Annotated in this window: 102 protein-coding genes, 1 tRNA gene, 1 pseudogene and 1 riboswitch (1 of these 105 running past the window's edge); of the genes and pseudogenes, 50 read left to right on the top strand and 54 right to left on the bottom strand. The window is 65.9% G+C overall.

Going from position 1 to position 113,121, the window contains the following annotated elements:
- The 4 genes in view from ftsY to QOL68_RS08985 are tightly spaced (at most 50 nt apart) and all read right to left on the bottom strand, a layout consistent with a single transcriptional unit that may run on beyond the window.
- On the bottom strand, positions 1–630 hold the 5' portion of the coding sequence (gene ftsY, locus QOL68_RS08970; protein WP_058455028.1) for a signal recognition particle-docking protein FtsY. 297 nt of this gene lie to the left of the window's left edge; the window shows 630 of its 927 coding nt (coding positions 1–630); it begins with the start codon at positions 628–630; its stop codon lies beyond the left edge, outside the window.
- Entirely contained in the window at positions 627–1,922 is a 1,296-nt protein-coding gene (locus QOL68_RS08975) for a MiaB/RimO family radical SAM methylthiotransferase (RefSeq protein ID WP_282948779.1), read from the bottom strand. The genes ftsY and QOL68_RS08975 overlap by 4 nt, the downstream gene beginning before the upstream one ends.
- The gene (gene dapF, locus QOL68_RS08980) at positions 1,919–2,725 is read right to left on the bottom strand and encodes a diaminopimelate epimerase (RefSeq protein WP_204991846.1); all 807 of its coding nucleotides are present in this window, start codon (positions 2,723–2,725) and stop codon (positions 1,919–1,921) included. Before dapF ends, QOL68_RS08975 begins: the two co-directional genes overlap by 4 nt.
- Positions 2,726–2,775: 50 nt before the next feature.
- A complete protein-coding gene (locus QOL68_RS08985; protein WP_282948776.1) occupies positions 2,776–4,407 on the bottom strand; it encodes a putative bifunctional diguanylate cyclase/phosphodiesterase in 1,632 nt (543 codons plus the stop codon).
- Positions 4,408–4,653: 246 nt separating this feature from the next.
- Here QOL68_RS08985 and ffh point away from each other — a divergent pair, with 246 nt between their 5' ends.
- From ffh to QOL68_RS09005, 4 genes and pseudogenes are all read left to right on the top strand, one after another.
- A complete protein-coding gene (gene ffh / locus QOL68_RS08990) occupies positions 4,654–6,114 on the top strand; it encodes a signal recognition particle protein (RefSeq protein ID WP_282948774.1) in 1,461 nt (486 codons plus the stop codon).
- Between the two features lie 40 nt (positions 6,115–6,154).
- Positions 6,155–6,619, top strand: a pseudogene (gene rpsP, locus QOL68_RS08995) (30S ribosomal protein S16); the annotation flags it as partial.
- A 222-nt stretch (positions 6,620–6,841) separates the two neighbouring features.
- Complete coding sequence (gene rimM / locus QOL68_RS09000) at positions 6,842–7,351, top strand: ribosome maturation factor RimM (protein ID WP_204991842.1); 510 nt, start codon at positions 6,842–6,844, stop codon at positions 7,349–7,351.
- Positions 7,352–7,511: 160 nt separating this feature from the next.
- Positions 7,512–9,026, top strand: coding sequence for a serine hydrolase domain-containing protein (locus QOL68_RS09005; RefSeq protein WP_282948772.1), 1,515 nt, complete (start codon positions 7,512–7,514; stop codon positions 9,024–9,026).
- A 55-nt stretch (positions 9,027–9,081) separates the two neighbouring features.
- Here QOL68_RS09005 and QOL68_RS09010 read toward each other — a convergent pair whose 3' ends face one another.
- On the bottom strand, positions 9,082–9,303 hold the full coding sequence (locus tag QOL68_RS09010) for a hypothetical protein (RefSeq protein WP_282948770.1): 222 nt from the start codon (positions 9,301–9,303) through the stop codon (positions 9,082–9,084).
- Positions 9,304–9,403: 100 nt separating this feature from the next.
- Here QOL68_RS09010 and QOL68_RS09015 point away from each other — a divergent pair, with 100 nt between their 5' ends.
- The 7 genes from QOL68_RS09015 (at position 9,404) to QOL68_RS09045 (ending at position 14,722) form a co-directional block, all read left to right on the top strand.
- On the top strand, positions 9,404–10,321 hold the full coding sequence (locus QOL68_RS09015; protein ID WP_282948768.1) for a LysR substrate-binding domain-containing protein: 918 nt from the start codon (positions 9,404–9,406) through the stop codon (positions 10,319–10,321).
- On the top strand, positions 10,318–11,055 hold the full coding sequence (gene trmD, locus QOL68_RS09020) for a tRNA (guanosine(37)-N1)-methyltransferase TrmD (protein ID WP_282948766.1): 738 nt from the start codon (positions 10,318–10,320) through the stop codon (positions 11,053–11,055). The genes QOL68_RS09015 and trmD overlap by 4 nt, the downstream gene beginning before the upstream one ends.
- Before the next feature lie 5 nt (positions 11,056–11,060).
- Positions 11,061–11,438, top strand: a complete 378-nt coding sequence (gene rplS, locus QOL68_RS09025; protein WP_058455038.1) for a 50S ribosomal protein L19 — start codon at positions 11,061–11,063, stop codon at positions 11,436–11,438.
- Positions 11,439–11,551: 113 nt separating this feature from the next.
- Complete coding sequence (locus QOL68_RS09030; protein ID WP_282948764.1) at positions 11,552–12,154, top strand: DUF1287 domain-containing protein; 603 nt, start codon at positions 11,552–11,554, stop codon at positions 12,152–12,154.
- Positions 12,155–12,199: 45 nt separating this feature from the next.
- Positions 12,200–13,225 (top strand): aspartate-semialdehyde dehydrogenase, encoded by a 1,026-nt coding sequence (locus tag QOL68_RS09035; protein ID WP_282948762.1) that lies wholly within the window; start codon positions 12,200–12,202, stop codon positions 13,223–13,225.
- Positions 13,226–13,284: 59 nt separating this feature from the next.
- Positions 13,285–14,064, top strand: a complete 780-nt coding sequence (locus tag QOL68_RS09040; RefSeq protein ID WP_282948761.1) for a dimethylarginine dimethylaminohydrolase family protein — start codon at positions 13,285–13,287, stop codon at positions 14,062–14,064.
- A gap of 49 nt (positions 14,065–14,113) precedes the next feature.
- A complete protein-coding gene (locus QOL68_RS09045) occupies positions 14,114–14,722 on the top strand; it encodes a hypothetical protein (protein ID WP_282948758.1) in 609 nt (202 codons plus the stop codon).
- Between the two features lie 170 nt (positions 14,723–14,892).
- On the opposite strand, the gene QOL68_RS09050 is transcribed toward QOL68_RS09045, so the two are convergent.
- The 3 genes from QOL68_RS09050 to QOL68_RS09060 are packed head-to-tail and all read right to left on the bottom strand — an operon-like array spanning position 14,893 to position 18,027.
- Positions 14,893–16,476: a DHA2 family efflux MFS transporter permease subunit gene (locus tag QOL68_RS09050; RefSeq protein ID WP_282948757.1), complete on the bottom strand. Its 1,584-nt coding sequence runs from the start codon at positions 16,474–16,476 to the stop codon at positions 14,893–14,895.
- Between the two features lie 4 nt (positions 16,477–16,480).
- A complete protein-coding gene (locus tag QOL68_RS09055) occupies positions 16,481–17,587 on the bottom strand; it encodes an HlyD family secretion protein (protein ID WP_282948755.1) in 1,107 nt (368 codons plus the stop codon).
- On the bottom strand, positions 17,587–18,027 hold the full coding sequence (locus QOL68_RS09060; protein ID WP_282948753.1) for a MarR family winged helix-turn-helix transcriptional regulator: 441 nt from the start codon (positions 18,025–18,027) through the stop codon (positions 17,587–17,589). Before QOL68_RS09060 ends, QOL68_RS09055 begins: the two co-directional genes overlap by 1 nt.
- A 127-nt stretch (positions 18,028–18,154) precedes the next feature.
- Here QOL68_RS09060 and QOL68_RS09065 point away from each other — a divergent pair, with 127 nt between their 5' ends.
- The 3 genes from QOL68_RS09065 to QOL68_RS09075 all read left to right on the top strand — a co-directional run bounded on the left by QOL68_RS09065 (position 18,155) and on the right by QOL68_RS09075 (position 21,494).
- Positions 18,155–18,802: a 2-hydroxychromene-2-carboxylate isomerase gene (locus tag QOL68_RS09065; RefSeq protein WP_282948751.1), complete on the top strand. Its 648-nt coding sequence runs from the start codon at positions 18,155–18,157 to the stop codon at positions 18,800–18,802.
- 42 nt (positions 18,803–18,844) lie between these two features.
- The gene (locus QOL68_RS09070; RefSeq protein ID WP_204991830.1) at positions 18,845–19,597 is read left to right on the top strand and encodes an alpha/beta fold hydrolase; all 753 of its coding nucleotides are present in this window, start codon (positions 18,845–18,847) and stop codon (positions 19,595–19,597) included.
- A 73-nt stretch (positions 19,598–19,670) separates the two neighbouring features.
- The gene (locus QOL68_RS09075) at positions 19,671–21,494 is read left to right on the top strand and encodes a M2 family metallopeptidase (protein ID WP_282948748.1); all 1,824 of its coding nucleotides are present in this window, start codon (positions 19,671–19,673) and stop codon (positions 21,492–21,494) included.
- 54 nt (positions 21,495–21,548) lie between these two features.
- Here QOL68_RS09075 and QOL68_RS09080 read toward each other — a convergent pair whose 3' ends face one another.
- Positions 21,549–21,875, bottom strand: a complete 327-nt coding sequence (locus QOL68_RS09080; RefSeq protein ID WP_282948746.1) for an ArsR/SmtB family transcription factor — start codon at positions 21,873–21,875, stop codon at positions 21,549–21,551.
- A gap of 48 nt (positions 21,876–21,923) precedes the next feature.
- On the opposite strand from QOL68_RS09080, the gene QOL68_RS09085 reads away from it, so the two are divergent.
- Complete coding sequence (locus QOL68_RS09085; protein ID WP_282948745.1) at positions 21,924–22,406, top strand: SRPBCC family protein; 483 nt, start codon at positions 21,924–21,926, stop codon at positions 22,404–22,406.
- Between the two features lie 131 nt (positions 22,407–22,537).
- Here QOL68_RS09085 and QOL68_RS09090 read toward each other — a convergent pair whose 3' ends face one another.
- The gene (locus tag QOL68_RS09090) at positions 22,538–22,975 is read right to left on the bottom strand and encodes a winged helix-turn-helix transcriptional regulator (RefSeq protein WP_156416521.1); all 438 of its coding nucleotides are present in this window, start codon (positions 22,973–22,975) and stop codon (positions 22,538–22,540) included.
- A gap of 72 nt (positions 22,976–23,047) precedes the next feature.
- Here QOL68_RS09090 and QOL68_RS09095 point away from each other — a divergent pair, with 72 nt between their 5' ends.
- A complete protein-coding gene (locus QOL68_RS09095; protein WP_282948743.1) occupies positions 23,048–23,851 on the top strand; it encodes an SDR family NAD(P)-dependent oxidoreductase in 804 nt (267 codons plus the stop codon).
- Positions 23,852–24,374: 523 nt separating this feature from the next.
- On the opposite strand, the gene QOL68_RS09100 is transcribed toward QOL68_RS09095, so the two are convergent.
- The 3 genes from QOL68_RS09100 to QOL68_RS09110 form a co-directional block, all read right to left on the bottom strand.
- On the bottom strand, positions 24,375–25,136 hold the full coding sequence (locus QOL68_RS09100) for an SDR family NAD(P)-dependent oxidoreductase (RefSeq protein ID WP_282948741.1): 762 nt from the start codon (positions 25,134–25,136) through the stop codon (positions 24,375–24,377).
- Positions 25,133–26,620 (bottom strand): AMP nucleosidase, encoded by a 1,488-nt coding sequence (locus tag QOL68_RS09105; RefSeq protein ID WP_204991824.1) that lies wholly within the window; start codon positions 26,618–26,620, stop codon positions 25,133–25,135. Before QOL68_RS09105 ends, QOL68_RS09100 begins: the two co-directional genes overlap by 4 nt.
- Before the next feature lie 73 nt (positions 26,621–26,693).
- Complete coding sequence (locus QOL68_RS09110; protein ID WP_282948738.1) at positions 26,694–27,176, bottom strand: peroxiredoxin; 483 nt, start codon at positions 27,174–27,176, stop codon at positions 26,694–26,696.
- 115 nt (positions 27,177–27,291) lie between these two features.
- On the opposite strand from QOL68_RS09110, the gene QOL68_RS09115 reads away from it, so the two are divergent.
- The gene (locus tag QOL68_RS09115) at positions 27,292–27,876 is read left to right on the top strand and encodes a YqgE/AlgH family protein (RefSeq protein WP_443028262.1); all 585 of its coding nucleotides are present in this window, start codon (positions 27,292–27,294) and stop codon (positions 27,874–27,876) included.
- A 3-nt stretch (positions 27,877–27,879) separates the two neighbouring features.
- Here QOL68_RS09115 and QOL68_RS09120 read toward each other — a convergent pair whose 3' ends face one another.
- Positions 27,880–28,275: a hypothetical protein gene (locus QOL68_RS09120; RefSeq protein ID WP_058455055.1), complete on the bottom strand. Its 396-nt coding sequence runs from the start codon at positions 28,273–28,275 to the stop codon at positions 27,880–27,882.
- A 418-nt stretch (positions 28,276–28,693) separates the two neighbouring features.
- On the opposite strand from QOL68_RS09120, the gene ahcY reads away from it, so the two are divergent.
- From ahcY to trxA, 9 genes are all read left to right on the top strand, one after another.
- Positions 28,694–30,109: an adenosylhomocysteinase gene (gene ahcY / locus QOL68_RS09125; protein WP_282948736.1), complete on the top strand. Its 1,416-nt coding sequence runs from the start codon at positions 28,694–28,696 to the stop codon at positions 30,107–30,109.
- A gap of 170 nt (positions 30,110–30,279) precedes the next feature.
- Positions 30,280–33,315 carry a TonB-dependent receptor plug domain-containing protein gene (locus QOL68_RS09130; protein ID WP_282948734.1) on the top strand — a complete coding sequence of 1,012 codons (3,036 nt, stop codon included), beginning with the start codon at positions 30,280–30,282 and terminating at the stop codon, positions 33,313–33,315.
- A gap of 207 nt (positions 33,316–33,522) precedes the next feature.
- Positions 33,523–35,880 (top strand): PAS domain-containing sensor histidine kinase, encoded by a 2,358-nt coding sequence (locus QOL68_RS09135; RefSeq protein ID WP_282948732.1) that lies wholly within the window; start codon positions 33,523–33,525, stop codon positions 35,878–35,880.
- Positions 35,877–36,326: a tRNA (adenosine(37)-N6)-threonylcarbamoyltransferase complex ATPase subunit type 1 TsaE gene (gene tsaE / locus QOL68_RS09140; protein ID WP_282948730.1), complete on the top strand. Its 450-nt coding sequence runs from the start codon at positions 35,877–35,879 to the stop codon at positions 36,324–36,326. Before QOL68_RS09135 ends, tsaE begins: the two co-directional genes overlap by 4 nt.
- Complete coding sequence (locus QOL68_RS09145) at positions 36,311–37,300, top strand: aminoglycoside phosphotransferase family protein (RefSeq protein WP_282948728.1); 990 nt, start codon at positions 36,311–36,313, stop codon at positions 37,298–37,300. The genes tsaE and QOL68_RS09145 overlap by 16 nt, the downstream gene beginning before the upstream one ends.
- Entirely contained in the window at positions 37,297–38,016 is a 720-nt protein-coding gene (locus QOL68_RS09150; RefSeq protein ID WP_282948726.1) for a nucleotidyltransferase family protein, read from the top strand. The genes QOL68_RS09145 and QOL68_RS09150 overlap by 4 nt, the downstream gene beginning before the upstream one ends.
- 100 nt (positions 38,017–38,116) lie before the next feature.
- Positions 38,117–41,086 (top strand): double-strand break repair protein AddB, encoded by a 2,970-nt coding sequence (addB, locus tag QOL68_RS09155; RefSeq protein WP_282948724.1) that lies wholly within the window; start codon positions 38,117–38,119, stop codon positions 41,084–41,086.
- On the top strand, positions 41,083–44,559 hold the full coding sequence (gene addA / locus QOL68_RS09160; RefSeq protein ID WP_282948722.1) for a double-strand break repair helicase AddA: 3,477 nt from the start codon (positions 41,083–41,085) through the stop codon (positions 44,557–44,559). The genes addB and addA overlap by 4 nt, the downstream gene beginning before the upstream one ends.
- 33 nt (positions 44,560–44,592) lie before the next feature.
- Positions 44,593–44,913: a thioredoxin TrxA gene (gene trxA, locus QOL68_RS09165; RefSeq protein WP_058455064.1), complete on the top strand. Its 321-nt coding sequence runs from the start codon at positions 44,593–44,595 to the stop codon at positions 44,911–44,913.
- Between the two features lie 39 nt (positions 44,914–44,952).
- Here the strand turns inward: trxA and QOL68_RS09170 are convergent, their stop codons facing one another.
- From QOL68_RS09170 to QOL68_RS09230, 13 genes are all read right to left on the bottom strand, one after another.
- Positions 44,953–45,564, bottom strand: coding sequence for a glutathione S-transferase family protein (locus QOL68_RS09170; protein WP_282948720.1), 612 nt, complete (start codon positions 45,562–45,564; stop codon positions 44,953–44,955).
- Positions 45,565–45,570: 6 nt separating this feature from the next.
- Entirely contained in the window at positions 45,571–46,797 is a 1,227-nt protein-coding gene (gene argJ, locus QOL68_RS09175) for a bifunctional glutamate N-acetyltransferase/amino-acid acetyltransferase ArgJ (RefSeq protein ID WP_282948718.1), read from the bottom strand.
- A gap of 156 nt (positions 46,798–46,953) precedes the next feature.
- On the bottom strand, positions 46,954–48,390 hold the full coding sequence (locus QOL68_RS09180) for an aldehyde dehydrogenase family protein (RefSeq protein WP_058455141.1): 1,437 nt from the start codon (positions 48,388–48,390) through the stop codon (positions 46,954–46,956).
- A gap of 95 nt (positions 48,391–48,485) precedes the next feature.
- The gene (locus QOL68_RS09185; RefSeq protein ID WP_282948715.1) at positions 48,486–49,796 is read right to left on the bottom strand and encodes a M20/M25/M40 family metallo-hydrolase; all 1,311 of its coding nucleotides are present in this window, start codon (positions 49,794–49,796) and stop codon (positions 48,486–48,488) included.
- Between the two features lie 55 nt (positions 49,797–49,851).
- The gene (locus QOL68_RS09190) at positions 49,852–51,321 is read right to left on the bottom strand and encodes a PQQ-dependent sugar dehydrogenase (protein ID WP_282948713.1); all 1,470 of its coding nucleotides are present in this window, start codon (positions 51,319–51,321) and stop codon (positions 49,852–49,854) included.
- An 81-nt stretch (positions 51,322–51,402) separates the two neighbouring features.
- A complete protein-coding gene (locus tag QOL68_RS09195) occupies positions 51,403–51,924 on the bottom strand; it encodes a hypothetical protein (RefSeq protein WP_282948711.1) in 522 nt (173 codons plus the stop codon).
- A gap of 153 nt (positions 51,925–52,077) precedes the next feature.
- The gene (gene glnA, locus QOL68_RS09200; RefSeq protein WP_204991810.1) at positions 52,078–53,490 is read right to left on the bottom strand and encodes a type I glutamate--ammonia ligase; all 1,413 of its coding nucleotides are present in this window, start codon (positions 53,488–53,490) and stop codon (positions 52,078–52,080) included.
- Positions 53,491–53,565: 75 nt separating this feature from the next.
- On the bottom strand, positions 53,566–53,904 hold the full coding sequence (locus tag QOL68_RS09205) for a P-II family nitrogen regulator (protein WP_058455071.1): 339 nt from the start codon (positions 53,902–53,904) through the stop codon (positions 53,566–53,568).
- A gap of 239 nt (positions 53,905–54,143) precedes the next feature.
- Entirely contained in the window at positions 54,144–56,327 is a 2,184-nt protein-coding gene (locus QOL68_RS09210) for a PQQ-dependent dehydrogenase, methanol/ethanol family (RefSeq protein WP_282948708.1), read from the bottom strand.
- Between the two features lie 216 nt (positions 56,328–56,543).
- Entirely contained in the window at positions 56,544–57,383 is an 840-nt protein-coding gene (map, locus tag QOL68_RS09215) for a type I methionyl aminopeptidase (protein ID WP_282948706.1), read from the bottom strand.
- Positions 57,384–57,559: 176 nt separating this feature from the next.
- Complete coding sequence (clpA, locus tag QOL68_RS09220) at positions 57,560–59,896, bottom strand: ATP-dependent Clp protease ATP-binding subunit ClpA (RefSeq protein WP_058455142.1); 2,337 nt, start codon at positions 59,894–59,896, stop codon at positions 57,560–57,562.
- A gap of 165 nt (positions 59,897–60,061) precedes the next feature.
- Positions 60,062–61,270, bottom strand: coding sequence for a cation:proton antiporter (locus QOL68_RS09225; RefSeq protein ID WP_282948703.1), 1,209 nt, complete (start codon positions 61,268–61,270; stop codon positions 60,062–60,064).
- Positions 61,271–61,352: 82 nt separating this feature from the next.
- Positions 61,353–61,550, bottom strand: a complete 198-nt coding sequence (locus tag QOL68_RS09230) for a DUF1192 domain-containing protein (RefSeq protein ID WP_058455075.1) — start codon at positions 61,548–61,550, stop codon at positions 61,353–61,355.
- 132 nt (positions 61,551–61,682) lie between these two features.
- Between QOL68_RS09230 and QOL68_RS09235 the strand changes: the two genes are divergently transcribed.
- Positions 61,683–62,684, top strand: coding sequence for an NAD(P)H-quinone oxidoreductase (locus QOL68_RS09235; RefSeq protein ID WP_282948701.1), 1,002 nt, complete (start codon positions 61,683–61,685; stop codon positions 62,682–62,684).
- A 46-nt stretch (positions 62,685–62,730) separates the two neighbouring features.
- Positions 62,731–63,354, top strand: a complete 624-nt coding sequence (locus tag QOL68_RS09240) for a glutathione S-transferase family protein (RefSeq protein WP_282948699.1) — start codon at positions 62,731–62,733, stop codon at positions 63,352–63,354.
- Between the two features lie 14 nt (positions 63,355–63,368).
- Here the strand turns inward: QOL68_RS09240 and QOL68_RS09245 are convergent, their stop codons facing one another.
- Positions 63,369–64,319 (bottom strand): FkbM family methyltransferase, encoded by a 951-nt coding sequence (locus QOL68_RS09245; protein ID WP_282948697.1) that lies wholly within the window; start codon positions 64,317–64,319, stop codon positions 63,369–63,371.
- Between the two features lie 292 nt (positions 64,320–64,611).
- Here QOL68_RS09245 and QOL68_RS09250 point away from each other — a divergent pair, with 292 nt between their 5' ends.
- Together QOL68_RS09250 and QOL68_RS09255 are read left to right on the top strand one after the other, a co-directional pair.
- Positions 64,612–65,247: a DUF1013 domain-containing protein gene (locus QOL68_RS09250; RefSeq protein ID WP_058455143.1), complete on the top strand. Its 636-nt coding sequence runs from the start codon at positions 64,612–64,614 to the stop codon at positions 65,245–65,247.
- Positions 65,248–65,250: 3 nt separating this feature from the next.
- On the top strand, positions 65,251–66,393 hold the full coding sequence (locus QOL68_RS09255) for an MBL fold metallo-hydrolase (protein ID WP_282948695.1): 1,143 nt from the start codon (positions 65,251–65,253) through the stop codon (positions 66,391–66,393).
- Between the two features lie 163 nt (positions 66,394–66,556).
- Here the strand turns inward: QOL68_RS09255 and lptG are convergent, their stop codons facing one another.
- The gene (lptG, locus tag QOL68_RS09260) at positions 66,557–67,651 is read right to left on the bottom strand and encodes an LPS export ABC transporter permease LptG (RefSeq protein WP_058455079.1); all 1,095 of its coding nucleotides are present in this window, start codon (positions 67,649–67,651) and stop codon (positions 66,557–66,559) included.
- A gap of 1 nt (position 67,652) precedes the next feature.
- Positions 67,653–68,861, bottom strand: a complete 1,209-nt coding sequence (gene lptF, locus QOL68_RS09265; protein ID WP_282948692.1) for an LPS export ABC transporter permease LptF — start codon at positions 68,859–68,861, stop codon at positions 67,653–67,655.
- Positions 68,862–68,984: 123 nt separating this feature from the next.
- Between lptF and QOL68_RS09270 the strand changes: the two genes are divergently transcribed.
- From QOL68_RS09270 to QOL68_RS09280, 3 genes are read left to right on the top strand one after another with little or no spacing between them, the layout of a single operon-like run.
- On the top strand, positions 68,985–69,458 hold the full coding sequence (locus tag QOL68_RS09270) for a DUF2141 domain-containing protein (RefSeq protein ID WP_058455080.1): 474 nt from the start codon (positions 68,985–68,987) through the stop codon (positions 69,456–69,458).
- A 3-nt stretch (positions 69,459–69,461) separates the two neighbouring features.
- Positions 69,462–70,433: a diacylglycerol/lipid kinase family protein gene (locus QOL68_RS09275; RefSeq protein WP_204991801.1), complete on the top strand. Its 972-nt coding sequence runs from the start codon at positions 69,462–69,464 to the stop codon at positions 70,431–70,433.
- A 10-nt stretch (positions 70,434–70,443) separates the two neighbouring features.
- Entirely contained in the window at positions 70,444–71,304 is an 861-nt protein-coding gene (locus tag QOL68_RS09280) for a hypothetical protein (protein WP_282948688.1), read from the top strand.
- 66 nt (positions 71,305–71,370) lie between these two features.
- Here the strand turns inward: QOL68_RS09280 and QOL68_RS09285 are convergent, their stop codons facing one another.
- The 3 genes from QOL68_RS09285 to QOL68_RS09295 form a co-directional block, all read right to left on the bottom strand.
- Positions 71,371–73,338 (bottom strand): ATP-binding protein, encoded by a 1,968-nt coding sequence (locus QOL68_RS09285; RefSeq protein ID WP_282948686.1) that lies wholly within the window; start codon positions 73,336–73,338, stop codon positions 71,371–71,373.
- A gap of 107 nt (positions 73,339–73,445) precedes the next feature.
- Positions 73,446–74,648 carry a serine palmitoyltransferase gene (gene spt, locus QOL68_RS09290; RefSeq protein WP_282948684.1) on the bottom strand — a complete coding sequence of 401 codons (1,203 nt, stop codon included), beginning with the start codon at positions 74,646–74,648 and terminating at the stop codon, positions 73,446–73,448.
- A gap of 7 nt (positions 74,649–74,655) precedes the next feature.
- Positions 74,656–74,892: an acyl carrier protein gene (locus tag QOL68_RS09295; RefSeq protein WP_282948682.1), complete on the bottom strand. Its 237-nt coding sequence runs from the start codon at positions 74,890–74,892 to the stop codon at positions 74,656–74,658.
- A 163-nt stretch (positions 74,893–75,055) separates the two neighbouring features.
- On the opposite strand from QOL68_RS09295, the gene QOL68_RS09300 reads away from it, so the two are divergent.
- Both QOL68_RS09300 and QOL68_RS09305 read left to right on the top strand, forming a co-directional pair.
- Positions 75,056–75,625, top strand: coding sequence for a Pycsar system effector family protein (locus QOL68_RS09300; protein WP_058455146.1), 570 nt, complete (start codon positions 75,056–75,058; stop codon positions 75,623–75,625).
- A gap of 219 nt (positions 75,626–75,844) precedes the next feature.
- Positions 75,845–77,254 carry an MATE family efflux transporter gene (locus tag QOL68_RS09305; RefSeq protein ID WP_282948679.1) on the top strand — a complete coding sequence of 470 codons (1,410 nt, stop codon included), beginning with the start codon at positions 75,845–75,847 and terminating at the stop codon, positions 77,252–77,254.
- Here the strand turns inward: QOL68_RS09305 and QOL68_RS09310 are convergent.
- Entirely contained in the window at positions 77,196–77,699 is a 504-nt protein-coding gene (locus QOL68_RS09310; protein ID WP_058455086.1) for a hypothetical protein, read from the bottom strand. The two genes, QOL68_RS09305 and QOL68_RS09310, sit on opposite strands and share 59 nt — an antisense overlap.
- A 139-nt stretch (positions 77,700–77,838) precedes the next feature.
- Between QOL68_RS09310 and groES the strand changes: the two genes are divergently transcribed.
- The 3 genes from groES (at position 77,839) to QOL68_RS09325 (ending at position 80,816) form a co-directional block, all read left to right on the top strand.
- Positions 77,839–78,126, top strand: coding sequence for a co-chaperone GroES (gene groES, locus QOL68_RS09315; protein ID WP_058455087.1), 288 nt, complete (start codon positions 77,839–77,841; stop codon positions 78,124–78,126).
- Positions 78,127–78,189: 63 nt separating this feature from the next.
- Positions 78,190–79,833: a chaperonin GroEL gene (gene groL, locus QOL68_RS09320; protein WP_058455088.1), complete on the top strand. Its 1,644-nt coding sequence runs from the start codon at positions 78,190–78,192 to the stop codon at positions 79,831–79,833.
- Positions 79,834–80,069: 236 nt separating this feature from the next.
- Positions 80,070–80,816: a glutaminyl-peptide cyclotransferase gene (locus QOL68_RS09325; RefSeq protein WP_282948672.1), complete on the top strand. Its 747-nt coding sequence runs from the start codon at positions 80,070–80,072 to the stop codon at positions 80,814–80,816.
- Here QOL68_RS09325 and QOL68_RS09330 read toward each other — a convergent pair.
- The 4 genes from QOL68_RS09330 to QOL68_RS09345 all read right to left on the bottom strand — a co-directional run bounded on the left by QOL68_RS09330 (position 80,813) and on the right by QOL68_RS09345 (position 83,021).
- The gene (locus QOL68_RS09330; protein WP_058455090.1) at positions 80,813–81,487 is read right to left on the bottom strand and encodes a DJ-1/PfpI family protein; all 675 of its coding nucleotides are present in this window, start codon (positions 81,485–81,487) and stop codon (positions 80,813–80,815) included. The two genes, QOL68_RS09325 and QOL68_RS09330, sit on opposite strands and share 4 nt — an antisense overlap.
- Before the next feature lie 21 nt (positions 81,488–81,508).
- Positions 81,509–81,590: riboswitch (ZMP/ZTP riboswitch) on the bottom strand.
- Between the two features lie 32 nt (positions 81,591–81,622).
- Positions 81,623–81,823, bottom strand: coding sequence for a hypothetical protein (locus QOL68_RS09335; protein WP_156416518.1), 201 nt, complete (start codon positions 81,821–81,823; stop codon positions 81,623–81,625).
- Between the two features lie 73 nt (positions 81,824–81,896).
- Positions 81,897–82,226: a hypothetical protein gene (locus QOL68_RS09340; protein ID WP_058455091.1), complete on the bottom strand. Its 330-nt coding sequence runs from the start codon at positions 82,224–82,226 to the stop codon at positions 81,897–81,899.
- 474 nt (positions 82,227–82,700) lie between these two features.
- Positions 82,701–83,021: a hypothetical protein gene (locus tag QOL68_RS09345; RefSeq protein ID WP_058455092.1), complete on the bottom strand. Its 321-nt coding sequence runs from the start codon at positions 83,019–83,021 to the stop codon at positions 82,701–82,703.
- A 230-nt stretch (positions 83,022–83,251) separates the two neighbouring features.
- On the opposite strand from QOL68_RS09345, the gene QOL68_RS09350 reads away from it, so the two are divergent.
- The 5 genes from QOL68_RS09350 to QOL68_RS09370 all read left to right on the top strand — a co-directional run bounded on the left by QOL68_RS09350 (position 83,252) and on the right by QOL68_RS09370 (position 90,081).
- Positions 83,252–84,238 carry an ArsR/SmtB family transcription factor gene (locus QOL68_RS09350; RefSeq protein ID WP_282948667.1) on the top strand — a complete coding sequence of 329 codons (987 nt, stop codon included), beginning with the start codon at positions 83,252–83,254 and terminating at the stop codon, positions 84,236–84,238.
- The gene (gene metF, locus QOL68_RS09355; protein WP_282948665.1) at positions 84,235–85,173 is read left to right on the top strand and encodes a methylenetetrahydrofolate reductase; all 939 of its coding nucleotides are present in this window, start codon (positions 84,235–84,237) and stop codon (positions 85,171–85,173) included. The genes QOL68_RS09350 and metF overlap by 4 nt, the downstream gene beginning before the upstream one ends.
- Complete coding sequence (locus QOL68_RS09360) at positions 85,170–86,219, top strand: homocysteine S-methyltransferase family protein (RefSeq protein WP_282948663.1); 1,050 nt, start codon at positions 85,170–85,172, stop codon at positions 86,217–86,219. The genes metF and QOL68_RS09360 overlap by 4 nt, the downstream gene beginning before the upstream one ends.
- Positions 86,220–86,360: 141 nt before the next feature.
- On the top strand, positions 86,361–88,985 hold the full coding sequence (gene metH, locus QOL68_RS09365) for a methionine synthase (protein ID WP_282948661.1): 2,625 nt from the start codon (positions 86,361–86,363) through the stop codon (positions 88,983–88,985).
- A gap of 142 nt (positions 88,986–89,127) precedes the next feature.
- The gene (locus tag QOL68_RS09370; RefSeq protein WP_282948659.1) at positions 89,128–90,081 is read left to right on the top strand and encodes a right-handed parallel beta-helix repeat-containing protein; all 954 of its coding nucleotides are present in this window, start codon (positions 89,128–89,130) and stop codon (positions 90,079–90,081) included.
- 4 nt (positions 90,082–90,085) lie between these two features.
- Here QOL68_RS09370 and QOL68_RS09375 read toward each other — a convergent pair whose 3' ends face one another.
- The 5 genes from QOL68_RS09375 to QOL68_RS09395 form a co-directional block, all read right to left on the bottom strand.
- Positions 90,086–90,592, bottom strand: coding sequence for a type III secretion system chaperone family protein (locus tag QOL68_RS09375; RefSeq protein WP_282948657.1), 507 nt, complete (start codon positions 90,590–90,592; stop codon positions 90,086–90,088).
- Positions 90,593–90,678: 86 nt separating this feature from the next.
- Positions 90,679–91,008 (bottom strand): accessory factor UbiK family protein, encoded by a 330-nt coding sequence (locus QOL68_RS09380; protein WP_282948655.1) that lies wholly within the window; start codon positions 91,006–91,008, stop codon positions 90,679–90,681.
- 34 nt (positions 91,009–91,042) lie between these two features.
- Positions 91,043–91,600 carry a TspO/MBR family protein gene (locus QOL68_RS09385; RefSeq protein WP_282948653.1) on the bottom strand — a complete coding sequence of 186 codons (558 nt, stop codon included), beginning with the start codon at positions 91,598–91,600 and terminating at the stop codon, positions 91,043–91,045.
- Between the two features lie 76 nt (positions 91,601–91,676).
- Complete coding sequence (locus tag QOL68_RS09390; protein ID WP_282948651.1) at positions 91,677–92,417, bottom strand: TlyA family RNA methyltransferase; 741 nt, start codon at positions 92,415–92,417, stop codon at positions 91,677–91,679.
- On the bottom strand, positions 92,417–94,411 hold the full coding sequence (locus tag QOL68_RS09395; protein WP_282949256.1) for a thioredoxin family protein: 1,995 nt from the start codon (positions 94,409–94,411) through the stop codon (positions 92,417–92,419). Before QOL68_RS09395 ends, QOL68_RS09390 begins: the two co-directional genes overlap by 1 nt.
- Before the next feature lie 180 nt (positions 94,412–94,591).
- Here QOL68_RS09395 and QOL68_RS09400 point away from each other — a divergent pair, with 180 nt between their 5' ends.
- Positions 94,592–96,265 carry an alkaline phosphatase family protein gene (locus tag QOL68_RS09400; RefSeq protein WP_282949255.1) on the top strand — a complete coding sequence of 558 codons (1,674 nt, stop codon included), beginning with the start codon at positions 94,592–94,594 and terminating at the stop codon, positions 96,263–96,265.
- Between the two features lie 21 nt (positions 96,266–96,286).
- A complete protein-coding gene (proC, locus tag QOL68_RS09405; RefSeq protein WP_282948648.1) occupies positions 96,287–97,117 on the top strand; it encodes a pyrroline-5-carboxylate reductase in 831 nt (276 codons plus the stop codon).
- Here proC and QOL68_RS09410 read toward each other — a convergent pair.
- Positions 97,114–97,623, bottom strand: coding sequence for a MarR family winged helix-turn-helix transcriptional regulator (locus QOL68_RS09410; RefSeq protein ID WP_282948646.1), 510 nt, complete (start codon positions 97,621–97,623; stop codon positions 97,114–97,116). The genes proC and QOL68_RS09410 overlap by 4 nt on opposite strands.
- Positions 97,624–97,712: 89 nt before the next feature.
- On the opposite strand from QOL68_RS09410, the gene QOL68_RS09415 reads away from it, so the two are divergent.
- From QOL68_RS09415 to QOL68_RS09430, 4 genes are all read left to right on the top strand, one after another.
- Entirely contained in the window at positions 97,713–98,798 is a 1,086-nt protein-coding gene (locus QOL68_RS09415) for a branched-chain amino acid aminotransferase (RefSeq protein ID WP_282948644.1), read from the top strand.
- A gap of 56 nt (positions 98,799–98,854) precedes the next feature.
- Positions 98,855–98,929: transfer RNA gene (locus QOL68_RS09420), tRNA-Gln, on the top strand.
- 1,151 nt (positions 98,930–100,080) lie between these two features.
- Positions 100,081–103,104, top strand: a complete 3,024-nt coding sequence (locus QOL68_RS09425) for a sensor histidine kinase (RefSeq protein WP_282948641.1) — start codon at positions 100,081–100,083, stop codon at positions 103,102–103,104.
- Positions 103,101–103,730: a response regulator gene (locus QOL68_RS09430; RefSeq protein ID WP_282948639.1), complete on the top strand. Its 630-nt coding sequence runs from the start codon at positions 103,101–103,103 to the stop codon at positions 103,728–103,730. The genes QOL68_RS09425 and QOL68_RS09430 overlap by 4 nt, the downstream gene beginning before the upstream one ends.
- Here the strand turns inward: QOL68_RS09430 and QOL68_RS09435 are convergent.
- From QOL68_RS09435 to QOL68_RS09450, 4 genes are all read right to left on the bottom strand, one after another.
- Positions 103,727–104,230, bottom strand: a complete 504-nt coding sequence (locus QOL68_RS09435) for a DUF983 domain-containing protein (protein ID WP_349306397.1) — start codon at positions 104,228–104,230, stop codon at positions 103,727–103,729. The genes QOL68_RS09430 and QOL68_RS09435 overlap by 4 nt on opposite strands.
- Complete coding sequence (locus QOL68_RS09440; protein WP_282948637.1) at positions 104,169–105,083, bottom strand: SDR family NAD(P)-dependent oxidoreductase; 915 nt, start codon at positions 105,081–105,083, stop codon at positions 104,169–104,171. Before QOL68_RS09440 ends, QOL68_RS09435 begins: the two co-directional genes overlap by 62 nt.
- 58 nt (positions 105,084–105,141) lie before the next feature.
- Positions 105,142–105,966 (bottom strand): alpha/beta fold hydrolase, encoded by an 825-nt coding sequence (locus QOL68_RS09445; RefSeq protein ID WP_282949254.1) that lies wholly within the window; start codon positions 105,964–105,966, stop codon positions 105,142–105,144.
- A gap of 158 nt (positions 105,967–106,124) precedes the next feature.
- Positions 106,125–106,778, bottom strand: a complete 654-nt coding sequence (locus tag QOL68_RS09450) for a response regulator transcription factor (RefSeq protein ID WP_282948635.1) — start codon at positions 106,776–106,778, stop codon at positions 106,125–106,127.
- Between the two features lie 678 nt (positions 106,779–107,456).
- Here QOL68_RS09450 and QOL68_RS09455 point away from each other — a divergent pair.
- Positions 107,457–107,756, top strand: coding sequence for a tautomerase family protein (locus tag QOL68_RS09455; protein WP_058457079.1), 300 nt, complete (start codon positions 107,457–107,459; stop codon positions 107,754–107,756).
- Positions 107,757–107,951: 195 nt separating this feature from the next.
- On the opposite strand, the gene QOL68_RS09460 is transcribed toward QOL68_RS09455, so the two are convergent.
- The 6 genes from QOL68_RS09460 to QOL68_RS09485 form a co-directional block, all read right to left on the bottom strand.
- Entirely contained in the window at positions 107,952–108,947 is a 996-nt protein-coding gene (locus QOL68_RS09460; RefSeq protein ID WP_282948632.1) for a zinc-dependent alcohol dehydrogenase family protein, read from the bottom strand.
- Positions 108,948–108,958: 11 nt separating this feature from the next.
- A complete protein-coding gene (locus QOL68_RS09465; protein ID WP_058457081.1) occupies positions 108,959–109,393 on the bottom strand; it encodes a DsrE family protein in 435 nt (144 codons plus the stop codon).
- A 220-nt stretch (positions 109,394–109,613) separates the two neighbouring features.
- Positions 109,614–110,579, bottom strand: coding sequence for a quinone oxidoreductase family protein (locus tag QOL68_RS09470; RefSeq protein WP_282948631.1), 966 nt, complete (start codon positions 110,577–110,579; stop codon positions 109,614–109,616).
- Positions 110,580–110,596: 17 nt separating this feature from the next.
- A complete protein-coding gene (locus QOL68_RS09475; RefSeq protein WP_282948629.1) occupies positions 110,597–111,688 on the bottom strand; it encodes a Gfo/Idh/MocA family protein in 1,092 nt (363 codons plus the stop codon).
- A gap of 9 nt (positions 111,689–111,697) precedes the next feature.
- Positions 111,698–112,135, bottom strand: a complete 438-nt coding sequence (locus QOL68_RS09480; protein WP_282948627.1) for a nuclear transport factor 2 family protein — start codon at positions 112,133–112,135, stop codon at positions 111,698–111,700.
- Positions 112,136–112,222: 87 nt separating this feature from the next.
- Positions 112,223–113,044, bottom strand: a complete 822-nt coding sequence (locus QOL68_RS09485; RefSeq protein WP_282948625.1) for an alpha/beta fold hydrolase — start codon at positions 113,042–113,044, stop codon at positions 112,223–112,225.
- Positions 113,045–113,121 lie beyond the last annotated feature (77 nt).

Below are 113,121 nucleotides of genomic sequence, written 5' to 3' on the forward strand. Positions count from 1 at the left end.
CTTCGCAAGCTCGTCCATCAGCTCGCGCTTGTTCTGGAGCCGCCCGGCGGTGTCGACGATCAGCACGTCGATGCCGGTCGCGGTCGCCTGCTTCACCGCATCGAAGACGATTCCCGCACTGTCGCCGCCTTCGGGGCCGGCCATGATCGGCACGCCGAGCCGTTCGGCCCAGACTTTGAGCTGGCCGATCGCGGCGGCGCGGAAGGTGTCGCCAGCGACGAGCATCACGCCATAATCCTGTTCCTGGAACAGGTGCGCGAGCTTGGCGATGGTGGTGGTCTTCCCCGATCCGTTGACGCCGATCACCAATATGACCTGAGGGCGGGGGAAGGCGTCGATGTCGAGCGGCTCGGCGACGGGGCGCAGCACCGCGGCGATCTCTTCCGCTACCACCTTGCGCAACTCGTCGGTGCCGTTCGCGGCGACGTCGCGGCGTTCGGACAGGCGGTCGCGGATGCGCGCGGCCATGTTCGGGCCGAGGTCTGCGGTGATCAGCGCATCCTCGATCCGGTCGAGATCGTCGTCGTCGAGCCGCGATTTGCCGGTGAGCCCCGACAGATTCTCGCCGAGCCGCTCCGACGTGCGCTTGAGACCGCCGAGCAGGCGTTCGCTCCAGCTGAGGCCGCTCATGCCGCGAGCATCCTGTCGCCCTCGCGCGCGGTCAGGCGAACCGGCAGGATGCTGCCGGGTTCGGCGGGCGTCGCCAGCGTCAGCGCTGCGAAATTTTCGGCATGGCCGGTCAGCCCGTCGCGCTCGACGAGCATCGACGCGGTGCGGCCGACCTGTCCGTCGAGCCAGGCGGCGCGGCGGTGCGCGCTGGCTTCGCGGAGCTTGGCCGCACGCTCGCGGGCGATGGCGCGGCCGACCTGCGGCATCCGCGCGGCGGGGGTGCCGGCGCGCGGGCTGTACGGAAAGATATGGCCGAAGACGATGTCGCAATCGTCGATCAGGGCCATCGAATTGGCGAACATCTTGTCATCCTCGGTGGGAAATCCTGCGATCAGGTCGGCGCCGATCGCGATATCGGGGCGCGCGGCCTTCAGCCGCCCGGTCAGGCGCACCGCGTCGGCGCGGCGGTGGCGGCGCTTCATGCGGGTGAGAATCATGTCGTCGCCCGCCTGCAGCGACAGATGGACGTGCGGCATCACGCGTGCTTCCTCCGTCAGCAGCGCAAACAGCGCATCGTCGACGCGGTCCGGGTCGAGCGACGAGAGGCGCAGGCGTTCGACGGGGAGGTCAAGCAAGGATTCGATCAGCGCGGCAAGGCTGGTGCCGCTGTCGTCGCCAAAGCTCGCGAGGTCGACGCCCGTCAGGATGATCTCGCGCTGGCCGAACTCGATCGCGGTGCGCGCGGCGGCGATGATCGCCTCGGTCGTTGCGGAACGGGCGATACCGCGCGCGAGCACGGTCGCGCAGAAGGTGCAGCTGTGCGAGCAGCCGGTCTGGACGCCGAGGAAAGCGCGGGCGTGGTCGGCGCCGGAGAGGGCGGGTTGGTACGGTGCGGGTTTATCAAAAGTCATGTTCCCCCGCGAAGGCGGGGGTCCATCTCCCGCCGGTGCTATTTCGCGCCTGCCGGTGATGGGTCCCCGCCTTCGCGGGGACACGGGGGCTTTATAGCTTTCAACCAAACCCTTGGCATCGTTGCGTACCACTCGCGCGCCCATCGCAGCAAAGGTTTCGGCCTCCAGCTCCGCCGCGCATCCCGTCACCACGACCTCGGCCCCCGGCCGGTCGCGCAGCGCGCGCCGCACCGCCTGCCGCGCCTGCCGCACCGCTTCGTCGGTGACGGCGCAGCTGTTGAAGACGATCGTGTCGCGCGCGCCCGCCGCCTTGGCCGCGGCGCGTACCGCCTCGCCCTCGGCGATGTTGAGCCGGCAACCGAAATTGACGACCTCGACGCGGTCGGCGAGCGCAATCGTCATCCGAAGCGCGTCCAGTCGGTCTCGCCGTCATAGACGCGCGTCGCGGCGCCGCTCATCACGATCGGCTCGCCGGGCGCCCAGCGGATGATCAGGTCGCCGCCGGGCAGCGACACGGTGACGGGCGATTTGACCAGCCCGGCGCGGATTGCGGCGACCGCGGTCGCGCACGCCCCGGTGCCGCACGCCTGCGTCAGGCCCACGCCGCGCTCCCAGACGCGGAGCTGGAGCTGGTTCTCGCCGTCGAGGCTCGCGACATTGACGTTGACGCGCTCGGGGAACAGCGGATCGGTCTCGATCCGCGGGCCGAGTTCGTCGAGCGCGATCGCATCGGCCTCGGGCACGAAGAAGATGATGTGTGGATTGCCGACATTGACCGCGGCGCCATGTTCGAGCTCGTCCCAGGCGACGGGCATGTCGCGCGTGTCCATCGGCATCGCGAGCGGGATATGCTCCCAGTCGAACACCGGTTCGCCCAGCACCACCTCGGCACCGCCGTCGGCAGGGGTGACGCGCAGCATCCCGCCCAGCGTCTCGATCACCGATGGTTCGCCGAGCAGCGTGGCGACACAGCGCGTCGCATTGCCGCACGCCTCGACCTCGCTGCCGTCGGCATTGAAGATGCGCATCTTCACATCGGCGCTTGTCGAGGGTTCGAGCAGGATAAGCTGGTCGCATCCGATGCCGAAGCTGCGGTCGGCGATCGCATGGGCGCGCGCCGGGGTCATCTCGACGGGACGCTCGCGCGCGTCGATGACCACGAAGTCGTTGCCCAGCCCATGCATCTTGGTGAAGCGGTCAGCCATAGCCGCGCATGTAAGGGCGCGGGGGCGGGAAGTCTAGCGACCTGGGTGCGTCACGCCGTCTTGCGGAGCGGTTCCTCGTCGCCGGCGGGCGGGGGAGGCAGCGGCCGGGCGCTCTCGCGCAGCAGGCCGCGGTCGGCGAGCAGGCGCGCCGTGTCCGCGGCGGATGCCGCGCGGCCATAGTACCAGCCCTGGCCCTTCGAACAGCCGAGCCGGGTGAGTTCGATCGCGGTCGCTTCGTCTTCGACACCCTCGGCGGTGATTGGCATCGCGAGGCTTTCGCCGAGGCGGACGATCGCGACGACGATCGCCTGCGCGTCGGGGCTGCCGCGCATCGCGGCAATGAAGCTGCGGTCGATCTTGATCCGGTCGAACGGCAGCGCGCGCAAATGCGACAGCGAGCTGTAGCCGGTACCGAAATCGTCGAGGCTGAGCGAGACGCCCTGATTCTTGAGGCTGGTGACGATCGAGCGGACGAGTGGGAGGTTTTCGAACAGCGAGCTTTCGGTGATCTCGACCTCGAGCTGGTTCGCGGGGAAGCCCGTCTCGACGAGCAGCTTGGTAAGCTTCTGGCTGAACCAGGGGTCTTTCAGCTGCTGCGGCGAAATGTTGACCGCGAGCACGATCGACGGATCCCAGCCCTTGGCGATCTCCATCGCGTCGCGGACGACGCGCAGCGACAATTCGCCGATCAATCCGCTTTCCTCGGCGACCGGGATGAAGCGTTCGGGCGGGATCAGGCCATATTCGGGCGATTCCCAGCGCATCAGCATCTCGAAGCCGAGCAGGCGGCCGCTGGCGATGTCGACCTGCGGCTCGAAATAGGGGATGAATTCGCCGCGCGGCATCCCGTCGCGAATGCCGGTTTCGATCTGGTTGCGGATCTGCACCGCCATTTCCATGCCCGCCTGGAACCAGCAGTGGCGGTTCCGCCCCTCGTCCTTGCAGTGATACATGGCGATGTCGGCCTGGCGGACCATCGTTTCCATCGTGATGCTGGCGTCGGTCGCGAGCGCGATGCCCAGCGACGCGCCGATCCGGATCTGCTGCGAATCGTGCGCGACCGAATCTTCCAGCGCGGTGACCAGCGCCGCGGCCAGTGCGTCGATTTCGGCGCGCGCGACGGGCTCGAAGGGCAGCATCGCAACGAATTCGTCGCCGCCGAGCCGCGCCTTGGTCGCGGTCGGGGGCAGGATTTCGTTGATGCGCTCTGCGGCAACCTGCAGCACGCGGTCGCCAGCGGCGTGGCCGTGGATGTCGTTGACGGTCTTGAAATGGTCGAGGTCGAGCAGAAACAGTGCGACGTGGCGGCGTTCGCCGGTCGCTTCCGCGATCATCCGCTGCCCCTGCGCGAGCAGGGCACGGCGGTTGAGGAAGCCGGTGAGCGGATCGGTGTCGGCGAGGTAGCGCGCGCGCTGCTCCGCCTCGGTGCGTTCGCGGATCTCGCGGTTCAGATCCTCGTAGCGGCGCCAGCCGAAGAGGATCAGCGCGATATTCAGGATCATCGCGGCGGCAAGCACCTTGTCGGGCCCGCCACCGAGGCCGATGATCGTTTGCACGATCGACTGCATCACGCTGCCGCCGGTGCCGACGAACAGCAGGATCGCGGCCACGACGATCCCGCCGGCGAACATGTCGCGCCGCGCGTCCTCGCTGCGGTCGCGCGCTTTCGGTTCTGCTGTCATGTAACTATTCCCACCCATCGCAGCCATAGTGGCGGCGAGCGGTGAAATTTGCGTTAAGTGCGAACCGACGCCGTGCTTGCCTTTTGCGGCCGTTTTGCGTAAAGGCGCCCCGTTCGGACGCATCTCGCGGACGGGCAGATACGACATCCGCGACGGAAAACACTGTCCACGGATACCGCTGGTTGGCGAGGTTTCGCTCACCGGCGTGTTTTGCGTTGCGGTCGTCAGAAAGGGTTTTTTAGGCGCATGTTCGACAGTCTGAGCAATCGGCTTGGCGATGTTTTCGGAAAGCTCCGCGGTCGCGGCGCGCTGACCGAGGCCGACGTGCGCGCGGCGATGCGCGAAGTGCGAATCGCCCTGCTCGAAGCCGACGTCGCGCTGCCCGTCGTGCGCAGCTTCGTCGATCAGGTCACAGACCTCGCGATCGGCCAGAATGTCCTGCGCTCGGTGACCCCGGGGCAGCAGGTGGTCAAGATCGTCAGCGACGCGCTGACCGAAATGCTCGGCTCCGAAACCGCCGAGCTCGACCTTGCCGTCACCCCGCCCGCCGTCATCATGATGGTCGGCCTTCAGGGCTCGGGCAAGACGACGACGACCGCGAAGATCGCCAAGCGGTTGAAGGACAAGGAGCGCAAGAAGGTGTTGATGGCGTCGCTCGACGTCAACCGCCCCGCCGCGCAGGAACAGCTCGCCGTCCTCGGCCGCCAGATCGACGTCGCGACGCTGCCGATCGTCGCCGGCCAGCAGCCGGTCGAGATCGCCCAGCGCGCGCTGCAGGCCGCGAAGCTGCAGGGCTATGATGTCCTGATGCTCGACACCGCGGGCCGCCTCCACGTCGACCAGCAATTGATGGACGAGATGCAGGCGGTGTCGCGCACGGCGAACCCGACCGAGACGCTGCTCGTCGTCGACAGCCTGACCGGCCAGGACGCGGTGCAGGTCGCGCAGCGCTTCACCGATCAGGTGCCGCTCACCGGCGTCGTGCTGACCCGCATGGACGGCGACGCGCGCGGCGGCGCGGCGCTGTCGATGCGCGCGGTCACCGGCAAGCCGATCAAGTTCGCGGGTACGGGCGAAAAGCTCGACGGGCTCGAACTCTTCCAGCCCTCGCGCATCGCCGGCCGCATCCTCGGCATGGGCGACGTCGTCAGCCTCGTCGAACGCGCCGCCGAGACGATCCAGGCCGAAGAGGCCGAGGCGATGGCGAAGAAGATGGCGAAGGGTCAGTTCGACCTCGACGATCTTCGCACGCAGCTCAACCAGATGCGCCGCATGGGCGGCCTCGGCGCGCTCGCCGGCATGATCCCCGGCCTCAAGAAGGCGCAGGCGGCGATGGCGGAGAGCGGCGCCAACGACAAGATGCTGATTCACTTCGATGCGATCATGGGATCGATGACCCCCAAGGAACGCGCGAAGCCGGAGATCATCACCGCGAAGCGCAAGATCCGTATCGCGAACGGGTCGGGTACGACGGTGCAGCAGGTGAACCGGGTGCTGAAGATGCATCAGGAAATGTCCACCGCAATGAAGAAGATCCGCAAGATGGGCGGCCTGAAAGGGCTTGGCGCGCTGTTCGGCAAGGGCGGCGGCATCCCCGGCATGGGTGGCGGCGGCATGGGTGGAGGCGGTGGCCTCGGCGGGCTGCCCGGGCTCGGCGGCGGGGCGATCCCGCCCGACCTCGCCAATCTGATCAACAAGAAGAAATGATTTCGACCAACTCTACTATTTGAACGTAAAGGAAAATATCATGGCTACCTCCATTCGCCTTTCGCGCGGCGGTTCGAAAAAGCGCCCCTATTACAAGATCGTCGTCGCCGATTCGCGCAGCCCGCGCGACGGCCGCTTCATCGAGCGTCTCGGCAGCTACAACCCGCTGCTCGCCAAGGACAATCCGGAGCGCGTGAAGCTCGACGCCGAGCGCGCCGCGCATTGGCTGAGCGTCGGTGCGCAGCCGACCGACCGCGTTGCCCGCTTCCTCGACGCCGCCGGCGTCAAGGAACGCGCCGCTCGTAACAACCCGAAGAAGGCCGAACCCGGCGAAAAGGCCAAGGAACGCGCCGAAGAGAAGGCCGCGAAGATCGCTGAGGCCGAAGAAGCTGCCGCCGCCGCCGCCGCCGCTCCGGCGCCGGAACCCGAAGCGCCGGCCGCTGAAGAAGCCGCTGCCGACGAAGTTGTTGCCGAAGAAGCCGCTGCTCCCGAAGCCGCTGAATCGGATGCGACCGGTTCGGTGAAGAGCGAAGAAACCGCCGAAGCGGTGGCCGACGCCGTCGCCGAAGAAGTCCCGGCCGACGCTACCGCCGACGACGCGACCGCGATCGCCGAGGAAGTCGCCGAAGGCGGCCCGGTGGCCGAAGAAGCTGCGGCCGAAGAAGCTCCGGCTGCCGAAGAAGCGCCCGCTGAAGAAGCCGGCGAAGAAAAGGCCGAAGGCTAAGCCTTGGCCGACGCAAACCGCCCCGTCACCCTCGCCGCCATCGCCGGCGCGCATGGGGTGCGGGGCGAGGTGCGGCTGAAACTGTTCGGCGAAGGCGCGGAGGCTCTCCGCGCCTTTTCCGTTTTCGACGCGGGCGGCCGGAAACTGACGCTCAAGTCGGTGCGTCCCGCCAACCAGGGTGCGGTCGCGACTTTCGCCGAAGTGAGCGACCGCAGCGCGGCCGAAGCCCTGCGCGGCACGGTACTGACCGTGCCGCGCTCGGCGCTGCCGCCGCTTGGGCCGGGCGAATATTATCATCACGATCTGGTCGGGCTGCCGTGCGTCTCGACCGATGGCAGCGCCATCGGCCATGTCGCTGCGGTCGAGAATTTCGGTGCCGGCGACATCCTCGAAATCGAGAAACCGGCCGAGCCCGGCAAGAAGCCCGTCCGCTTCATGGTGCCGATGAACGCGCAGGCGGTTCCGGCATGGACCGACGACGGCGTGACCGTCGACGCGGCGTTCGTCGAGTAACGGGCGCTCCCTTGTTGCTCGTCACCCCGGACCTGTTCCGGGATCCATTTTCCGGCGCTGGCGGCAATGGACCCCGGATCAAGTCCGGGGCGACGAAGGAGTATGATTGTCGACGGTCTCACCCGCTGTTAGCCTGACCGGGATTTGCCAGGGAGGGACTATGCGCTGGGAAACAGGCTTCGCTTTTGCTCTCATATTTGCGGGCGCGGTTCCCGCCACGGCGCAGGAAGGCGGGCCCAAGACCATCGACCAGCTCGCTCCCGAAATCGATGCACTCTTCGCCAAATTCCAGGCAGACCAGCACGTCCCCGGCCTCGTCTACGGCGTCGTGAAGGACGGCAAGCTCGCCTATGTGAAGGGCGTCGGCGTCCAGAATATCGACGACAAGCGGGCCGTCACCCCCGACAGCCTGTTCCGCATCGCCTCGATGACCAAGGCCTTCACGGCGCTGTCGATCCTGAAGCTGCGCGACGACGGCAAGCTGCGGCTCGACGATCTCGCCGAGGACTATATCCCCGAGATGAAGGGCTGGACCTACCCGACGACGGACAGTCCGCGCATCCGCATCCGCGATCTGCTCCAGCATGTCGGCGGTTTCGTCACCGACGACCCGTGGGGCGACCGCCAGCAGGTGCTGCCCCAGGACGAATTCACCAAGATGATCGCGGCGGGCGTGCCGTTCAGCCGCGTACCGCAGAGCCAGCATGAATATTCGAACTTCGGCTACGCCTTGCTCGGCCGGATCGTGTCGAAGGCGTCGGGCATGGCGTACACCGACTATGTCCGGCAGACGATCCTGACCCCGCTCGGCATGACGAGCAGCGGTTATGACGCGCCGCAGGCCCCGAAAGCGCGCTATGCACTCGGCTATCGCTGGGAGAATGAGCGCTGGACCGCCGAGCCCGAAATGGCCGACGGTGCGTTCAACGCCATGGGCGGGCTGCAGGTCAGCGCGCGGGATTATGCGAAATGGCTCGCCTTCCTGCTCTCGGCATGGCCCGCGCGCGACGATCCCGATCGCGGGCCGGTCAAGCGGTCGACGGTGCGCGAGATTGCACAGGGGCTCAATTTCGTGTCGGTCACGAACCGCAACGGCTCGAGCGGCGGAACCGCGTGCAAGCTGGCGACGGCCTATGGCATGGGCTGGCGCGTCGCGCAGGACTGCGACCTCGGCCTCACCCTCGCGCATGGCGGGGGCTATCCGGGATATGGCAGCCATGTGATGCTGATGCCCGACCATGGCGTCGGCGTCTTCGCGCTCTCGAACCGCACCTATGCAGGGCCGTCGGCGCCCGCGTGGGACACGGCCGTCGCGATGCACAAGGCGGGGTTGCTCGAGGTTCGCGCCGTGGCGGTGTCGCCGGCGGTTGCGGACCTCTATGCTTTGTCGAAGGCGGCTTATGCGGCGGGGAACCTCAGCCCTCTTCGGGGCAGGTTGGCGATGAATTTCCTGATGGACCGCTCGGCGGAGAATTGGACGGCCGAATTCGCGCGATTGAAGGCGGAGGTCGGCGAATGCCCTGCGGACGAGCCGTTGGCGCCCACGGGCGCGATGTCGACGGCGTTTCGCCTCAAGTGCACGAAGGGCAAGCTCGACGGACAGTTGCTGCTGGCGCCGACCCGGCCGGCGACGGTCCAAGCGCTGCGCTTTCGTGTCGTCAGGGACGCGCCCTGATATTTGCGGCCTGCCGCCCCGTTGCAAGGGGGGTGGGGCGGCAGGCCTGCGCCGCTCAGCGGCGTTTCGTGATGCGCGCCGGCACCGCCCGCTTCGCGAGGCGGCGCGCCGGGACGGCGCAGTCGAAATAGGAATCTTCGCCCGGCGCATGGATCGGGGTGACGAGGTCCGCGAACGCGCGGAACTTGGCGCCGAGCCATTTGATCGCGCGATCGAGATCGGCGCTCATCCGTTCGTGGCCGTGTACCCAGCCGCGCATGAAATGCTCTTCCATCATGGCCTGTCTCCTGTCTTGGCCCCCTTCAAATGCGCCTGACGAGACGGCAAAGCCAACAAAAGCTTTGCTGGATATCATAAGTAGAGCTTATATATCGCCGATGTCGAAACTTCCGCCCCTTGCCGCCGTTCGTGCCTTCGAGGCGGCCGCACGCCTGCAGAATTTCTCGCGCGCCGGTGAGGAACTCGGGATGACGCAGGCCGCGATAAGCTATCAAATCCGCCAATTGGAGCAGCGGCTCGGCCGTGCGCTGTTCGTGCGGGAGAAGGGACGGGTGCGCCTTTCCGAAACCGGGCAGCGGCTGCTGCCGACAATAAGCGGAGCTTTCGCCGCGATGGGTGACGCCTTCGCCGCGATCAGCAGCGACGATGCGGAGGTGTTGACGATCAGCGCCGCGATCACGCTCGGCGGCACCTGGCTTAGCGCGCGGATCGGCCGCTTCCAGCTTCGCTACCCCGACCTTGCCGTCCGGTTGCTGATGTCGAACGACCTCGTCGATTTCGACGCGACCAATGTCGACGTCGCGCTGCGCACCGGCAACGGTCACTGGCCGGGGCTGCGCACCGACTTTCTGTTCCGCAGCCACGTGACCCCGATCTGTTCGCCGGTGTTTCTTGATGCGAACCATATCGCGACGCCCGCCGACCTGCTGCGCGTCGAACGCCTCGCGCCGAACGACCCGTGGTGGGCGGGCTGGCTGGCACAGGCGGGCATCGGCACGCCCCCGCCGCCGCGCCGCGGGATCGAACTCGACAGCCAGTTGCAGGAAGCGATCGCGGTGCAGGGCGGCTTCGGCATCGCGCTGATGACCCCGCTCTACTGGCGGACCGAGCTCGAGACGGGGCGGCTCGTGCGGCCGTTCGAGACCATTTACGAGCCCGGCACCGGCAATTATCTCGTCCACCGCGACAATCGGGTGGGGGTGCGCAAGATCGAACGCTTCCGCGAATGGCTGCACGAGGAGCTGGAGATGGATCGCCAGATGATCCCCGAGCCGCTATGGGAGCCGCTGCCATGAGTTTCGCCGCCGTTCCCCTGACCCTCTATCCCGACATGTTTCCCGGTCCGCTGGGGCATAGCATGGCGGGCCGCGCGCTCGAGACCGGCATCTGGTCGTGCGAACCCTTGCAGATCCGTGACTTTGCAACCGACAAGCATCGCACCGTCGACGACACGCCCGCGGGCGGCGGCGCGGGGATGGTGCTGAAGGCCGATGTTCTCGCCGCGGCGATCGATCAGGCTGCTGCGGCGCATCCGGGTCTCCCGATCCTTGCGATGACCCCGCGGGGCATCCCGATCACGCAGGCGCGCGTACGTGATCTTTCGGCCGGTCCGGGTGCGATCATTCTGTGCGGGCGGTTCGAGGGATTCGACGAGCGCATCTTCGACGCGCGGCCCATCGAACAGGTGTCGATGGGCGACATCATCCTGTCGGGCGGCGAGATGGGGGCGCTGTTGCTGCTCGACGCTTGCATTCGGCTGCTTCCCGGCGTAATGGGCGCGGCTTCAAGTGGTGATGACGAATCGTTTGAAAACGGTTTGCTCGAATATCCCCACTATACCCGACCTGCGATATGGGAAGGGCGCACGATCCCCGAAGTGCTGCGATCGGGGGATCATGCGAAGATCGACGCCTGGCGGAAACATCAGGCGGAGACGGATACTCGGTTACGCAGGCCGGACCTTTGGGAGCGTCATGTCGATGCTCGGGACCGACCTGCCTCTGGCGCGCGGCGAAAGAATAAGGACTAGAGGACATGAACCTCATCCAGACGATCGAAGCCGAAGAAATTGCCAAGGCTGGCAAGACGATCCCCGAATTCCGCCCCGGCGACACGCTGAAGGTCGGCGTGAAGGTGGTCGAAGGCGAACGCACCCGCGTCCAGAATTTCGAAGGCGTGTGCATCGCGCGCTCGAACAAGGGCATGGGCTCCAACTTCACCGTGCGCAAAATGTCGTTCGGCGAAGGTGTCGAGCGCGTCTTCCCGCTCTATTCGCCGAACATCGACAGCATTACCGTCGTCCGCAAGGGCGCCGTGCGCCGCGCGAAGCTTTACTATCTGCGTGGTCGCACTGGTAAATCGGCGCGTATTGCGGAACGCCGCGATTACCGGTCGGAAGCCGGCGAAGGCTAAGGAGAGCTTCTCTCACCAAAAGCCGAAACAGCTTTCAAAAACGACCGGTTCCGCCAACAGGCAGAGCCGGTCGTTTTCATTTGGGCGAAACGAATTTGCTGCAGCCGTCCCCCTTGTTTCAACCGACACGGCGCGCGTTCATCGGCGCGGCGTTTGCCGTCGGGGTACTCGGATTCGGCGGGCCGGTGCTGGCTGCTACCGATGCGCAGCGGTTCGTCGCGGCGGCGCGCAGGCAGATCGGTGTCACCCTGCGCTATGATCCCGCCTATACGGTGCTTGCCTTCCCGAACGGCGACGTCGAGCGGGTAAAGGGTGTGTGCACAGATGTCGTGATCCGCGCGTACCGCGATGCGCTGGGCCAAGACCTGCAGCTTCTTGTAAACGCCGACATGCGCGCCAATTTCGGGGCTTATCCGAAAAATTGGGGCCTTGGCCGTCCCGATCGCAACATCGACCATCGCCGCGTTCCCAATCTGGCGACCTATTGGCGGCGGCAGAAGGCGGCGGTGCCTGTCACGTCCGATCCGGACGACTGGCGTCCGGGCGACATCTTCACCCAGATGATCGGCGGACGTCTGCCGCACACGGGTATCGTGTCGGACAGGAAGAATACTACCGGCACCCCGCTCGTGATCCACAATATCGGCGGCGGTGCCCGCGAGGAGGATGCGCTGTTCGATCATCCGCTGACCGGCCATTTTCGCTGGAAAGTTTAAGCCACCCAATGTTTTCAACCGAGTTCTACGCTGAGGAGTGAGTAAATGGGTTATCGTATCGTTGTCGCCGGCGCGACGGGCAATGTCGGGCGCGAAGTGCTCGCCATCCTGGCCGAGCGTGAATTCCCGATTGCCGAACTGGCCGCGGTCGCATCGTCGCGCAGCCAGGGCGACGAGATCGAGATCGGCGATACCGGCAAGACCGTCAAATGCCAGAATATCGAGAATTTCGATTGGGCGGGCTGGGACATGGCGATTTTCGCGATCGGCAGCGACGCGACCGCGATCCACGCGCCCAAGGCCGCCGCGGCGGGCTGCGTCGTGATCGACAACTCGTCGCTCTATCGCATGGACCCCGACGTGCCGCTGATCGTGCCCGAGGTGAACCCCGACGCGATCGACGGCTATGTGAAGCGCAACATCATCGCGAACCCCAATTGCTCGACCGCGCAGATGGTCGTCGCGCTGAAGCCGCTGCACGATGCCGCGAAGATCAAGCGCGTCGTCGTTGCGACCTATCAGTCGGTGTCGGGCGCGGGCAAGGCGGGCATGGACGAGCTGTGGAACCAGACGCGCCAGATTTTCGTCGGCGACGAAAAGGACGTGCAGAAATTCACCAAGCAGATCGCCTTCAACGTCATCCCGCATATCGACAAGTTCCTCGACGACGGGTCGACCAAGGAAGAGTGGAAGATGGTCGCCGAAACCAAGAAGATCCTCGACCCGAAGATCAAGGTCACCGCGACCTGCGTCCGCGTTCCCGTCTTCGTCGGCCACTCCGAGGCGATCAACATCGAGATGGAGAATGAACTGTCGGCCGAGGACGCGCAGCGCATCCTCCGCGAGGCGCCCGGCGTGATGCTCGTCGATAAGCGCGAGGATGGCGGGTACATCACCCCCGTCGAGTGCGTCGGCGACTATGCGACCTTCGTCAGCCGCGTGCGCGACGACAGCACCGTCGACAATGGCCTCAACCTCTGGTGCGTCAGCGACAATCTCCGCAAGGGTGCGGCGCTGAATGCGGTGCAGATCGCCGAACTGCTCGGCCGCCGGCACCTGAAAAAGGGCTGAGTCAGATCCCATCCCCGTTCGCATCTCGACTTCGGGATGCGAACGGGTAGGGAAGGGCGATGACCTCGCCCTTCGCTTTCACCCATGCGCTCTGCCGTACCCCCGCCCCCTCGGCCGTCAATGGCATCCGTGCAGGCGGCGGGCCCGACCCCGATCTCGCGATCCTGCTCGCCGAGCATGAAGCCTATGTCAGGGCGCTCCGCGAGCTTGGCCTCGCTGTCGACATCCTCCCGCCGCTCGACGACTTTCCCGACGCGCTGTTCACCGAAGACGTCGCGCTCACCTTTCCTGAAGGCGCGATCCTGCTCCGTACCGGCGCGCCGACGCGGGCAGGCGAAGTGGCGCATATCCGTGGGGCGCTGGCGGAGCGCCATCCGAGGCTGCTCGCGATGGCGGGTTCCGGGCATGCCGACGGCGGCGACGTGCTGCGCCTTGCCGATCGCGTGATCATCGGCCTCTCCGACCGGACCGACGGCGCCGGCGCCGAGGAACTGGCGGGGCTGCTCGCTGAGCTCGGCTACCGCGCCGAGGTTGCAGAAACCCCCCAAAGCGTCCTGCATTTCAAGACCGGCTGCAGCCTGATCGACGAGCGGACCGTGCTTACGGTCCCCGCGATGCGCGACTGCCCCGAATTCGCCGGGTTGGAGGTCGTGCTCACCCCGCCTGGCGAAGAGGGCGCCGCGAACATCCTGCGCGTTCGCGACACGGTGCTGATCGGCGAGCGCTGGACGGCGACGCAGGCGATGCTCGCCGCGCGGGGGGTGCCGTATCGCACCATGGCGACCGACCATGTCGCGCGCCTCGATGCGGGGCTGAGTTGCATGTCGCTGCGCTGGTAATCGCGCGCGGCGGTGGCATAAGGATCGGGACGCGAAACAGGAGGCGGTGATGCGGGCATGGACGGGCTTGGTGATGCTGGGACTGCTTGCCGCGTGCAAGCCTGCCGACAAGCCCCCTGCCGACGAGACGGCCGTGCCCTCGGCGCCGCCGGTGCCCGAGGCGAAGGCCGACGGTCCCGCAGCCGCCACGACCGCAGTCGCGCTCGACGCCGAAGGGCTGCGCTTCATCGACAAGGCCAGCGGCAAGGCGAGCCTCCTGGCCTTCGGCGTTCCGCGCGAGCAGGCCGAAAAGGCGCTCGCGAACGTCGCGGGCAAGGCCGACGATCGCAGCGACAACAATGAATGCGGCGCCGGGCCGATGGCGTTCACGCGCTTCGACGCGATGACGCTCAATTTCCAGGACGGCAAGTTCGTCGGCTGGTTCCTCGGCAACGAAAAGGGCGCGAAGGATTATTCGACGGCGAGCGGGATCGGCATCGGGACGACGCGCGCCAAGGCGAAGCAATCGGTCACGATCACCGATATCGAGGACAGCACGCTCGGCGAGGAGTTCAGTATCGGCACCGGTGACACGGTCGTCGGCGGCATGTTCGCCGAGCCCGGCGACGCGGCCAAGGTCGACGCGCTGTTCGCGGGCGTGAACTGCTTCTTCCGCTGACGACCGAAGCACGACATTTCTAGCGCCGTCATCCTGAACTTGTTTCAGGATCCATGGTCCGCCATTTCCTTAAGCGCCGCGCCGGACGAACGCTCAGTCCATGGATGCTGAAACAAGTTCAGCATGACGAGCTTGGTGCGACCGCTCCTCACCCCAAAGCAGCCACTACCCTAATGCCCCATGTCGGCCATTGATGCCTTCGGTCCACCCGGTTTCGGCGGCCGCAGCAACAGCACCAGCGGCACCGCGGCGAGCGTCACCCACATCATCAGCCAGAAATCGTCGATATAGGCGACCATCGCCGCCTGCCGGTTGATCTCGGCATTGACCATCGCCATCGCGGTGTCGCCGACGATGCCGAAGCGGTCGGCGGTCGAGGCGTCGAGCATGCTCGTCGAGCTGTTGGTGACATGGCTGACGAGGTCTTCGTGGCTGCGCTGGATATTGGCGCCGAGCAGCGTCGTGACCACCGAGATGCCGACCGACGCACCGATGCTGCGCAGCAGATTGAGCAGGCTCGATCCGTCGGTGCGGTACTGCGGCGGGATCGTCGCAAAGGCCATGGTGTTGAGCGGGATGAAGACCAGCCCCATGCCGATACCCTGGACGAGGCCGCTGACGATCACCGGCCGCATCCCCATCTCCAGCGACCAGTGGCTCATCTGCCAGAGCGACAGCGCCGCGATGGCGAGGCCGGTGCCGACCATCCAGCGCGCGTCGACCTTGCCGAGCAGTTGGCCCGCGACCCACATGCTCATCAGGATGCCGATGCCGCGGACTGCGAGCACCCAGCCGGTGTCGATCACCGGCCAACCGAACAGATTCTGGAGCATCGGCGGCAGCAGCGCCATCGAGGCGAACATCACGATGCCGATCACGACCATGAAGCCCATCGCGGTGACGAGGTTGCGGTCTGCCATCATCTGCCGGTTGAAGAGAGTGTCGCGGCTGGTGCAAAGATGGACGACGAACATCCACAGGCACGCGATCGCGACCGCCATCTCGATCCAGATCTCGCGGCTGTCGAACCAGTCGAGATGCGCGCCGCGGTCGAGCATCAGCTGGAGCGCCGAAAGACCGAGCGCCAGCATGGAAAAGCCGAACAGGTCGAAGCGGCGGTCGCGCCTTCGCGTCGCGGGAAGCAAAGCCCACATCAACGCAAGCGTCAGCAACCCGACGGGCAGGTTGACGTAGAATACCCAGCGCCAGTTGACCGACTCGGTCAGCCAGCCGCCCAGGATCGGCCCCAGGATCGGTCCGATCATGATCCCCATGCCCCAGATCGACATCGCGCGTGCCTGTTTCTCGGGGGGGTTGATGTCGAGCATCACCGATTGCGAGAGCGGGCCGATGAAGGCCGCGCTGATCCCCTGCAGGAAGCGGAAGGCGACCATCTGTTCGAGCGACTGCGCCGCGCCGCAGGCCATCGACGCGACGATGAACCCCGCTATGGCGCCAAGGAACAACTCGCGGCGGCCGATGCGATCGGCAAGCCAGCCGGTGATCGGCATCGCGACCGCCGATGCCAGGATATAGCTCGTGAGCACCCAGGTCACCGTTTCGCTCGTCGCGCCGAGCGCCGACTGCATGTGCGGGATGGCGACGTTGGCGATCGTCGTGTCGAGAATCTGCATGATCGACGCGCCCATGACGGCGACGGTCAGCAGGCCGCGAAAGCGGACCTGCTGATGCAGCGGGATCGCATCGTCGACCGCCGTGGCTGGCGACCGGCGGGGAAAAGCGCGGCTCGCCATGGCCTTACTTGTCGGTGAAGACTTTGACGTCGGCCGACAGCCCGGCGATCATGTCGCGCGAGGGCTTTTCGTCGAAGGCGATCCGCACCGGCACGCGCTGCGTCACCTTGACCCAGTTGCCGGTCGCATTCTGCGCCGGAAGCACGGAGAATTCGCTGCCCGTGCCCGCGCCGATCGTCAGGACATGGCCGCGCACCTTGAGCCCCGGATAGGCGTCGAAGCTGATTTCGGCGCGCTGGCCGACGCGCATGTTCGCAAGGTCGGTTTCCTTGAAGTTCGCCTCGACCCAAGGGTGCAGCGTGTCGACGATCGTCACGGCGGGCAGGCCTTGCACCATCATCTGGCCGACCAATAGCCGGTCGGACTGCGCGATACGCCCCGCGCTGGGTGCACGAACTTCGGTGCGGCCGAGATTGACCTCGGCCTGCGAACGCTGGACCTTCGCCGCCTCGACCTGCGGATTGATCCCGTTCGCGCCGGTAGCGAGCTTCGAGCGCGCCTCGGCGGCGTCGGCGCGGGCTTGCGCCAGCGCGGCGCGTGCCTGTTCGACCGCATGTTTCGAGGCGTCATAGGCGGCCTTGGTCGTGAAGCCCTTCTCCATCAACGCCGCCTGGCGCGCGAAGTTCGACTGCGCGAACGCGACACCTTCCTCGGCCGCCTTGATATCGACTCCCGTGGTGGCGAGGCTCGCCGACAGGTTGCCGACATCGACGTTGGCGGCGTCGATCGCGGCATTCGCCTGCGCGACACTCAGCGCATAGGGTTCGCCGTCGATGCGGAAGAGCAATTGTCCCTTCTGCACCATCTGGCCGTCCTTGACCGCGACCTCGGTGATCCGGCCGCCGACTTCGGCGGCGATCGAGACCTTGTCCATCTGGACATAGGCATTGTCGGTCGACACCGATCCGCCGCTCGTCAGCCAATACCAACCGCCGGCGGCCAGCAAAACGGCGGGCAGGCCGAACATCAGCAGGCGAGCGCGCCAGCTCGGCCCGGTCTTGCCTGCGGCGGCAGTGGCCGGCTGCGCCGGAGGCGGCACCGGGTCGGCCTTGGGTGCGCGCGCCGGTGCGGCGTCTTCGGCCTTGGTGCGGGAAGGGGAGAGCTGGTCCATTATGCGGTCTCTTTTAGGTATTCGCGGCGGGAGAGGTTGGCGCGCACCTTTTCGACGAGCGTGACGAGCTGGTCGATTTCGGCGGCGCTCAATCCTTCGGTGGCCTCTTCGGTGAGTTTTTCGGCGATCGGACGCATCGCGCCTAGCATGTCGCCGGCGCGCGCCGTCAGATAAAGGCGCCACGCGCGGCGGTCGGTGGGATCGGCCCGTCGCTCGACGAGCCCCGCCTCGGCGAGCCGGTCGACCATCCGCGAGAGGGTGATCGGCTCGACCTCGATCAGTTCGGCGAGCGGGCCCTGCCTTATGCCCTCGTGGCGCTTCAGATAGGTGATCACGCGCCATTGCAGCGCGGTGATGCCGGTGTCACGCGTGCGTGCGTCGAAGGCGCGACGGAACAGCCGCGCACTGTCGTTGAGCAGATAACCGATCGTCTCACTCATGGCAGCGGATATAATAGCAATTGCTACTATATTCAATCCTGATGTGTCGTCAGAGGGAAATATCTGATTTGGTGTTAAATTCCTTTACAATGCTTGCGCTGGGGCGCTTTTTGGGCAGGATAAGGGCATGACTCTGACTGCCGACCTCTTCTGGTCCTTTCGCTCGCCCTACAGCTATCTCGCCATCGGCCGCTACCGCGCGCTGGCGGCGAGCCATGACCTGTCGATCAACCTGCGCCCGGTTTATCCGCTTGCGATCCGCCAGCCCGACTTTTTCGAACGCAATCACCCCAACTGGCTGAGCTACACGATGCGCGACATGATCCGCGTTGCGCAATTCCACGGCATTCCCTTCGGGCCGCCGCGTCCCGACCCGATCGTGCAGAACGTGATGACGCGCGAGATCGCGGTCGAGCAGCCCTATATCTATCGTCTGACGCGATTGGGGCAGGCTGCGTCGCGGCGCGGCCGGAGCCTGGGCTTCTGTCACGAAGTGGCTCAGCTCATCTGGGGCGGGGCGCAGGACTGGCACCTTGGCGATCATCTCGCGGGCGCGGCGCGGCGCGCGGGGCTCAGCCTCGCCGAACTCGACGCCGAGGCGGAGGCCGATGCCGAGGCGCTCGACAACGAGATCGCGGCGAACCAGGTCGCGCTCGAGATCGCGGGCCATTGGGGCGTGCCGACCTTGGTGTTTGATGGCGAGCCTTTCTTCGGCCAGGACCGGATCGAGATGGCAAAGTGGCGCATGGAGCAGAAGGGCTTGCAGCCGCGCTGATCGGCCTTGCTCAACCCATCGCCGACGGGGCATAGGCCGCGCATGAGCATCGAACCCCGATTTTTCGTGGCGCGCGACGGCGTGCGGCTGGCGTGGCGCGAGATGGGGGAGGGGCGCCCGCTGGTGCTGCTCCATGGCCTGTTTTCGAACGCCGAGGTCAACTGGATCAAGTTCGGCACCGCCGCGCGGATCGCCGCGGCGGGGTTTCGCGTCGTGATGCCCGACCTGCGCGTCCACGGATCGAGCGAGGCGCCGCACGAGCCCGAACATTATCCGCCCGATGTGCTCGTGCATGATCTGGAAGATCTGATCGGGCATCTTGGCGTCTCCGATTTCGACCTCGGCGGCTTTTCGTTGGGCGCACGCACGAGTACCCGTGCCGTGGTTGCCGGGATCAAACCGCGCAAGCTGATCCTCGGCGGGATGGGACTTGCGGGGCTTGCCGGCTGGTCACAGCGCGGGCAATTCTTCCAGCGCGTCATCGCCGACTATGAAACCGCGAAGCGCGGCGACGACACCTGGTTGTCGATCCAGTTCATGAAGACGATGAAGATCGACCGCGTTGCGGCGCGCCTGCTGCTGGACAGCTTCACCGATACCACGCCCGACATGCTCGCGGCGCTGACGATGCCGACCTTGCTCGTTTGCGGCGAGCAGGATCAGGACAATGGGTCGGCCGAGGAACTGGCGGCGGTGCTGCCCGACGCGACGCTCAGCATCATCCCCGGCACGCATATGTCGAGCGTCACGCAGCCCGAGATGGGCGCGGCGATGGTTGCCTTCCTGATGGCTTGACCCTGCCCGCGGGCCGGTCCAGATTGCCGCCATCGCGCCCGAGAGCGCATCAGAATATCCAGAGGACGCCCCCATGAAAGCCATGATTTCAACGCTGTCGCTTGCCCTGTCGCTCGCGGCGGCAACCCCCGCCTTTGCACAAGCCGCCCCTGCCGCCCCCACGGCTGCGGATGCAGATGCCTTCGTCGCCGCGGTCGAAAAGGACCTGTTCGACTATACCGTCGAGAGCAGCCAGGTGAACTGGGTCAACGCGACCTATATCACCGAGGATACCGACGCGATGGCGGCGCGGATCAACGCGGTCGGCACCGAAAAGTCGGTCAAATATGCCCTAGAAGCCGCCAAATATGCCGGCGTGGCGGGGCTCAGCGCCGACACGAAGCGCAAGCTCGATATCCTGCGTACCGGCATCGTCCTGCCCGCACCGACGACGCCGGGCGCGGCGACCGAACTCAACACGATCGCGACCGACCTGCAGTCGCAATATGGCAAGGGCCGCGGTACGCTGAATGGCAAGGAAATCTCGGGCTCTGACATTGAAGCCGAGATGGGCAATCTCAAGAACACGCCCGCCCAGTTCGCCGAAATGTGGACGAGCTGGCACGATCAGGTCGGTGCGCCGATGAAGGACGACTATGTCAAGATGGTCGGCATCGCGAACGCGGGCGCGAAGGAGCTGGGCTTCGCCGACACCGGCGCGATGTGGCGATCGGGTTACGACATGCCGCCCGAAGAATTCGCCAAGCTGACCGAAAAGATCTGGCAGGACATGAAGCCGCTGTACGTGGCGCTGCACACTTATGTCCGCTGGAAGCTCAACGAGAAATATGGCGACGCGGTGCAACCGAAAACCGGCCCGATCCGCGCCGACCTGCTCGGCAATATGTGGGCGCAGGAATGGGGCAATATCTACCCGCTCGTCGCGCCTCCCGGCACCGGCGACCTTGGCTATGACATCGGCGACCTGCTGACCGAAAAGGGTAAGGGGCCGCTCGACATGGTCAAGGCGGGCGAGAATTTCTATTCGTCGCTGGGGATGGCGCCACTGCCCGACACCTTCTGGAAGCGCAGCCAGTTCCTGAAGCCCGCCGACCGCGAGGTCGTCTGCCACGCCTCGGCGTGGGACGTCGATAACAAGGACGATCTGCGCATCAAGATGTGCATCAAGGTGAACGCCGACGACTTCATCACGATCCACCACGAGCTCGGTCACAACTACTACCAGCGCGCGTATAACAAGCAGCCGTTCCTCTATCTCAATGGCGCGAACGATGGCTTCCATGAGGCGATCGGCGATTTCGTCGCGCTGTCGATCACGCCGCAATATCTGGTCGACATCGGCCTGCTCGACAAATCGAAGGTGCCGAGCGCCGACAAGGACATCGGCTTGCTGCTGCGGCAGGCGATGGACAAGGTCGCTTTCCTGCCCTTCGGCCTGCTCGTCGACCGCTGGCGCTGGGGCGTATTCGACGGCTCGATCAAACCCGCCGACTACAACAAGGCGTGGACCGACCTGCGCAAGCAGTACCAAGGCATCGTCCCGCCGGGTGAGCGGCCGGCGAACGCATTCGATGCGGGCGCGAAGTACCACATCCCCGGTAACACGCCCTACACGCGCTATTTCCTGGCGCGCGTGCTGCAGTTCCAATTCTATCAGGCGGCGTGCAAGCAGGCGGGCTGGAAGGGGCCGCTCCACCGCTGCTCCTTCTACGGCAACAAGGAAGTCGGCGCGAAGCTGAATGCGATGCTCGAAATGGGCGCGTCGAAGCCGTGGCCCGACGCGCTGCAGGCCTTCACCGGCAGCCGCGAAATGTCGGGCAAAGCGATGGCCGCCTATTTCGCACCGCTCAAGAAGTGGCTCGACGAGCAGAACAAGGGCAAGCCGTCGGGCTGGTAAGCCGGGTTCGATCGAAATGGAGAGGCCGGGGTTGGCGACGCCGCCCCAGCCTTTTTATTGCGCCTCGACCGATTGCTTGAACCGCGCCAGCCGCGCGCTCGCAGCGGCGGCGTGCGGGCCGATCCAGCGATCGTGGATGTCCTGGATCGGCATCGCGTTCAGATGATTCCATCGCTCGCGGCCGCGCCGCTCGGCGATCACCAGCCCCGCGTCCTCCAGCACCTTCAGATGCTGCATCACCGTGCAGCGGTCGATGTCGGCGAAATGGCCGCACAGCGCGCCGGTCGTCAGCGGCTGGTCCTTGAGATCATCGAGAATCTGTCGCCGGATCGGCGAGGCGAGCGCCTTGAAGGTCGCATCGAACTGGTCGTGAATTGACATGTTATATAAATATAACATAAAAGGCTTCGACTCAAGCGGAGAGTGGGTATGGAGCTGAAGTTCAGGGTCGCGGCGCGGATTGCGAAGCCAGTGCACGAGGTGTTCGAGGCGGTCGCCGATCCGGCGCAACTGTCGCATTATTTCACCACCGGCGGCGCCAAGGGGCGGCTCGAGACCGGCGCAACGGTGACGTGGGACTTCCACGACTTTCCCGGCGCCTTTCCCGTCTATGTGATCGAGGTGGTGCCGGATGAGAAGATCGTCCTCGAATGGCAGGCGAGCGAAGGCGAGGCGCACAATGTCGAAGGCAGCGAGCCGAAGGACGCCGATTACCGCACGCGCGTAACGATGAGCTTCAAGAGCCTCGACGACGGCCGCACGCTGGTCGAGATCGCCGAGGAAGGCTGGCGTGAGAACCAGGGCGCGCTCGGCGCGTCCTACGGCAATTGCCAGGGCTGGTCGCAGATGCTCTGCGCGCTCAAGGTATGGATCGAGCACGGCATCAATTTGCGCGAGGGGATGTATCGATAGCGGGGCGATCGGAAAGGTCGAGCGAGCCGCGCCCTTTCGTCACCCCGGACTTGATCCGGGGACCATGACTTCAAGGCCGCCAATGGATCGCGGATCAAGTCCGGCATGACGAGAGAAAACACCGCCGCTTTTCAGTCCGGATATTCGAAGCGCAGCGGGCGCGTGCCGAGCGGGGCGCCGGTGTTGGCATCGATCACCACCGGCCGTACCGGTTCGCCGGTTTCGACATCGATCTGGCGCGTCAGCGCGCCCTTGCCATTATATTTGCGTCCCCACGCGCCGATCGCGGCGAGGATCGGCAAAAAATCCCGCCCCGCTTCGGTCAGCAGATATTCGTCGCGCGGCGGGCGCTGGCTGTAGCGCCTTTTCTCGATCAGCCCCGCGTCGGTCAGCGCCGCCAGTCGCCGTGACAGGATATTCGGCGCAATGCCGAGGCTGGTACGCATCTGGTCGTAGCGGGTCAGCCCGCGCTCGATATCGCGCAGGATCAATATGCTCCAGCGATCGCCGACGCGCATCAGCCCGCGGTCGACGGGGCAGGTGCCCGAATTATTTTCGTCGATAGCCATTGAAGTCATATGGGGCAGTCACTATCATTTTGCAAGTGACCCGCTGCGGGCCGCCTGCAAAGGAGAATGACGATGACGATTCCCACTGGAACGGCCCTGATCACGGGCGCCTCGACCGGCCTTGGCGCCGTTTATGCCGACCGCCTTGCCAAACGCGGTCACGACCTGATTCTCGTCGCCCGCAACGGCGCGCAGATGGAAGAGCTGGCCGCGAAGCTGCGCGCAGAGCATGGCGTGGCGGTCGATGTGATCGCCGCCGATCTGACCAAGGGCGACGATGTGGCGCGGATCGAGCAGCGTCTGCTCGACGACGCGGCGATCACTTTGTTCGTCAACAACGCCGGCATGTCGCTCAACGGTGGCACGCTGGAGAATAGCGCGGCCGAGATCGAGACGATCATCGCGCTCAACATTACTGCTGCGGCGCGGCTCGCGATCGCGGCGGGCAGGGCGTTCGGCGCGCGCGGCAAGGGCGCTATCGTCAACATCGCCTCGGTCCTCGCGCTCGCGCCCGAGACGTTCGAGGGCGTGTACAGCGGCTCGAAAGCGTTCCTGCTCAACCTCAGCCACGCGCTCGCCGCGAACGGCCGCGACAAGGGATTCCATGTCCAGGCGGTTCTACCCGGTGCGACGCGCACCGAAATCTGGGAACGGTCGGGCAAGGACGTCGATGCCTTCCCCGCCGAGATGGTGATGAGCGCGAGCGACCTCGTCGACGCGGCGCTGCTCGGCCTCGACCGCGGCGAGGAAGTGACGATCCCGCCGCTCGCCGACGAAGGCCAGTGGAAGGATTATTACGCCGCGCGGCTGGCGATGGGCCCCAACCTGTCGAAGCGCGATGTTGCGGCGCGCTACCGCGTGAACGAAGCGGTTTGACTGGACGCGAGGGCGGCGATCAAAAGCCGCCCTCCCAACGTCTCGAACGACGAAAGCTGCCCTAACAATCATCGTCACCCCGGACTTGATCCGGGGTCCATGACTTCAGCGCTGCGGTGGATCCCGGATCAAGTCCGGGATGACGAATGACAGCATACGGCCGGAAGTCGCCATTGTGCACCCCGGCGAAAGCCGGGGCCCAGAGCGGCAAAACACCAGGCCGGTGTGTGAATTCCAGGGCCCCGGCTTTCGCCGGGGATCACAAAAGGATGTCCGCTTCCCACCCCAAAGCAGACGCCGCAGTCAAATAGGGCCTTTCCTACATTATCCGCCTGTGTCAGCCTTCTTCCGGCTCTTTCATCTGGTAGATAAGGCGGTCGAGCTTGCGGGTGCGGCTAGGAGATGCGTTCGGCAGTCCTCCCGGTCCAGAACGGGCGACGCACAAGGCTGAACTTTCCTGAACTTTGGAAATCCGGGCTGCGATGACCAGAGAAGACGTGAGGCTTTCCCACCCCAATGCGGACTATGCGTTCCGCGCCATCAGTCCGCCGTCGACCGGGATCACCGCGCCGGTGATATAGCTCGCCGCGGGGAGCACGAGGCTGAGCGTCACATGCGCGACCTCTTCGGGTTCGCCGTAGCGGCGGAGTGCGGTGCGGCGCCGTGCGAAGAGCGCCTTGTCCTCCTCGGGCACCTTGTCGGTCATGCCGGTGCGGATCGGGCCGGGGCAGATGCAGTTGACGGTGATACCCTCCTTGCCGAGATCGACCGCGAGGCCCCGCGTCAGCCCGGTGACGCCAGTCTTGGCGGCGACATAGGGCGTGTCGCCGGGCGTCGCGCCGAGTCCCTCGGTCGACGCGATGTTGACGATGCGCGCGGCGTCGCTTTTGCGCAGGAAGGGCAGCGCGGCGCGGACCATGCGCTGGTGCGCGGTCAGCATCACCGCGAGCGCGCGGTGCCAGATCGCCTCATATTCATCCCCGGCGTCGAGCGGCGCGAAGCTCGAGACGCCGGCGTTGTTGATGAGGATGTCGATGCCGCCGAAATGCGCCGCGATGTCGGCGACGACTTGCTTGATCGCTGCGCCGTCGGCGACGTCGAGCCCGAAGGCCTTGGCATTCGGGCCGGCTTCGGCGGCGACGGCTTCGCAGGCAGCGAGGTCGAGGTCGGTGACTGCGACCTTCGCGCCTTCGCTGGCGAGGAGCAGCGCGGTGGCGCGACCCATGCCGCTCGCCGCGCCGGTAACGATGGCGACGCGCCCCGCGATGGACCGCGACAGCGTCAACGGAACGGCGGCTCGTTGAACGCGCGCAGCTTGCGGCTGTGGAGCTTGGCGCCCTCGTCGCGCATCGTCTCGCACGCGCGGATTCCGATCTGGAGGTGCGCGGCGATCGCTTCCTCGTAGAAGCGGTTCGCTTGCCCCGGCAGCTTGAGCTCGCCGTGGAGCGGCTTGTCGCTGACGCAGAGCAGCGTGCCGTAGGGTACGCGGAAGCGATAGCCCTGCGCGGCGATCGTGGCGCTTTCCATATCGATGCCGATCGCGCGCGACTGCGAGAAGCGGAGCGCGCTGTCGGTGTAGCGCAGCTCCCAGTTGCGGTCGTCGGTGGTGACGACGGTGCCGGTGCGCATCCGCTTCTTGAGGTCGGCGCCCGTGGCGCCCGAGACCGCTTCGGCGGCGCTGGCGAGCGCAACCTGCACTTCGGCGATCGGCGGGATCGGAATTTCGACCGGCAGCACGGCGTCGAGGATATGGTCGTCGCGAAGATAGGCGTGCGCGAGCACATAGTCGCCGATGCGCTGGCTGGGGCGGAGGCCGCCGCAGTGGCCGATCATCAGCCACGCTTCGGGGCGCAGCACCGCGAGGTGGTCGCAGATCGTCTTGGCGTTCGACGGCCCGACGCCGATGTTGACGAGCGTGATGCCGCCGCCATCGGGCGCGATGAGGTGATAGGCGGGCATCTGGTGCCGCCGCCACGCGCTGTCGGCGACGAGCGCGCTCGCGTTGACGCCCGGCTGGTCGACGTAGAGTCCCGCAGCGCCGGCGAGCGCGGTGTAGCGGCCCTGGCCAACCTGCGCGCCCGCCCAGGCGACGAATTCGTCGACATAGCGGTGATAGTTGGTGAAGAGGATGTAGCGCTGGAAATGCTCGGGCGCGGTGCCGGTGTAGTGGCGGAGGCGCGCGAGGCTGAAATCGGTACGCAGCGCGTCGAACAGCGCGAGCGGTTGCGACGCTGCGGGGTCGGCGCCGAACAGGCCGTCGGCGAGCTCGTCGCCGATGTCGGCGAGCTCGGTGGTCGGGAAGTGGCGCGCGAGTTCGAGCGGGGTGACCCCGCCCATGTCCGACCCGTCGCTGGCGTCGAGCACATAGGGGAAGGGAATCTGCTGCCCGGTGCGCGTCACCTCGAGCGTGATGTCGTAGTGGCGCGCGAGCAGGGTCAGCTGGTCGCGGAGATAGTCGGCGAACAGATCGGGGCGCGTCACCGTGGTTTCGAAGGTGCCGGCGCGCTCGAAGCGACCGAAGGACAGATTATGACCCCTCTGCCCCTCGCGCTGCTCGCCCGTGGTGGTCAGGCGGATCGCCGGATAGTCGAACAGACCCGTCGCGGCGGCGTCGGCCGGGGGCAGCGTACGATCGTGCACATAGGCGGCGATGGCGGATTTGAGATTGGAAACCGACGTCCGGAACTTGTCCTGAAGTTCGGCAATAATGCCCTCGACGAGAGCGGTAGGGTCGGCAATGTTCTGATTGTTCGATGCGTCTGATGTCATCGCGTCGCTGTTGCACGAAAATGTGACGAAAGGGAAGAGGGCGGCCCAGATTGCTGCGCCGCCCCGAAATTCCTTACAGCTGTTCGAGCATATGGTCGGCGCTCGACACCTTGAATTCGCCGGGCGCTTCGACGTTGAGCTGCTCGACGACGCCGTCGTTGACGATCATCGAGAAGCGCTGGCCGCGCTTGCCCATGCCGAAGGCGGTGCCGTCCATGGTGAGGCCCACGGCTTCGGCGAAGGCGCCGTTGCCGTCGGCGAGCATCGTCACGCTGTCGCCCGCGCTGGCGCTCTTGCCCCACGCCCCCATCACGAAGGCGTCGTTGACCGCGGTGCAGACGATTTCGTCGACGCCCTTGGCCTTCAGTTCGTCGGCCTTGTCGACGAAGCCCGGCAGATGCTTCGCCGAGCAGGTCGGGGTAAAGGCGCCGGGGACCGAGAAGAGCGCGACCTTGCGGCCCTTGAAATAGTCGGCGGTCGTCACCTGTTCGGGACCGTTCTCTGTGACCTTGACGAAGGTCGCGTCGGGCAGCTTGTCGCCGGTCTGGATTGTCATCGGGGGCATCCTTTCGTTGGAGGGATCGTGTCGGACGCGACATTGGCTTGGCGTCGCCCGGAGTCAAGCGCGTCCGGCTCGGACAATTCATGGAAAGGCGCTGGACCCCGCCGCGATGGCGGGGCATGATATCGCCATGGAGAATGCCCCGACCTTCTTCACCGGCCAGTTGCTGCTCGCGCTGCCCGGGATCGGCGACCCCCGCTTCGAACATGCGGTGATTGCGATGATCAGCCATGATGCGGAAGGCGCGATGGGGATCGGTATCGCCGACCCGATCGACGGGATGACCGTCGGCGCGGTACTCGACCAGCTTGAAATCGACCATGACGATCCGCTCGATCAGCCCGTCTATCTCGGCGGGCCGGTCGAAACATCGCGCGGGTTCGTGATCCACAGCCGCGACTGGGGCGGCGAGGGGGCGGTGCAGGTCGCGGGCCGCTGGATGGTGTCGAGCTCGCACGACATATTGCGTGCGATCGGCCAGGGTCGCGGGCCGAAACAATGGATGGTCGCCTTGGGCTATGCGGGCTGGTCGCCGGGACAGCTCGAGGGCGAAATGGTGCGCCACGGCTGGCATGTGACCCCGGGCAGCGACGCGCTGATATTCGAAACGCCGCCCACCAAGCGCTGGCAGGCGGCGTTTGCCGAAGCGGGAGTGGACGCCCGCCTGCTCACCACCGAAGGCGGCGAAGCGTAATCCTCAGCGTGCGAGGGCGAGGAGCGGCTTGCCCTGATTCAGGTGCGACAGCGCGGTGCGCGCCGCCCAGCGCGAATCCATATAGGTGCCATTCGCAAGCTCGACGTCGTAGCGGATATCGCTGGTGATCGCGGCCTTGTAGGCGGTCTGCGCATCGGCGGTCTTGCCGAGCCGAGCATAGGCGGTGCCGAGATTGATCAGCCGCGAGGGATCCTGCGGGTCGATGTCGCTGTGCGTCAGCTTGTCGACCGCGAGCGCATTCTGGCCGGCCTTCAGCTCTTCATAAGCGACCGAAAGCGGAGCGAGACCCTCTTCGTCCGAACCGGTAACGACGATCGATTGTGCCGCGGCAGGGGTCGCGAAAGCGAGCGCGACGAGCGGCAGCAGAAATTTTTTCATTGTCTGTATCTCCCCGAAAACTTTAGCCGATTTTCTCGCTCGCGCCGGGAAAAGTCAATATTTCGGGCTCTATGTAACAGTGCTGTCACAAAGAGGAATTAAGCTAAACGCTAAGGCGCATTGTAAGTCAAGATTTTCAGCATCTTGGCGTCCGGGGCCCGCTGTCACACGGTGGGTCCCCCGGCTGTCACATTTCTGCGCGCGAAAAATTTATTTTCGGCCGTCTCGCATTTCGGGGCGCCGAGTCGTGCGCAACGCGCGCGGGTACCGCAGCGCGCAAGTTCGCTCCCGCTCCGCCGATCTTGCGGATATAAAGAAAAGTTTATATTTGATCGAGGGCTCGCTTTCGGCTAGGGCGCGCACGAAAATTTCGTGACCGCTCGCCTGCGGTCGTACTCGCCAGACTGGAGAAAACCCCGTGGCCACTCTCGCCGCCGACACCCGCGACTATGTCGTTGCCGACATCAGCCTTGCCGACTTCGGGCGCAAGGAAATCAACATTGCCGAAACCGAAATGCCCGGCCTGATGGCGCTGCGCGCCGAATATGGCGCGGCGCAGCCCCTCAAGGGCGCGCGCATCACCGGATCGCTGCATATGACGATCCAGACCGCGGTGCTGATCGAGACGCTGACCGCGCTCGGCGCCGAAGTCCGCTGGGCGACGTGCAACATCTTCTCGACGCAGGACCATGCCGCCGCCGCGATCGCCGCATCGGGCGTGCCGGTGTTCGCGATCAAGGGCGAGAGCCTTGCTGATTACTGGGACTATGTCGGCCGCATCTTCGACTGGGGCGTCGAAGACGGCACGACCGCGAACCTGATCCTCGACGACGGCGGCGACGCCACGATGTTCGCGCTGTGGGGCGCGAAGCTCGAAGCCGGCGAGACGATGCCGGCGCCCGAGAATGAGGAAGAGATCGAAATGCAGCGCGCGCTCAAGGCGTTCGTTGCCGCCAACCCCGGCTACCTGACCAAGACGGTCAAGGCGATCAAGGGTGTGTCGGAAGAAACGACGACCGGCGTCCACCGTCTGTACCACATCGCCAAGAAGGGCGAACTGCCCTTCCCCGCGATCAACGTCAACGACAGCGTCACCAAGTCGAAGTTCGACAACCTCTATGGCTGTAAAGAGTCGCTCGTCGACGCGATCCGCCGCGGCACCGACGTGATGCTGGCGGGCAAGGTCGCCACCGTGGCCGGCTTCGGCGACGTCGGCAAGGGCAGCGCCCAGTCGCTCCGCAACGGCGGCGCGCGCGTGCTCGTCACCGAAATCGACCCGATCTGCGCGCTGCAGGCGGCGATGGAGGGTTTCGAGGTCGTGTCGATGGACGAAGCCGTGAAGCGTTCGGACATCTTCGTCACCGCGACGGGCAACGCCGACGTGATCACCGCCGAGCATATGGCGGCGATGAAGAATATGGCGATCGTCTGCAACATCGGCCACTTCGACAGCGAGATCCAGATCGCGGCGCTCGCCAACTACAAGTGGACCGAAGTGAAGCCGCAGGTCGACCTGGTCGAATTCCCCGACGGCAAGCAGATCATCATCCTGTCGAAGGGCCGCCTCGTGAACCTCGGCAATGCGACGGGGCACCCGAGCTTCGTGATGTCGGCGAGCTTCACCAACCAGACGCTCGCGCAGATCGAACTCTGGACCCGCAGCGAGCAGTACAAGAACGACGTCTATGTCCTGCCGAAGCATCTCGACGAAAAGGTCGCGGCGCTGCACCTCGAAAAGCTGGGCGTCCATCTGTCGAAGCTGACGCAGAAGCAGGCCGACTATATCGGCGTGCCGGTCGAAGGCCCGTTCAAGCCCGACCATTATCGTTACTGAGCGTTCATAGTCCTTACCGGACGTTCACAATTTGTTGCGTTTGGGCCACATCGCTCCCCAAAAATCGGGGCGCGGGGTGGCCCTTTCGCGTTATCGCGTTGACTTGTTAGCCGTTTGATCCTGATCTGGGGCTAGCCGGGGGGCATGACGATCAGGAAGGAGTTCCGGGGATGATCACCTCGCGCGACATGCGGGCTGGCTTTTACACGAGCATTTCGGCCCTCGCTTTTTTTGCTTCTACCGTTCCGGCCTACGCCCAGGACACGGCAACCGACACCCAGAGCAGTGACACCGCGGCGCCGGCGGACGAAGGGTCCGGCGACGAGATCATCGTCACCGGCTCACGCATTCCGCGCGCCGGTTTCGACACGATCCAGCCCGCGCTGGTCACCACCGCCGAACAGATCGACAAGCGCGGCTATACCAACATCGGGCAGGCGCTGTCCGAGCTGCCGGCCTTCGGCGTTCCGGGAAACAGCAATGTCGGTGCGCAGGCGGGCTCCTTCGGCGCAGGCCAGACCTTTGCCGACTTCTTCTCGCTGGGCAGTCAGCGCACGCTGACCCTGGTCAACGGGCGGCGCTTCGTGTCGTCGAACACGTCGTCGATCTTCGGTCCCGTCGCGGCGGGCAGCCAGGTCGACCTCAACGTGATTCCCGAAACGCTGGTCGAGCGGATCGAAACCGTCGCGGTCGGCGGCGCGCCGATCTATGGCTCCGACGCCATCGCGGGCACCGTCAACATCATCCTGAAGAAGGATTTCGACGGGCTCGAACTCAAGGCGCAGACGGGGATTTCAGAGCGCGGCGACGCGCCCGAATATCGCATCAACGGCCTGTGGGGCATGAACTTCGCCGACGGCCGCGGCAACATCACCGTCAGCGGCGAATGGAATCGCGCGACCGGCCTCACGACCGAGAGCCGCTTCCTGACGAGCGCGCGCGGGCCGTTCTTTACGACCGCCGCCGATCCGAGCGCGCCGTTCCAGCAGCAGCTCTATTATGGCCAGCGCTATAATATCTTCACCAGCAGCGGCGTGCCGCTGGCGGGCGACAGCATTCCTGAATTCGCGGGCATCTTCGACCAGCAGGGCAATGTGCTGACCTTCAACGAGTCGGGCCGCCTCGTCCCGCTCGATTTCGGGACGCGGACGGGAAGCCTGATCGAAAGCGTAGGGGGCAACGGTTTCCCGCTGGCCGACTTCGGCAACCTGGCGACGAACACGGAGCGCTACCTGGGCAACGTCCTCGCCAATTTCGAGATCAACGACAATATCCGCTGGTTCGGCGAAGGCTGGTACGCGCACAGCAAGGGAACGAACCTGCGCGACCAGCCGGTGTATAACACCGCGCTGTTCGGCAACGCCGGCGATCCCGACGGCAATTTGATCTTCAACCTCGACAACCCGTATCTCGACCCTGCCGACCGCGCGATCATCGCGGCGAATCTTGCCCCCGGCGACACGCAGTTCCTGCTAACCCGCGCCAACACCGACCTCGCGAGCGGCCGCGCATCGACGACGGTCGAGGTCTATCGCTTCGTCACCGGCTTCCAGGGCGAATTCGGGGCCGGCGACCGGACGTATAATTGGGAAGTGTCGGCGAACTACGGTCATTCGGAAACGCGTGGCCGCGAACGGGTGATCGTGCAGCAGAACTTCCTGAATGCGCTCGATGCAGTCGATCAGGGCGTGTTCAACGGCGGCGCGCCGAACGGCAACATCATCTGCCGTCCGGGCTATACCAACGCCAATATCGCGACACTCAGTTCGACCTGCGCGCCGCTGAACCTGTTCGGGGTCGGCCGCTTCAGCCAGGAAGCGCTCGATTATGTCACGACGATCGCCGACCCCACGGCGAACAATTCGCAGCTCGTGCTCAACGCGAACATCAATGGCCCCCTCTTCCGCCTGCCGGGGGGCGATGTCGTGCTGTCGCTGGGGTATGAGCACCGCCGCGAGAAAACGTCGTTCGACCCCGGCACCTTCTATTTCGGCGAGGATGACGGCAACGGCGGGCGCACTCAGTTCGGCCGCTCGATCCCGATCGACCCCGTGAAGGGCAAGTTCAACACGAACGAATTCTTCGGCGAGCTTTTGATCCCGATCATTTCGCCTGACATGAACACGTTCATCCACTCGTTCGAATTCGATGGCGCTGCGCGCTACATCGACCATTCGATTGCCGGTGGCGACTGGACATGGACGGCGGGCGGGCGTCTGACGCCGGTCGAGGGTTTCACGATCCGCGGTAACTTCACCCGCTCGGTGCGCGCGCCCGCGATCACCGAAATCTTCAACCCGACCTCGCAGGCATTCGATACCGCGAACGATCCGTGCGACGCGCGCTTTGTCGATTCGGGGCCGAACCCGTCGCAGCGCCGGGCGAACTGTATCGCTGCGGGCATAACCGACCCCGACAATTTCACGTCTAACATCGTCGATTTCACGTCGCCGATCTCGGTGTCGGGCAATACCGACCTACAGAATGAAAAGGCGAACAGTTGGACGGTGGGCACGGTCTTCCGCCCGCGCTTCGTACCGGGGCTGACCGTCGCGGTCGACTGGGTCAACATCAAGCTGAAGAAGGCGATCGTGACGCTCAATACCGAGCAGACGCTCGAGGCTTGCTATGACTCGGCGAATTTCCCGCCGGCCATCTGCAACGCAATCGACCGCGATCCGGCGGGGCAGGTGACGTTCGTGCGCACCGGCTATGCCAACGCCGCCTCGCTGAAATTCGAGGGGCTGACCGCCGAAATCGCCTATCGCCGCGAAGTGGCGCCCGACACGACCTTGGGCCTGTCGCTGAACTATCTCTACCTGAACAAGCTCGAAACGCGGGTCGGCTCGGGCGACATCGACACGGGTCGGGGCGAGATCGGCGATCCCAAGCATTCGTTCACGGCCAATATCAACATCGACCACGGCCCGGTGAACTTCCTGTGGCAGACGCAATATTTCGGCAAGAGCGTCTGGGATGCGGACGCGGCGCCCGATGCCTATGAATACAACGGTGTCGGCGACTGGTGGCTGTTCAACGCATCGCTCGGGTTCGACGTCGCGAAGAATTTCGAGATGCGCGTGATCGTCGACAACGTCTTCGACAAGGCGCCGCCTTTCCCGGCGCCTGCCGCGGGCGGCACGATCACCTATTATTCGGGCATTCTCGGCCGCTATTTCCGCGTCGCCGGCAAGGTCAAATTCTGATCCGAAGGGGGCGGTGGGCGCTTCCTCCCCGCGAGGAAGCGCCCATATCGCCTCTTCCTTTCGTCCGCCGCTGCGCTTCCTTCCACCGACGCGGCGAGGCTCCCGGTCGCGATGTCATAAATCCCGATACGCCTGACGATTGAACAGCGCTCGCGCAATCGATAGGGGCGGACGGATGGTGTCCGGCGATCCTTCCTTTTTCAGACCATGCAGCTGAGCCCCGGCGCGCTCTTTGCCATCGGGCTGTTCGCCGCGCTCTGGCTGCTCGCCGGGCTGTGGGCGATCGGGCGCGGGGTCGCGATGCAGCGGCGGTCGGCCTTCATTGCGGGGCAGACCGACCGGCTGGCGAGTCTGGTCGAGGCCTCGCCGCAGCTTCCCGTCATCGTCCGGCCCGACTGGCGGATCGAGGCGGCCGAGCGGCTGTCGCGCTGGCTGGGGCTGCCGCAGGGGCCGCGCAATTTCGACGAGCTGCGCGGGATTGACGCGGGGCTCGACCATGCCGGGCACGAACAATTGCGGCAGGCGATCCTCGGCGCGCAGCGCGGTGCGAAACCCTTCACCCTCAGCCTGAAGCCGCTGGGCAGCGCGCGGACAATCATCGTTCATGGCGCGGCTGCCCCGCAGACGGTCGGCGGCGCGGGCAGCGTCCTGCTGTGGCTCAGCGACGCCACCGAAGGGCAGCATTCGCTGGCGCAGGCGCGCCGCGAGCGCGACGAGGCGCTGGCGGCATTCGAGGCCTTGTCGGGGCTCATCGAGGCCGCGCCCTTCCCGATGTGGTTCCGCGAGGCCGACATGCGGCTCGCGCTCGTCAACGCCGCCTATGTCCGCGCGGTGGAGGCGACGAGCGCAGCGACTGTGATCGAGGAAGGAGTCGAACTGTGCGAACCCGTCGCGGGGATCAGCGCGACCGACGCCGCCGAAGCCGCGCGCACCGCGGGTGCGGCGCAGCAACGCACCGTGCCCGTGACGATCGAGGGCGAGCGGCGGATCATGCGCGTCGTCGACGTGCCGCTCGCCGCCGAGGGCGGGCGCGTGTTCGGCATTGCGGGCTATGCGATCGATATTCAGGAGCTGGAGAGCGAGCGCGGGGCACACCGGCGTTTCGTGACGACCCAGCGCGAGCTGCTCGACCGGCTGTCGGCAGCGGTCGCGCAATTCGGGCCCGACCAGGGGCTGGTGTTCGCGAACCAGCCCTTCCGGCGGCTGTTCGCGCTGTCGGCCGAGGATGTGTCGGAAGGACGCAGCTTCGCGCGCTTGCTCGACCTCTGGCGCGAGGGCGGGCGCACGCCCGAGGTGCGCGACTATCCCGAATGGCGGCAGGCGCATGTCGACTGGTTCGCGAAGCCCGACGCGAGCGAGGAGGACTGGCTGCTGCGCGACGGCACGCACCTGCACGTCGTCGCGCAGCCGACCCCCGATGGCGGCCTGCTGCTGATCGCCGAGGACCGCACCGAGCAGGTCCAGCTGGCCGGGGCGCGTGACACGCTGCTCCGCGTCCGCACCGCGACCTTCGACAATCTGTTCGAGGCGATCGCGGTGTTCGCACCCGACGGGCGGCTGCACCTGTGGAACCAGCGATTCCGCCGCTTGTGGAACGTCGACGAGCATATCCTCGCGGGGCACCCGCGCGTCGATACGCTGATGGGCGGGCTCGCCGACCGGCTTGCCAAGCCGAGCCAGATCAGCGTGATGCAAGAGGTGATCCGCGCCGCGACGCTCGAACGGACGCAGCGTGTCGGCGAGATCCGCTTCGCCGACGGACGCCATTTTGATTTCGCGTCGATTCCGCTGCCCGACGGCAACGCGCTGCTGATCATGCTCGACATCACTGCCAGCCGGAAGATGGAAGGCGCGCTGCGCGAGCGGAACGAGGCGCTGGAGGCGGCGGACAAGGTCAAGACCGCCTTCCTGTCGCGGATGAGTTACGAACTGCGCACGCCGCTGACCTCGATCGGCGGGTTCGGCGAGATGCTGCAGTCGGGCTATGCCGGCGAACTGCCCGTCGCCGCAAAAGCCTATATCGACGCGATCATGGATTCGGTGGCGGTACTCGGGCGGCAGATCGACAATGTGCTCGACCTTGCGCAGGGCGAGGCCGGGACGCTGGCGGTCGAGCGCGCGCCGGTCGATGTCCGCGCGCTGCTCGACAAGGCGCTGGCCGAAGCGAAGCCCTTCGCCGCCGCCGAGAAGATCGAACTGGCCGGGCAGATGTCGAACACGCTCGGCACGATCGAGGGCGACGCCCCCCGCCTCGCGCGGCTGGTGGCGGGGCTGCTCGACAATGCGATCCGTTTTACCGCGCCGGCGCGGCGCAGCGGCGGGCGCGTGCTGCTGCACGCCGATGGCGACGAGAAGGGGATCGAGTTCGTCGTTTCCGACAATGGCCCCGGGATGCCCGATGCGGTCGCAGCGATCACCAGGGGCACGCAGGCGGGGACGCAAAGCGGGGGTATCGGCCTCGCGCTCGCGCGCCAGCTCGTCGCCGCACACGGCGGGACGATGGAAGTGTTGAGCGAGAAGGGGCAGGGGACGCTGGTGCGCGTGAGCCTGCCGCGCGGGGCATGAGCTTTCGTACGGATTATACGTTGGCCGACGCCGAGCGCATTGGCGCGGTGATCGGCGCGGCCTTGGTGCCGGGTGATGTCGTGCTGCTGTCGGGCGACCTCGGCGCAGGCAAGACGACACTTGCGCGCGCGATGCTCAAGGCACGCGGGCTTGCGGGTGAGGCGCCGAGCCCGACCTTCGCGATCGTCCAGCCCTACGCGCCGCCCGAGGTCGATTTGCCGATCGCGCATGTCGATCTCTACCGGATCGAGCAAGAGGACGAGTTGATCGAGCTTGGGCTCGACGATTATCTCTATGACGGCGCGTTGCTGATCGAATGGCCCGAGCGGCTGGGCGCCCAGGGCTGGCCCGAGGCGCTGGCGCTGCGGATTTCGGGCGCGGGCGACGCGCGCGTCTTGACAGCCGAAGTGCCGGCGGCTTGGGAAGCGCGATGGCCGCTCCGATGATTCCGCCCGCCCACGCCCCGGCGTTCCTCGCCGCGCATGGCTGGGGCGACGCCCAGATATTGCCGCTTGCAGGCGACGCATCCTTCCGCCGCTATTTCCGCGTGCGTGATGGCGACCGGCGCGCGGTGCTGATGGACGCGCCGCCGCCGCACGAAGACCCGCGTCCGTTCATCGCGGTTGCCGAATATCTCTGTGGCCTCGGTCTCAACGCGCCGACGATCCTGGCGCGCGATCTGGAGCAGGGGCTGCTGCTGATCGAGGATTTCGGCGACGTGCGGCTCCGCGAGACGGTCGACGAGCAGTTGCACAAGGAGAGCGATTATTACGCGGGCGTCACCGACCTGCTCGTGCACCTTCATGCGCGTCCCGCCATGGACGGGCTGCCGGTGCATGGGCTCGATCAGTGGCTGGACGAGGTGATGCTCTTCACCGACTGGTATTGCCCGGCGCTCGATATCGAGGTCGATCGCGACGGCTTCCGCGCCGCATGGCAAGCGGCGCTGGCGCCGGTCGAGGTCGACGGGCTGCCACGCGTGACGGTGCTGCGCGACTTTCATGCCGAGAATATCATGCTCGTCGCGGGTCAGGACGGCGTCGCCCATTTCGGGCTGCTCGATTTCCAGGACGCGCTGGTCGGCCATCCGGCCTATGATCTCGCCTCGGTGCTCGAGGATGCGCGGCGCGATGTGACGCCCGCGGTCGAGACGGCGATGCTCGATCGCTATGTTGCGGCGACCGGGCGGGGCGAGGCGTTTCGGGGTGCCTATTGGGCGCTCGCGGCGCAGCGCAACACGCGCATTCTGGGGGTCTTCGTCCGGCTGTGGAAGCGTGACGGCAAGCCCGGATACCGCCAGTTCCAGCCGCGGATGTGGAAGCTGCTCGAACGCGATTTGATGCACCCTGCGCTTGTCCCCGTCCGGCAATGGTTCGACGCCAATGTCCCGCCTTCGAAACGGGCGGAGGCGTGGACGTGAGTGCGAAGATCGAAAGTGCGATGGTGATGGCGGCGGGGATCGGCAAGCGGATGCGCCCGCTGACCGCGACGCGGCCGAAGCCGCTGGTGCGCGTCGCCGGCAAGGCGCTGATCGACCACAGCCTCGACCGGATCGAGGCGGCGGGGATCGACCACGTCGTGGTCAACGTCCATTATCTGGCCGACGCGCTCGAAGCGCATCTCGCGGCGCAGAAGCGCAGCTTCACGATCGCGGTGTCCGACGAGCGGGAGCAATTGCTCGAAACCGGCGGCGGGATGATGAAGGCGCTGCCGCTGCTCACGGGCGATCCGATCCTGATCGTCAACAGCGACAATATCTGGACGGACGGGCCGCAGGACAGCATCGCGAATCTCGCGCGCCATTGGGACGATGCGAAGATGGACGCGCTGCTGCTCGTGATCCGGCAGGCGAGCGCGACAGGACATGGCGGCAAGGGCGATTTTCACATGGATCCTACGGGCAAGCTGTCGCGGCGCAAACCGGGGCGGATCGCGCCCTTTGTCTATACCGGCGTCCAGCTGGTCTCGCGGCGGTTGCTCGTCGATGCACCCGAGGGGCCGTTTTCGACCAATATCTTCTGGGACCGCGCGATCGCGGCGGGGCGGCTCTTTGGGCTGTCGCATATGGGGCAGTGGTTCGACGTCGGGACGCCGGCTGCGATTGCGCCGACCGAAGCCGCATTGGGCGAGGTCTAATCATCTCAATTCGTCATTGCGAGCGCAGCGAAGCAATCCAGAGTTGCGTAAACCGCCCCGGATTGCTTCGCTGCGCTCGCAATGACGATGTGTGAATCCGATGGCTGACGCGAAGCCCGTCATCTTCTCCATCCCGGTCCACCGGGCCTTCGCCGACGCCTTCGCCGCCGGAATCATCGCGCGATACGCCGACGGCGCGCTGGGGCTGGCCGAAGGGCTGATCCTGCTGCCGAGCAACCGCGCGCGGAGCGCGGTGCAGGCGGCCTTCGTGCGCGCGGGCGGGACGGGATTGCTGATGCCGCGGTTGGCGGTGATCGGCGATGCGGACCTCGATGAGTCGGTGGCGTTGTCGCTCGATGCCATCGACGATGACCCGATCCCCCCCGCGATCGACGCGCTGCGGCGGCGCCTGCTGCTCGCCGAACTAATCGAGCGATACACGCCCGCGGGCGAGCCGTCGATCGTCGGCGCCGCGGCGTTCCAGCTCGCCGACGGGTTGGCGCGGGTGATCGACCAGCTGCATTATGAGGAGGTGCGCGTCGGCGATCTCGTCGATCTCGACCTCGGGGCATTCGCCGAACATTGGCAGGCGTCGCTCGGCCGGCTCAGGCTGCTCGTCGATCATTGGCCCGCGGTGCTCGCCAAGACCGGCAGCATCGACCGGGCGGAGCGGCGCAACCGGTTGCTGGGGCGCGTGACCGCGGGATGGCGCGCGGCGCCGCCCGCGCCGTTCGTCGTCGCTGCGGGCATTACGACCGCCGCGCCTGCGATCGCGCGGTTGCTGCGCACCGTGGCCGATCTGGAGCGCGGAATGGTCGTGCTGCCCGGCCTCGACCGGGCGATGGCGGCCGAGGAATGGGAAGCGCTGGGCCCGACGCGGCCCGATCCCGAAAATCCGGCGCGGCCGCTGGAGACGCATCCGCAATATCATCTGAAGTTGCTGCTCGACCGTATGCGCGCGAGCCGGGAGGAAGTAGTCGAATGGGATGCGGCCTCGGCGTTCGACGGGCCCGAAGCGCGCACCCCCTTCGTTTCTTTGCTCTTCGCGCCCGCCGACTATAGCGCGCAATGGCAGGCGGCGGGCGACCTGTCGGCGGCGACCGCGGGGATTTCGGGCGCCGTTTTCGCCGACGACGGGCAGGAGGCGCAGGGGATCGCGCTCTTGATGCGCGAGGCGGTCGAGACGCCGGGGCGCACCGCGGCGCTGGTGACCCCCGACCGCGGGCTCGCCGAGCGCGTCGCGGCGGCGCTGGCGCGCTGGGGCATTTCGGTAGACGACAGCGCGGGGCAGCCGCTTTCGCGGACGCCGCCGGGCGCGCTGCTGCTGCTGCTGGCGAAGCTGGCGTCGGCGTTCGATCCGGTCGCTTTGGTGTCGCTGCTCGGACATCCGCTGGTACGCAAGGGTGAGGGAAGGTCGGCGTGGCTCGACCAGCTGCGGCGGCTCGACCTGCTGCTGCGCGAGCCGGGGTTGCTGCCGGGATGGGACGGGGTGAGCGCGCGGATTGCCGCACGTGCGGCCGATCCGCGGGGACACGGGCACGGTCTCGCGGTTCAGCTACAACCTTGGTGGGACGAGGTTTCGGGCGCGCTCGGCGTGGCACTTGCCCCCTTCGCCGGACCGACGCCGCCCGCGACCTTGCTGGCGGCGCTGCAACGGGCGGCCGAATGGCTCACGGGCGACGCGATATGGGCGGGGCCGGCGGGGCGGATGCTCGCCGAGCTGTTCGACCAGTGGGCGCTTGCGCGCGGCGATGGGCCGGCGCTCGTCGATCCCGCCGATTTTCCGGAGATGCTGGGGCAATTGTTGGCCCAGGCGAGCGTGCGGCCGCCCTATGGCGGGCATCCGCGCCTGTTCATCTGGGGCCTGCTCGAGGCGCGCTTGCAGCGCGCCGATCTGATGATTCTCGGCGGGCTCGACGAGGGGCGCTGGCCCGCCGCGACGCAGCCCGATCCGTGGCTGGCGCCGGGCATTCGCCGCCTGCTCGGCCTGCCCGCGCCCGAGCGGCAACAGGGGATGGCGGCGCATGATTTTGCGAGCGCGCTGGCGGCGCGCGAAATCGTCGTCACGCGCGCGCAGCGGAGCGGCGGCGATCCGGCGGTCGCGTCGCGCTTCTGGCTGCGGCTCGCGGCGCTGGCGGGCGATCTGCCCGAACCGGCGCCGGGCGGGGTAGCGCTGACCCGGCTCGTGGCCGAACTCGATCTGCCGACGGGCGTCGTGCAGCCGGTGGGCAGGCCGGCGCCGCGCCCCCCGGTCGAGGACCGCCCGCGCAAGATCAGCGTCACCGCGGTCGACCGGCTCGCGCGCGATCCTTTCGCCTTTTATGCGAACCAGATGCTCGGCCTGTCGGCGCTCGATCCGCTGAGCGCCGCGCCCGATCCGCGCTGGCGCGGAACACGCGTGCACAGATTGTTCGAGGATTGGGTGCGCGGCGGCGCGACGCCTCAAGGGTTCGAGCATGAACTGGCGGCGCTGCGGGAGGATGCTGCGCTCGATGCGATCGCGCGCGCTTTCTGGCTGCCGCGGATCGAGCCGGCGCTGCGCTGGGCGGCGGCGCAGGTGTGGGATCGCGCCGATCGCAAACCGCTCGACGTCGAGGTGAAGGGTGCGGTCAGCGTCGATGGCGTGACGCTGCACGGCAAGGCCGACCGAATCGACCGCGATGCCGAGGGGCGGTTGGCGATCGTCGATTATAAATCGGGCGGCGCGCCGAGCGCGAAGGCGGCGTTCGACAGGCTCGACAACCAGCTCGGCCTGCTCGGGCTGATCGCGCGCGAAGGCGGGATGGAGGATATCGCCGCCGCGCCGGTCGAGGCACTCGAATATTGGAGCCTGCGGCCCGATCGCCGTGCGGGCGGCGCGGGGAAGATTTCGAACACTTATGGGTCGCGCAGCGATCTCAAGAGCGCCGATCAGGCGATCGACCATGCCGCCGACGCGCTGTCGGAACTCGCCGCGATCTACCTGTTCGGCGACGCGCCCTTCGAGCCCGGCGAGGTGGCGAGCTATGGCGAGTATGACCAGCTCATGCGGCGCGACGAATGGTTCGGCCGCGGGGAGGAGGGCGCATGAGCCGGCCCGGCGGCCTCGCGACGCTCGACCCGCGGCAGGGCGCCGCCGCCGATCCCGAAAGCCATGTCTGGCTGGGCGCGTCGGCGGGGACGGGCAAGACGCAGGTGCTGTCGGCGCGCGTGCTGCGGCTGATGCTTGCCGGGGTGTCGCCCGAAGCGATTCTCTGCATCACCTTCACCAAGGCGGGCGCCGCAGAGATGGCGCATCGCATCCACGAGCGGCTCGCGGCGTGGGTGCGGATGGACGACGGCGATTTGCGGCTCGACCTGCGTGCGCTGGGGCTGGAGTGGGACCGGCCGGGGCTGATGACGCGTGCGCGGTCCTTATTTGCGACGGTGATCGACAGCCCGGGCGGTGCGATCCGGGTGCAGACAATCCACGCCTTTTGCCAGACTTTGCTCGCGAGCTTCCCGCTCGAGGCGAAGCTGCTGCCGGGCTTCCGCGCGATCGAGGAGGATGAGGCGGCGGCGTTGCAGCGGACGGTGCTGAGCCGTCTGCTCGAAGAGGATGACGAGCGTGCAGTGCTGCGCGAGGCGGCGGCGATGCTGTCGCGGCGGCTGGGACAGGAGGCGGCGCTGTCTTTCCTGTCGAGCTGCGCGGCGGCGTTCGGCGGGCCGCGTGCGGCGCTGCCGCCGTCGGCGCACGATCTGCGCGCGGCGTTCGACCTGCCGGGCGGCGACCCCGATGCGTGGATCGCGGGCGCGCTCGCGGCGGGCGCGATCGACGAGGACGATATCAGGGCGGTCGCGGCGAGCGGCGCCGATTGGGGCACCAAGACCGGGCTCGCGTGCAACGATGCGATGATCGGCTGGCTGATCGCCGATCCCGCCAAACGCGCCGCGATGCTCGGCGAATTGCTCGGCTGTTTCCTGACCGGCAAGGGCGAGCTGCGCGCCGATTTTGCGGGCGACAAGGGGCGGATGACCGACTGCGTCGAGAACGCGGTGCGGATCGTCGATGCGGTGCAGGGCCTTCTCGGAACCGCGACCGCGATGCGCGTCGCCGACGACCTCGCCGCGGCATGGAAGCTCGGGAGCCGCTTTGCCGAGGCCTATGCGCTCGCGAAGCGCGAACGCGGGCTCGCCGATTTCGACGACCTCATCACCCTCGCCGGATCGCTGCTGCGCGTTAGCAGCTTCGGCGAGTGGGTGCGCTTCAAGCTCGACCAGCGCACGGACCATATCCTCGTCGATGAAGCGCAGGATACGAACATGCGCCAGTGGGGGATCGTGCTGTCGCTGGCCGAGGAATTCTTCGCGGTGAACCCCGAAGACGCCGAACGCGTGCGCACGCTGTTTACCGTCGGCGATCGCAAGCAGGCGATTTTCGGCTTTCAGGGCACCGAACCCAAGGCATTCGCGACGGCGCGCGAGCTGTTCCATATTCTCGGCGAGCGCGCGGGACAGGATTTCCGCAACGTTGAACTGGTGTCCAACTATCGTTCGACGCCTGCGGTGCTGGAGGTGGTCGACGCCTGGCTCGCGGCGGGTGGTACGTCCGACATGGGGCTAGACGGCGAGGAGCCCCCGCATCGTCCCTTCCGCTCGGGCCACGCCGGGCAGGTCGAGCTATGGCAGCCGCTGCCGGTGGGCAAGGCGCTCGACGCCGAGGCCCGGGAGGGCGATGAAGGAGTCATCGAAGGCGGGGGCGACGGAAGCGCGCCCGCCTCCGATCCCGCCTCGATGCGGCTCGCGAAGGCGATCGCGGCCGAGGTGCAGGCGTGGATCGCGCACGGCAAGGACGGGCGGCCGGTTGCGCCGGGCGATATCATGATCCTTGTCCGGCGGCGCCGCGACCTCGCAGCGCGGATCGTCGCGCGGCTGCAGGCGCTGCACGTCCCGGTCGCGGGTGTCGACCGTTTCGCGCTGACCCAGCCCCTGGCGGTACAGGATCTCATTGCGGCGATGCGCTTTGCGGTGCAGCCGCTCGACGACCTCAATCTGGCGTCGCTGCTCGTGTCGCCGCTGATCGGCTGGTCGCAGGACGAGCTTTACGCGCGCGCGCATCGGCGTGGCCGCGCGGCGCTGTGGGAACATCTGCGTGCGACCGAGGGCGACGTTCCGGCGGCGGCGATGGCCGCGCTGCGGCACCTGCTCGGCATGGCCGATTTCACGACGCCGTTCCGTTTTCTGGAGACCGTCCTGTCCGGACCGATCGACGGGCGGCGCAAACTTTACGCGCGACTGGGGCGCGAGGCGCGCGATCCCATCGACGAGCTTCTGAATCAGGCGCTGGCGTTCGAGAGCCGCGAGACCGTGTCGCTGCTCGGCTTCCTGACGCAGGTGGAGAGCAGCGCCGCCGATATCAAGCGCCAGACCGAGGCGCGCAGCGACGTCGTGCGCGTGATGACAGTGCACGGGTCGAAGGGGCTGCAGGCGCCGATCGTGATCCTGGCCGACGCGACCGACGACCCCGGGATCGGGCACCGGCCGTTCAGCGTCGATGTTGCAGCGTGGGAGAATCTGCCGGTCTTTGCGCTCCCCGCCGACGAGCGGCATGGCGCGCTGGCGAAGGCCTATCAGGACGCCGCCGACGCCGCGTCGCAGGAGCATTGGCGGCTCTTCTACGTTGCGATGACGCGCGCCGAGGAAATCCTGATCGTCGCGGGGGTGACCAGCAAGGCCGACCGGACGATCCCCGAAGGCAGCTGGCACGCGGCGGTCGAATCGGTGCTGCCGGACATGGGCGCCGAATGGGAGGATGCGGGACCGCTATGGGGCCGGCGCCGCGTCCACCGCGCCAATGCGGGCAAATGGGCGCGGAGGGAAAAGGCGGAGAAGGTCGCGGCGCCTGCGCTCGTGCTTCCCGAATGGGCGCTGAAACCCGCCCCCGCGGAGGCGCGCCCGCCGCGCCCGCTGGCGCCGTCGGCGCTTGGCGAGGACGATGTCGCGGTGCCGCCGCAGGGGACGGCGCGCGTTGCGGCGGTCGAGCGCGGGTTGTTGCTCCATGCGCTGTTCGAGCGGCTGCCGCCGGTTGCGGCGGCGCGGCGGCGCGAGGCCGCGCTGCGCTGGCTCGGCTTGCAGGCGGGGCTGGATGAGGCAACCCGGTCGGCGATGGCCGATGAGGTGCTCGCGGTGCTCGACGATCCCTCGCACGCGGCGCTTTTCGGCCCCGGCAGTCTGGCCGAGGTGCCGCTGTCGGCCGTGGTGGACGGTGCGGTCGTGGCGGGGATCGTCGACCGTCTGCGCGTCACCGACGACGCGGTGACGGTGATCGATTACAAGACGGGGCGGCATGTGCCCGAAAGCGCCGGGGGGGTGCAGCCGGCCTATCTGCGCCAGATGGCGGCGTATCGCGACGCGCTGCGCGTGATCTTTCCGGGCCGGCGGGTCGAGGCGGCGCTGCTCTACACCGCCGCACCGCGGCTGATTGCGCTCGATAACGCGCTGCTCGACACGCACAAGCCCGGCTTGGCGGCAACCAAGGCGAATTTGCCGGGTTCAGCCCTTGAGCAGGACGCGCCGACGCCTTAGCTTGGGACCAACGATATTTCAGGAGTTCAGATCATGGGTACCAAGGCCATTACCGACGCCAGCTTCCAGAGCGATGTTCTCGACAGCGACACCCCCGTGCTGGTCGATTTCTGGGCCGAATGGTGCGGTCCGTGCAAGATGATCGGCCCCTCGCTTGAGGAAATCGCCGACGAACTGGGCGAAAAGGTCGTGATCGCCAAGATCAATATCGACGAAAACCCCGACGCGCCGAGCAAATATGGCGTGCGCGGTATCCCGACGATGATCCTGTTCAAGAACGGCGAGATCGCCGACACCAAAGTTGGCGCAGCGCCCAAGAGCGCGCTCAAGGGCTGGCTCGAAGGCGCCCTTTGATCGAACATCGGGCCCCGGCCGAAGCCGGGGTTCCTTGTTTCAGGTCAGCGGAATCATGACCTGTTCGGCATAGCCCGGCCGCATTTTCAGCCGCGCGTACCAGTCCTCGACATGCGGCAGCGACGGCCGTTCAATCGCGAGCGAAAAATAAGTATATACATAAACGCCCATCGGAATATCGCCGATTCCGAACGCGGCGCCTGACAGCCACGGCGTGCGCGACAGCGCTTCGTCGAGGATCGCCATCTGCTTCGCCGAGGCCGCCGCCGACGCCGCGATCGCTGCCGCGTCGCGCGCTTCGGGCGTCCGGCGTACGAGATTGAGGAAGGCATCGCGCTGCGCATCGGCATAGCCGGTCTGCCAGTCCATCCATTTATCGCCGACCGCGCGAGCGGCAGGATCGGTCGGCCAGAAGCGTGTCCCGCTGTGCCTCGCGGCCAGATAGCGCAGGATCGCATTCGACTCCCACAGGGTGACGCCGTCGTCGTCGATCGTCGGGATCAGTGCATTGGGGTTCTTCGCGAGATAGGCGGCATCCATCCCGAACTGACCGCCGACATCGCGGCGCTCGAACGGCAGGCCAAGCTCGACCGCGAACCATGCGACCTTCTTCACATTGTGCGAATTGAGGCGGCCCCAGATCGTGAGCATCGCGGGTCAGCTCCGATAGTCGGCGTTGATGCTGATGTATCCGTGGGTCAGGTCGCACGTCCACACGGTCGCACGGCCTTCGCCGAGGCCGAGGTCGGCGCCGACGCGGATGTCCCGTCCTTTCAGGTGCGCCGCAACCGGCGCCTCGTCATAGCCGTCGACGGGCAGGCCATCCCTGGCGACCCAGTGATCGCCGAAGCGGATCGCGAGCTTGTCACGGTCGGCGGGTTCGCCGGCCTTGCCCACCGCCATGACGACGCGGCCCCAATTGGCGTCCTCGCCCGCGATGGCGGTTTTCACGAGCGGCGAATTGGCGATGGCCAGCGCGACCCGTTTGGCGCTGGCGTCGCTGGTCGCGCCGGTAACCTGAATTTCGATGAATTTCGACGCGCCTTCGCCGTCGCGCACGACCTGATGCGCGAGATCGAGGGCGACTTCGCGGATCGCCGCGTAGAGCGCGTCGGCGCCCGGATCGTCGCGGGTCGTCAGCGTGGCATTGCCCGCCCGCCCCGTCGCGAAGAGCAGCACCGTGTCGCTGGTCGAGGTGTCGCTGTCGACGGTGATGCTGTTGAAGCTTCCGCCGGTCGCCTCGCCGAGCATGTCCTGCAACAGCGCGGGCGCGACCGCGGCATCGGTGAAGATATAGCCGAGCATCGTTGCCATGTCGGGCGCGATCATCCCCGATCCCTTGACGATGCCCGCTACGTGGACGGTCGTGCCGCCGACGATCGCGCTCGCTGCCGAACCCTTGGCGAAGGTGTCGGTGGTGCAGATCGTTTCGGCGGCGGCCTCCCACGAGCAGGGCTGGGCGGTGAGCGCGGCTGCAACCCCGGCACGCGCCTTGTCCTTGGGCAGCGGCACACCGATCACGCCGGTCGAACTGACGAAAACTTCGCTGGCGTCGCAGCCGAGATGGCCCGCGACCTGCGCCATGATCTGCTCGACCGCCTCGCGCCCCCGATAGCCGGTGAAGGCGTTGCTGTTGCCCGCGTTGACGATCAGCGCACGGCCCTTGCCACCTTTGACCTGTTCGCGGCCGAGTTCGACTTCGGACGAGCAGCAGACATTGCGCGTGAAGACGCCCGCGACCGTGGTGCCCGCTGCGAGCTCGACATAGGTGAGGTCGCAGCGATCCCAGTTCTTGTACTGCGCGCGCGCGACGCGGCGCGTGACCCCGGCGATGTCGGGGAGGGCGGGGAAGGCGGCGGGAGCGAGCGGTGAGCGGGTGGTCATGCGAGGGCGCATAAACCCAATGAGAGGATAGCAAAACCCCTCCAGTTTACGGGAGGGGCAGCGAGACTTGCGCACTTGTTCGCCAGTCGCAGCGGGGAGGGTCGGCCGAGCAACAGACCCTCCCCCCGACCCCTCCCGCAAGCGGGAGGGGAGATGTTACGCCGGAATGCCGCTGATCGACTTCACTTCCATGAAATCCTTGAGGCCGAACACGCCGCCCTCGCGGCCGTTGCCCGACGCCTTGTAGCCGCCGAACGCCGCGCCCGGGCCGGGACCCCAGGCGTTGACCGCGACCATGCCGGCGCGCAGCTTCGGCGCGACTTCCGCCGCCTTGGCGGGGTCGCCCGAGACGACCGCCGACAGGCCATATTCGGTGTCATTGGCGATCTCGACCGCTTCGTCGAGCGTGTCATAGGCCATGATCGTCGCGACCGGGCCGAACACCTCTTCCTTTGCGATGCGCATGTCGGGCGTAACACCCGAGAAGACCGTCGGCTTGATATAATAGCCGCGGTTGACGTTGCTTGGCAGGCCGGTGCCGCCGGTTTCCAGCGTCGCGCCCTCGTCGATCGCCGACTGGATCAGGCCCTGGATCTTGTCGAACTGCGCCTTGTTGACGACGGGGCCGATATGGCCGCCCTCGCTCATCGGGTCGCCGACCTGCGTCCCGTCGAACATCGCCTTGATCACGCCGACCGCCTCGGCCTCGCGCTCCTTCTGGACCAGGATGCGCGTCGGCGCGATGCAGCTCTGGCCGGTGTTGACGAGCACGCCCTGCACCGTCGGCGGCAGCACGGCTTGCAGGTCGGCGTCGGGCAGGACGATGTTGGGCGATTTGCCGCCGAGTTCCTGATGGACGCGCTTGACCGTGTCGGCCGCCGCCTTGGCGACGAGGATGCCGGCGCGGGTCGATCCGGTGAAGCTGACCATCTCGATGCCGGGGTGCGCGCTGATCGCGTTGCCGACGGTCGGGCCGTCACCCTGCACCAGGTTGAACACGCCGGCGGGGACGCCCGCGGCTTCGAGGATCTCGGCGAAGATCACCGCGTTGCCGGGGCATTCTTCCGATGGCTTCAGAACCATCGTGTTGCCCGCGGCGAGCGCCGGCGCGACCTTCAGCGCAATCTGGTTGAGCGGCCAGTTCCAGGGCGTGATCATGCCGACGACGCCGATCGGCTCGTAGGCGATGACCCCCGCGGCGTATTTTTCGGTGAAGCTGAAATCCTTGAGTGCGGCGATCGTGCCGAGGAAGCCGCCGATGCCGGCGCCGACCTGGGCAGTGCTGGCGAAGCTGACGGGGGCGCCCATTTCGCTCGCCATCGACTTGGCGAGATCGGCGCCGCGTTTCTTATATTCCTCGACGATGCGGTTCAGCAGATCGAGGCGTTCCTCGCGCGTCGTCTGCGAGAATGTCTTGAAGGCTTCCTTCGCCGCGGCCACCGCGTCGTCAACGTCGGCGGCGGTGCCGAGTACGACGGTCGAGGCCGTTTCTTCGGTCGCGGGGTTGATGACGTCGTGTAGCTTGCCGCCCTTCGAATCGACCCAGCGGCCGCCGATGTAGTGCTGTTTCAGGTGGGTTTCGGTGTCGCTCATCGTCATTCTCCCAATCGCGGTGAATCCGTCTCGGATTGCTACCTAATCACTGTGGCGGATGAATCAAGAAAAGGCCAACTGGCAATTGCTGCCGTTCAGCGCTTTTCAGCAGAAAGGCGTGACATCAGGATGGCAGCGCGGGTCGCCTGCCGCGAAATGCTGGGGATATCGACCGCCTCGCCGGGCGCATGGTCGCCGGTGCTGTACGGGCCGAGTCCCGCGAGGCCGTCGACGTCGGCAGCGACGAAGCTGATATCGCCCGCGCCGCGCTTCAACGGATCGAGCGGCGCCATTTCGGCGAGGCCGAGGTCGCGGTTCACGCCGTTGAGCTTTGCGAGCAGGGCCTTGTTGCCCCCGGTCGGCGCCATCGGCGGATAGCCGCCGGGGTCGAAGCTGATCTTCGCGTCGGTGCCGGGGGCATGGTCGGCGACGATCGCGGTCATTTTCGCTTTCACGCGCTCGATCTGCTCGGGTGACAGCGCGCGCAGGTCGCCGCGCGCGACCGCGGTTCCGGCGATGATGTTCGTCTTGCCGCTGACGCTCGCGCGAATGCCGCCCGCATCGAGATCGGCCTGCTGTCCGCCGGCGATCAGCCCGACGTTGAAGGTCAGGTTCGGCTCGGGCAGCTCGGTGCGAAAGCGGTGGAGGATGCGCGTCAGCTCGTAGATGGCACCATCGCCCGCCGCGGCGCTGAAGATGCCCGAGCTGTGGCTTGCCTTGCCGGTCGTCGTGACGGTCCAGCTGTCCGACGAGCGGCGCGCGACCGAACCCATGTCGGCGCCATTGTCCCGCACAAGGCCTTCGAAATCGAGCGCGACGTCGGCGCGCTTGCCCGCGGCGACCAGGTCGGCGCGCGCCTTTTCGATCGGACTGCCGGAGTCTTCCTCGTCGCCGGTCATGTGGAACTCGATATTGGCGCCCTTGAGCGTGTCTGCCGCCTGCATCGCGCGCAGCGCCGCGACGACGACGACCATCCCGCCCTTGTCGTCGCCCGCGCCCGGGCCTTCGCCCATATCGCCCTTGCGGGTGAATGACTGGAACGGCGAGTCGGGTTCGAACACCGTGTCGAGGTGCGCGATCAGCAGCAGGCGCTTGGCCCCCGGTTTGCCGACGTGCGTGGCGATCAGGTGGCCGGCGCGGCCGGTGTCGCGCATGTCCTTCCATTCGACCTTGAAGCCCAGAGGTTCGAGTTCGGCTCGCATCATCGCCCCGACCTTTTTGACGCCTTCCAGATTCTGCGAGCCGCTGTTCTGGTTCACGAGCTTCTCGAGCAACGCGAGGCTGCGGCCTTGCTCGGCCTCGACGGTCTTCGCCAACTTTGCCTCCGCCGGGCTAAGCTTCGCCTGCGCAGCGGGCGCCAAGGCGAGCTGCACGGCGACGAGAACAGCGAAAGGCAATGATTTCATGGGGGACTCCTCTGGACGTCCCCTTGTGGCTGGTTCAACGCCCCGCCGCAAGCGGTCAGCCGGACCGGACCATGAAGATGTCCCCGCCGATGCTGACGATGAACAGATTGCCCGCGCTGTCCTCGCCGAACGAGGCGATCGAACTGAGCGTTCCGGCATCGGGTGCGAAATCCTCGTTGCGCCGCGCGAGGCGCGATGAGGGAAGCGTTTGACCCGCCACTAAGCTGGAGAAGGGGATTGACCAGATATTTCCCGAGACGAAGTCGGCGAAGACATATTGGCCCTGCAGCGAGGCCACGGGCCCGCGATAGACATAGCCGCCGGTGACCGAATTGCCTTGCCGCGGCCCGCTGCCATGACCGTATTCGACGACCGGATCGCTCAGGCCGCCGGGCGGCGTGCCCGAAAAGGTCTGCGTCCCCTCCTTGAAGCGCCAGCCGAAGTTGAGGCCGGGCTGGGTCGTGGTGACGAGGTCGACTTCCTCGACCGCGCCCTGGCCGACATCGCCGATGACGAGCGTCGAGCCGTTGAACGAGGCGCGAAACGGATTGCGGAGGCCATAGGCATAGACATAGGGATCGCCGCCGCCCGAAAGGAACGGGTTGCCCGGTGCGGGAGCATAGCTGCTGCCGTTCGCGCCGACGGTGAAACGCAATATCTTGCCGAGGCGGATGTTGGTGTTTTGCGCATTGTTGCCGGGGTCGCCGCCGCCCCCGCCGTCGCCGATGCCGACATAGACGAGGCCGTCGGGGCCGAAGCCGATCCAGCCGCCGTTGTGGTTGTCGGCGCCGGGGTGCGGCACGCTCAGCACTATATCGTAGCTGGTCGAGCTGTTGGGCTGCCCCAGCGTGTAGCGGCGAACCTGCACCGTGCCGTCGGCGGCGGTCGCGACTGCCAGCAGCCGCTGCGACGTCGCATGGTCGGGATAGGCGGCGAGGCCGAGCAGCCCGCGCTCGCCGCTCGTAGAAATGTCGGTGATGTCGAGCACGCGGGTGCGGCTGCCGTTCGCGGGATCGAAGCGATAGACGTCGCCTCCCTTCTCGACGACATAGACATTGTTGCTGCCGGGGATCGGCGCGACATAGAGCGGCTGGCTGAAACCGGTGCCGACGCGCACCACCGATAGGCCCTCGCGGCTGTTGGTCACCGTGATGTTCACGGGCTGGGTGGCGCTGGCGCTGCCGTCGCTGACGCGGAGCGTCACCGCATAGACATTGTCGCCATTGGCGTCGCCGGGCAGGTCGTAATCGGGCGCGGTGCTGAAGCGCAGCGCCCCCGCCGAGGTGATTGAAAAGAGCGCCGCGTCGGCGCCGCCGTCGATCGTGAAGGTCAGCGGATTGCCGTCTGGGTCGCTCGCGGCGGCCTGATAGACGGCGGTCGTGTTTTCGGTGACGCTGGCGGTTTGCGCCGACGTGAAGCTGGGCGGTGCGTTGTTGGCCGGGGGCGGGGTGCTGCCACCGCCGCTTCCGCCGCCGCAGGAGGCGAGAAGGAGGGGTGCGGTGATGAAAAACAGGCGCGTTCGCATATCAATGCCCTTTGCGATCCGCCCCCGCCCGGCAATCTGCCATCGGCGGGCGGGCGTCGCAACCGGCAAAGACGCGCGGCGTTAAGCGGGTTCCTTTACCTCTTCGAAATCGTCGAGCTTGTTCAGCGCATCGCGGCCGAGCGCGTGGAGCTTCAACGTGTTGACCGTAAGCCCTCTGGCGTCGTGGCCGGTCAGCTCATCGATGGTAAAGGACACGCGCGTCTGGCCCGGCGTCAGTTCCTCGAAGGAGAATTTGAGGCCCGCCTGGATCGCGCCGTCGTCGACACTGTAAATGATGTGCGTCTCGCGCGGGATTTCCATCGCGACCGCCAGCTTGACCTTGGTCGCATCGGGACGTTCTTTCGGCGCGACCTGCGCGAAGCCGGGATCGCCTTTCTGGACGACCAGTTCATAGAGCCGTGTCGACCCGCCGTTGGTGACGAGCGGGATTCCGTCGAACTGGCTGCCGTCGGTACCGAACATCTTCTTGAACACCTGCTCGCGCGGCGCGGCGACGGTCTTTGTCTGGCTGACGAGCTCGGCCATCCTGCCGCAACTGCCGAGTAGCAGCGCGGCACCGATCAGAAGCAGGTTACGCAACATGAAATTTCCCCCGAAATCCGGGGTCGTCTAGCATTGAGGTTTTAGCAAAGGGTCAATGCGAACAGGCGGACAATTGACGCTTTGCTCGCAAAAAAAAGGGGCGCCCGGTCCCCCCAGACCGGACGCCCCCTACGCGTCGCTGATCGCGGCCGATCAGGCGCTGTAGTACATGTCGAACTCGACCGGGCTCGGGGTCTGTTCGAAGTTGTAGACTTCGGGCCACTTGAGTTCGATATAGGCGTCGATCTGGTCCTTGGTGAACACGTCGCCCTTCAGCAAGAACTCATAGTCGGCAGCGAGGCTGTCGAGCGCTTCGCGAAGCGACCCGCAGACGGTCGGGACTTCGGCCAGCTCTTCCGGCGGCAGGTCATAGAGGTTCTTGTCCATCGCGTCGCCGGGGTGGATCTTGTTCTGGATGCCGTCGAGGCCCGCCATCAGCAGCGCCGAATAGCAGAGATAGGGGTTCGCCATCGCGTCGGGGAAACGGAATTCGACGCGCTTTGCCTTGGCGCCCGCGCCGTAGGGAATGCGGCACGACGCCGAACGGTTGCGCGACGAGTAGGCGAGCAGCACCGGTGCCTCGAAGCCGGGGACGAGCCGCTTGTAGCTGTTCGTCGTCGGGTTGGTGAAAGCGTTGAGCGCCTTGGCGTGCTTGATGACGCCGCCGATGAAATAGAGGCACATGTCGGAAAGGCCGGCGTAGCCGTTGCCCGCGAACAGCGGCTTGCCCTTTTCCCAAATCGAGATGTGCGTGTGCATCCCAGAGCCATTGTCCTGACGGATCGGCTTCGGCATGAAGGTCGCGGTCTTGCCGTAGGCGTTGGCGACCTGATGCACGACATATTTGTAGATCTGCATACGGTCGGCGGTTTCGGTCAGCTTGCCGAAGGTCAGGCCAAGCTCGTGCTGCGCAGCGGCGACTTCATGGTGGTGCTTGTCGCAGGGCAGGCCCATTTCCAGCATCGTCGAAACCATCTCGGCGCGGATGTCGACGGCGCTGTCGACCGGCGCGACAGGGAAGTAGCCGCCCTTGGCGCGCGGACGGTGACCGAGGTTGCCGCCTTCGTAAGCGCGGCCGGTGTTGGTCGGCAGTTCGATATCGTCGATCTCGAAGCCCGACTTGTTGTAGCCGGTTTCGAAGCGGACATCGTCGAACATGAAGAATTCGGCTTCGGGGCCGACATAGACGGTGTCGCCGATGCCGGTCGAGGCGACATAGGCCTCAGCCCTTTTGGCAGTGGTGCGCGGGTCGCGGGAATAGCCTTCGCCGGTCGACGGCTCGACGATGTCGCAGAACATCACCAGCATCGGAGTCGCCGAGAAGGGATCGTCATAGACGGCGTCGAGATCGGGCTTCAGGATCATGTCCGACTCGTTGATTGCCTTCCAGCCTTCGATCGACGAACCGTCGAACATCAGGCCGTCTTCGAGCGCGTCCTCGTCGATCACGCCAGCGCACATGGTGAGATGCTGCCACTTGCCTTTCGGGTCGGTGAAGCGCAGGTCGACCCATTCGATGTCGTTGTCCTTGATCCGCGCGATGATTTCCTTGGGCTTGGTCGCCATGGTCTGAACTTCCTTCTTGCGATGATGACCGGCTTTGCCGGGTCTTGTTGAACAGGATCGGGGAGCGGGGCGGGCCTAGAGCGCGTCCTCGTTGCGTTCGCCGGTGCGGATGCGGAGCGCGGTTTCGACCGGGATCACGAAAATCTTGCCGTCGCCGATGCGACCGGTCTGGGCGGCCGCGGCGATCGCCTCGACGACGCGCTCGGCGAGCCCGTCCTCGACGATGACTTCCAGCTTCACCTTGGGCAGGAAGTCGACGACATATTCGGCGCCGCGATAGAGTTCGGTGTGGCCCTTTTGACGGCCGAAGCCCTTTGCCTCAGTCACGGTGATGCCGCTGACTCCGACGTCGTGCAGCGCTTCCTTCACTTCGTCGAGCTTGAACGGCTTGATGATCGCCTCAATCTTCTTCACGCGTCTTGTCCCCCACTGGGCATGTCTGGTGCCTGCAGCCAAAGCCGGATCAGGGCCCGCCTGGTCCGGTTCGCTCCTCCATGAGTCGCCGCAAGACCCCGTCATCTTGCACCAATCAAGACCCGTGCCAATTGGCGAATCGCAAGCTTTCGGTAAGATTTGGGACAGGAAATCGCGCCGTTGCCCAAGGGGTGTGCAACGGCGCGATTTTTGTGATCAAAAAATAGGCAAAGGCCGCGTCAGCGCCCCATTGGAGCGGCCGTGTCAGGCAGGTTGGCCTTGGTCCAGTTCGACCGGTCGATGACATAGGCGCGAATCGCCTCGACATCGGCGGGTGTGAGTACCTTGGCGAAGCTGACCATGCCGCGATCCTTGAGCGCACCGCCCAGGATCACGCCCTTCCACGCATCGGCATTGGCGAGGGTGCCGGAGACGCGCAGGTCGGGGGTGAAGCCGTTGCCGATCGCGCTGTCGCCGTGACAGACCATGCAATAGCGCCCGAAATGCGCCTTGCCGGCGGCAATCTGCCCGGGCGTGCCGATCGGCGCGGGCGGGTTCCATGCGAGCGTCGTGGTTGCCGGCGGGGCAGGGAGTTTCGCGGTGCCGCCGATCTTGAGCACGACAAGGCGCGGCAGGTTGGGCACCTTGCGCGTCACCCCGCCCGCAACCCCGGCGACGAGCGGGAAGGCGCCGCCCTTGCCCGTCTGGAACGCGACATATTGCACCCCGCCGACGCGGAAGGTCGAGGGTGCGCTGACGATCCCCGATTGCATGTCGAGGTCGAGCAACTGCTTGCCGGTGTCGGCCGCATAGGCGCGAAAGCGCCCGGTGCTCGTCCCCTGGAAGACGAGGTTGCCCGCGGTGGTCATCGTACCGCCGTTCCACGCCGCGGGATAATCGACGCCCCACGCGACCTTGCCGGTGCGCGGGTCGAAGGCGACGAGGCGGCCGGTGGTGGCGGCGACCGCGGCCTTGAACGCGGCCTTGTCGTCGGGCAGCAGCGTCTTGTTGAGCGAGGTGCCGACGTTGAAACCCAGCACCTTGCGCCGGTCGAGTTCGTCCATATCGGCAAGATAGCCCTGCGGGATCTGCTGCGCGGGGATATAGACGAGGCCTGTCGCGGGGTTGAAGCTCATCGGATGCCAGTTGTGCGCGCCCAAAGCGCCGGGAATCGCGATGAAGGGTTTGCCGGTCTTGTAAAAGCGCGCCTCGGGCTTCTCGATCGGGCGACCGGTCGTCATGTCGTAGCCGCTCGCCCAGTTGATCCCGTCGACGAAGGGCTTGGCGTCGATCAGCTTGCCGTTGGTGCGGTCGATCGTGAAGAAAAAGCCGTTCTTCGGCGCGTGGTACAGTACTTTCGTCGGCTTGCCGTCTACCGCCTGCTCGGCGAGGATGATCGGCTGGGTCGCGGTATAGTCCCACGTCTCCGCCGGGGTTTCCTGGTAATGCCATTTATATTTGCCGGTGGCGGCGTCGAGCGCGACGACCGACGAGAGGAACCAGTTGTCGCCTTCGCCGTTCGAGCGCGTGCCGTGGTTCCACGGATTGCCGTTGCCGACGCCCAAGTAGATCTGGTCGAGATCCTTGTCGTAGACGATCGCGTCCCACACGGTGCCGCCGCCGCCCGAGGTCTGCCACTCGCCCTTGTCGGACCAGGTCGCATTGCCCTTCGACGCGAAGATATCGTCGCTGACCGCGCCGTCCTTTTCCTTCTTTGGGTTGGGGGCGGTGTAGAAGCGCCAGCGTTCCTTGCCGGTATCGGCATCGTAAGCGGTGACATAGCCGCGCACCCCGAACTCGGCGCCCCCGTTGCCGATCAGCACCATGTCCTTCACGACGCGCGGCGCGCCGGTGATGGTGTACGGCTTCGAGGTGTCGAAGGTCTGCGTCGACCACAGCTCCTTGCCGGTCTTGCGGTCGAGCGCGATCAGGCGGCCGTCGAGCGCGCCGACGAACAGCTTGTCGCCCCAGACGGCAACCCCCCGGTTGACCACATCGCAGCAGGCGCTGACCGCGCGCTCGCCGGGAACCATGGGGTCGAAGCTCCAGAGCTTCTTGCCGGTCGCGGCATCCCACGCGTCGACCTTCGACCAGGCGTGGCTGACATAGAGCGTGCCGTCGACGACCACAGGGGTCGCTTCCTGCCCGCGCGCGTCTTCCAGATCGGCGAACCAGGCGATACCGAGCTGCCCCACATTCTTGTCGTTGATGTCGGTCAGCGGGCTGAAGCGCTGTTCGTCGTAACTGTAACCGATGCCGGCCCAATCATCGCCGTTGCCGCCGGCCTTGAGCAGGGCCTCGCTGGCCTTTTCGGCGTCGTCGAGCGAAGCGCCCGAGATACTCTCATTCTTCGATGCGTTGCACGCCGCCAATGCCAGTAGTGCGCCGCCCATCAGCGCGGCCTTCAAGACCCGTTTCGCCATCCCATTCTCTCCCGACGCCTATGCTTGACGTTAACGTCAAGACTGCGCCCGAAGTATCGGGCACGCAAGCAGGAAAATGGGGGGTGGAGGAGGGGGCTTCCCCGCACCAAATAACGCTATCGTCACCCCCGGACCTGATCCGGGGTCCACAAAGGCGATTGCAGAGCCGGAAGTCATGGATCCCGGATCAAGTCCGCGATGACGAACTCGTCGGGATCAATTCCAAGGCGGTGCGTTCAGGCCCTTCGGACTGGCGGTGAAAATCTCGCACCCGGTGTCGGTGATGCCGATGCTATGTTCGAACTGCGCCGAGAGCGAGCGGTCGCGCGTTACCGCGGTCCAGCCGTCGGGCAGCATCTTCACGGCATATTTTCCGGTGTTGATCATCGGCTCGATCGTGAAGAACATGCCGGGGCGCAGTTCGGGCCCGGTGCCGGGACGGCCTGCGTGGACGACCTCGGGCGCGTCATGGAACATCTGGCCGAGCCCGTGGCCGCAGAAATCGCGCACGACCGAATAGCGATGGCGCTCGGCATGGCTCTGGATCGCGTGGGCGACGTCGCCCATGCGGTTGCCGGGCTTCGCCTGCTCGATCCCGAGCATCAGGCATTCGTAGGTGACTTCGACAAGACGCTTCGCCTTGATCGGCACGTCGCCGACCAGATACATGCGGCTGGTGTCGCCGTGCCAGCCGTCGATGATCGTCGTGACGTCGATATTGACGATGTCGCCATCGCGCAGCGGCTTGTCGTCGGGGATGCCGTGGCAGACGACATGGTTGATGCTGGTGCAGCAGCTGTGCGTGAAGCCGCGATAGCCCAATGTCGCCGGGATGCCGCCGCCGTCGAGCATCATCGTGCGGACGAGGTCGTCGATCGCGCTGGTGGTCACGCCGGGCTGGACGAAAGGAACGAGCGCGTCGAGGATTTCGGCCGACAGCCGGCCCGCCTTGCGCATTCCGGCAAAGCCAGCCTCGCCGTGCAGCTTGATCGTGCCGTCGCGAACGCGGGCGGGCGCCGATGCTTCGTCGGCGGTTACGGAGACATAGTCGTACATGGGGGTGATATAGTCGCGCTGGCCTCAAAAAGCGAGGGCCGGTAATGAAAGCCCCTCCCGCTTGCGGGAGGGGTTTGGGGAGGGGCTGTGGCGTTACAACCCTCCCCGCTGCGACTAGCGAGCAAGCTCGCAAGTCTCGCTGCCCCTCCCGCAAGCGGGAGGGGAGCTATTTGGCTTTACTCCGCCGCCTTCTCGGGCTTGGCCTTTGCCTTGCCCTTGCCGGCCTTGGGCGCGGCGGGGGTGATTTCGAAGGTCAGCGGGTTGCCGACATGGGCGTCCTCGCCGGTCTTCAGCTTGACCTTGACCTCGCCGCCGTGGACCAGCTTGCCGAAGAGCAGTTCCTCGGCGAGCGGCTGCTTGATCTTTTCCTGGATCAGGCGGCCCATCGGGCGCGCGCCATAGAGCTTGTCATAGCCCTTGCCGGTCAGCCATTCGCGCGCCGCGTCGTCGAGCTGGATGTGGACGTTGCGGTCGGCAAGCTGAAGCTCCAATTGCAGGATGAACTTGTCGACGACGCGCGCCACGACCTCGGGCGGCAGATAGCCGAAAGGCACGATCGCATCGAGGCGATTGCGGAATTCGGGGGTGAACATTCGTTTCACCGCCTCTTCCTGCACATCCTCGCGCGTCGACTGGCCGAAGCCGATCGACTCGCGCGCCATGTCGCTGGCGCCTGCGTTGGTCGTCATGATCAGGATGACGTTGCGGAAATCGACCGTCTTGCCGTGGTGATCGGTCAGGCGGCCATTGTCCATCACCTGCAACAGGATGTTGAACAAGTCCGGATGCGCCTTTTCGATCTCGTCGAGCAGCAACACGCAATGCGGGTTCTGGTCGATCGCATCGGTCAGCAGGCCGCCCTGATCATAGCCGACATAGCCCGGAGGCGCGCCGATCAGGCGGCTCACCGAATGCCGTTCCATATATTCGGACATGTCGAAGCGCTGGAGCGGGATGCCCATGATATGCGCGAGCTGCTTCGCAACCTCGGTCTTGCCGACGCCGGTCGGGCCGCTGAACAGATAGTTGCCGATCGGCTTTTCGGGATCGCGCAGGCCCGCGCGGGAGAGCTTGATCGCCGACGACAGCACCTCGATCGCGGTGTTCTGGCCGAAGACGACGCGTTTCAGGTCGGTCTCGAGCGTTTCGAGAACCTTCTTGTCGTCGCTCGACACCGACTTGGGCGGGATGCGCGCCATCGTCGCGATCACCGCCTCGATCTCCTTCGCGGTGATCGTCTTGCGGCGCTTCGACGGCGGGACGAGCATCTGCATCGCGCCGACCTCGTCGATCACGTCGATGGCCTTGTCGGGCAGCTTGCGGTCGTTGATGTAGCGCGACGACAGCTCGACCGCGGCGTTGATCGCGTCGGCGGTGTATTTGACGTTGTGATGGCTCTCGAACGCTTCGCGGAGCCCTGCGAGAATCTTTTTCGTATCCTCGATGCTCGGCTCGATCACGTCGATCTTCTGGAACCGGCGGAGCAGCGCGCGATCCTTTTCGAAGTGGTTGCGGAACTCCTTGTAGGTCGTCGAGCCGATGCAGCGGATGACGCCGCCCGACAAAGCGGGCTTCAGCAGGTTCGATGCGTCCATCGCGCCGCCGCTCGTCGCGCCGGCGCCGATCACCGTGTGGATCTCGTCGATGAACAGGATCGCGTGCGGCAGGCCTTCGAGTTCGGAGACGACCTGCTTCAGCCGCTCCTCGAAGTCGCCGCGATAGCGCGTGCCCGCGAGCAGCGCGCCCATGTCGAGCGAATAGATCACCGCGGGCAGCAGCACCTCGGGCACGTCGCCTTCGACGATCTTGCGCGCGAGCCCTTCGGCGATCGCCGTCTTGCCGACGCCGGGATCGCCGACATAGAGCGGATTGTTCTTGCTGCGGCGGCAGAGAATCTGGATCGTGCGGTCGACCTCGGCACTGCGGCCGATCAGCGGGTCGACCTTGCCGCCCTTCGCCTTCTCATTGAGGTTGACGGTGAACTGGTCGAGCGCGGTTTCCTTCTTGGATTTGCCCTCGCTCTTGTCCTTCGTCTCTTCCTTTTCCTCGGGCTCGGCGGTGGGCGACGGCTTGCCGCCCTTGCCGACGCCGTGGCTGAGGTAGGAGACCGCGTCGAGCCGCGTCAGATCCTGCTGCTGCAGGAAATAGACGGCATAGCTTTCGCGTTCGGAGAAGAGCGCGACGAGGACGTTGGCACCCGTCACCTCATCCTTGCCCGACGACTGGACGTGCAGGATCGCGCGCTGGACGACGCGCTGGAAGCCCGATGTGGGCGACGGATCGCTGTGTCCCTCGACCTTCAGGCTGTCGAGCTCGGTGTCGAGATAGTGGACGACCGCCGATTGCAGGTCGTCGAGCGCAACGCCGCACGCGCGCATCACTTCGGCGGCATGATCGTCGTCGATCAGCGCATAGAGCAGATGCTCGAGCGTCGCATATTCGTGATGGCGCTCCGAAGCGGCCTTCAGCGCGTTGTGTAATGTCTTTTCGAGGCTTTCCGAAAAGGACGGCATGGTCTTCATCTCCTTGCGGGGACCAGGCCGGGGAGAGCGGCCCCCTTAGGAACATAAGGTGGCGATGCCGCCGCCACACCGCAAGGGAAAAGCGGAGGCGAATGTGAAATTGCCGTGACACTGTTGTATTATGGTTAACAACGCATGGCCGCGTCCGCGACACGGCTAGCGTCCTGCGGCGGCCGTTTGTGTGCTCGTCCTGCCTGTTGCGAGGCGGAACAGTGGGACCGTGAGCGTCGTTGAAAGCAGCGCCAGCGTCACGAGCACGGCAAAGACCGTCGGGGTGATGAGCCCCGCCTGCGCGAGGATCGTCGCCGCGACGATCTCCATCAAGCCCTTGCACTGGAGCAGCAGGCCGAGCCGCGTGCGTTCGGTTGCTGGCAGGCTGGCATCGGGCGGCGCCAGATGCACCGCCGCCAGCTTGGACGCACCCGCTATCAACAGCAGGAGCATAGCGGCGCCGATGGCGGCCACGGTGACGACCGCGCCGTCGATGCTGAGACCCCGATGCGCGAAGAAAAGCGGGGACAGGCCGAACAGGGCGACCTTACCGACCAGTTCGGGCCGCAGTCGTTCGGCGAGCGGTTTCGGCGCCATCGCCCCCGCAAAATAGGCGCCGAGCAGTTCGTGCAGGCCGAGCGTCGCGGTGCTCCACGACCCGGCCGCGAGATAGGCGACACCCAGCGCGATGGTGATCGCCGGATGGTCGGGCAGGAAACGGCCGATCCGGCTCCGCAGAGCGGCCATCGCCGCGATGAGGGCGATCGCGGCGATCGGAAACCGGCCACCCGGGAGTGGCGCGCCGCCCTCGCCGCGGTGGAGGAAGAGCAGCAGCGCGAGGCCCGACCACAGGATCGCATCATCGAGCGCAGCGATGCGCAGCGCGAGATGGCCGAGCGGTCGGTCGGCGACCGGCAATTCGCGAACGATGCCGACAAGGACGGGCAGCGCGCTCACCGAAAGGCAAAGGCCGATGGCGGCCGCGGACAGCAGCGGTGACACCCCCTGCGGGCGCGCCAGGACCGCGTCCATCGTCCCCGAGACTGCAGCCGCGAAGCCGACCATGAACGGCAGCGAGAGCGCGGCGAGCGCGGCGCCCACAAGCCGGCCGTCGAGGCGCGGCGCATGGTCGGTGGTCGTTCGGGTTTCGAGCCCGGCACTGAACGCCAGTGCCAGCACGCCGAGCCATCCGATCGTGTCGCCGAGCGGCGAGGGGCCCAGCACCGACTTGTCGAAGCCGAAGCGGTCGGCGGCGATCGCCACCGCCAGCCCGGTCAGGATCGGCAACACCGCCAACGGGACCGCCCCGCTAACGAGGCGCCAGCAGAGCAGCGGCACCACGAGGAAACAGAGCAGGTCGATGACGAACGCCATACGCGAGGATTATCGGTCGGGCCGTCGCGCGACAAGGATTTTGTGAACGTTCTCTCTGGGCGTCGGCGCCGTTGCGCTGCGCCTACCCCTTGCGGAACAGCGCCTCGGCGCTTGCCTTGAAAGTTCCCGCAGCGGCCTTGTGCGCCTTCACGCGCGCGATCTCTGCTTCCAGCACCGCGATGCGGTCGTCGAGTTCGGCGACCGACAGCGGATCCAGCACCTGTTTCGTCAGCGCCGCGAGCACATCGTCGCGGCGGCGGGGAAGGTCGTCATCGTCCATGGCGCATCCTTTCTCTCGCTGGTCCCTGATTTGCCCGGCTCCGTTTTGAAGGCGCGCGACTGTTGACCCGTGTCGCACCTCTGTCAATAAGGCGCGCCAAGGGACGATTTCATCAGTGGGGGATTAACCAGCGTGACCAGCCTGCCAGCCGAAATGACCGTGATCGCGATCCGCGAGCCCGGCGGACCCGAGGTGCTGGTTCCCGAAACCCGCCCCGTGCCGCGGCCCGGCCCGGGCGAGGTGCTGATCCGCGTCGCCGCTGCCGGGGTGAACCGTCCCGACGTGTTGCAACGCATGGGCTTTTATCCGCCGCCGCCGGGTGCGTCGGACCTGCCGGGGCTCGAGGTCGCGGGCACCGTCGTCGCGGTCGGGCCGGCGGGCGATCGCGAACTGCTGGGCCAGTCGGTCTGCGCGCTCGTCGCGGGCGGGGGCTATGCCGAATATTGCGTCGCGCCGGGGGGAAGCTGCCTTCCGGTGCCGCTGGGCTTTTCGATGGAAGAGGCGGCGGCGCTGCCCGAGACCGTGTTCACCGTCTGGCACAATCTGTTCGAGCGCGCCTATGTCCGCGACGGCGAGACCGCGCTGATCCACGGCGGCACCAGCGGCATCGGCACGACCGCGATCGGGCTGTGCAACCTGTTCGGGGTCCGCACGATCGTCACCTGCGGCAGCGCAGATAAGTGCGCCGCCGCGACCGCGCTCGGCGCGACCCACGCGATCGATTATTCGGCGGAGGATTATGTCGAGGCGGTGAAGGGTCTGACCGGCGGCAAGGGGGTCCAGGTCGTGCTCGACATGGTCGGCGGCGATTATGTGCCGCGCAACATCGAGTGTCTCGCCGACGACGGGCGCCATGTCTCGATCGCGTTCCAGCGCGGCGCGAAGGCCGAGGTCGATGTGTCGCAGATCATGCGTCGCCGCCTGACGCTGACCGGCTCGACGTTGCGCGCGCGTAGCGCCGAATTCAAGGCTCTGCTCGCGGACGAGATTCACCGTACGCTCTGGCCGCGCCTGTCCGAAGGCGGCTGGAAGCCCGCGATGGACCAGAGCTTCCCGCTCGCCGAAGCCGCCGCCGCGCACGCACGGATGCAGGCAGGCGCGCATGTCGGAAAGATTGTGTTGAGGCTGTCCTGATCTGGCGCCGTCTTGGTGCGGGGACGACAGCGAGAGGAAGCAGCGGATGAGCGACCGGCCTATCCTTCACGAATATGCGCCGAGCGGAAATTGCTACAAGATCCGGCTGACAGCGGCGTTTTTGGGTGTCGCGCTCGACCGGCGCGAATATGACATCATGAAGGGCGAGACGCGGACGCCTGAGTTCATGACATCGGTCAATGCCAACGGCCGCATTCCGGTGCTCCAGATCAGTGACAAATTCCTGCCCGAAAGCAACGCTGCCTGTTTCTGGCTGGCCGATGGCACGCATCTCGTTCCCGACGACCGCTTCGCACGCGCCGACATGCTGCGCTGGATGTTCTGGGAGCAGTATAATCACGAACCCAATGTCGCGACCCTGCGCTTCTGGATGGGGTGGATCGGCGACGCGAATTTGACCGATGTCCAGCGGGCGCTGCTGCCCGGCAAGATCGAGGCGGGAAAGGCCGCGCTCGCGTTGATGGACGAGCATCTGGCGAAGCACGACTGGCTCGCGGGCGGGGCGCTCTCGCTCGCCGATATCGCGCTTTATGCCTACACGCATGTCGCGGAGGAGAGCGGCTTCTTCGCGCTGGCCGATTATCCGGCGGTGCAGCGCTGGCTCGCGCGGATCGAGGCCGAGCCGGGCTATGTGGCGATGGGCGCCTAGGGGAAAGGCGTTGGTTACATCAGCCGCGCCTTGATGACCGACTGCGCCGCGACAGCATCCAGAAAGGCGACTTTATGCGTTGGATGGACAAACAGAACCTCGTCGGTGCCGTGCGAACGCCCGTCCGGCAGCGGTTCGAGGAGGGGATGCCCGTCCTCCGTTCGGCCGATCAGGAACCCCTGGTAATCACATGATTTGAAAAAGCCCTTGATCGCCTCGGATGACGTTCCGCAGGCTGCGAGGGCGGCTTCGTTGATTTCGATGATGACGGCGGGCTTGTGCGTCTCGATTGTCTTCCGCGCGCCTTCGAGGGCATTTGCTTCCGAGCCTTCGATATCCATCTTGATCAGCACCACCGACGCGTCGGGATATTCGGTCATGATGACGTCGATGGTCGTCATGGGAACCTCGTAGCGGTCGACGCCATCGGCGGTCGCGCCGGCCGAATAGCAGCCGTCGTTGCCATTCGCCGGCAAGGCGAGCGTCAGGGTGCCCGCCGCCGCGCCTACCGCCACGTTGCGGACGGCTAACGTCGCCATGCGCTCGCCATTCAGCGCCGAATTGCGCCTGATCGCGTCCGCATGGAAAGGCATCGCTTCGATCGTGACGACCGTGCCTCCGGGCCCAAGCGTTCGCGCGAACTGCAGCGCATGGGCTCCGATATTGCCGCCGACATCCAATATCAGTCGCCCGGCGCCCCGCGTTCCCCCGATGAACAGGTCCGCAACGGCCAGGCAATGGGGCTCAAAGCTGCCGAGATAATCGAGAAGGAGGGGAATGTAGTCGGCCCGTTCGAAGTGCATCCGAACACCGTTGCGCGTCGTCATGACGTGCGGCGCGGGTTGCCGCCGATACCCCCAAGCCAGCGCGGCCTCTTCGGCCCTGAGGCCGACCTTGCCGGCGAAGCGGGCGCGCTGGACCCGGTCCGAGACTGCATAGCAGATCGATCGCAAGGCTCCCATCATCGCCTCCCCCTGTTTCCCGGGCTCAATATATCACAAGCTTTTGCCTCGGTTGCATGCTGATCGATTTCTACCTCGACGGGAGTAGGCGGGGCGAACGGCGGTGGAGGGTGTCGCTTGTCGGCCAGCGGTCGCAAGCCGAAATCGTCCTGCCAAGACCCGACTGACGCCGGGCCTTGCCCCTTTCGTCAAACCGGCATATATCCCCCGCCAATGTCCGGCCGCCCCGCGAGGGGCGGCCCTTATTATTTCCGCTGGAGATTTCGCCATGGCCAATGCCAACGCTACCCCGCTGATGCCGCATGCGACCGCCGCCTGGCTGGTCGACAACACGGGGCTGACCTTTGCCCAGATCGCCGAATATTGCGGTATCCACATCCTCGAGGTGCAGGCGATCGCCGACGAGACCGCGGCGACCAAATATACCGGCCGCGACCCCGTCCGCGCGCACGAGCTGTCGATGGACGAGATCGAAAAGGGCCAGAAGGATCCGAACTACAAGCTCAAGATGAGCGTGCAGGCGCAGGATACGATCCGCCGTACCCGCGGCCCGCGCTACACGCCGGTCAGCAAGCGCCAGGACAAACCCGACGGCATCGCCTGGATCCTGAAGAACCACCCCGAGGTGTCGGACGGCGCGATCGGCAAGCTGATCGGTACCACGCGCAACACGATCGGTGCGATCCGCGACCGCAGCCACTGGAACAGCGCGAACATCGTGCCCAAGGATCCGGTGACGCTTGGTCTCTGTTCGCAGCGCGAACTCGACGCGCTGGTCGCCAAGGCCGCGAAGAAGGCCGGCATCAAGGCGCCCGAGGACAGCCGTCTGGAGGGCGACCGCGAAGCGCTGCTCGAAGAGCTGCGCGCCGAACGCACCGCCGCCGCCGAAGCGCGCGCGGCCGAGGAAGCCGACGCCGACAGCGAAGCCTGACGCATGGTCGGGGGCGGCGACGAGGATCATATTCCGGCAGCCAGCGGCTCGCCGGACGCGTCGCTGACCCAGGACGACAGCTTCACCGCGACGAGCCACGCCGGGCTGACCTATCCGTGGGGCGAGGCCGCGCCGGCACCCGGCGAGACGATCCGCATCGCCGACGGCATCAGCTGGGCGCGCATCCCGATGCCGGGGTCGCTCGGCCATATCAACAGCTGGCTGCTCGACGACGCCGACAGCGAAGGCCGCGAGGGGGTCGCGGTCGTCGACACCGGCATCTGCCTGACCGCCTGTTCGGACGCGTGGAAGGCGCTCTATGCCGGGGCACTCAAGGACAAGCGGATCACACGGGTGTTCGGCACCCACCTCCATCCCGACCATATCGGGCTCGCGGGCTGGATCGCGAAGAAGCAGGGCGTCAAACTCTGGATGACGCGCGGCGAAATGCTGACCGCGCGCGCGATCGTGGCCGATTCGTCCGAAGTGGCGCCCGACGAGGTGCTCGCCCAGTCGCGCGCCGCCGGCTGGGACGAGGCCGCGATCGAGCAGCAGCGCGCAAGCGGCTGGAACATGTTCCAGCGGATGATCTTTGCGCTGCCGCGCAGCTATGTCCGCATCGCCGACGGCCAACGACTCGATTTCGGCAAGCATGTGTGGCGCGTCGTCACCGGGTCGGGACACAGCCCCGAACATGCGTGCCTGTGGAACGAACGCGAGGGCGTGCTGGTTTCGGGCGACCAGGTGCTGCCGCGGATCAGCTCGAACGTGTCGGTCAATATCACCGAGCCCGACGCCGATCCGCTCGGCGAATGGCTGGCGTCGATCGACAAGCTGATCGCGACCGTGCCCGCCGACGTCGTCACCTGCCCCGCCCATGGCGAGCCTTTCAAGGGCCTGCACGTCCGCCTGATGGCGCTCCGCGACGAACATCGGATGCGGCTCTACAAGGTCGCGGAGGCGGTCGCCGAAAGGCCGATGCGCGCGGTCGACACCTTCGCGCTGCTGTTCAACCGCCCGATCACGGGCCACAACCAGAATCTCGCAACCGGCGAGGCGCTCGCGCACCTCAAGCGGCTAGAGGTCGAGGGCCGCATCCGCAAGGAGGACCGCGGCGGGGTGTGGTGGTACCACGGGGTCGCGTGACGCCGTCGGCTTTGGGGTGGGAAGCGGACGTATCAACAGCGTCGCCCCCGCGCAGGCGGGGGCCGATAGCCGCCTATTCCTGCGCGGCCGCGTAAACCGACAGCGGGCCCCGCCTGCGCGGGGGCGACGGCTCATTTCGGTCGATACCGGCCGTAATCTGCCCCTATTCCTCGGTGCGGATCAGGATCATCTCGCCGATCAGCGCAAAGAGGATGAACGGCCCCCACGCCGCGAGGAAGGGCGTGTAGGCGCCGAGATCGCCCATCGCGAGCGCGAAATTGTCGGCGACGAAGTATGCGAAGCCGAGCGCCATGCCAAGGATCGCACGGACGAACAGCTTGCCCGAACGCGCCAGGCCGAAGGCCGCGACCGCGCCCAGCAGCGGCATCAGGATCGCCGACAGCGGCCCCGAAATCTTGTGCCACAGCACGCCCTTCAGCGAATCGACCGGTCGGCCCGCTGCCTCAAGCTCGTCGATGGCGGTGCTGAGCTCGGTGAAGGGCAGTTCGTCGCCGTCGACCTGCGCCAGCGTGAACTGGTCGGTGCCGACCCCCTTCATCGCGACGATCGTGCCGAGCGGTTCGAGCGTTCCCGAACGGCGGATGAAGCGCCGCGCATTGGTCAGCTCCCAGCCGCCCGCGACGGGCTTCGCGCTGTCGGCCTTCAGCATCGACGACAGCACGCCCTGCGTGCGTTCATAGACGGTGACGTCTCGCAGCACGACGGGGCCGCGCGTTTCGACCGTGCCGGCGTTGATCAGGTCGTTGCCCGCGCGCACCCAGATGTTGGCGCGCACCCCGCTGTCCCTGGGCACTTTGGCATATTCGACCTTCTGCCAGGCGCTGAGCGCCGCGGTCGAGCGCGTGACGATGCGTTCGTTGAAGGCGAAGCTGATCCCCGCGACGAGCAGCGCGGCGAGGAACAGCGGCGCCAGCACCTGGTGCGCCGACATGCCCGACGCCTTCATCGCGATGACCTCGCTGTTCTGGTTCAGTGTCACCAGCGTCAAAATGGTGCCGAGCAGCACCGAAAAGGGCAGGAAGGTCTCGATGATCTGCGGGATGCGCATCCCGACATAGCGCCAGACCTCGCTGTCGCCATTGCCCGCGACCGCGAGGATCTTGCCGCTCTCGCCGAGCAGGTCGAGCGTCTGGAGGATGAGTACCAGCGCGAACAGGATCGAAAAGCTGCGGATCAGGAACATCCGCCCGACGTAAAGCGCCATCGTGCGCGACGGGAAAAAGTGGAGCTGGTGCATGTCAGGCGGCTCGCGGCTTCCGCTGGAAGGCGCCGACCAGGCGGCGGATCTTCTGTCCCGCCTTCGCCGCGAAGCGTTCGAGCGCGCCGATCGGCTGGCCGCCAGGGACATAAGCGACGGTGTAATACATCCAGATCGCCAGCCCTGCGAACAAGAGGAAGGGCACCCACAGCGCGATCAGCGGGTCGACCGCGCCGCGCGCGCCGAGATCCTCGGCATATTGGTTGATCTTGTGCTGCGTCACCAGCAGCACGATCGACAGGAACACCCCGAGCGCCGAGGTCGATCGTTTGGGCGGGATCGCCAGCGCCACCGCCATCAGCGGGATCAGGAACATCGACATCACCTCGACGATCCGGAAATGGAAATTGGCGCGCGATTCCAGCCGCGTCTTCAGCGACTCGTTCTTGTCGCGCCCGGCGACGAGCAGTTCGGGGATCGTCAGTTCGCGGTCGGCGCCGCCGCGCAGGCGGAACGCCTCGATCTTCGGCAGCGGGATCGGCAGGTCGTGATTGTCGAAGGTCAGCACGCGCGGCACCGCGAATTTCGGCGATTCATGGATCAGCACGCCCTGCGACAGCCGGAGGATGATCGTGTTCGGATCGTCGGTTGCGAGGAATTGGCCGCGCGATGCGGTCGCCGACACGCGCTGGCCGTCCTTGTTTTCGCCGCGCACGAAGATACCGCGCAGCGACTTGCCCTCGTTATAGCTTTCCTCGATGCGCAAGGTCATGCGGTCGCCCAATTTGGTGAATTCGCCGACCTTGATCGAGGCGCCGAGCGCGCCCGACCGAAGATCGAACTGCAGACCCTCATAGGCGTAGCGGGCATAGGGCTGGATGAAGCCGACGATCGCGAGATTGAGCGCCGCGAGCGCGATCGCATAGGCGTAGGGAACGCGCAGCAGCCGCCCGAACCCCATGCCGACGCCGCGCAGTACGTCTAGCTCACTCGACGTGGCAAGCCGCCGGAAAGCAAGGAGAATCCCCAGCATCAGGCCGATCGGGATGCCGAGCGAGAGATATTCGGGGATCAGGTTGGCGAGCATCCGCCACACGACGCTGACCGGGCCGCCTTCGGTCGCGACGAAATCGAACAGCCGCAGCATCTTTTCGAGCACGAGCAGCATCGCCGAAAGGACGAGGGTGCCGAGCATCGGGAAAAACACCAGCCGCGCGATATAACGGTCGATGGCGGGTAGCTTGTTCAATCTTTGGTCGCCCCATCACCATGATTTGGCCGCAAATGATTCCGATATGCCGATTCACGGGCAACAGGGACCCATGTCAGCGTGACGGCTGGCGTGGCTATAACCACTGGGAGCTATTGCGTCATGTCGAAATTTACGTCGGCGTCGCTCTGCGTGGCTCTGCTGTCCATGTCGGTGGCAGCGAACGCAGAGGGGCAGGTCTTACCGAACGACCTCGCCAAATGCCGGAGTGGGCCGTCCACCCTGGTCCAGATCAGCGGCGTCAAGGCCGGATCGGGCAAGATTCGGGTCCAGAGCTATCGCGCCAACGCGTCCGAATGGCTGGCCAAGGGCCGCTGGCTTACGCGCATCGAAGTCCCCGCGCGTGCGTCATCGATGACCGTGTGCGTGCCGCTTCCCCAGGCCGGTGCCTATGGCATCGCGGTGCGCCACGATTTCAACGGCAACGGCAAGACCGATCTGTCGACCGACGGCGGCGGGATGTCGAACAACCCGAGCATCAACATCTTCAACCTCGGCAAGCCGAGCTACAAGAAGACGGCGTTCGAGGTTGGCAATGCACCGAGAACGATCTCCATCACCATGAAATATATGTAGCCGATGGCCAGCGTCGCCCTTCTTTCCAATCCGCGTTCGACCGGCAACCGCTCGCTGTTGCCGCAGGTTCGCGAATTTTGTGCGGCGCACCCCGACATCTTCCACTATGAAGTGGAGGACGTCGGGCAGATCGGCGAGGCGATCCGCACGATCGCAATGGTCAACCCCAGCGTCGTCGCGATCAACGGCGGCGACGGCACGGTGCAGGCGGCGCTGACCGAACTCCATTCGGGCGGCCATTTCGACGGTTCGCCGCCGCCGGTCGCGGTGCTTCCCAACGGCAAGACCAATCTGATCGCGCTCGACCTTGGCGCCGAGGGCGATCCGATCAAGGCGCTGCAGCGCGTGCTCGACCTCGTCCATTCGGGCGAGCTTCAGGAGCATGTGATCGAGCGCCAACTGATCGCGCTCGACAATGACGGCGGCCGGCCGGTGCTCGGCATGTTCCTCGGCGGCGCTTATCTTGCCGACGTGATGCTCTATTGCCGTAACCGCATCTATCCGCTTGGCCTGCCGAACGGCGTTTCGCACATTCTTGCCGCAATCCTCGGGCTGTTCGCGATCATTTTTGGCCTCGGCGGTGGGCGGCTCCCGCCGAAGCCCGAGCCGATGACCGTCTCGCTGGTTCGCCAGGGCGAGTTCAAGGGCAAATTCTCGCTGCTGATCGTCACGACGCTGGAAAAGCTGCTGCTCAGTATCAAGACCAGCGAAAGTCACGGGACCAATGGTCACATGAAGCTGCTCGCGACCGACAGCAATGTCGGTGCGCTCTTCCGGATGCTCGGCGCAACGTGGCGCGGGACGCTGGGGCAGAAGCCGCTCGACGGGGTGCATTTCCAGCAAGGCGACGAAATCCGCATCGAGGGAAAGCGTTCGAACGTCATCCTCGACGGCGAAATTTTCGAAGCGAAGAACGGCAGGCCGATCATCCTGACCTCGACGCAGCCGGTACCGTTTCTGCGCCTCGCGGCCTGACGCCCGCCTTATGTCCGATATCCGCGCCCTCGTCCGCGAAGAGCTTGCGACGCCGGTCGATCCGCGCGCCGCGGCAATGGCCGCGGCGATCGCGGCACACTATCCGGGCAGCGCGCGTGCGGTGCTGTTCTATGGCTCGTGCCTCCGCGAGACGCAGCTCGACGGGCTGATGCTCGATTTCTACCTGATCGTATCCGACTATGGCGATGCCTTTCCGAAGCGCTGGATGGCGCTCGCCAACCGGCTGATCCCGCCGAACGTCTTTCCGTTTCAGCACGGCGGACTGATCGCCAAGTATGCGGTGCTGAGCGAGGCCGACTTCGACCGGCTGAATGGCGCCGAAACGCGCAATGTGTCGGTATGGGCGCGCTTCGCGCAGCCGTCGCGACTGGTCTGGGCGGTCGACGATACCGCGCGCGACCGGGCGATCGCGGCGGTCGCGCGCGCCGCGCCGACCTTGCTCGCGGCGGCGGGGCGCGTCGAGGGCGAGGCACCGCTCGACTGGTGGCGCCGCGCCTTCGCGCTCACCTATTCGGTCGAACTCCGCGCCGAGCGCACGAACCGCGCCCAATCGGTGGTCGATGCCGATCCCGATCGCTACCTGCGGTTCAGCGAACCCGCGATTGCCGCGATTCCCGCGAACGCGCGCGGCGGCGGCTGGGCGCGGCGGCGGATCGAGGGCAAGCTGCTCAGCATCGCGCGGCTCGCGAAGGCCAGCCTGACCTATGCCGGCGGGATCGATTATCTGGCGTGGAAGATCAATCGTCACGCGGGCACGAAGATCGAGATCAAGCCCTGGCAACGCCGCTGGCCGCTCGTCGCCGCGCTGACCCTGGTGCCGCGCCTGATCAGGGGCGGGGCGATCCGCTAGGCATGCAACGCCGGTGACTATGGACCCCGGATCAAGTCCGGGGTGACGAAAAGACAAGCTGTCGCTTCAGCTCGCCAGCCGCTGCCCCTCGGGCCGTCCGTCGCCGCAGCGCCGGATCGCCCGGTCGAGCGCGACCAGCGTGAAGGGCTTGCGCAGCACGTCATGGTCGCCGAAGGCCTCGACCTCGCCCGCGTCGCCCGCATAACCGGTGACGAACAGGATCGGGAGGGCCGGCCAGCGCCGCCTGAGCTGCGCGACCATTTCGGGGCCGGTGAGCTGCGGCATCAGGACGTCCGACAGTATGAGGTCGAACCCGCCGTGGCGCTCGACGATCGCCTCGGCCTCGAGCGGATTGGCGCAGGCCACCGCCTTGTGTCCCAGCTCCTCGACCGCGTCGACGGTCGCGGCGAGCACGCGCTGGTCGTCCTCGACGACGAGGATGCGCAGCGCCTCGGTGGCGGGTGCGGCGACCGGGTCGGTGTCGCGGCCGGGATCGGTCAGGACGGCCGCAGCGGCCTTTGCCACCGGCAGCAGCATCGCGACGCTGGTGCCTTGGCCCTCGGTCGAATGGATCTGCACCTCGCCGTCCGACTGACGGCAGAAGGCGAAGACCTGGCTCATGCCGAGCCCGGTGCCCTGACCCGCGGGCTTGGTGGTGTAGAAGGGGTCGAACACCCGCTCGAGCACTTCCGCGGACATGCCGCAGCCGGTGTCGATGACCTGCACCGCCAGCGCGGCGGTCTGGTCCTGCTCGTCGGCCAGGGTGCGGATCGTCAGCGAGCCATGCCCCTCCATCGCATCGCGCGCGTTGACCGAGAGGTTCAGCAGCGCGTTCTCGAACTGCTGCCGGTCGATCCAGCAGGCGAGACCGGGGCTGTTGAGATCGAGCGTCAGCGCGATGCGGTCGCCGATCGTGCGCTCGATCAGCTCGGCGAAGCTCGCGATGCAGTCGTCGACGACGACCATTTCGGGGCGCGCGGGTTCGGAGCGCGCGAAGGCGAGCAGGCGGCGGGTCAGGTCGGCGGCGCGGTTGGCGCCGTCCATCGCGTTCGACAGGTGGCGCTGCGCCTTTTCGGGCGCGGTGACGACCAGCCGCTGCGCGAGTTCGAGCCCGCCGACGACGACCGCGAGCATATTGTTGAAGTCGTGCGCGATCCCGCCGGTGAGCTGGCCGACCGCTTCCATCTTCTGCGCCTGCCGCAGCTGCGCCTCGGCGGCCTCGCGCTCGCTCATCTCGCTGCGCAGCGCGACGTTCGCTTGTTCGAGCTCGGCGGTGCGCGCTTCGACCGCGGCCTCCAGCTGCATGGCGCGGTCGCTCTCGGCCCATTGTTCGCGGCGCGCGGCGCGGCGTTCGCTTTCGGCGCGGACCAGCGACACGGTCGCGGCAATCGCGATGACCGCGGCGGCGGCGCCGAGCAGCGAAAAGAGCAGAATCGCCTGGTTGAGGCTCGCGCGGTCGGCCGACGCGACGCGGTTGCGCTCGGCGAGGATCGTCCGCTCGTTGCGGATCAACTCGGACAAGAGCCGGTCGATACGGGTCAGTGCGGCGTCGTGCCCCGCGGCATTATATTTGGAGATGGCGGCGACGGTCTGGCGATAATTGGCGCTGAGCGCCGCGTCGCCGAGCTGCTCGCCGCGCACGTTGAGTTCAGCGGTCAATTGCTTGACGAGCGCGTCCTGCTTGGGGTTGTCGCGGACATTGCGTTGCAGCAGCGTCAGATATTGCTGCGACAGCCCCCATTGCTGCTGATAGACGCGGCCGTCCTCCTTCTGCAGCCCGACCGCGAAGCGCCCGAGCGCAGCCTCGGCGCGCGCGAGCGCGGCGTCGAGGCTGCGCGTCTGCGAGATGATTTCCAGGCTGTGCGCCTGCCAGCCTAGCGACCGGTCGTAGCTGTCGTTGGCGCGGGTGAGCAACAGCACGAGCGCGCCGACGATTCCGGTCAGGATCGCGCCGAGGACGATCGTCAGCCAGAAGCGCAACCGCTCCCGCCGATCCTCGGTTTCATTGTCGATATCCCGCTCGAACACGCTCATCTTCTACCGGACGCGCGCTTTACCGCAAAGCCGCGAAGGCGCCGCGCCGGGGCAACGCCTTCAACTCGCCGCGAAAAGGAATCCGCTGGTCGGCGCGGCGGCCGCGTTCAACCGATGATTTGCGCACGCTTGCCCGCGCGTTCGAAACGGCCGAGGATCTCGTCGACCTGCTCGCTCGTGTGCTCGGCGCAGAGCGAACAGCGCAGCAGCGTCATCCCCGCGGGGGTCGCGGGCGGACGGGCAAGGTTCACGTACAGACCTTCCTCGAGCAGCGCTTCCCACATCATCGCGCCGCGTTCGAGGTCGGGCATGATCACCGCGATGATCGCCGACTGCGGTTCTTCGGTGCCGAGCTGAAAGCCGAGCGCGCGGAGGCCCGCGTGGAGTTTCTTGCTGTTCTCCCACAGGTGCGCGCGCTTGTTCGACCCGTGCATCAGCTTGCGGATGCTCGTCGCCGCGGTCGCGACGACGCTGGGGGGCAGCGAGGCGGTGAAGACATAGGGGCGGCAGACGAGCCGCAGGATCTCGAACTTCGGGTGGTTCGACACGCAGAAACCGCCGACCGTGCCGACGCTCTTCGAAAAGGTGCCGATGATGAAATCGACATCGTCGATCACGCCCTGCGCCTCGGCGACGCCGCGGCCATGCTCGCCGATGAAGCCCATCGAATGCGCTTCGTCGACGAGTACCATCGCGCCATTTTCCTTGGCGATGCGGACCATCTCTTTCAGCGGCGCGATGTCGCCGAGCATCGAATAGACGCCCTCGAGCACGACGAGCTTGCCCGCCTCGGCGGGCAGGCGCTTCAGCCGCTTTTCGAGCGCCTCGATATCGTTGTGGCGAAAGGCGACGATCTCGGCATCGCCCATCTTGCATCCGTCATAGATCGATGCGTGGCTGTCGATGTCGAGAATGACATAATCGCCCTTGCCCGCAATCGTCGAAATGATCCCGAGGTTCGCCTGATAGCCGGTCGAGAACACCATGGCGTGGTCCATGGCGTAAAATTCCTTGAGCGCCTCTTCGCATTCCTTGTGGCCCTGATAGGTGCCGTTGAGGACGCGGCTGCCGGTGGTGCCGCTGCCGAACGTGTCGAGCGCCTCCTTGCCTGCGGCGATGACATCCTCGTCGAAGGTCATGCCCATATAATTATAGGTGCCGAGCAGGATCGTCTCGCGCCCGTTGCAGATCGCGACGGTCGGCGAGAGCACTTTCTCCATCACCAGGCTGAACGGGTCGGTGACGCCGGTCGCGAGCAGATCCTCGCGCTGCTGGATCAGCGGGTCGAATTTGGAAAAAAGGTCGGTCATCCCGGTATCAGCCCTGCAGCTTCTCGACCGCGGTGACCAGTTGGCCGACCGTCTCGATCTCGGCCTGCTGGTTCATGCTGATGATGATGTCGAACGTGTCCTCGACCTCGGCGACGAAATCCATCACGGTCAGGCTGTCCCATTCGAGATCGCCGGCGAAGGTGGTGGCGTCGGTCAGCGCGACGCCCTTCTTGTTGAAAGGTTCGATCAGGCCGAAAATCTGGTCCTTGAGGGCGGTGCTCATCTGGTGCGTCCCATAATGGAAGAAAGTTGCGCGCGGGAATGCCGCGATGCTTCCCGCTTGGCAAGCGAATGCGGCGGGAATCGGGCAGCATCTTGCCGTTTACGGCGCGCCATGCCATCCCGATCACGGGTCACTGAAGCCTTCGGGCAGGGGACAGGACTTTATGGACAGCGAAAAATCGAGCGTGACGCCGGAGCCGGCGACGGGCTTTCCGTCCAACGCGGTGCATCTCGTCCGCACGACGCAGCAGATCACGATGCAATTGTCGCAGATGGCGGATCAAAAGGCGTCGATCCTGATGGGTGCGACCTTCGTCGTCTTCACGCTCGCGGTCGGGCAGGCGCGCTCGGGCGGCGGGGCGCTCGCGATGCCGCTGACGATCCTCGCGACTTTCTCGTTCCTTTCGGCGCTGCTGGCGGTTTCGGCGGTGCTGCCGCGTGTCGGCAAGGCACCGCCCGTCGTTTACAAGGACGGCAAGGACCACAGCAATATCCTGTTCTTCGGCCGCTTCGAGCAGATGGAGGAAGATGAATATATCGCGGCGGTCAAGGCGCGCCTGCGCAGCGAAGAGGATATGTACGAGGCGATGCTGCGCGATACCTATCAGAACGGCATCGTGCTGGCGCGGCGCAAATATCGGTATCTTGCCTATGCGTACCGGCTGTTCGTGACGGGGCTGACGTTGACCTTCGTGGCCTTCGGGGTCGAGATGGCGATGCTGCGGGTGGGATGATACAGCGACGCACTGGATAATATCATTCGTCATCCCGGACTCGAACCGGGATCCACTCACGCGGCGCTGGAGGAATGGATCCCCGGTCAAGTCCGGGATGACAAAGAAAAAGGTGACAGAGGCATTGCTGTTGCCTTTGTGCCACCCCTGCAGACAAATAAACCGCCCGCGCCGGACCACACTTGAACCCCCAAGCCGTCCCGCCTATCCGGGCCGGCTATGCTGGAGCAGGCCCACCCCCTGACTGCGGATCGTCCGCAGGATTTCCGCGCCGAGTTTCGCGCGACGCTGGCGCTCGCCGTGCCGCTGGCGGCGGCAAACCTGCTCCAGATGATGGTCCATGCGATCGACGTCATTTTCGTGGCCCGGCTCGGCGACAAGGATCTGGCGGCCTCGTCGCTCGGGGTTTCGATCTTCGGTCTGTTGCTCTGGACCGGCACCGGCCTCGTCAGCGCCGCCGCGCCGCTGATCGCCGCAGAACTCGGTCGCCGCAAGCACAGCGTGCGCGAGGTGCGCCGCACCGTCCGCATGGCGTTGTGGCTGAGCGCGCTCGTTTCGCTGGTGTTCATGGCCGTTTGCGCGGCGGGCGGGCCGATCATGCGCGCGACGGGGCAGCCCGAGGAGCTGACCACGCGCGCGGCGAGCTTCTTGCTGATCCTGATGCTCGGGATGTTCCCGATGATCGCGGCGGCGGTGCTGCGCATTTTCGTCTCTGCGCTCGGTCGCCCGACGATCGCGACGATGATCACCTTCTTCGCGCTCGGCACCAATGCGCTCGGTAACTGGGCGCTCGTCTTCGGTCACCTCGGTATGCCCGCACTCGGCCTCCACGGTTCGGCGCTGTCGAGCATCATCACGAGTACGCTGATCCTGCTCGCCTATGTCGTCGTCATCCAGAGCGACCGGCGCCTCCGCCGCTACCGCCTGTTCGGCAACTGGTGGCGCAGCGAATGGAGCCGCTTCCTCGACATGCTGCGCATCGGCACCCCGATCAGCCTGACCATTCTGGCCGAGGCGGGGCTGTTCACCGGCGCGGCCTTCCTGATGGGGCGCATCGGCGAGGCGCAGCTTGCCGGGCATACGATCGCGCTTCAGGTCGCCGCGCTCGCGTTCCAGATCCCGTTCGGGGTCGCGCAGGCGGCGACGATCCGCGTCGGGCTGGCTTATGGTGCGCAGGATCATCGCGGTATCGGGCTCGCGGGCTACGCCTCGCTCGCGCTCGGCATCGGCTTCATGGGTTTTACCGCGATGCTGATGTGGTTGTTCCCGTCGCTCGTCCTGTCGATCTATGTCGACGTCGACGCCGCGCGCAACGCCGCGCTCGTCGGTTTCGCGATGCAGTTCCTCGTCGTTGCCGCGGCGTTCCAGCTGTTCGACGGCGCGCAGGCGGTCGCGGCGGGTGCGCTCCGCGGGTTGCAGGACACGCGCGTGCCGATGATCATCGCGGTCTGTGGCTACTGGATCGCCGGATATGGCACCGCGATCTACCTCGGCTTCTGGACCCCGCTTGCAGGGGTGGGCGTCTGGATCGGGCTCGCGGTGGGCTTGATCGTCGTGGCCGCGCTACTGCTCACGCGCTGGCGGATGCGGGCGCGATTGGGGCTGCTTCCTTCAATCGCTGCTGGCTGAATTGGTGCGCCAGCTGGTTGAGGCGCCGGGTCATCGCAACCAGTTCGTCACGACTGGTCAGCATCGGCGGGCGCTGCGCGTTCGATGAATTCTGGAAACTCAGCCGGCTGGTCACCGTCCGGCCATCGAACACGAGTGCGACTTCGAGCACCGAATGGACGATATCGGCTCTGACAGGTAGAAGCTGCTGGATAGCTGCAACGCGAACGTCGAGACGCTTCGGGTTGCGGAACCGATCGCGCGCCTTCTGTAGAAGGGTCAGCTTCTGGCTGAATGGCTGTCCCGGACTCGCCTTCACATCGGTCCTGCCGATATATTGCATAACCGCCGATTCGAGGCGGGCAAAGGCGTCCAAAAAATCGCATCGCAGCAACTGCGCATCATTTCGAAGCACCGTTAGATCGGTGGCGTCGCTGCCCTTGATGATCGGAATTTCGTACCCCATCTCAGCGGCGTAACGCGCCGCCGAAAATTTTCCCTTAATCGCCTTGACGCTGTCACAACCCCCACCCATATGCCGGCTGTTAGCAATCGCGCCCCGTGAGTGCTAAAACGACATCCATTGCATCTCTGGAGGGATATCCATGCAATTTCGTCCGCTGCACGACCGCGTGCTCGTTCGCCGTATCGAAGCCGAAGAAAAGACGGCCGGCGGCATCATCATCCCCGACACCGCCAAGGAAAAGCCGCAGGAAGGCGAAGTCGTCGCCGTCGGTTCCGGCGCCAAGGCCGAAGACGGCAAGGTCACGCCGCTCGACGTCAAGTCGGGCGACCGCATCCTGTTCGGCAAATGGTCGGGCACCGAAGTCAAGGTCGACGGCGAAGAGCTGCTGATCATGAAGGAATCGGACATCCTCGGCGTCATCGCCTGAGTGATTTGATCGAATCTCGAGTGAAGTCGCGCAGTTTCCTGCGCCTTTGAAAGGAATAAGCCCATGGCTGCTAAAGACGTCAAATTCTCGCGCGACGCGCGCGAACGCATCCTGCGCGGTGTCGACACCCTCGCCGACGCGGTGAAGGTCACTCTCGGCCCCAAGGGCCGTAACGTCGTGATCGACAAGAGCTTCGGCGCGCCCCGCATCACCAAGGACGGCGTGACCGTCGCCAAGGAAATCGAACTCAAGGACAAGTTCGAGAATATGGGCGCCCAGATGCTGCGCGAAGTCGCATCGAAGGCGAACGACAAAGCCGGCGACGGCACCACCACCGCGACCGTGCTCGCCCAGGCGATCGTGCGCGAAGGCATGAAGTCGGTTGCCGCCGGCATGAACCCGATGGACCTGAAGCGCGGCATCGACCTCGCGGTCACCAAGGTCGTCGAAACGATCAAGGCACAGTCGAAGCCCGTTTCGGGCACCGCTGAAATCGCCCAGGTCGGCATCATCTCGGCGAACGGCGACAAGGAAGTCGGCGAGAAGATCGCCGAAGCCATGGACAAGGTCGGCAAGGAAGGCGTGATCACCGTCGAGGAAGCCAAGGGCCTCGATTTCGAGCTCGATGTCGTCGAAGGCATGCAGTTCGACCGCGGCTATCTGAGCCCCTATTTCATCACCAATCCGGAAAAGATGCTCGTCGAGCTGGCCGATCCGTACATCCTGATCTTCGAAAAGAAGCTGTCGAACCTCCAGTCGATGCTTCCGATCCTCGAAGCCGTGGTGCAGTCGGGCCGTCCGCTGCTGATCATCGCCGAGGACATCGAAGGCGAAGCGCTCGCAACGCTCGTCGTCAACCGTCTGCGCGGCGGCCTGAAGGTCGCGGCCGTCAAGGCGCCGGGCTTCGGCGATCGCCGCAAGGCGATGCTGCAGGACATCGCGATCCTCACCGCCGGTGAAATGATCAGCGAAGACCTGGGCATCAAGCTCGAGTCGGTTACGCTGAACATGCTCGGCCAGGCGAAGCGCGTCACGATCGACAAGGACAACACCACCATCGTCGATGGTGCTGGCGACCATGACGCGATCAAGGGCCGCGTCGAACAGATCCGTGCGCAGATCGAAACCACGACCAGCGACTACGACAAGGAAAAGCTGCAGGAACGTCTGGCGAAGCTCGCCGGCGGTGTTGCCGTGATCAAGGTCGGCGGCGCTTCGGAAGTCGAAGTGAAGGAACGCAAGGACCGCGTCGACGACGCGCTCCATGCGACCCGCGCTGCGGTCGAAGAAGGCATCGTCCCCGGCGGCGGTACGGCTCTGCTGTACGCCACCAAGGCCCTCGCCGGCCTGTCGGGCGTCAACGAAGACCAGACCCGCGGTGTCGACATCATCCGTCGCGCGCTGCAGGCTCCGGTTCGCCAGATCGCCGAAAACGCGGGCTTCGACGGCGGCGTCGTCGCGGGCAAGCTGTTCGACCAGAACGACAGCAACTTCGGCTTCAACGCCTCGACCGACGTCTATGAAGACCTGGTCAAGGCCGGTGTCATCGACCCGACCAAGGTCGTCCGCACCGCGCTGCAGGATGCGGCCTCGGTCGCCGGCCTGCTGATCACGACCGAAGCCGGCATTGCCGAGACGCCCGAAGACAAGCCGGCGATGCCGATGGGCGGCGGCGGCATGGGCGGCATGGGCGGCATGGACTTCTAAGTCCGTACCGTTCGGCGCTCAGCCAACGAGAAACGGGGCCGGGGGAGAAATCCTCCGGCCCTTTTCTTTTGTTATATCGTGATCCCCGGCGAAAGCCGGGGCCCAGATCGCTGGCCGCCGCGTCACATGGGCCCCGGCTTTCGCCGGGGATCACCTATGTCCGACCCCGAGGTGGGAAGGCGAAATAGGATGGCCGGGACATTGCCAGTTCACCTTGCCGGACATAGCTAGGCACCATGCTCTTCTTCCTCACCCTTGCCGCTGCTGCCGGCGATCCCGCCCCGATCGAACGCTGCGGCTATCGTATCGTCCAGAGCTATCCGCACGACGCGACCAGCTTCACCCAGGGCCTCTTCTGGGACGAGGGGCATCTCTACGAAGCCACCGGTCAATATGGCCAGTCGCGCGTCGCGCGGCTCGACCTCAAGACCGGTCGCGCGCTGATCCAGACGAAGCTGCCGTCGGACCAGTTCGGTGAGGGCATCACCCGCTGGGGCGACCAGATCGTCGGCGTAACCTGGCAGAATGGTGTGGGGCATCGCTGGGCGATCAAGGATCTGAAGCCGCTCGGGACCTTCAAATATGACGGCGAGGGGTGGGGCGTGACGATGGTCGGGGACAGCCTCGTCCTCAGCGACGGATCGTCGCAGCTCAAGTTTTTCGATCCCGCGACGATGACGGAACAGAAGCGCGTCACCGTCCGCTTCGGTGGCCGTCCGCTGGCGATGCTCAACGAGCTCGAAACGATCGACGGTCAGGTCTGGGCGAACGTCTGGATGACCGACCTGATCGTGCGCATCGATCCCGCGAGCGGTGACATCGGATCCTACATCGATCTGACCGGGCTCAGGCAGGATGCGGGTGCGACGGGCGGCGACAGCGTGCTCAACGGCATCGCGTGGGACGCGAAGAAGAAGCGGCTGTTCGTCACCGGCAAATATTGGCCGAAGCTTTACGAGATCGCGCTCGCCGACTGCGGTTAGGCTCTCAGCGCCGCCTCCATCCGCGCCGCCGCAGCATCGTAGACGCGGGCCTTCAGCCCCTCGGTGATTACCGCCGGCGTCCGGTCGGGATGGCCGCCGGCGAAGGGCGGGGCGGGGTCATATTCGATCGCGAGCTGGATTGCCTGCGCCACCGCATCGCCCTTGATCCGGGCGATCAAGCTCAGCGCGAAGTCGAGTCCCGAGGTCACGCCGCCGCTGGTGACGACGGGGCCGTCCTCGACGATCCGTTCCGCCTGGTGGGCCGCGCCGACAAGCGGCAGCAAATGCGTGTAGCCCCAATGGGTCGTTGCGCGCTTGCCCTTGAGCAGCCCAGCGCGGCCGAGCAGGAAGGCGCCGGTGCAGACGCTCGTGACCCATGCGGCGCCTGCCGCCTGCCGTGCGATGAAGTCGATCGTCGCCGCGTCGCCGAGCGCGTCGACGACGCCGTGCCCGCCGGGAACGCACAGGATGTCGGCTTGCGGCGCGCTGGCGAAATCATGCGTTGGCAGGATCGCAAAGCCGCTGTCGGTCGCGATCGGATCGAGGCTTTGGGCCGCGCCGACCAGGGTCGCGCCGGGCATCCGGCAGAGTGCCTGCGCCGGCGCGGTGAAGTCGAGCTGCGTGATGCCCGGAAAGAGCAGGAAGACGATGGTGATCGGGGTTTCGGTCATGCGGATGGTCCCTCTTCGGCAGTGGATCACCCAGGCGCGCGGCTTACATCGGCCCCGCTTCCCGATGGAACTCCACCTTCTTGCGCCAGTCGCGGGACAGCGTCATCCTAATCCCGCCGCGCTTCGAGGGGAAGACTATTTTGCCGTTTCTTCCCTGGTGGCGGCCTCGTCGGCTGCCGGCGCGGCGGCGTCGCGGCTTTCCAGCATTTCGGCGGCATCGTCGAGCGCCTTGGCCTCGCTGACGGTCACGCCGCCGGGGCCGGGCTCATTCTCGGTGCGGCTGCATCCCGCCGCCAGCATCGCAAGGGCCGCGGCGGGCAGGAAATATCGCATCATCCACTCCAGCAAAAAGGGGCCCCATCCGGCAGGATGGAGCCCCTCGATATCAGCCAGAAGGCCAGCCTGCGACTTACTTCTTGTCGTTGGCTTCGGCCTTCTTGGTTTCGTCGGCAATCTTGTCGCCCGCGGCCGCGGCGGCGTCGCCTGCTGCGTTCACGGTGCCTTCGACGGCATTGCCGGCCTTGTCGGCGGCGCCTTCGACAGCGGCGCCGGCATCCTTGGCGGCATCGGCAGTCGCGTCGGCAGCGTCGGTGGCGGCATCGGCCGCGGCATCACCGGCGGCGGCGGCATCGTCGGCAACTGCGCCCGCGGCTTCCGACGTTTCTTCCTGCGCCTTTTCCGAGCAGGCGGCGAGGCTGAAAGCGGCCGCGGCCATCGAGGCGATGATGATCTTGCGCATGGGGTCTCCCTCTATCCAATATAATGGCCGAAAAGCCATCATGCCGAGATTAAACGGCGATGCGCGGCTTGGCAACCGGCGAGCATCCGCCGAGCAGAAAGGCGCGAAAAGGAGGGCGATTCGCTATTTGCAAACGCATGACGGACCGTCCGGTATCGGGCGGTTAGCTGCCATTTGCGACCGATCCGGCTTCGATGACCGGTTTCGACTGAAGGTGACCTATCCTGCATCGTCACCCTGAACTTGTTTCAGGGTCCATGGTCTGCCGTTTCCTTCGGCGCGGCGCCGGATGCAAGGCCCGGCCATGGATGCTGAAACAACTTCAGCATGACGAGAATTGAAAGGCTGGAAACCACCCCCATAGCCGTCATCCTCGGCCGAATTTGCAATCGACATGGTCGCCAAAAGGAAAGGGGCCGCCAGCGCGTGCCGACGACCCCTCGATCCTTTCGGCCGCAAGGGCCGGAAAGAAGCTTACTTCTTGGCTTCTTCCATCGCGCCCTTGGCGGCGTCGGTCGCTTCCTTCGCAGCGTCGGCGGCTTCGGTCGCCTTGTCGGCAGCCTTGGCAGCGTCGCCAGCGGCAGCGGCATCGGTCGCTTCCTTGGCGGCGTCGCCAGCGGTCGCAGCTGCGTCGGCAGCGCCTTCGGCAGCCTGCATCGCGCCGTCGGCAGCGCCTTCGACGGTTTCGGTCGCCGGGGTTTCGGTGGTGGCGGCGTCATCGGCAGCCTTTTCACCGCAAGCGGCGAGGCCCATCGTGGCGGCCAGAACGAGCGACAGAGTGATCGATTTCTTCATATGGGAATACCCCTCTCGGTTTGAACGGATCGACCGGCATGGGAACCAATCGATCCCGTGAACTTGCCAATCGCGGGCAGAATTACCGCCTCGCCAAATGGCGTGCAATGACCTTTTTGCAAGGATGCCCGCCATTTGTCGTAATTTCGGGCCTGCCGATTCGCTAGCGGCGGAAATCGCGGCTTGCGGACTGGTTGACCGGATATAAAGAAAGCTTTATATGTGAATATATGACCGAGCTGCTCGACATTTTTCGCGCCCTTGCGGACCCCACGCGCCTGCGGGTCGTCGCGCTGCTGCGCGAGATGGAACTGGCGATCGGCGAGCTGGCCGCGGTGCTCGACCAGAGCCAGCCGCGCGTTTCGCGCCACGTCCGCATCCTCGCCGAGGCAGGGATTGTCGAGCGGCGGCGCGAGGGGAGCTGGGTGTTCCTGCGGGTCGTCGAAAAGGGGCCCGTCGCCGATATCATCGCGCAGGCGGGCGGCTGGCCCTTTTCGGCGCGCGAGGCGCTGGTGATCGCGCACGATGCGCGCCGGCTGGCTGCGGTGCGCGACGAGCGCTCGGCGGCCGCCGAGCGCTATTTTGCCGAACATGCCGCCGAATGGGATGCGATCCGGTCGCGCCATGTCGCCGAGAGCGAGGTCGAGGCCGCGATGCTCGCAATGATGCACAATCGCCGGCTCGGTCATCTCCTCGACATCGGTACGGGAACGGGCCGGATGGCGGAGATTTTCGCGCCCACCGCGCGCCGGATCACCGCGCTCGATCGCAGCCCCGAAATGCTCCGCATCGCGCGCACGAAACTGTCGGGCCAGCCACTGCCGATCGACCTGGTTCAGGGCGATTTCCTGCACCTGCCGCTTGCCGACGCGAGCACCGACAGCATCGTCATCCATCAGGCGCTCCATTTCGCGCACGAACCCGACCGCGTGATCGCCGAGGCGGCGCGCGTGCTGCGCGGCGGCGGCCACCTGCTGATCGTCGATTTCGCCCCGCACGAGGATGAGGAACTGCGCACGCTCGGCGCGCACGCGCGCCTCGGCTTTTCGGATGCGCAGATCCGCGGCTGGTTCGCCTCGGCGGGGCTGCTGCTCGAAACCACCCAGACGCTGGAAGGCGGCGACCTGGCCGTGAAGCTGTGGCTGGGCCGCCGGCGCAGCGACGAAGATCAACCTCCCGTCGCCGAGGGCGGGCAAAATAAAAGGCTGGCCGCATGACCTCGAACCTCAACTCGCTGGCGGAGGCGCGCCGCGCGGCGGCCTCGCCACTGTTCGCCAATCTGGATGGCGACATCGGCGTCAGTTTCGAGTTCTTCCCGCCGAAGACCGAGAAAATGGAGGCGCAGCTGTGGGATGCGTTCCGCACCCTCGAACCGCTGGCGCCCAGCTTCGTCTCGGTGACCTATGGCGCCGGCGGATCGACGCGCGAGCGCACGCACGCCACCGTCGCGCGCATCGCAGCCGAAAGCGCGGTCCCGCCCGCGGCGCATCTGACCTGCGTCGAAGCCTCGCGCGCGGAGATCGACGAGGTCGCGCGGGCCTATTGGGAGGCGGGCGTGCGCCATATCGTCGCGCTGCGCGGTGATGTGCCCGGCGGCGAGCCCTATCGCGCGCACCCGGATGGCTATGCCAATGCGATCGAACTGGTCGCGGGACTGAAGGCCGTGGCGCCGTTCGACATTTCGGTCGCGGCGTATCCCGAGGTGCATCCCGATGCGTCGTGCGCCGAGGCCGACCTCGACAATCTCAAGCGTAAGCTCGACGCGGGCGCGACGCGAGCGATCACGCAGTTCTTTTTCTCTCCCGAGGCCTTCCTGCGCTTCCGCGATGCGGCGGCGGCGGCGGGCATCGACGCGCCGATCATTCCGGGCATTCTGCCGGTGTCGAACGTCTCGCAGACGCGGCGCATGGCCGATATGTGCGGCACCGCGATCCCGGCGTGGATGGTGTCGCTGTTCGACGGGCTCGACGATCATCCCGCCGCGCGCCAGCTCGTCGCGGCGACAATCGCCGCCGAAATGTGCCGCCGCCTTTATGCCGGCGGGGTGCGCGATTTCCACTTCTATACCTTGAACCGCGCCGAACTCAGCTATGCGATCTGCCATCTGCTGGGATTGCGGCCGGTCGCGAACGCAAAGGATCAGGCGGCATGACATCAGCACGCGAAGCGCTGCAGGCGGCGGCGAAGGAGCGCATCCTGCTCACCGACGGCGGTTGGGGTACGCAGATCCAGCTCAGGAAGCTGACCGAGGCCTGCTATGCTGGCAGCCTTGGCCTGTCGCACGATCAGAAGGGCAATAACGACATCCTCGCGCTGACGCGCCCCGATGTCGTGACCGCGATCGGCGAATCCTATCTGGCGGCCGGGTCGGACATCGTCTCGACCAACACCTTCAGCGCGAACCGGATCAGCCAGGCCGATTATGGCGCCGAGGCGCTCGTCGCCGACATCAATATCGAAAGTGCGCGGCTGGGTCGTGAGACCGCGGTGAAATATGAGGCGATCGACGGGCGTCGTCGCTTCGTCGCGGGCGCGGTCGGGCCCACGAACAAGACGCTGTCGCTGTCGCCCGACGTCAACAACCCCGGCTTTCGTGAGATCGATTTCGACGAGCTCAAGGACGTCTACCTCGAACAGGTCGTTGCACTGGCCCAGGGCGGCGCCGACTTCATCCTGATCGAGACGATCTTCGATACGCTCAACGCCAAGGCGGGGATCGCCGCGACGCTCGAGGCCGAGGCGAAGGTCGGGCGCGAGCTGCCGCTGATGATCTCGATGACGCTGACCGACCTGAGCGGCCGCAACCTGTCGGGGCATACGGTCGAAGCCTTCTGGTACGCGGTGCGCCATGCAAAGCCGCTGACGATCGGGCTCAACTGCTCGTTCGGCGCGGCGCAGCTTCGCCCGCATGTGAAGGTGCTGTCCGAACTCGCCGATGCGCTGGTGATGGTCTATCCGAACGCGGGCTTGCCGAACGAGCTCGGCGAATATGACGAAATGCCCGACACCACCGCAGGGCTGGTGCGCGAATGGGCCGAACATGGTCAGGTCAACATTCTCGGCGGCTGCTGCGGATCGACCCCGGCGCACATCGCCGCGATGGCGAAAGCGATCGAGGGGCTGCCGGCGCGGCAGATTCCCGAGGTGGCGGTGCGTACGCGGCTGGCGGGGCTCGAGCCCTTCACGATGGCGGCATAATTCCCCTCCCGCTTGCGGGAGGGGCGAGGGGAGGGCCTGTTTGCTCCCCGTCGCCCGAGATTTGAGACAGACCCTCCCGTGATGGGAGGCACGTGACTCCCATCACCCCCTCCCACCAGCGGGAGGAAGAAGAAGAGCCCGATGACCGAGAATAGTTCCGCCTCCTCCAGCTTCGTCAACATCGGCGAGCGCACCAACGTCACCGGCTCCGCTGCGTTCAAGAAGCTGATCCTCGCCGACGACTATACCGCGGCGGTCGAGGTCGCGCGCCAGCAGGTCGAGAACGGCGCGCAGGTGCTCGACGTCAATATGGACGAAGGCCTGCTCGACGCCGAATATGCGATGACGACCTTCCTCAAGCTCATCGCCGCCGAACCCGATATCGCGCGTATCCCGGTGATGATCGACAGCTCGAAATGGGACGTGATCGAGGCGGGGCTGAAATGCGTGCCCGGCAAGCCGATCGTCAACTCGATCAGCATGAAGGAAGGCGAGGAACCCTTCCTCGCCCACGCGCGCAAATGCATGGCTTATGGCGCGGCGGTCGTCGTGATGGCGTTCGACGAGGTCGGACAGGCCGACACCAAAGAGCGCAAGATCGAGATTTGCGAGCGCGCCTACAAGCTGCTCACCGGCATCGGCTTTCCGCCCGAGGATATTATCTTCGACCCCAATATCTTCGCTGTCGCAACGGGGATCGAGGAGCATGACAATTATGCGGTCGATTTCATCGAGGCGGTGAAGGAAATCCGCATCCGCTGCCCGCACGCGCATTTTTCGGGTGGTCTGTCGAACCTGTCGTTCAGCTTCCGCGGCAACGAGGTCGTCCGCCGCGCGATGCACAGCGTCTTCCTCTATTATGCGATCCCTGCAGGACTCGACATGGCGATCGTCAACGCAGGCCAGCTCGACGTCTATGACACGATCGACCCCGAACTGCGTCTGGCGTGCGAGGATGTGATCCTCAATCGCAAGGTCGAAGGCGAAGACCTGACCCCGACCGAGCGCCTGATCGCGCTCGCCGAACGCTACAAGGGCAAGGATGCCGCGCAGGAAAAGGCGGCCGAGGAATGGCGCGGCTGGGAGGTGCGCAAGCGCCTCGAACATGCGCTGGTCAAGGGCATCGACGCGCATATCGTCGACGATACCGAGGAGATGCGGCAACAGATGGACCGTCCGATCGAGGTGATCGAGGGCCCGCTGATGGACGGAATGAACGTCGTTGGCGACCTGTTCGGATCGGGCAAGATGTTCCTGCCGCAGGTGGTGAAATCGGCGCGCGTGATGAAGAAGGCCGTGGCGCATTTGCTGCCCTTCATCGAGGCTTCGAAGGAACCCGGCGCGAAGGGCAAGGGCAAGGTCGTGATGGCGACCGTCAAGGGCGACGTCCACGATATCGGCAAGAATATCGTCGGCGTCGTGCTGCAATGTAACGGCTTCGAGATCGTCGACCTCGGCGTGATGGTGCCGTGGAGCAAGATCCTGGAGGCGGCGAACGAGAATGACGCCGACATGATCGGCCTCTCGGGCTTGATCACCCCGTCGCTCGACGAGATGGTGACGGTGGCGGAGGAGATGCAGCGCGCGGGCATGACGCTGCCACTGCTGATCGGCGGCGCGACGACGTCGAAGGTGCATACGGCGCTGCGGATCGACCCCGCATACAAGGGGCCGGTGCTCCACGTTCTCGACGCGAGCCGTGCGGTCGGGGTCGCGACCTCGCTGGTGAGTGATACCGGGCGCGACGCTTTCGTCGATGGCTACAAGTCCGAATATGAGCATATTCGCGACGTGCGCGCGGGCAAGGGACAGAGCGTGCTGCTCAGTATCGAGGAAGCGCGCGCCAACTATTACGATGCCTATCTCAGCGACAAGCCCGCGCCGCCGCTGCAACCCGGCCTGCACCGCTTCGACGATTGGTCGCTCGAGGATTTGCGCGAATGCATCGACTGGACGCCCTTCTTCCGCGCGTGGGAACTCCACGGCACCTATCCGTCGATCCTCGACGACGAGGTGGTCGGCGAGACCGCGCAGGCGCTGAAGGCCGACGCCGACGCGATGCTCGACAAGCTGATCGCCGAGAAGTGGCTGACCGCGCGCGGCGTCTGCGCCTTCTGGCCGTGCGCGCGCGATGGCGACAGCGTGACGATCCACCTCGCCGATGAAGAGCGCCATGTGACGCTGCCCTTCCTGCGCCAGCAGATCAAGAAGAGCCGCGACCGCGCCAATATGTGCCTCGCCGACTTCATCGACCCCGCGGGCGACTGGATCGGCGGATTCGCGGTCGGCATCCACGGCATCGAACCGCATTCGGAGCGCTTCCGCGCCGACAAGGACGATTATTCGGACATCCTGCTGAAGGCGCTCGCCGACCGTTTTGCCGAGGCGTTCGCCGAGCGGCTGCACCAGCATGTCCGCACGACGCTGTGGGGCTATGCGCCGGGCGAACAGCTCACCAACGAGGCGCTGATCAAGGAGGAATATCGCGGCATTCGGCCGGCGCCGGGCTATCCGGCGTGCCCAGATCACAGCTTGAAGCCGATCCTGTTCGACCTGCTCGCGGCCCATGAGAACGCCGGGCTGGTGCTGACCGAAAGCTTTGCGATGCTGCCGACGGCGGCGGTCAGCGGTTTCTATTTCGGCCACCCCGAAAGCCAGTATTTCGGCGTCGCGCGGATCGGCAGCGACCAGCTCGAGGATTATGCCGCGCGGCGCGGGGTCGATCTTGAGACCGCCACGCGCTGGCTGCGCCCGAATCTGGATTGATATCAAAAGCTCGTCACCCCGGATTTGATCGGGGGTGACGACGGTTTAATATCTCGATGCAGGGCCGTCCGATAGCGAGACAGGCGCGCGATTAACCAGCTTCGAGCACGACGGACGCAGCGGAAACCGCTATAGACCGCGCATGTTCATGGCTCTCCTTCGCCGGCCGTTGCTGCCGCTACTCGCCCTGCCGCTGCTGCTCGCGCCGGCGCCGCTCCCCGCCCAGACCGGCGGCGCGCCCTTCAGCGTCGACGGGCGTGGCTTCAACCGCCTGCAGGATGCGGTCGATGCGATCGGCGACGGCGAAGCGACGATCCGGATCGCGCCCGGATATCACCGCGACTGCGCGGTGCAGACCGCCGGCCGCATCGCCTTCGTCGCGGTCGAGCCCGGCCGAGCGATCTTCGACGGCGTGACCTGCGAGGGCAAGGCGGCGCTCGTCCTGCGCGGGCGCGGCGCGAAAGTCGACGGCATCGTCTTCCAGAACCTGCGCGTCCCCGACGGCAATGGCGCGGGCATCCGCCTCGAACAGAGCGATCTCGACATTGCGAACAGCCTGTTCCGCAACAGCGAGGAAGGCATCCTCACCGGCGACGACGCCGAAGCGACTCTGACGATCGACCGATCGACCTTCTCGCGGCTCGGCCGCTGCGACCGCGGGCTCAGCTGCGCGCACAGCGTCTATACCGGCCTCTATGGCCGCGTGGTGGTGACGCATACCCGCTTCGAAAAGGGCAGCGGCGGCCATTATCTCAAGACCCGCGCAGCCGATGTCGAGATCGTCGACAACAGCTTCGACGATACGCAGGGGACCGCGACCAACTATATGATCGACCTGCCGTCGGGGTCGGTCGGCCGGATTGCGAACAATCTGTTCGTGCAGGGTCGCGACAAGGAAAATTACTCGGCAATCATCGCGGTCGCCGCCGAAGAGCGCAAGAACCCGTCGCGCGGGCTGGTCGTCGAGGGCAATCGCGCTAGCATCCCCGAGGGAATCGGCCGCCAGTCGGTATTCGTTGCCGACTGGAGCGGCGAACCACTCGCGATCGGCGCCAACACGATCGGACCGGGACTGAAACGCTTCGAGAAGAGGTGAGGCGTTACGCCTCGCCGCGCGTCTCGATCAGCGACGCGGCGAGCGCCTCCGCGGGGGTCTTGCCGCCCCACAGCACGAACTGGAAAACCGGGTAGAAGCGCTCGCACTCGTCGATCGCACTTTCGATCAGCGTTTCGGCAAGGTCGAGCGGCAGCTGCGCGTCGTTGCCGAGCAGCATGCCGTGGCGGAACAGGATCGTGCCGCTGTTCGACCAGAGCTCGAAATGACCGAGCCACAGCTGTTCGTTGATCAGCGCCAGCGCCTCGTGCGCGACCGTGCGCTTGTCTTCGACGACACGGATGTCGGGGAAGGCGAGCAGCTGGATCACGCCATCGTCGGCGCGCCACACCGCGCGCAGTTCGTAAGTCGTCCAGCTGCCCTGCGCGGTCGCGACGATCTCGTCCTCGCCGACCATCTCGTGCGGCCAGTCGTGCGCGGCGAAATAGGAGGCGATCATGTCGATCGGCGCCGCTTCCTGGCCGTCATCGTCGTCGTAGATATCGTCGGTCATGCGCGGGCCTTAGACCGAAAGCGGCGAAGACGCGAGTCCGCGTCCCGCCGCCTTCGGGGACTGTCCTGTGCATAAATGGGCTGGCGTCAGGCCTTGGGTTTGCGCGGAGCCGATTTGGCGGCAGGCTTTGCAGCCGGCTTTGGCGCGGCAGCAGCTTTCGGCGCCGCAGCGGGCTTGGCTGCTCCTTCCAGCTTGTCGAGCCGCGCCTTCAGCGTTTCGGCTTCGGCGCGCGCCTTGGCGGCCATTTCCTTCACCGCCTCGAATTCCTCGCGGCTGACGAAGTCCATGCGGCCGACGAATTCCTTCGCGCGCTCGCGCATTGCGGCCTCGGCCTCGCGGCCGGCGCCCGCGACGGTTCCGGCGATGCCGTTGATCATCTTGGCCAGATCGTCGAAAATCCGGTTTTCGCTTTGCATTTCACTTCCTTCCAGGGGGAGAACCCCTTGCCCTTCATCCTATCTGGGTAGTCGCGGCGGGGACGACAACCCCCTTGTTTTCGGCGTCGGGGTTGCGCTGGTCGATCTGGAAATTGAGAAAAGTCGCGAAACAGAGCCAGGCGATATAGGGCACGAGCAGCCATGCCGCCGCCTTGCGGATCGGTGAGAAGGCAAAAAAAGTCGCGACCGTCACCATCAGGATGAAGATGATCAGATAGAGCGCGCTCGTCACCTGATGCGCGCCGAAGAACAGCGGCGACCAGGCGAAATTGGCGATCAGCTGGACGAAGAAGAGCAGCAGTGCAAAACCGCGCCCCTTCGCACCGCGCGCATGGAGCACCATCGCGAGCGCCAGACCCATGCAGATATAGAGGATCGTCCATGCGACGCCGAACACCCATCCCGGGGGAACGATGCTCGGCAGATCGAGCGCAGCGAACCAGCGATTGTTGTAGCCGCTGTTTGACAACAGTCCCATCAGGCTACCGACGAGCACGATCGACGGCACGGTGACCATCGCCCAGCGCCAATAGGACATGCGTAACTGGCCGGGCGTAGCAATCTCGGTCATGCGGATCTGGTCCCTGAATCTTTGAACATATCGGCGATTCTGCGGATGACAGGTGTCGCGGCTGGAATTTGCGCCGTCAAGCGGCTCGCTTGGTCGCAGCAATCAGGAACTCGACATTGCCTTCGGGACCGGTGATCGGGCTTTCGACCAGATCGAGCACATCCCAGCCTTCGCCGGTCAGCCAGCCGCGGACTTCGCCGCAGACGCGTTCGTGCACCGCGGCGTCGCGCACGACGCCCTTCTTGCCGACCTCGTGCCGCGCCGCCTCGAACTGCGGTTTGATAAGCGCGACTAGGCGTGCGCCGTCTTTCGCGAAGCTCATGGGCACCGGCAGCACCTTCGACAGCGCGATGAAGCTGGCATCGCAGACGATCAGATCGACGGGCTCGGGAATATGGTCGGCTGTCAGGATGCGCGCGCTCGTCTGTTCGTGGACGATCACACGCGCGTCCTGCCGCAGTTTCCACGCAAGCTGGTTGGTGCCAGAGTCCACCGCATAAACCCGCGCCGCGCCGCGGCTCAGTAGCACGTCGGTGAAGCCGCCCGTCGACGATCCGACGTCGATCGCGACCGCGCCCGTCACGTCCCAGCCGAGATGGGTCAACGCATGGTCGAGCTTGATGCCGCCACGCGACACCCACGGATGGTCGCGGCCCTTGACGCTGACCTCTGCTTCCTCGGCGATCTGCTGCCCCGCCTTGTCGATCTTGCGGTCGCCGACGAAGGCGAGCCCGGCAAGGATGAGCGCCTGCGCGCGCGTCCGGCTCTCGGCAAGGCCGCGGTCGACGAGCAGCTGGTCGGCGCGCTGTTTCGCCATCAGCCGCCGGCCTTGTCGATGAGCAGGCCGGGGGTCAGGATCTGCGGCAGGATTTCGGGCTCTGCCGCGCCCGGTGCATACCAGAGATAGAGCGGCACGCTGTTGCGGCCGTGCTCGGCCAAGGTGCGCGTGATGACGGGGTCGCCGTTCGTCCAGTCGCCGACGAGCGTCACGACGCTCTTTGCCTCGAACGCCGCCTGCACCGCCTCGCGGTTGATCGCGCCTGCCTCGTTCGCCTTGCACGACAGGCACCAGTCGGCGGTGAAATAGACGAACACCGGTTTGCCTGACTTGCGCGCCTCGGCAAGCGCCCCGGGCGAGAAGGTCGATCCCGTGCCGTCGGCCTGCCGTTCGGCCTGCGCCACATCACTCACCGTTCCCGCCAGGCTCACGACGAACAGCAGCCCCGCTGTATAGAGCAGCCACGCGCGCCGGTGGCCGCGCTGGATCGATCCGTAGTGGGCGAGCAGCACGACCGTCATCGCGACGGCGACGAGCGGCCAGACGATCAGGTTACCGTCGCCGACCTGGCGCCACAGCAGCCAGCCGAGCGCGAGCGCGGTCAGCCCCATCGGCAGCGCCATCCATTTGCGGAAGCGCGCCATCCACGGTCCGGGCTTGGGCAGCCGGTTGCGGAGCGCCGGCACGAAGCCGATGGCAAGGAAGGGCAGGGCAAGCCCGAGCCCCAGCCCGCCGAAGATCGGCAGCGCCGCCCCGGCGGGCAGCACCAGCGTTGCGCCAAGCGCGGCGCCGAGCAGCGGGCCACTGCACGGCGTCGCGGCGAAGGCGGCGAGCGCGCCGGTCCAGAAGCCGCCCGCGGCGCCGCTCTTTTCGGTGAGCGCCTGCCCAGCGCCGAACGAAGGGAGCTCATAGCTGCCGAGCAGGTTCATGGTGATTGCGATTGCGAGGATCAGCAGCGCGAGCACGCTGACCGGATGCTGGAGCTGGAAGGCCCAGCCGACCTCTTCCCCCGCAGCGCGAAGCGCGAGCAGCGCGCCGCCGAGCAGCAGCGCGGTCAGCACGGCGCCGCCGGTATAGGCCAGCGCCTCGACCTTCGTCGCGCGCGCGTCGCCGCCCGACCGGGCGAGGCTCAAAGCCTTGAGGCTGAGGATCGGAAAGACGCACGGCATCAGGTTCAGGATCAGTCCGCCGAGGATCGCGCCGCCAAGTGCGGTCCAGAACAGGCGCAGGTCGGGGGCGCCTGCGGCCGAAGCGACCGGTTCGCCCTTCGCCGGAACCGCGCCCGGCTCGAACTGGACCGTGAGCCCGCGGCCGTCGCCGAGCTTGAGCAGGCCTTCGGCGCGCCCGGCCGCGTCGCCCTTCGCCGCCGTCTCGACGATGATCCAGTCGCCGTTGCGGCTGAAGCCCTGCGCTGCCGGGTAGTCGACGATATTCTGCGTTTCGAGAAACAGGTGCGGCGCGTCGAGCGTGGTGCCAACCGGCAGCGGGATGGCGAAGCGCACGCGGTCGCCCTTGCGCTCCCATTTTCCCCCCCGGTCGAGCGGTTGCGGCAGTCTGGCGCGCCACGGGTCGAATTGCGTGCGCGTCGCGGGCGCGATCTGGCCGTCGCCCGCCTTCAGCGCGACCGAGATCACCGCCTTTTCGGGCACGCACACCTTGTCGGTGCAGGCGAGCCAGTTGGCGATGCCGGTCAGCGTCAGGTCGGTTCCCGGCGCGACGCTCTTGTCGACCTTTACATCCGCGAGCAGCGCATAGGGATGCTCATAGACATGGTTCATCATGCCGAAGAGGATCAGCGGCTCGGGAACCGGATAGCGAAACGGGCTCACCTTCACCCCTTCGGGCGCGTTCCATTCGACCGACAGGCCGAAACCCGCGTCGCCGCCATTGGTCCAATAGCCGTGCCAGCCCTTCTCGGGCGTCATCGTCAGCGCGAGCGAGGTGCTTCCGCCGGGGGGCGGGGCGGGCGATTCGGCGACGAGCCTTGCCGCGATATGCGGCGGTTCGGCGCGCGCAGGTGCGAGCGACAGCATCGCGAGCGCGAGCAATGCCAGCAGCGCGCGTCCCAGGCCTGTCACAAAAACGTCTTTCCGCAATTCCACACTCCGCCTGCCGCCGTCCTTCGTTCCGGGCTTGCCATATAGGCGGCTTTCGTCGAGAGGACAGCCCGCGCTGACGACCCCCAATCGGAGAAGCTGCCCGTGAAGACGAAAATGCTCGCCACCGCCGCAAAAATCACGCTGGCCGCCCTGCTTTCGATCACCGCGACGGGCGCGGTGCTTGCACAGAGTTCGGGTGCGCCCCCGGCGAAGGTTACGGCATCAACCCCCGCGCCCAAACTTGTCGTCGTGATCGCGGTCGACCAGTTCTCGGCCGACCTGTTCGCCGAATATCGCAGCCACTTCACCGGCGGGCTCGCGCGCCTTGCTTCGGGCGTCGTCTTCCCGGCGGGCTATCAGTCGCACGCCGCGACTGAAACCTGCCCCGGCCATTCGACGATCCTGACCGGCAACCACCCGGCGCACACGGGCATCATCGCCAATAATTATTTCGACCTGTCGGTCTCGCGCGACGACAAGCGGGTCTATTGCGCCGAGGACGAGACCGTCGCCGGCACGACCTCCGGCAGCGGAAAATATGCCCCGTCGGTGAACCATCTGCTGGTGCCGACGCTCGGCGACCTGATGAAGGCGGCGAACCCGAAAGCGCAGGTCGTCTCGGTCGCGGGCAAGGACCGCGCGGCGATCATGATGGGGGGGCACAAGGCCGACGAGCTGATGTGGCTCGTGCCGACCGGGCTGACCGGCTACCGGGGTACGACGTTGTCGCCGACCGCGCAGCAGGCGGGCACCGCGATCGCCGCCGCGATCGCGCAGCCGCGCCCGGCGGCGACGCTGCCGGCGGACTGCGCGTCGCATGACATCGCGATTCCGCTCGACAAGGGCGGCAGTGTCGGAACCGGCCGCTTCCAGCGCGACGGCGGCGACTTCCGCCGCTTCATGGCGTCGCCCGAAGCCGATGGCGCGGTGCTCGCCGCGGGCGCCGCGCTGCGTGCAGCGCGCAAACTGGGCGAGGGCGATACGACCGACCTCCTGATCCTCGGCCTGTCGGCGACCGACTATGTCGGGCACAGCACGGGCACCGAGGGCAGCGAGATGTGCATGCAGATGCTCGCGCTCGACCGCGAGCTCGGCGATTTCTTCGCGCGGCTCGACGCGACGGGGATCGACTATGTCGTCGCCTTGACCGCCGATCATGGCGGGCACGACCTGCCCGAACGCAACCGCCAGAATGCCTGGCCCGCCGCCGAGCGCGTCGACAAGGCGCTCGACCCCGACGCGATGGGCAAGGCGGTCGCCGAAAAGCTCGGCCTGCCGCAGCCCCTGCTCTACAGCGACGGCCCGTTCGGCGACATGTATCTGTCGAAGGCGCTAACCCCGCCGCAGCGCAAGGCAGCGATGACCGAGCTGCTCGCCCGCTACCGCGCGCATCCGCAGGTCGAGGCGGTCGTGACCGGCGAGGAACTGGCCAAATATCCGATCTCGAAGCGGTCGGCCGACGTGTGGACCCTGATGGACAAGCTGCGCGCCTCGTATAATGTACAGCGCTCGGGCGATTTCCTCGTCGTGCTGAAGCCGCGCGTCACCCCGATCCCCGAATCGGGTATGGGCTATGTCGCGACGCACGGATCGGTTTGGGACTATGACCGCCGCGTACCGATCCTCTTCTGGCGCAAGGGGCTTACCGGATTCGAGCAACCGAACGCCGTGATGACGGTGGACATCCTGCCGACGCTCGCGTCGGTGATCGGCGTGCCGCTCGACGCGGGCAAGATCGACGGGCGCTGCCTCGACCTCCTCTCGGGGCCCGAGAGCAGTTGCCGCTAAGCAAAGAAGAAACAGGACAAGATGAGGAAGAGTTTGGCGAATTTCACCGGCCGGATGCTGCTGGTCGGGTGCGGAAACATGGCGGGCGCGATGCTCGATCGCTGGCTGCAGGCGGGGCTCGATCCGTCCGCGGTCGCGATCGTCGATCCGTTCGCGCAGCCGCGCGAGCATATCGCCCACTTTGTCTCGCTTGCCGAATGGAAGGCGGCCGGCGGCGCGGCCGACTGGATCATGCTCGGCATGAAGCCGCAGCAGCTCGGCGAGGTCGCCGCCGACCTCGCCGCCATCGTTACCGACGACGTCCATCTCCTCTCGATCCTCGCGGGCGTCTCGCTCGCCGACCTCGCGCAGCGCTTTCCCGATGCAAGGGCGCAGGTGCGCATCCTGCCGAACCTCGCGGCGCGGATCGGTGCGGGCGTGTCGGCGGTGGCCAGCCTCGGCGACGCCGATGCGGCGGCGGTCGATGCGTTGCTGGCTCCGCTGGGGACCATTGTCGGGCTCGGCGACGATATGACGATGGATCTCGTCACCGCCTTCACCGGCAGCGGTCCGGCGTTCGTCTTCCGGCTGATCGAATCCTATGCGGCGGCGGGCGAACGTCTCGGCCTGTCGCCAGACGACGCGCTCAAGCTCGCGACCGCAACCTTCGGCGGCGCTACCGCGCTTCTCGCCGAAAGCGGCGAGAAGCCAGGCACTTTGATCGCGCAGGTGGCGAGCAAGGGCGGGACGACGCAGGCGGGGCTCGACGTGCTCGACAGCGACGGCCAGATCGCGGCGCTGCTCACCAATGTGCTGCGCGCGGCGCGCGACCGTGGCCGCGAACTCGCCGACATCGCGCGCGGCGACGCCTAGTTTTCGGTCCCCAGCTTCGCGGCGCGCGCGCGGTCGCGCGGCGTCATCAGCGCCTCGTTGACGTGCCAGAAGCCGGTCACCGCCTGCTGCCCCGCGTGGGTATAGGCGCGGCTCATCGCGTCGCGCAGCGGCTGAAAGATCGCCGCCTCGACCGCGCGCCCGGCGGCGGTCAGGCGTAGCTCCTTTTGCCGGCGGTCGCGGTTGCCGGGGCGCGTCGCGATGAAATCGCGCGCCTCAAGCTCCTTTACGACACGGCCGAGCGACTGTTTGGTGATCCCGAGCAGGGCGAGCAGGTCGGAAATCGTCAGCCCCGGCGCGCGCGCGATGAAGTAGAGCGCGCGGTAATGCGCGCGGCCCAGCCCGTTTTCGGCCAGCCGCGCGTCGGTCGCGCGCCACAGCGCACCATGCCCGAAAAACAGATATTCGATCCCGCGACGCACTTCCTCTTCGCGCAAGAAAAGGGCAGAGGCGGCGGGAACTTGTGAAAGAAAATTTTCATCTGGCATAGCGACTACCGTTGCGCGCGCGGCGCCTCTTTGGCAAGAGGCGCGCATATTCTTGTCCCGAGTCACGCCCCAAATCACAAGGTTTTGCCATGCTTGCTCCCGCTTTCGCCCGCCTGCCGCACCCCAATCCGACGGCGGACGAGGTACGCGCGGCGGCGATTGCCGATCCGGTTTTCGGGCGCGTCTTCACCGACCATATGGTCTCGATCCGCTATTCGGACGCGAAGGGGTGGCACGATGCGCAGGTGATGCCGCGCGGGCCGCTGCTGCTCGATCCGGCGACCGCGGTGCTTCATTATGCGCAGGAAATCTTCGAAGGGCTGAAGGCGTACCGGCTCGACGACGGCTCGATGGCGCTGTTCCGCGTCGAGGCCAATGCCGCGCGCTTCAACGCCAGCGCACGGCGCATGGCGATGGCCGAAATCCCCGAGGAACTGTTCATCGGCGCGGTGAAGGCGGCGGTCGAGGCCGATGCCGACTGGTTCCCGCCGGTCGCGGGCGGCGCGCTGTACCTCCGCCCCTTCATGTATGCGAGCGAGGTGTTCCTGGGCGTCAAGCCGGCGTCGGAATATCATTTCCTCGTCATCGTCTCGCCCGTCGGCAATTATTTCAAGTCGGGCGCGCCCGCGGTGTCGCTGTGGGTGTCGGAGCATTATACGCGCGCCGCGCCGGGCGGCACCGGCGCCGCCAAATGCGGCGGCAATTACGCCGCCAGCCTGATCGCGCAGCAGGAAGCGATCGCCAAGGGGCACGACCAGGTCGTCTTCCTCGACGCCGCCGAACATCGCTGGATCGAGGAACTGGGGGGCATGAACATGTTCTTCGTGTTCGACGACGGCAGCATCGTCACCCCGCCGCTGACCGGCACGATTCTGCCCGGCATCACCCGCGATGCGATCATCACGCTCGCGCGCGACGCCGGCCTGACGGTGCGCGAGGAGCCTTATTCGATCGACCAGTGGCAGGCCGATGCCGAGAGCGGTCGCCTGACCGAAAGCTTCGCCTGCGGCACCGCCGCGGTGGTGACCCCGGTCGGCAAGGTGACGCGTGGGCAAACGAGCTTCACGATCGGCGCGAGCAGTCCCGGGCAGGTCACGACGACGCTGAAGGACAAGCTCGTCGGCATCCAGCGCGGCCTCGCGCCCGACCCTCATGGCTGGGTCACGCGGCTCTAAGGGCTGCCTTGCAATCGGCGACCGCGCGTTCTAGAGCGCGCGTCGCACCGGTGCGTTGGGGCGTAGCCAAGCGGTAAGGCAGCGGTTTTTGGTACCGCCATGCGCAGGTTCGAATCCTGCCGCCCCAGCCAGCCGGTGTTTTCAGAAGCGCTCGCAAGCTCTCAGAGCGTCTCCGCTAATTCAATAAAAACAATGAGTTATCTTGAGACGGAATCGTGATTCCGCTCAGGTCGTCCCCTTGCAGCTCGACCCGTTTTTGGTCAGATTGTTGGTAGCAATTCCGCTCTTACAAACAAATTGCGCGCGCACAGAATTCGAACCTGTTCGCGTGAGCGACGCGCGGCCGACCTCCTCTCGCGCGATCTGTGGGGTGGGGGCGTTCGGCTGATGCAGGCGGCAGACCCAGAGCGTCGGAACGCTTTGGCACGCTCGTCACAAATTTATGGCCAGAATGAAAAGGCCATCGAGGCCTGCCGGAAGCAGCCTGACCGGCGGAAGAAGTCCCTCGCCTGTTCTGTCGACATCACCGGCTGAGGCGCCGTGATAAACGTCGGCGCCGCGCGACATGGGGCGGTCTGATCCTCCGCGCAATGCGATCAGGCCGTCGGCTTTCACTGAATCAACGTTCCGGGCAGCTGCTCATGACCGCGTGGTTCACCGGATCGCGCGTTTTGCGGTGCTGGTCGCGTCCCTGCTGTTGCATGACTTTAAACTGTTTTCGCCACCCGCTCAGGACTTGCCCGGGAGCGTAATGGTTCTTCGCCCGAACGAGCGAGCATCTGCCGAAAAGGCGCCCGGCCCTCCGAGCATCAGCGCGGCGAGAGCCGACAGATGGCAAAGTAGCATCGCCGTGCTTTCCCCGACGGGAGGCTCCCACAGCGTCATGAATATGCCAGTGAGGGCGGCCGCTCGGGTCCGAAGGCCGAGAAGCAGGGCAAGGGCCAACAGTCCCGTCAGCCAGGAGTGGATAGCGGCCGCAGGCAGCGGGTCCAGAGCCAGCGAAGCGGCGTTGGAGAAGCGCATCAGCAAAAGGCCAGCGCCGAGGGTCCCCGCAGGATACTCGGGAAAGAATGATCGCATGGCTGAGCGATATGAGCGCGGCGGTCGCCAAGATACATCCCGATATTGGGTATCGCAGACTTAGCCTTTTGGGGATGAAGAGCGTTCGCGATAAGCGTAGAACGGCATTGCTGGATCGCTGCTATGGGGTATGCAGGTGGGCCATTTGAAGACATCTGCACCGAAGACCTATTGGCGTCGAGCCCCTCTATTGCTTCTGGCGATGTCGCTGATTGCAGGAACTATGCTCGCGGAGCGACCGGCCTTCGCTCTCGATCCTAATCGCGGTATTGACCAGTATCGACATACGCGCTGGACCCGTGACGATGGCGCGCCCGCCCCGATCCACGCCATCGCGCAAACACCCGACGGATATCTGTGGTTGGCGAGCGGCGAGGGCCTGTTCCGGTTCGACGGGATCGCCTTCGAGCGAATGGATGCAGCCGTCGCGGACGAGACCGGAGGGCCACGTACGCTCCTGGTTGCGAAAAACGGCGACCTCTGGACGAGCTACTCGGCGTCGGGACGCTTCGCCGTCTACCGTCGCGGCAAGCTCTCCTTCGTCCCCACCCCGCGCTTCGACGGGGATGTCGTACATATGATCCAGACGCCGGATGGCGATATCTGGGCGGCAATCGGACAGGTCGGCAGGCCCCTTCTGCGTTATCGGAAAGGATCGTGGACCGAAGTCCAGCCGACAGCGGGCCATGGGCGGGATAGCAACACCGGCCTTGCGGTGACTCGCGACGGTGCGCTTTGGGCGGCATATCGCGACAAGATCTTCCGCAAGCAAAATGGAAGCGAGCGCTTCGAGCTCATGATTTCGCAGCCCGGCATGCGGTCTCACCTCTCGGTCGACGCGGAAGGGCGGCTGTGGGCACGCGACACGCTCGGCGTCCGGCCGGTGACAGGACCCGGCGGCCGCTGGTCGGGCAAGCCGGCTGCATTCAACTATCCGACCAACAAGGTCCGGCGCGGTTTCACCATCAAGTTCGACAGGGATGGAAACCTCTGGGTCGCGCGGCGCGGCGACGGGATCGAGCGGCTTCGGATGCCTTCTGCGCTCGGCCCGGACCATGCGCCAGCCCCGTCGACGGAATTTCTCGCAGCCGATGGCCTGACGTCGGATGCGACGATCGCAGTCTTCGAGGATCGCGAGGGAAATATCTGGGTCGCGACGTCGCTCGGGCTCGACCGGTTTCGCAACGCCAATGTCGCTGTCGAGAAAGCGCTGACCAAGCCAGCCGCTTATGGTGACATCCTGCATGTCGCTCGCGATGGAAGCGTCATCATTGCGCAGGCGGACAGCATCTATCGTGCCCGGCCCCGCGCAGCGCCCGAGCTCGTGGAGGGAGGTACTGGCGAGCCCGAGGCGATTTGCGATGGACCCGGAGGGTCGATTTGGGTCGTGCTGGGCGACCGAATCCTTGTCATATCTCCCACGTCGCGGCGCTTGCTCGCCCGCCCGCTGGGTACCGAGACGGGGATTTACGGATGCGGTCTTGATCGCTGGGGCCGGATGTGGATGACCGCGGCGGGAAGCGGCCTCTTCCGGCAGACCGCGAACGGCTGGTTCAACATCCCGGCCAAGCCCGAAAAGCAGGAATTTTATCCGACGCAGATGGTGCGCGATCCCGCGCAGGGGGATGTCTGGATGATCTGGGGTACCGACCGCTTCGCCCGCCTCGATGCCGAAGGCCAGACGCTCTTGACCGCCAATCGCCCGTCGCTCGGCACGATTTATACGATGGCGCCGACCCGCGCCGGCATATGGATCGCCGGAGCGGATCGCTTCGGCCGTCTGAAGGATGGCAGGATCACGTCCTTCGGCTTCGCTCGCGTGCCGGGGTTGCGCGGTGTGAACGGGATCGTTCAGACCGCGGACGGGGAGACATGGGCGCTCGGCTATCAAGGCTTTGTACGCATGCGGTCCGCCGACCTTGACCGCGCCTTGAGCGATCCAAAGTTCACGGCACCTCACCGCCTGTTCGACTTCGTCGACGGCCTTCCGGACCGCTACGCCCGGCAAAGCGTGCAATCGCTCGTTCAGGGTGGCGATGGGCGAATCTGGGGAGCGACGCTCGCCGGGACGGTGTGGATCGATCCCGCGCATATCACGTCGAACAAGCTGCCGCCGCCCGTCGCAATCGGAACGCTGATCGCGGGCGGCATCAAATATTTCGATCCGAAGCAGATTCGGCTCCCGGCTGGCAGTTCGTCGCTGACCTTCGGCTTCGCAGCCCTCAGCCTCGGCGTGCCCGAACGGGTCCAGGTCCGGTATCGGCTGGAGGGTCAGGACGCGGAGTGGGTCGACCCTGGGCGCCGCCGACAGGCAAGTTACACGAACCTCGGGCCCGGCACCTATCGTTTTCGCGTCATCGCCGCGAACGAGGACGGCGTATGGAACCGGAAAGGCGCGGTACTCGAAGTCACCATTCCTCCGACTTTCTTGGAATCGATCTGGTTCAAGATGCTTGTCGGGCTTTTGCTGCTTGCGCTTGGCGCGGCCGCTTATCTGTTTCGGGTCCGACAACTCGAGGCGCGCCTGCAGGGCCGTTTCGACGTCAGGATCGCAGAACGCGAGCGCATCGCGCGCGAACTGCACGATACGCTTCTGCAGGGCTTCCAGGCGCTCATGCTCCAGTTCAAGGCAGGTGTTAATCGGCTGCCGGCAGGCGAACGCAAACCGCTCGACGAGGCACTGGCCCGGGCGCAGGGCATATTGGTCGAGGGCCGCGACCGCGTGCGCGACCTCAGGGCCCCGCGCAGCGACACGGGTCTGGAGACGGTTCTTCTCGACCTCGCCCGGGATATCACGACCGGCTCCGGGATCGACGTGCGGATGACCAGCGAGGGAACGCCGCACGGCCTCCACCCGATCGCCTTCGAGGAAATCGAACGGATCTGCGAAGAAGCGATCCGGAACGTCGTTCATCATTCGGGAGCTGGGTCGCTCCGGATCGATCTGCTGTGGGGCGCCCGCGACCTCAAACTGGCGCTTCGCGACGACGGCAGGGGAATTCCGGAGGATGTCGCCTTGCAAGGCTCGCGCGCCGGACATTACGGGCTTGTCGGGATACGCGAACGGGCCGATCGCATTGGCGCCGAACTGACGATAAGCAGCCGACCCGGCCGGGGGACGGAGGTCGCGCTGTCGATTCCGGCCGCTGGGGCGTATAGTAGCCGTCCCGTCGGTATCGTGCAGCGGCTCCGCTCGCTGTTTCCCTTGCGAAAGCGCATGCCTTGAAACCAGACCATCCGATCCGCCTCCTCATCGTCGACGATCATGTCATGTTGCGCGAAGGTATCGCCGCCATCGTCGCGCCCGAGGCAGACATGCACGTCGTCGGCGAAGCCGAGAATGGCGCCGAGGCTGTCGAACTCCACCGAAAGCTCCGACCGGATCTGACGCTGATGGATCTCCAGATGCCGGTGATGTCGGGTCTCGAGGCTATTACCGCGATTCGCTCCGAATCCCCCAATGCCCGACTTGTCGTGCTGACGACTTATTCCGGCGACGTGCAGGCGGTGCGGGCGCTCAAGGCAGGTGCATGCGGCTACCTGCTCAAAAGCTCGCTCATCGATGAGCTGCTGACCGCCATTCGTTCGGTGCATGCGGGGCGCCGCTACGTTCCGGCCGACGTCGCGCAGGAGATCGCCATTCATGCCGCAGAGGAGCCTCTGAGCCCCCGAGAAATCGCCATTCTCGAGCAGGTCGCAACGGGTAAGGCGAACAAGCTCGTGGCCTGGGAACTGTCGGTTTCGGAAGAAACAGTGAAGGCGCATCTGCGCACCATTTTCATCAAGCTCGGCGTCACCGATCGCACCCAGGCGGTCACGACCGCGCTCCGCCGGGGCATCATCACGCTTTAATCTGCGGCTTCAGCCGCCGGCGTGCCTGTCCCTGACGCGCGCGTTGAGGTCCCTCCAGGATGCCTCGGTCCCTGCTTCCTCGCCCTGTTCACATATTGCGATGCCACCAGCCACCCCTTAATCGGCCGGAGGGCGAGAACGCAGGGGACGGTTATCAGCGGAAGCGAGACGAGCAGATGCACCCACCACGGTGGCCTCAGCATGACTTCGAATCCGACGACGAGGAACAGCAGCGGAAAGGCTACGAAGCAGAGCGCGAAAAAGGCCGGTCCGTCGTCGGGGGTGGCGAAATCATAGTCGAGACCGCAGCTCGGACACACATCCTCGATCTTGAGCCAGCCGCGAAACAGGCTGGCCTTGCCGCAGCGGGGGCATAGCCCACGAAGCCCGACGCTATAGATCCACCGCCAATCGCGAGGCTCCGCGCTTCCGCTATCGTCAGGGGAGGAAGGCAAGCGACGTTTCCCAGAGCCGGTCGGCATTGCCGGGATCAAGCGCATAGCCCGCGACGCCGCCACTGAAGTCCGTCGGCCTCGCCGTGATAAGCGGTGCCTCGTTGCAATCCTCGAAATAAAGACCGCCGATACCCGCGATCAGCGGGGAGGCCGCAAGCAAGACCGATGTCGCCGCGCCCTGTTCCACCGTCTTCCTGAGTTCCACCGGCGTCCGAAGACCGCCCGTATGCTGTTGGAGACCCGTTGCGATCGCGCCCGGATTGAGTGCGTTCGACAGGATGCCGTCATCCTTCCAGTGATGTGTCAGCGCGACCGCAAGGAGCGCGCAGGCAGATTTGGATTGCCCATAAGCGCCGATCGGCGTGTAGGGGACGAAGTCGAACGCAAGATCGTCGAACAGGACCGGGCTGAACCAGTGCCCGCTCGAGCTGAGCGATACCACGCGCGCGCCGTGCGCGGCGGCGAGAGCCGGTCGCAGCCACTGGGTCAGCGCGAAATGGCCAAGATAGTTGGTGCCGAACTGGAGTTCATGTCCTTGAGGCGTTTTCTCGAGTTCGGGCGTAGCCATGATGCCGGCATTGTTGACGAGAATGTCGAGGGGCCCTTGCCAGTTGTCTGTGAAACTGTTCACCGATTTGAGGTCGGCGAGATCAAGACGCCGGACGTCAATGGCAGCATTGCCCGTCGAGGCGCGGAGAGCGTCAGCAACCGGCTGCGCTGCTTCGGGCCGGCGCACGGCGAGGGTGACGGCCGCGCCCGCCGATGCCAGCGCGCGCGCCGTCTCGACGCCGATTCCGGCAGCCCCGCCAGTGACGATCGCCCGCTTCCCATGGAGGTCGACATCCCGAATGACCTCGTCGGCCGTGCTACGGGAATTGAAGGGCGTCGAAATTCTCATGATTACTCCTTGCCGGGAGCGGCGCACGAATTGGCGGCCGCTCCCGGGATGATGGACATCAGCTCTTGAGGAACGCGGCGATGTCCGGGTTGATGATGTCGGGGTGGCTGGCGAACATGCCATGCGGCAGGTCCTTGTAGACTTTGAGCGTCCCTGCCTTCAGCAGCTTGACCGCGAGCGGCGCCGAATCCGCGAAGGGAACGACCTGGTCGTCTTCGCTGTGCATCACCAGCGTCGGAACATCGATCATCTTCAGATCCTCGGTGAGATCGGTTTCGGAAAAAACCTTGATGCAGTCGTAATGCGCCTTGGTTCCGCCCATCATACCTTGGCGCCACCAGTTGCGGATCAGACCTTCGTATATCTTGGCGCCGGGCCGGTTGAATCCATAGAAGGGCCCGCTCGCCACATCGAGGTAGAATTGCGCCCGGTTCGCGGCGAGCGCGCTGCGGTAGCCATCGAAGACTTCGATCGGCGTGCCCCCGGGATTGGCGGCAGTTTTCAGCATCAGCGGCGGGATCGCGCTGATCAGCACCGCCTTGGCGACGCGGCCCTTTCCATGGCGCGCCACATAGCGCGTCACTTCGCCGCCGCCAGTCGAATGCCCAATGTGAATGGCATTTCTGAGATCGAGTGCGTTGGCCAGTTCCGCAACGTCGGCGGCGTAAGTGTCCATATCATTGCCATGGTCGGTCTGGGTTGATCGGCCGTGGCCGCGGCGGTCATGCGCGATGACACGATACCCTTTCGCAAGGAAGTATAGCATCTGGTTGTCCCAGTCGTCCGAGCTCAGCGGCCAGCCGTGATGGAAGACGATCGGCTGACCCTCGCCCCAATCCTTGTAGAAGATTTCGGTGCCGTCCTTGGTGGTGATCGTGCCCATGGGTTTGCGTCCTTTCCGGGTTGAGGGGTGGGATGATGTCGCCGGCGCGGCGGCGGCAGCAATCGGAAGCGTCGCGGCGACGGTCGCGCCGACCGCGCCGAGCAATATGTCGCGCCGGGAACCGGAGAGTGCGGGCAATGCAGAATCTTGTTGGGTCGTCATGTCTGTCCTCCTTCGGTTTTGAATTTCCTGAGATTCGGCGGCAGCATCTCCCAAAGCCGGACGAGTTCGCCGACCGAACGGGCGCGAAGCTTGCGCTTGAGATTGCCGCGATGGATTTTTACGGTGATCTCGCTGATCCCGAGGTCATAGGCGATCTGCTTGTTGAGCTTGCCGAAGGCGACAGCGCCCATCACCTGCCATTCGCGGGGTGTCAGTTTGGCGACCCGCTCCATCGTCTGACGCGCCGAGCGATCGGCGTCACGCCGCATGCGGTCGCGGTCGAGTGCGAGGTTGACGGCCTCGCGCAGAGCCTTCTCGCCGACGGGCTTCAGGAGAAAATCGACGGCGCCATTCTTCATCGCGCGAATGCCCGTCACAAAATCTCCACCGCGCGAGATATATATTATCGAGCGTCTTAGGCCGCGCTCGCGCAGATATGTCTGGAATTCCAGTCCGCCCGGCAGCCAAGCGTCGATGAGATAACAGGTCGTGCAATCGGGAAGCACGGCATCGAGTAGCCGCGGCAGCGACGAAAAGGCGACGGCCGAATGACCCGCAGCGGTGAGGCGGCATTTGAGCGCATCGCGCGTTGTCGGTTCGCCGTCGACGATTACCACGAGCGTTTCCGCTTCGCTCGCGAGCGCTTCCACGGCTGTCGCGGTCGTACCGTTCGGGGCAATGACGCTGGCCGAATCGGAGCGAGCAACTCCCAGTCCAGGATAGCTACGGGGCGGGGGAGGGAGAGGCGTCCTGGACTGGGGACCGGGGGAGAGCGAGGCGGTCATTGAAATCGGTCCTTTTCGACACGTCTTTCTGAGGCCATCATCCCCCTCGCGCGCGTCTTGATCCATCCCGAGCCAAGCTAGAGGGCGCATCCCAATTCGAGTGACGCATACCTTATTCCGTCTCGCGAAAAGCGGACGCGGAGCGAGCTAAACCGCGATAAATGCCCAAATCTATCGAGTATCGCCAAAGTCAGCCGCCGCTCCGGGTTACTCCCCAGTTGGCTGCGAAACCGATAGGGCCCGCTAGGATATTTGCGGCACATTCAGTCGTTGTTACGGCGCTCCGGTACAATGGTGGTCCGACGGCAGATCGGGAGAGGCATGGAGCTCTCGGTCTCGCCCATCTGCGGCGCATCTTCTCAAAGCTCCACGTCTCATATCGGACGCAGGCGGGCACAACGATGCTGTGGCGGGCATCATCGGCGCAGTTTCCGGGGAGCGATAACTCATACCAAGGCATGACTACCGATCGCGAGTGATGTGGGGGAAGCTCGCCCGGCACGAACGGTTGCCGCTGGTAGCCGAGACCAGGAAGGATCGATCATGCCTTTTGTGAACGTCAAGCTCGTCGACGGCGTCTTTACGCCCGAGCAGAAGCACGAAATGGCCAAGGCACTCACCGACGTCATGGTGCGGTTCGAAGGGTCCGAGGCCTTTCGCGAAGTCGTCTGGGTTCTTATCGAAGAGCTTCACACCGATGGGTGGCACATCGGCGGGCGGCCGTTCGCGGGCCCCGCATCGCTCATGCAGTCGCTCGAGAAGTCGAAGGCGACCGTCGAGATGATCGACGGTCAGCCCAAGACCCGCGCCGAATTCGCCGCGCAGCTGCCCCCCCTCAGCTGACGCGCGTTCGGCGCTACCAGAAGGCGGCGGGCCCAGGCGGTCCGCCGCCTCCACCTGGAGGGGATGCTCATGACGCCTTTACCCTGCGAAGCCACGAGCGTTACGTTCGGGTCGTCGGCATTCAATATGCCGCGCACCAGATGACAAGGCCGGACGATCTGTCGATCGCCCGGCCTTGCAGCGCAGTCGTCGGGATCAGAGCGCGACGTCGATCACGAGCTTGCCCTGCGCCGAACGATCGGTGATCGCGGCATGCGCATCGGCGGCCTCGTCGAGCGTGAAGCGACGCGGGTCGAGGCGCGGCACCAGCTTGCCCGCTTCGACGAGCTTCGTCGCTTCGGCCATGATCTCTCCATGATGGGCGCGGCCTTCGCCGGTGATGAGAGGCAGGAGCGTGAAGACGCCCGAATAGGTCGCAGCCCTGAATGAAAGTGGTGCGAGGGCATGCGTGCCCCACCCGAGGCAACTCACGACATGCCCGAAGCGTCTGACCGCGACGAACGCGGTGTCGAGCACCGCCCCGCCGACCGTGTCATAGACGAGATCGAATCCGGTGCCGCCGGTCAGCCGCTCGACATAGTCCGCGACGGCTTCCTCGCGGTCGATCGGGATCGCGCCGAGCGATGTGAGGTAGTCGGCGCGGCTTGCATGGTCGACTGCGAAGACCTTTGCCCCGCGTGCGAGGGCGATCTGGACCGCGACATGACCGACGCCGCCGGCGCCGCCGAGTACGAGGACCGTCTGGCCGGCGCGAACCCCGGCGCGGTCGACCAGCCCTTCCCAGGCCGTGATCGTGACGAGCGGCAGGGCGGCCGCCTCGCGCATCGAGATGTTGGCGGGCTTGCGGGCGAGCAGCGCGGCGTCGACCGCCGCATATTCGGCGAGCGAGCCCTGGACGTTACCGACGCCGCCGGTCATGCCCCACACCTCGTCACCGGGCTGGAAGCCCGTGACGTCGGTGCCGACTTCCTCGACCACTCCAGCCAGATCCATGCCGAGGATGCCGGGGAAGCTGTGCCGCGCATGCGCCGCCTGGCCGGCCCGGATTTTCGTGTCGAGCGGGTTCACGCCGCTCGCATGCACGCGCACCAATACCTGGCCGCTCCCGAGCTCGGGACGCTCGGTCAGCACCGACCGGAAGGGCGCATTGGCCTCATCGAGGATCAAAGCCCGCATCGAATTCTTGGTCATGATGATATCCTTTATTCGGTGATCTTGACGAAGCCCTGCTGGACGAGCTGGATCGTCCGGGCCATCGCGTCGAGGTTGATCCGGATGCCCGGCAGAAGATCGGCATTGACCCACCCGTTCACCTTGGCCGTCGCGCCGCACAATTCCATCTGGACGCCCACCGCCTGGAGATCGGCGACAAGCTGCTTGTAGGGATTGCCGGTCGCGATGTTGCGCGCCGCATTATAGGCGTCGTCGTGTAGCGCGACATGGCCGGCATTGGTATGGAAGACCGTGATCACCTCCGCGGCAGCGCCCCAGTCGGCAATGTCCGCCGTGATGAGACCCAGATGAAACAGCGCGGCCGGCAGGTCGCCTTCAAAGGCGAGGCCTCCGATACTGTGCACGGATTTTACCTCGGCGAGCTTGACGGGGATGTCGATGGTGAGGAGCCTTGCGTCGGACATGATGATTTCCTTTCGCTGTAAGGGCCGGTGCGGACCGGGAGGGGGGAGTTGGTCTTGCCTGACGAGAATATGCTCTTCCCTGCCCGGGGAAATTCATACGTTGGTTTCGAATGGGGAGGCGGTGCAGACGCGATCGCCCCCGGCAGGGAGGGCTGCCGGGGGCGCACGGGGGCGGGGCCTTGGGAGGACGCCTGGGGCTGGGCGGACCGCCGCCGCCGTGTCAGGGTTTCAACAGGAGCTTGCCCGTCGAGCGTCGCGACTCGATGTCGCGGTGTGCATCCACTGCGGCAGCGAGAGGATAGCTCTGCCCGACATGAAGCCGGAGCTGGCCCGATCGCATCCAGTCGAACAGCTGTCGCGACCGCGCGAGCAGCGCGTCGCGATTGCGGACATGGTGCATGACCACCGGGTAGGTGATCTTGATGCTCTTCGGGATCGCGAAGGGATCGATCGGTGGAAGCGGCTCCATGAGCGGCCCGAACAGCGCGAGCGTGCCATGATAATCCACGAGATCGAGCGAGGTGCGAAAGCTCTCGGCGCCGGTGCCGTCATAGACGACGTCGACGCCGCGGCCGGCGGTGATTGCGAGCACCTTATCGCCGATTTCATCGCCGCGCCCGACGAGGACATGGTCGGCGCCGGCCTCGCGCGCAAGCGACACCTTCGCCTCGCTCGATACGCGCGCGATCACCTCGCCGCCGAGGAGCTTGATCATCTGCGTGAGCAGCAGGCCGACGCCTCCCGAAGCCGCGTGAACCAGCGCGACGTCCCCGGGCTTCACCGGGTGGCTTTCAAACACCAGATTGCTCGCGGTGAGGCCCTGCATCATGATGCCCGCGCCATCTTCGAACGAGAGATCGTCGGGAAGGGGTACCAGCTGGTCGGCCGGGGCAATGAGCTGTTCGGCATAGCTCCCCCACGCGAAATACCAGGCAACGCGGTCGCCGGGTCGAATGTCGACGACCCCCGGCCCGACCGCCAGCACCGTGCCGGCGCCTTCGACCCCGGGCACGACCGGAGCCGACTTGCCCGGCGTCAGGCCCCGGCGGGTGCCGGTATCCATGAAGTTGACGCCGGCGGCGCTCACCGCGACTAGCGCTTCGTCGGCGCCCGGCGAGGGCAGCTCAGCTTCTTCGATCCCCAGCGCTTCGGGGCCGCCGAACGCGCGAACGACAATCGCTTTCATATTCCGTCTCCTTGCTCTCAGGCCGCACCGACGGCGCTGCCGCGCTGCGCGATCGTGTCGATCAGCCGGTGGAGTGCGACGGCATCGTCGAAGCTTGGGGCAAGCGACGTCCCCCCGAGCATGTCCGAGGCGAGCCGTTCATAGGCGAGGGCGACGCTTTGCGCCGGGCCGGCCTCGAAGCGCGTTGCGCCATAGCGCTTGGGAATCTCCAGGGCGTGGAGCGTCTCTTCGCCGCGCGCGCCGCGAAGCTCGAAGTCGCCAATCCCGACATATCCGACGGGAGCGGTCAGGATGAGATCGCCGGCGGTGCCGTTGATCTCGACGTGGAAATTGGTGCCGCGCGACAGGCCGCCCCGGAAATGTGCCGAAAGCGCCGTGCCGCTGCCGAGGCGCCCAGCGACCATCACCTGGTCAGCGACGGACATGGGCACTTCGGCGCCCGTCTCCTCGATGCGAATGGTGGGGCGTGCGGTGCCGAGTACCGCCGACAGATTGTCGAACTCGCTGCCGAGGACATGAAGGAGGCCGTCGAGCGAATGCGCGAACGGCACGTTCAGCATCGCCGCCCCGCTTGCCGGGTCGAGCGTGTAGGCGAAGCCCTCGCTCAGCGTTTCGCCCCAGACGATACCCGAGCCGATCATCGTCGCCGAGAGCGGCTTGCCGACATAACCCTCGGTGATGAGGTCGCGCATATGGGCGAAGGTCGGAATGGCACGGGTCTGGAGGCCGATAGCGGTGCGAACGCCGTGCCGCGCCGCAAGGTCGCGCATTGCGGTCGCTTCCGCGAGGCTCGTCCCGAGCGGCCACTCCGAAAAGATCGCCTTTCCGGCAGCCGCGGCTTTCGCGACGAGATCGCGATGCTCGAGCACCTTCACCGCGACGACGACAAGATCGACATCGCCATGCGCCACCAGCTCGTCGGCGGAGCCGAACGCATGGTCGACGCCATATTTGGCGGCAGCCGCCGCGGCGACCTCGGGGCTGTGATGGCTGACAGCGGCGATGCGATACTGGGGAAGCTGCAGCAGCGCGGGGACATGGGCCGTGCTGGCCCAACCCTTGTCGGGATGCACGCCGATGATGCCGACGTTGATACGATCCTTGGTCATGATGGATTCCTATGCCTGGGTGATGTCGAGGATGGTGCGGCGCAGCTCGAGCTCGGCGATGCGCCAGCCGTCGGGACCACGCTCCCAGATTTCGTGATAATGGCCGTAGCCGTTCATCCTCGCGGTCTCTCCCGGAGCGGCGTCGGGGAAGACAATAAGGTCTTCCATCGACCAAACCGCGGTCACGCGGCCGTCGGGGAGTTCGTCGATCTCGGCGTTATGGACCTGGTGGATCGAGCGGCCTTTTTCGAGGAACTGGCTCGACAGGGCGACGAACGCGTCGCGCTCGTCGAAGGCGAACAGGAGATCGCCGTCGGGGCCGAACATGCGGATCTTCGGGGCTTCGGCGAGAAGCCCCGCGAAGGCCTCCCACTGCTTGGTGTCGATGAAGCGGCAGTAGCGGGCTTTCGCCGCTGCTACTTCGTCGGTTGGGCTTTTTATCGTCATCATTTTGTTCCTGCGTCTGGAGGGGAGAAAAGCCGGAGCAGGCGCCGCCCACGTTTTACGGGTCGGCGCCTGCCCTTCGGGTTCGGGTCAGCTCTGGATGAAGGCGAGAAGGTCGGCGTTGACCTGCTCCTTCATCGTGATCGGCATGCCGTGCGGGCCGCCTTCGTAAATCTTGAGCTGGCCCTGCGGGAGGAGGCCCACCGAGAGCCGCGCCGAGGCATCGATCGGGACGATCTGGTCGTCCGAACCGTGGAGAACCAGCGTCGGGATCGTCATCCGCTTCAGGTCTTCGCTATAGTCGACCTCGGAAAATTCATGGACGCAGTCATATTGGCCCTTGAGGCCGCCCATCATGCCCTGCAGCCAGAAATGGTCGCGGGTGCCTTCCGAAATCGCCGCTCCGGCACGGTTGTAGCCGAAGAAGGGCGTCGTCAGATCCTTGTAGAACTGGCTGCGGTTGTCGAGCAGTGCGGCGCGGATGTCGTCGAAGGCCGCGAGCGGCGTCCCGTTGGGGTTGGTCTCGCTTTGCAGCATGACCGGCGGCACGGCGCTGATCAGAACCGCCTTGGCGACGCGGCTGGTGCCGTGACGGCCGATATAATGGGCAACTTCGCCGCCGCCCGTCGAATGGCCGACGAGAATGATGTCCCGAAGGTCGAGCGTCTCGATCAGCGCTGCGAGGTCGTCGGCATAATGGTCCATGTCGTTGCCGTCCCAGACCTGGTCGGAGCGGCCATGGCTGCGGCGATCATGCGCGATGACGCGATAACCGCGTTCGCCGAGGAACTGCATCTGGCTGTCCCAGGCATCGGCCGAGAGCGGCCAGCCATGGCAGAAAAGGACGGGCTGGCCGGCGCCGAGATCCTTGTAGTAGATCGACACGCCGTCAGGGGTCTTGATGAAGCTCATGATCCTACTCCTTGCTCATGCGCGAGAGATTTCGCGGGATTTGCGGGAGCATTTTCGGGTCGCGCGGGCACGCTTCC

Origin of the sequence: Sphingopyxis sp. Geo25, assembly GCF_949769135.1 — a bacterium.
GTDB lineage: Bacteria > Pseudomonadota > Alphaproteobacteria > Sphingomonadales > Sphingomonadaceae > Sphingopyxis.

Bases quoted from the DNA above. Each gene is read 5' to 3' on its own strand.
- QOL68_RS09360 (WP_282948663.1), top strand. From the start codon at position 85,170: ATGACATCAGCACGCGAAGCGCTGCAGGCGGCGGCGAAGGAGCGCATC.
- QOL68_RS09105 (WP_204991824.1), bottom strand. From the start codon at position 26,620: ATGACATCAGACGCATCGAACAATCAGAACATTGCCGACCCTACCGCT.
- QOL68_RS09475 (WP_282948629.1), bottom strand. From the start codon at position 111,688: ATGACCAAGGATCGTATCAACGTCGGCATCATCGGCGTGCATCCCGAC.
- QOL68_RS09115 (WP_443028262.1), top strand. From the start codon at position 27,292: ATGGCGGGGCATGATATCGCCATGGAGAATGCCCCGACCTTCTTCACC.
- QOL68_RS09285 (WP_282948686.1), bottom strand. From the start codon at position 73,338: ATGAGCGTGTTCGAGCGGGATATCGACAATGAAACCGAGGATCGGCGG.
- metH (WP_282948661.1), top strand. From the start codon at position 86,361: ATGACCGAGAATAGTTCCGCCTCCTCCAGCTTCGTCAACATCGGCGAG.
- QOL68_RS09375 (WP_282948657.1), bottom strand. From the start codon at position 90,592: ATGACCGACGATATCTACGACGACGATGACGGCCAGGAAGCGGCGCCG.
- QOL68_RS09370 (WP_282948659.1), top strand. From the start codon at position 89,128: ATGTTCATGGCTCTCCTTCGCCGGCCGTTGCTGCCGCTACTCGCCCTG.
- QOL68_RS09440 (WP_282948637.1), bottom strand. From the start codon at position 105,083: ATGAGAATTTCGACGCCCTTCAATTCCCGTAGCACGGCCGACGAGGTC.
- map (WP_282948706.1), bottom strand. From the start codon at position 57,383: ATGTACGACTATGTCTCCGTAACCGCCGACGAAGCATCGGCGCCCGCC.
- QOL68_RS09425 (WP_282948641.1), top strand. From the start codon at position 100,081: ATGTCGCTGATTGCAGGAACTATGCTCGCGGAGCGACCGGCCTTCGCT.
- QOL68_RS09310 (WP_058455086.1), bottom strand. From the start codon at position 77,699: ATGGGGTACGAAATTCCGATCATCAAGGGCAGCGACGCCACCGATCTA.
- QOL68_RS09465 (WP_058457081.1), bottom strand. From the start codon at position 109,393: ATGTCCGACGCAAGGCTCCTCACCATCGACATCCCCGTCAAGCTCGCC.
- QOL68_RS09390 (WP_282948651.1), bottom strand. From the start codon at position 92,417: ATGGCGAAACAGCGCGCCGACCAGCTGCTCGTCGACCGCGGCCTTGCC.
- QOL68_RS09230 (WP_058455075.1), bottom strand. From the start codon at position 61,550: ATGGACGATGACGACCTTCCCCGCCGCCGCGACGATGTGCTCGCGGCG.
- QOL68_RS09130 (WP_282948734.1), top strand. From the start codon at position 30,280: ATGATCACCTCGCGCGACATGCGGGCTGGCTTTTACACGAGCATTTCG.
- QOL68_RS09380 (WP_282948655.1), bottom strand. From the start codon at position 91,008: ATGCAAAGCGAAAACCGGATTTTCGACGATCTGGCCAAGATGATCAAC.
- QOL68_RS09410 (WP_282948646.1), bottom strand. From the start codon at position 97,623: ATGCCAGATGAAAATTTTCTTTCACAAGTTCCCGCCGCCTCTGCCCTT.
- QOL68_RS08985 (WP_282948776.1), bottom strand. From the start codon at position 4,407: ATGACAGCAGAACCGAAAGCGCGCGACCGCAGCGAGGACGCGCGGCGC.
- clpA (WP_058455142.1), bottom strand. From the start codon at position 59,896: ATGCCGTCCTTTTCGGAAAGCCTCGAAAAGACATTACACAACGCGCTG.
- lptG (WP_058455079.1), bottom strand. From the start codon at position 67,651: ATGCACCAGCTCCACTTTTTCCCGTCGCGCACGATGGCGCTTTACGTC.
- QOL68_RS09335 (WP_156416518.1), bottom strand. From the start codon at position 81,823: ATGATGCGATATTTCCTGCCCGCCGCGGCCCTTGCGATGCTGGCGGCG.
- metF (WP_282948665.1), top strand. From the start codon at position 84,235: ATGACCTCGAACCTCAACTCGCTGGCGGAGGCGCGCCGCGCGGCGGCC.
- QOL68_RS09480 (WP_282948627.1), bottom strand. From the start codon at position 112,135: ATGACGATAAAAAGCCCAACCGACGAAGTAGCAGCGGCGAAAGCCCGC.
- spt (WP_282948684.1), bottom strand. From the start codon at position 74,648: ATGACCGACCTTTTTTCCAAATTCGACCCGCTGATCCAGCAGCGCGAG.
- QOL68_RS09240 (WP_282948699.1), top strand. From the start codon at position 62,731: ATGAGCGACCGGCCTATCCTTCACGAATATGCGCCGAGCGGAAATTGC.
- QOL68_RS09435 (WP_349306397.1), bottom strand. From the start codon at position 104,230: ATGCGCTTGATCCCGGCAATGCCGACCGGCTCTGGGAAACGTCGCTTG.
- QOL68_RS09075 (WP_282948748.1), top strand. From the start codon at position 19,671: ATGAAAGCCATGATTTCAACGCTGTCGCTTGCCCTGTCGCTCGCGGCG.
- QOL68_RS09085 (WP_282948745.1), top strand. From the start codon at position 21,924: ATGGAGCTGAAGTTCAGGGTCGCGGCGCGGATTGCGAAGCCAGTGCAC.
- QOL68_RS09055 (WP_282948755.1), bottom strand. From the start codon at position 17,587: ATGGACCAGCTCTCCCCTTCCCGCACCAAGGCCGAAGACGCCGCACCG.
- QOL68_RS09275 (WP_204991801.1), top strand. From the start codon at position 69,462: ATGGCCAGCGTCGCCCTTCTTTCCAATCCGCGTTCGACCGGCAACCGC.
- QOL68_RS09470 (WP_282948631.1), bottom strand. From the start codon at position 110,579: ATGAAAGCGATTGTCGTTCGCGCGTTCGGCGGCCCCGAAGCGCTGGGG.
- proC (WP_282948648.1), top strand. From the start codon at position 96,287: ATGAGGAAGAGTTTGGCGAATTTCACCGGCCGGATGCTGCTGGTCGGG.
- QOL68_RS09095 (WP_282948743.1), top strand. From the start codon at position 23,048: ATGACGATTCCCACTGGAACGGCCCTGATCACGGGCGCCTCGACCGGC.
- QOL68_RS09040 (WP_282948761.1), top strand. From the start codon at position 13,285: ATGACCTCGCCCTTCGCTTTCACCCATGCGCTCTGCCGTACCCCCGCC.
- QOL68_RS09145 (WP_282948728.1), top strand. From the start codon at position 36,311: ATGGCCGCTCCGATGATTCCGCCCGCCCACGCCCCGGCGTTCCTCGCC.
- QOL68_RS09065 (WP_282948751.1), top strand. From the start codon at position 18,155: ATGACTCTGACTGCCGACCTCTTCTGGTCCTTTCGCTCGCCCTACAGC.
- QOL68_RS09210 (WP_282948708.1), bottom strand. From the start codon at position 56,327: ATGGCGAAACGGGTCTTGAAGGCCGCGCTGATGGGCGGCGCACTACTG.
- QOL68_RS09050 (WP_282948757.1), bottom strand. From the start codon at position 16,476: ATGGCGAGCCGCGCTTTTCCCCGCCGGTCGCCAGCCACGGCGGTCGAC.
- QOL68_RS09185 (WP_282948715.1), bottom strand. From the start codon at position 49,796: ATGAAATCATTGCCTTTCGCTGTTCTCGTCGCCGTGCAGCTCGCCTTG.
- ffh (WP_282948774.1), top strand. From the start codon at position 4,654: ATGTTCGACAGTCTGAGCAATCGGCTTGGCGATGTTTTCGGAAAGCTC.
- QOL68_RS09350 (WP_282948667.1), top strand. From the start codon at position 83,252: ATGACCGAGCTGCTCGACATTTTTCGCGCCCTTGCGGACCCCACGCGC.
- QOL68_RS09300 (WP_058455146.1), top strand. From the start codon at position 75,056: ATGGACAGCGAAAAATCGAGCGTGACGCCGGAGCCGGCGACGGGCTTT.
- QOL68_RS09010 (WP_282948770.1), bottom strand. From the start codon at position 9,303: ATGATGGAAGAGCATTTCATGCGCGGCTGGGTACACGGCCACGAACGG.
- QOL68_RS09325 (WP_282948672.1), top strand. From the start codon at position 80,070: ATGCTCTTCTTCCTCACCCTTGCCGCTGCTGCCGGCGATCCCGCCCCG.
- QOL68_RS09330 (WP_058455090.1), bottom strand. From the start codon at position 81,487: ATGACCGAAACCCCGATCACCATCGTCTTCCTGCTCTTTCCGGGCATC.
- QOL68_RS09280 (WP_282948688.1), top strand. From the start codon at position 70,444: ATGTCCGATATCCGCGCCCTCGTCCGCGAAGAGCTTGCGACGCCGGTC.
- QOL68_RS09295 (WP_282948682.1), bottom strand. From the start codon at position 74,892: ATGAGCACCGCCCTCAAGGACCAGATTTTCGGCCTGATCGAACCTTTC.
- groL (WP_058455088.1), top strand. From the start codon at position 78,190: ATGGCTGCTAAAGACGTCAAATTCTCGCGCGACGCGCGCGAACGCATC.
- QOL68_RS09190 (WP_282948713.1), bottom strand. From the start codon at position 51,321: ATGCGAACGCGCCTGTTTTTCATCACCGCACCCCTCCTTCTCGCCTCC.
- QOL68_RS09045 (WP_282948758.1), top strand. From the start codon at position 14,114: ATGCGGGCATGGACGGGCTTGGTGATGCTGGGACTGCTTGCCGCGTGC.
- QOL68_RS09070 (WP_204991830.1), top strand. From the start codon at position 18,845: ATGAGCATCGAACCCCGATTTTTCGTGGCGCGCGACGGCGTGCGGCTG.
- QOL68_RS09195 (WP_282948711.1), bottom strand. From the start codon at position 51,924: ATGTTGCGTAACCTGCTTCTGATCGGTGCCGCGCTGCTACTCGGCAGT.
- QOL68_RS09255 (WP_282948695.1), top strand. From the start codon at position 65,251: ATGGTCGGGGGCGGCGACGAGGATCATATTCCGGCAGCCAGCGGCTCG.
- QOL68_RS09225 (WP_282948703.1), bottom strand. From the start codon at position 61,270: ATGGCGTTCGTCATCGACCTGCTCTGTTTCCTCGTGGTGCCGCTGCTC.
- QOL68_RS09445 (WP_282949254.1), bottom strand. From the start codon at position 105,966: ATGGGCACGATCACCACCAAGGACGGCACCGAAATCTTCTACAAGGAT.
- QOL68_RS09060 (WP_282948753.1), bottom strand. From the start codon at position 18,027: ATGAGTGAGACGATCGGTTATCTGCTCAACGACAGTGCGCGGCTGTTC.
- argJ (WP_282948718.1), bottom strand. From the start codon at position 46,797: ATGACCACCCGCTCACCGCTCGCTCCCGCCGCCTTCCCCGCCCTCCCC.
- QOL68_RS09120 (WP_058455055.1), bottom strand. From the start codon at position 28,275: ATGAAAAAATTTCTGCTGCCGCTCGTCGCGCTCGCTTTCGCGACCCCT.
- QOL68_RS09400 (WP_282949255.1), top strand. From the start codon at position 94,592: ATGCTCGCCACCGCCGCAAAAATCACGCTGGCCGCCCTGCTTTCGATC.
- dapF (WP_204991846.1), bottom strand. From the start codon at position 2,725: ATGGCTGACCGCTTCACCAAGATGCATGGGCTGGGCAACGACTTCGTG.
- QOL68_RS09455 (WP_058457079.1), top strand. From the start codon at position 107,457: ATGCCTTTTGTGAACGTCAAGCTCGTCGACGGCGTCTTTACGCCCGAG.
- QOL68_RS09170 (WP_282948720.1), bottom strand. From the start codon at position 45,564: ATGCTCACGATCTGGGGCCGCCTCAATTCGCACAATGTGAAGAAGGTC.
- QOL68_RS09460 (WP_282948632.1), bottom strand. From the start codon at position 108,947: ATGACCAAGAATTCGATGCGGGCTTTGATCCTCGATGAGGCCAATGCG.
- QOL68_RS09415 (WP_282948644.1), top strand. From the start codon at position 97,713: ATGCTTGCTCCCGCTTTCGCCCGCCTGCCGCACCCCAATCCGACGGCG.
- groES (WP_058455087.1), top strand. From the start codon at position 77,839: ATGCAATTTCGTCCGCTGCACGACCGCGTGCTCGTTCGCCGTATCGAA.
- trmD (WP_282948766.1), top strand. From the start codon at position 10,318: ATGAGTTTCGCCGCCGTTCCCCTGACCCTCTATCCCGACATGTTTCCC.
- QOL68_RS09385 (WP_282948653.1), bottom strand. From the start codon at position 91,600: ATGACCGAGATTGCTACGCCCGGCCAGTTACGCATGTCCTATTGGCGC.
- QOL68_RS09395 (WP_282949256.1), bottom strand. From the start codon at position 94,411: ATGCTGTCGCTCGCACCTGCGCGCGCCGAACCGCCGCATATCGCGGCA.
- QOL68_RS09340 (WP_058455091.1), bottom strand. From the start codon at position 82,226: ATGCGCAAGATCATCATCGCCTCGATGGCCGCGGCCGCTTTCAGCCTC.
- QOL68_RS09080 (WP_282948746.1), bottom strand. From the start codon at position 21,875: ATGTCAATTCACGACCAGTTCGATGCGACCTTCAAGGCGCTCGCCTCG.
- trxA (WP_058455064.1), top strand. From the start codon at position 44,593: ATGGGTACCAAGGCCATTACCGACGCCAGCTTCCAGAGCGATGTTCTC.
- QOL68_RS09110 (WP_282948738.1), bottom strand. From the start codon at position 27,176: ATGACAATCCAGACCGGCGACAAGCTGCCCGACGCGACCTTCGTCAAG.
- addB (WP_282948724.1), top strand. From the start codon at position 38,117: ATGGCTGACGCGAAGCCCGTCATCTTCTCCATCCCGGTCCACCGGGCC.
- QOL68_RS09305 (WP_282948679.1), top strand. From the start codon at position 75,845: ATGCTGGAGCAGGCCCACCCCCTGACTGCGGATCGTCCGCAGGATTTC.
- QOL68_RS09015 (WP_282948768.1), top strand. From the start codon at position 9,404: ATGTCGAAACTTCCGCCCCTTGCCGCCGTTCGTGCCTTCGAGGCGGCC.
- addA (WP_282948722.1), top strand. From the start codon at position 41,083: ATGAGCCGGCCCGGCGGCCTCGCGACGCTCGACCCGCGGCAGGGCGCC.
- QOL68_RS09250 (WP_058455143.1), top strand. From the start codon at position 64,612: ATGCCGCATGCGACCGCCGCCTGGCTGGTCGACAACACGGGGCTGACC.
- QOL68_RS09345 (WP_058455092.1), bottom strand. From the start codon at position 83,021: ATGAAGAAATCGATCACTCTGTCGCTCGTTCTGGCCGCCACGATGGGC.
- QOL68_RS09245 (WP_282948697.1), bottom strand. From the start codon at position 64,319: ATGATGGGAGCCTTGCGATCGATCTGCTATGCAGTCTCGGACCGGGTC.
- QOL68_RS09485 (WP_282948625.1), bottom strand. From the start codon at position 113,044: ATGAGCTTCATCAAGACCCCTGACGGCGTGTCGATCTACTACAAGGAT.
- rplS (WP_058455038.1), top strand. From the start codon at position 11,061: ATGAACCTCATCCAGACGATCGAAGCCGAAGAAATTGCCAAGGCTGGC.
- QOL68_RS08975 (WP_282948779.1), bottom strand. From the start codon at position 1,922: ATGACGATTGCGCTCGCCGACCGCGTCGAGGTCGTCAATTTCGGTTGC.
- glnA (WP_204991810.1), bottom strand. From the start codon at position 53,490: ATGGCGACCAAGCCCAAGGAAATCATCGCGCGGATCAAGGACAACGAC.
- QOL68_RS09035 (WP_282948762.1), top strand. From the start codon at position 12,200: ATGGGTTATCGTATCGTTGTCGCCGGCGCGACGGGCAATGTCGGGCGC.
- QOL68_RS09270 (WP_058455080.1), top strand. From the start codon at position 68,985: ATGTCGAAATTTACGTCGGCGTCGCTCTGCGTGGCTCTGCTGTCCATG.
- tsaE (WP_282948730.1), top strand. From the start codon at position 35,877: ATGAGCTTTCGTACGGATTATACGTTGGCCGACGCCGAGCGCATTGGC.
- QOL68_RS09005 (WP_282948772.1), top strand. From the start codon at position 7,512: ATGCGCTGGGAAACAGGCTTCGCTTTTGCTCTCATATTTGCGGGCGCG.
- QOL68_RS09135 (WP_282948732.1), top strand. From the start codon at position 33,523: ATGCAGCTGAGCCCCGGCGCGCTCTTTGCCATCGGGCTGTTCGCCGCG.
- QOL68_RS09090 (WP_156416521.1), bottom strand. From the start codon at position 22,975: ATGGCTATCGACGAAAATAATTCGGGCACCTGCCCCGTCGACCGCGGG.
- QOL68_RS09180 (WP_058455141.1), bottom strand. From the start codon at position 48,390: ATGAGCGACACCGAAACCCACCTGAAACAGCACTACATCGGCGGCCGC.